General features: G+C 70.3%; 110 protein-coding genes and 3 tRNA genes (2 of these 113 only partly in view). 64 read left to right on the top strand and 49 right to left on the bottom strand.

The window, feature by feature from the left end; translation table 11 throughout:
• Both AB0C38_RS02270 and AB0C38_RS02265 read left to right on the top strand, forming a co-directional pair.
• Positions 1–2690, top strand: the 3' portion of a protein-coding gene (locus tag AB0C38_RS02270) for an ADP-ribosylglycohydrolase family protein (protein WP_360665155.1). It extends 163 nt beyond the left edge of the window; 2690 of the gene's 2853 nt are visible here — the last part of the coding sequence; the start codon falls outside the window, past its left edge; the stop codon is at positions 2688–2690.
• A 36-nt stretch (positions 2691–2726) separates the two neighbouring features.
• Complete coding sequence (locus AB0C38_RS02265) at positions 2727–4634, top strand: TNT domain-containing protein (protein ID WP_360665152.1); 1908 nt, start codon at positions 2727–2729, stop codon at positions 4632–4634.
• Here AB0C38_RS02265 and AB0C38_RS02260 read toward each other — a convergent pair whose 3' ends face one another.
• From AB0C38_RS02260 to AB0C38_RS02250, 3 genes are all read right to left on the bottom strand, one after another.
• Positions 4635–5486, bottom strand: a complete 852-nt coding sequence (locus AB0C38_RS02260; RefSeq protein ID WP_360665150.1) for a methyltransferase domain-containing protein — start codon at positions 5484–5486, stop codon at positions 4635–4637.
• Positions 5487–5498: 12 nt separating this feature from the next.
• Positions 5499–6836 carry an ATP-binding protein gene (locus AB0C38_RS02255; protein ID WP_360665147.1) on the bottom strand — a complete coding sequence of 446 codons (1338 nt, stop codon included), beginning with the start codon at positions 6834–6836 and terminating at the stop codon, positions 5499–5501.
• Between the two features lie 102 nt (positions 6837–6938).
• The gene (locus AB0C38_RS02250) at positions 6939–8381 is read right to left on the bottom strand and encodes a CCA tRNA nucleotidyltransferase (protein WP_360665144.1); all 1443 of its coding nucleotides are present in this window, start codon (positions 8379–8381) and stop codon (positions 6939–6941) included.
• 99 nt (positions 8382–8480) lie between these two features.
• Here AB0C38_RS02250 and AB0C38_RS02245 point away from each other — a divergent pair, with 99 nt between their 5' ends.
• The 10 genes from AB0C38_RS02245 (at position 8481) to AB0C38_RS02200 (ending at position 20039) form a co-directional block, all read left to right on the top strand.
• Positions 8481–9035 (top strand): NUDIX hydrolase, encoded by a 555-nt coding sequence (locus AB0C38_RS02245; protein WP_360665141.1) that lies wholly within the window; start codon positions 8481–8483, stop codon positions 9033–9035.
• Positions 9032–11188, top strand: a complete 2157-nt coding sequence (locus AB0C38_RS02240; protein ID WP_360665138.1) for a DUF6049 family protein — start codon at positions 9032–9034, stop codon at positions 11186–11188. Before AB0C38_RS02245 ends, AB0C38_RS02240 begins: the two co-directional genes overlap by 4 nt.
• Before the next feature lie 322 nt (positions 11189–11510).
• Complete coding sequence (locus tag AB0C38_RS02235; protein WP_360665135.1) at positions 11511–11762, top strand: hypothetical protein; 252 nt, start codon at positions 11511–11513, stop codon at positions 11760–11762.
• A gap of 410 nt (positions 11763–12172) precedes the next feature.
• Positions 12173–14077, top strand: coding sequence for a murein biosynthesis integral membrane protein MurJ (murJ, locus tag AB0C38_RS02230; RefSeq protein ID WP_360665132.1), 1905 nt, complete (start codon positions 12173–12175; stop codon positions 14075–14077).
• Positions 14078–14198: 121 nt separating this feature from the next.
• Positions 14199–15749 (top strand): protein kinase family protein, encoded by a 1551-nt coding sequence (locus AB0C38_RS02225; protein WP_360665129.1) that lies wholly within the window; start codon positions 14199–14201, stop codon positions 15747–15749.
• Between the two features lie 31 nt (positions 15750–15780).
• A complete protein-coding gene (gene sigM / locus AB0C38_RS02220) occupies positions 15781–16404 on the top strand; it encodes an RNA polymerase sigma factor SigM (RefSeq protein WP_360665126.1) in 624 nt (207 codons plus the stop codon).
• The gene (locus tag AB0C38_RS02215; protein ID WP_360665123.1) at positions 16401–17186 is read left to right on the top strand and encodes a hypothetical protein; all 786 of its coding nucleotides are present in this window, start codon (positions 16401–16403) and stop codon (positions 17184–17186) included. Before sigM ends, AB0C38_RS02215 begins: the two co-directional genes overlap by 4 nt.
• Positions 17187–17263: 77 nt before the next feature.
• Positions 17264–18256, top strand: a complete 993-nt coding sequence (gene trxB / locus AB0C38_RS02210; RefSeq protein ID WP_360665120.1) for a thioredoxin-disulfide reductase — start codon at positions 17264–17266, stop codon at positions 18254–18256.
• A gap of 34 nt (positions 18257–18290) precedes the next feature.
• Positions 18291–18614 carry a thioredoxin gene (gene trxA, locus AB0C38_RS02205; protein WP_020642536.1) on the top strand — a complete coding sequence of 108 codons (324 nt, stop codon included), beginning with the start codon at positions 18291–18293 and terminating at the stop codon, positions 18612–18614.
• 276 nt (positions 18615–18890) lie between these two features.
• Entirely contained in the window at positions 18891–20039 is a 1149-nt protein-coding gene (locus AB0C38_RS02200) for an N-acetylmuramoyl-L-alanine amidase (RefSeq protein WP_360665117.1), read from the top strand.
• A 220-nt stretch (positions 20040–20259) separates the two neighbouring features.
• Here AB0C38_RS02200 and AB0C38_RS02195 read toward each other — a convergent pair whose 3' ends face one another.
• Entirely contained in the window at positions 20260–20904 is a 645-nt protein-coding gene (locus tag AB0C38_RS02195) for a GNAT family N-acetyltransferase (RefSeq protein WP_360665114.1), read from the bottom strand.
• Positions 20905–21118: 214 nt separating this feature from the next.
• On the opposite strand from AB0C38_RS02195, the gene AB0C38_RS02190 reads away from it, so the two are divergent.
• Positions 21119–22438, top strand: coding sequence for a PLP-dependent aminotransferase family protein (locus tag AB0C38_RS02190; RefSeq protein WP_360665111.1), 1320 nt, complete (start codon positions 21119–21121; stop codon positions 22436–22438).
• Between the two features lie 28 nt (positions 22439–22466).
• Positions 22467–23411 (top strand): D-alanine--D-alanine ligase, encoded by a 945-nt coding sequence (locus AB0C38_RS02185; RefSeq protein ID WP_360665108.1) that lies wholly within the window; start codon positions 22467–22469, stop codon positions 23409–23411.
• A 134-nt stretch (positions 23412–23545) separates the two neighbouring features.
• On the opposite strand, the gene AB0C38_RS02180 is transcribed toward AB0C38_RS02185, so the two are convergent.
• From AB0C38_RS02180 to rpmH, 9 genes are all read right to left on the bottom strand, one after another.
• Positions 23546–24550 carry a ParB/RepB/Spo0J family partition protein gene (locus tag AB0C38_RS02180; RefSeq protein WP_360665105.1) on the bottom strand — a complete coding sequence of 335 codons (1005 nt, stop codon included), beginning with the start codon at positions 24548–24550 and terminating at the stop codon, positions 23546–23548.
• Positions 24547–25512 carry a ParA family protein gene (locus AB0C38_RS02175; RefSeq protein WP_360665102.1) on the bottom strand — a complete coding sequence of 322 codons (966 nt, stop codon included), beginning with the start codon at positions 25510–25512 and terminating at the stop codon, positions 24547–24549. Before AB0C38_RS02175 ends, AB0C38_RS02180 begins: the two co-directional genes overlap by 4 nt.
• A gap of 56 nt (positions 25513–25568) precedes the next feature.
• On the bottom strand, positions 25569–26252 hold the full coding sequence (rsmG, locus tag AB0C38_RS02170; RefSeq protein ID WP_360665099.1) for a 16S rRNA (guanine(527)-N(7))-methyltransferase RsmG: 684 nt from the start codon (positions 26250–26252) through the stop codon (positions 25569–25571).
• Positions 26253–26775: 523 nt separating this feature from the next.
• Positions 26776–27312, bottom strand: a complete 537-nt coding sequence (locus tag AB0C38_RS02165) for a DUF6886 family protein (RefSeq protein WP_360665096.1) — start codon at positions 27310–27312, stop codon at positions 26776–26778.
• A 67-nt stretch (positions 27313–27379) separates the two neighbouring features.
• Positions 27380–27943, bottom strand: coding sequence for a R3H domain-containing nucleic acid-binding protein (locus AB0C38_RS02160; RefSeq protein ID WP_360665093.1), 564 nt, complete (start codon positions 27941–27943; stop codon positions 27380–27382).
• Between the two features lie 30 nt (positions 27944–27973).
• A complete protein-coding gene (yidC, locus tag AB0C38_RS02155) occupies positions 27974–29113 on the bottom strand; it encodes a membrane protein insertase YidC (protein WP_360665091.1) in 1140 nt (379 codons plus the stop codon).
• Between the two features lie 5 nt (positions 29114–29118).
• Positions 29119–29442 (bottom strand): membrane protein insertion efficiency factor YidD, encoded by a 324-nt coding sequence (gene yidD, locus AB0C38_RS02150; RefSeq protein WP_360665088.1) that lies wholly within the window; start codon positions 29440–29442, stop codon positions 29119–29121.
• Between the two features lie 5 nt (positions 29443–29447).
• The gene (gene rnpA / locus AB0C38_RS02145; RefSeq protein ID WP_360665085.1) at positions 29448–29882 is read right to left on the bottom strand and encodes a ribonuclease P protein component; all 435 of its coding nucleotides are present in this window, start codon (positions 29880–29882) and stop codon (positions 29448–29450) included.
• A 21-nt stretch (positions 29883–29903) separates the two neighbouring features.
• On the bottom strand, positions 29904–30047 hold the full coding sequence (gene rpmH, locus AB0C38_RS02140; protein ID WP_360665082.1) for a 50S ribosomal protein L34: 144 nt from the start codon (positions 30045–30047) through the stop codon (positions 29904–29906).
• A 593-nt stretch (positions 30048–30640) separates the two neighbouring features.
• Between rpmH and dnaA the strand changes: the two genes are divergently transcribed.
• The 9 genes from dnaA to AB0C38_RS02095 all read left to right on the top strand — a co-directional run bounded on the left by dnaA (position 30641) and on the right by AB0C38_RS02095 (position 42699).
• Complete coding sequence (dnaA, locus tag AB0C38_RS02135; RefSeq protein ID WP_360665079.1) at positions 30641–32239, top strand: chromosomal replication initiator protein DnaA; 1599 nt, start codon at positions 30641–30643, stop codon at positions 32237–32239.
• Positions 32240–33094: 855 nt separating this feature from the next.
• Positions 33095–34228, top strand: coding sequence for a DNA polymerase III subunit beta (gene dnaN / locus AB0C38_RS02130; protein WP_360665076.1), 1134 nt, complete (start codon positions 33095–33097; stop codon positions 34226–34228).
• A gap of 33 nt (positions 34229–34261) precedes the next feature.
• Complete coding sequence (gene gnd / locus AB0C38_RS02125; RefSeq protein WP_360665073.1) at positions 34262–35152, top strand: phosphogluconate dehydrogenase (NAD(+)-dependent, decarboxylating); 891 nt, start codon at positions 34262–34264, stop codon at positions 35150–35152.
• A 10-nt stretch (positions 35153–35162) separates the two neighbouring features.
• On the top strand, positions 35163–36317 hold the full coding sequence (recF, locus tag AB0C38_RS02120; RefSeq protein WP_360665071.1) for a DNA replication/repair protein RecF: 1155 nt from the start codon (positions 35163–35165) through the stop codon (positions 36315–36317).
• A gap of 130 nt (positions 36318–36447) precedes the next feature.
• Positions 36448–37065, top strand: coding sequence for a DciA family protein (locus AB0C38_RS02115; protein ID WP_360665068.1), 618 nt, complete (start codon positions 36448–36450; stop codon positions 37063–37065).
• A 196-nt stretch (positions 37066–37261) separates the two neighbouring features.
• Positions 37262–39229: a DNA topoisomerase (ATP-hydrolyzing) subunit B gene (gene gyrB / locus AB0C38_RS02110; protein WP_360665065.1), complete on the top strand. Its 1968-nt coding sequence runs from the start codon at positions 37262–37264 to the stop codon at positions 39227–39229.
• A gap of 50 nt (positions 39230–39279) precedes the next feature.
• Positions 39280–41841: a DNA gyrase subunit A gene (gene gyrA / locus AB0C38_RS02105; protein WP_360665062.1), complete on the top strand. Its 2562-nt coding sequence runs from the start codon at positions 39280–39282 to the stop codon at positions 41839–41841.
• Between the two features lie 48 nt (positions 41842–41889).
• Complete coding sequence (locus tag AB0C38_RS02100; RefSeq protein WP_360665059.1) at positions 41890–42576, top strand: DUF3566 domain-containing protein; 687 nt, start codon at positions 41890–41892, stop codon at positions 42574–42576.
• Positions 42577–42625: 49 nt separating this feature from the next.
• Positions 42626–42699, top strand: a tRNA-Ile gene (locus tag AB0C38_RS02095).
• A 72-nt stretch (positions 42700–42771) separates the two neighbouring features.
• On the opposite strand, the gene AB0C38_RS02090 is transcribed toward AB0C38_RS02095, so the two are convergent.
• The 4 genes from AB0C38_RS02090 to AB0C38_RS02075 are packed head-to-tail and all read right to left on the bottom strand — an operon-like array spanning position 42772 to position 46508.
• Positions 42772–44286 (bottom strand): pentapeptide repeat-containing protein, encoded by a 1515-nt coding sequence (locus AB0C38_RS02090; protein WP_360665056.1) that lies wholly within the window; start codon positions 44284–44286, stop codon positions 42772–42774.
• Between the two features lie 51 nt (positions 44287–44337).
• Entirely contained in the window at positions 44338–45573 is a 1236-nt protein-coding gene (locus AB0C38_RS02085) for an epoxide hydrolase (RefSeq protein WP_360665053.1), read from the bottom strand.
• Between the two features lie 11 nt (positions 45574–45584).
• Positions 45585–46037, bottom strand: coding sequence for a nitroreductase family deazaflavin-dependent oxidoreductase (locus AB0C38_RS02080; protein WP_360665050.1), 453 nt, complete (start codon positions 46035–46037; stop codon positions 45585–45587).
• 30 nt (positions 46038–46067) lie between these two features.
• Positions 46068–46508: a VOC family protein gene (locus AB0C38_RS02075; RefSeq protein ID WP_360665047.1), complete on the bottom strand. Its 441-nt coding sequence runs from the start codon at positions 46506–46508 to the stop codon at positions 46068–46070.
• 170 nt (positions 46509–46678) lie between these two features.
• On the opposite strand from AB0C38_RS02075, the gene AB0C38_RS02070 reads away from it, so the two are divergent.
• From AB0C38_RS02070 to AB0C38_RS02050, 5 genes are all read left to right on the top strand, one after another.
• Complete coding sequence (locus tag AB0C38_RS02070) at positions 46679–47086, top strand: YciI family protein (RefSeq protein ID WP_360665044.1); 408 nt, start codon at positions 46679–46681, stop codon at positions 47084–47086.
• A gap of 80 nt (positions 47087–47166) precedes the next feature.
• On the top strand, positions 47167–47349 hold the full coding sequence (locus AB0C38_RS02065) for a hypothetical protein (protein ID WP_360665041.1): 183 nt from the start codon (positions 47167–47169) through the stop codon (positions 47347–47349).
• 337 nt (positions 47350–47686) lie between these two features.
• The gene (locus AB0C38_RS02060) at positions 47687–47854 is read left to right on the top strand and encodes a DLW-39 family protein (RefSeq protein WP_086679331.1); all 168 of its coding nucleotides are present in this window, start codon (positions 47687–47689) and stop codon (positions 47852–47854) included.
• A 27-nt stretch (positions 47855–47881) separates the two neighbouring features.
• Positions 47882–47954, top strand: a tRNA-Ala gene (locus AB0C38_RS02055).
• Positions 47955–48045: 91 nt separating this feature from the next.
• Positions 48046–48168, top strand: coding sequence for a hypothetical protein (locus AB0C38_RS02050; RefSeq protein ID WP_360665039.1), 123 nt, complete (start codon positions 48046–48048; stop codon positions 48166–48168).
• Here the strand turns inward: AB0C38_RS02050 and AB0C38_RS02045 are convergent.
• Genes AB0C38_RS02045 through AB0C38_RS02030 form a run of 4 tightly spaced genes read right to left on the bottom strand, consistent with a single transcriptional unit; the run spans position 48152 to position 52068 of the window.
• Entirely contained in the window at positions 48152–49537 is a 1386-nt protein-coding gene (locus AB0C38_RS02045) for an alpha/beta fold hydrolase (protein ID WP_360665037.1), read from the bottom strand. The genes AB0C38_RS02050 and AB0C38_RS02045 overlap by 17 nt on opposite strands.
• Before the next feature lie 34 nt (positions 49538–49571).
• On the bottom strand, positions 49572–50699 hold the full coding sequence (locus AB0C38_RS02040; RefSeq protein ID WP_360665035.1) for an SMP-30/gluconolactonase/LRE family protein: 1128 nt from the start codon (positions 50697–50699) through the stop codon (positions 49572–49574).
• A gap of 51 nt (positions 50700–50750) precedes the next feature.
• The gene (locus AB0C38_RS02035) at positions 50751–51389 is read right to left on the bottom strand and encodes a pyridoxal 5'-phosphate synthase (protein WP_360665032.1); all 639 of its coding nucleotides are present in this window, start codon (positions 51387–51389) and stop codon (positions 50751–50753) included.
• 1 nt (position 51390) lies between these two features.
• Complete coding sequence (locus AB0C38_RS02030) at positions 51391–52068, bottom strand: hypothetical protein (RefSeq protein WP_360665029.1); 678 nt, start codon at positions 52066–52068, stop codon at positions 51391–51393.
• A gap of 105 nt (positions 52069–52173) precedes the next feature.
• Between AB0C38_RS02030 and AB0C38_RS02025 the strand changes: the two genes are divergently transcribed.
• On the top strand, positions 52174–52707 hold the full coding sequence (locus tag AB0C38_RS02025) for a DUF2020 domain-containing protein (RefSeq protein ID WP_360665026.1): 534 nt from the start codon (positions 52174–52176) through the stop codon (positions 52705–52707).
• A gap of 148 nt (positions 52708–52855) precedes the next feature.
• Positions 52856–53308: a hypothetical protein gene (locus AB0C38_RS02020; protein ID WP_360665023.1), complete on the top strand. Its 453-nt coding sequence runs from the start codon at positions 52856–52858 to the stop codon at positions 53306–53308.
• Positions 53309–53370: 62 nt separating this feature from the next.
• On the opposite strand, the gene AB0C38_RS02015 is transcribed toward AB0C38_RS02020, so the two are convergent.
• Positions 53371–53907, bottom strand: coding sequence for a hypothetical protein (locus AB0C38_RS02015; protein ID WP_360665021.1), 537 nt, complete (start codon positions 53905–53907; stop codon positions 53371–53373).
• 89 nt (positions 53908–53996) lie between these two features.
• Between AB0C38_RS02015 and AB0C38_RS02010 the strand changes: the two genes are divergently transcribed.
• Together AB0C38_RS02010 and AB0C38_RS02005 are read left to right on the top strand one after the other, a co-directional pair.
• Positions 53997–54521: a peptidylprolyl isomerase gene (locus AB0C38_RS02010; RefSeq protein WP_360665018.1), complete on the top strand. Its 525-nt coding sequence runs from the start codon at positions 53997–53999 to the stop codon at positions 54519–54521.
• A 31-nt stretch (positions 54522–54552) separates the two neighbouring features.
• The gene (locus tag AB0C38_RS02005) at positions 54553–55515 is read left to right on the top strand and encodes a rhomboid family intramembrane serine protease (RefSeq protein ID WP_360665015.1); all 963 of its coding nucleotides are present in this window, start codon (positions 54553–54555) and stop codon (positions 55513–55515) included.
• On the opposite strand, the gene AB0C38_RS02000 is transcribed toward AB0C38_RS02005, so the two are convergent.
• Positions 55512–55889 carry a PH domain-containing protein gene (locus AB0C38_RS02000; RefSeq protein ID WP_360665012.1) on the bottom strand — a complete coding sequence of 126 codons (378 nt, stop codon included), beginning with the start codon at positions 55887–55889 and terminating at the stop codon, positions 55512–55514. The two genes, AB0C38_RS02005 and AB0C38_RS02000, sit on opposite strands and share 4 nt — an antisense overlap.
• A gap of 112 nt (positions 55890–56001) precedes the next feature.
• The gene (gene crgA / locus AB0C38_RS01995; RefSeq protein WP_348952508.1) at positions 56002–56268 is read right to left on the bottom strand and encodes a cell division protein CrgA; all 267 of its coding nucleotides are present in this window, start codon (positions 56266–56268) and stop codon (positions 56002–56004) included.
• A 240-nt stretch (positions 56269–56508) separates the two neighbouring features.
• Here crgA and AB0C38_RS01990 point away from each other — a divergent pair, with 240 nt between their 5' ends.
• Genes AB0C38_RS01990 through AB0C38_RS01980 form a run of 3 tightly spaced genes read left to right on the top strand, consistent with a single transcriptional unit; the run spans position 56509 to position 58657 of the window.
• Complete coding sequence (locus AB0C38_RS01990) at positions 56509–57516, top strand: class E sortase (RefSeq protein WP_360667433.1); 1008 nt, start codon at positions 56509–56511, stop codon at positions 57514–57516.
• On the top strand, positions 57516–57671 hold the full coding sequence (locus tag AB0C38_RS01985) for a hypothetical protein (RefSeq protein ID WP_360665008.1): 156 nt from the start codon (positions 57516–57518) through the stop codon (positions 57669–57671). Before AB0C38_RS01990 ends, AB0C38_RS01985 begins: the two co-directional genes overlap by 1 nt.
• A complete protein-coding gene (locus AB0C38_RS01980) occupies positions 57644–58657 on the top strand; it encodes an LLM class flavin-dependent oxidoreductase (RefSeq protein ID WP_360665005.1) in 1014 nt (337 codons plus the stop codon). The genes AB0C38_RS01985 and AB0C38_RS01980 overlap by 28 nt, the downstream gene beginning before the upstream one ends.
• On the opposite strand, the gene AB0C38_RS01975 is transcribed toward AB0C38_RS01980, so the two are convergent.
• The 3 genes from AB0C38_RS01975 to AB0C38_RS01965 form a co-directional block, all read right to left on the bottom strand.
• A complete protein-coding gene (locus AB0C38_RS01975; protein ID WP_360665001.1) occupies positions 58626–59018 on the bottom strand; it encodes an SCO5389 family protein in 393 nt (130 codons plus the stop codon). The genes AB0C38_RS01980 and AB0C38_RS01975 overlap by 32 nt on opposite strands.
• A 100-nt stretch (positions 59019–59118) precedes the next feature.
• Complete coding sequence (locus tag AB0C38_RS01970; protein WP_360664998.1) at positions 59119–59853, bottom strand: ABC transporter permease; 735 nt, start codon at positions 59851–59853, stop codon at positions 59119–59121.
• Positions 59850–60563, bottom strand: a complete 714-nt coding sequence (locus tag AB0C38_RS01965; RefSeq protein ID WP_360664995.1) for an ABC transporter ATP-binding protein — start codon at positions 60561–60563, stop codon at positions 59850–59852. Before AB0C38_RS01965 ends, AB0C38_RS01970 begins: the two co-directional genes overlap by 4 nt.
• 169 nt (positions 60564–60732) lie before the next feature.
• Between AB0C38_RS01965 and AB0C38_RS01960 the strand changes: the two genes are divergently transcribed.
• A complete protein-coding gene (locus AB0C38_RS01960) occupies positions 60733–62559 on the top strand; it encodes a histidine kinase (RefSeq protein WP_360664992.1) in 1827 nt (608 codons plus the stop codon).
• Positions 62499–63155, top strand: coding sequence for a response regulator transcription factor (locus AB0C38_RS01955; RefSeq protein ID WP_360664989.1), 657 nt, complete (start codon positions 62499–62501; stop codon positions 63153–63155). The genes AB0C38_RS01960 and AB0C38_RS01955 overlap by 61 nt, the downstream gene beginning before the upstream one ends.
• Here AB0C38_RS01955 and AB0C38_RS01950 read toward each other — a convergent pair.
• Complete coding sequence (locus tag AB0C38_RS01950) at positions 63152–64471, bottom strand: FAD-dependent oxidoreductase (RefSeq protein ID WP_360664986.1); 1320 nt, start codon at positions 64469–64471, stop codon at positions 63152–63154. The genes AB0C38_RS01955 and AB0C38_RS01950 overlap by 4 nt on opposite strands.
• A 112-nt stretch (positions 64472–64583) precedes the next feature.
• Here AB0C38_RS01950 and AB0C38_RS01945 point away from each other — a divergent pair, with 112 nt between their 5' ends.
• The 4 genes from AB0C38_RS01945 (at position 64584) to AB0C38_RS01930 (ending at position 67063) form a co-directional block, all read left to right on the top strand.
• Positions 64584–65228, top strand: coding sequence for an aminodeoxychorismate/anthranilate synthase component II (locus tag AB0C38_RS01945; RefSeq protein WP_360664983.1), 645 nt, complete (start codon positions 64584–64586; stop codon positions 65226–65228).
• Entirely contained in the window at positions 65225–66016 is a 792-nt protein-coding gene (locus AB0C38_RS01940; RefSeq protein WP_360664980.1) for an ATP-binding cassette domain-containing protein, read from the top strand. Before AB0C38_RS01945 ends, AB0C38_RS01940 begins: the two co-directional genes overlap by 4 nt.
• Positions 66004–66645, top strand: coding sequence for a hypothetical protein (locus AB0C38_RS01935; protein WP_360664977.1), 642 nt, complete (start codon positions 66004–66006; stop codon positions 66643–66645). Before AB0C38_RS01940 ends, AB0C38_RS01935 begins: the two co-directional genes overlap by 13 nt.
• Before the next feature lie 100 nt (positions 66646–66745).
• The gene (locus AB0C38_RS01930) at positions 66746–67063 is read left to right on the top strand and encodes a hypothetical protein (RefSeq protein ID WP_360664974.1); all 318 of its coding nucleotides are present in this window, start codon (positions 66746–66748) and stop codon (positions 67061–67063) included.
• Positions 67064–67119: 56 nt separating this feature from the next.
• Here AB0C38_RS01930 and pknB read toward each other — a convergent pair whose 3' ends face one another.
• The 7 genes from pknB to AB0C38_RS01895 form a co-directional block, all read right to left on the bottom strand.
• Positions 67120–69078 (bottom strand): Stk1 family PASTA domain-containing Ser/Thr kinase, encoded by a 1959-nt coding sequence (gene pknB / locus AB0C38_RS01925; protein ID WP_360664972.1) that lies wholly within the window; start codon positions 69076–69078, stop codon positions 67120–67122.
• Positions 69075–70424, bottom strand: coding sequence for a serine/threonine-protein kinase (locus AB0C38_RS01920; RefSeq protein WP_360664969.1), 1350 nt, complete (start codon positions 70422–70424; stop codon positions 69075–69077). The genes pknB and AB0C38_RS01920 overlap by 4 nt, the downstream gene beginning before the upstream one ends.
• A gap of 4 nt (positions 70425–70428) precedes the next feature.
• Positions 70429–71898 (bottom strand): penicillin-binding transpeptidase domain-containing protein, encoded by a 1470-nt coding sequence (locus AB0C38_RS01915; RefSeq protein ID WP_360664966.1) that lies wholly within the window; start codon positions 71896–71898, stop codon positions 70429–70431.
• Entirely contained in the window at positions 71895–73382 is a 1488-nt protein-coding gene (locus tag AB0C38_RS01910; protein ID WP_360664963.1) for an FtsW/RodA/SpoVE family cell cycle protein, read from the bottom strand. The genes AB0C38_RS01915 and AB0C38_RS01910 overlap by 4 nt, the downstream gene beginning before the upstream one ends.
• The gene (locus tag AB0C38_RS01905; RefSeq protein WP_360664960.1) at positions 73382–74776 is read right to left on the bottom strand and encodes a PP2C family serine/threonine-protein phosphatase; all 1395 of its coding nucleotides are present in this window, start codon (positions 74774–74776) and stop codon (positions 73382–73384) included. Before AB0C38_RS01905 ends, AB0C38_RS01910 begins: the two co-directional genes overlap by 1 nt.
• Positions 74773–75234: an FHA domain-containing protein gene (locus AB0C38_RS01900; protein ID WP_155548339.1), complete on the bottom strand. Its 462-nt coding sequence runs from the start codon at positions 75232–75234 to the stop codon at positions 74773–74775. The genes AB0C38_RS01905 and AB0C38_RS01900 overlap by 4 nt, the downstream gene beginning before the upstream one ends.
• A 100-nt stretch (positions 75235–75334) precedes the next feature.
• On the bottom strand, positions 75335–76579 hold the full coding sequence (locus AB0C38_RS01895; protein WP_360664957.1) for a DUF3662 and FHA domain-containing protein: 1245 nt from the start codon (positions 76577–76579) through the stop codon (positions 75335–75337).
• Positions 76580–76710: 131 nt separating this feature from the next.
• Here AB0C38_RS01895 and AB0C38_RS01890 point away from each other — a divergent pair.
• Positions 76711–76793: transfer RNA gene (locus AB0C38_RS01890), tRNA-Leu, on the top strand.
• Between the two features lie 124 nt (positions 76794–76917).
• On the opposite strand, the gene AB0C38_RS01885 is transcribed toward AB0C38_RS01890, so the two are convergent.
• The 3 genes from AB0C38_RS01885 to AB0C38_RS01875 form a co-directional block, all read right to left on the bottom strand.
• Positions 76918–77658: a trypsin-like serine protease gene (locus AB0C38_RS01885; protein WP_360664953.1), complete on the bottom strand. Its 741-nt coding sequence runs from the start codon at positions 77656–77658 to the stop codon at positions 76918–76920.
• A gap of 115 nt (positions 77659–77773) precedes the next feature.
• The gene (locus AB0C38_RS01880) at positions 77774–78529 is read right to left on the bottom strand and encodes a trypsin-like serine protease (protein ID WP_360664950.1); all 756 of its coding nucleotides are present in this window, start codon (positions 78527–78529) and stop codon (positions 77774–77776) included.
• A 98-nt stretch (positions 78530–78627) separates the two neighbouring features.
• The gene (locus AB0C38_RS01875) at positions 78628–79002 is read right to left on the bottom strand and encodes an FKBP-type peptidyl-prolyl cis-trans isomerase (protein ID WP_360664947.1); all 375 of its coding nucleotides are present in this window, start codon (positions 79000–79002) and stop codon (positions 78628–78630) included.
• A 138-nt stretch (positions 79003–79140) separates the two neighbouring features.
• Here AB0C38_RS01875 and AB0C38_RS01870 point away from each other — a divergent pair, with 138 nt between their 5' ends.
• The 4 genes from AB0C38_RS01870 to AB0C38_RS01855 all read left to right on the top strand — a co-directional run bounded on the left by AB0C38_RS01870 (position 79141) and on the right by AB0C38_RS01855 (position 84907).
• Positions 79141–82359 (top strand): penicillin acylase family protein, encoded by a 3219-nt coding sequence (locus AB0C38_RS01870; protein WP_360664944.1) that lies wholly within the window; start codon positions 79141–79143, stop codon positions 82357–82359.
• An 88-nt stretch (positions 82360–82447) separates the two neighbouring features.
• Positions 82448–83488 (top strand): PLP-dependent transferase, encoded by a 1041-nt coding sequence (locus AB0C38_RS01865; RefSeq protein WP_360664941.1) that lies wholly within the window; start codon positions 82448–82450, stop codon positions 83486–83488.
• A 61-nt stretch (positions 83489–83549) separates the two neighbouring features.
• A complete protein-coding gene (locus AB0C38_RS01860; protein WP_360664938.1) occupies positions 83550–84323 on the top strand; it encodes a hypothetical protein in 774 nt (257 codons plus the stop codon).
• Positions 84320–84907 (top strand): class F sortase, encoded by a 588-nt coding sequence (locus AB0C38_RS01855; RefSeq protein ID WP_360664935.1) that lies wholly within the window; start codon positions 84320–84322, stop codon positions 84905–84907. The genes AB0C38_RS01860 and AB0C38_RS01855 overlap by 4 nt, the downstream gene beginning before the upstream one ends.
• On the opposite strand, the gene AB0C38_RS01850 is transcribed toward AB0C38_RS01855, so the two are convergent.
• Both AB0C38_RS01850 and AB0C38_RS01845 read right to left on the bottom strand, forming a co-directional pair.
• Positions 84904–85938, bottom strand: coding sequence for a patatin-like phospholipase family protein (locus AB0C38_RS01850; RefSeq protein ID WP_360664932.1), 1035 nt, complete (start codon positions 85936–85938; stop codon positions 84904–84906). The genes AB0C38_RS01855 and AB0C38_RS01850 overlap by 4 nt on opposite strands.
• 10 nt (positions 85939–85948) lie before the next feature.
• The gene (locus AB0C38_RS01845; RefSeq protein WP_360664929.1) at positions 85949–86695 is read right to left on the bottom strand and encodes a FadR/GntR family transcriptional regulator; all 747 of its coding nucleotides are present in this window, start codon (positions 86693–86695) and stop codon (positions 85949–85951) included.
• Positions 86696–86761: 66 nt separating this feature from the next.
• Here AB0C38_RS01845 and AB0C38_RS01840 point away from each other — a divergent pair, with 66 nt between their 5' ends.
• The 10 genes from AB0C38_RS01840 (at position 86762) to AB0C38_RS01795 (ending at position 96528) form a co-directional block, all read left to right on the top strand.
• Positions 86762–88252 (top strand): ABC transporter substrate-binding protein, encoded by a 1491-nt coding sequence (locus tag AB0C38_RS01840; protein WP_360664926.1) that lies wholly within the window; start codon positions 86762–86764, stop codon positions 88250–88252.
• Complete coding sequence (locus AB0C38_RS01835; RefSeq protein ID WP_360664924.1) at positions 88249–89193, top strand: ABC transporter permease; 945 nt, start codon at positions 88249–88251, stop codon at positions 89191–89193. The genes AB0C38_RS01840 and AB0C38_RS01835 overlap by 4 nt, the downstream gene beginning before the upstream one ends.
• A complete protein-coding gene (locus tag AB0C38_RS01830) occupies positions 89193–89999 on the top strand; it encodes an ABC transporter permease (RefSeq protein WP_360664921.1) in 807 nt (268 codons plus the stop codon). The genes AB0C38_RS01835 and AB0C38_RS01830 overlap by 1 nt, the downstream gene beginning before the upstream one ends.
• The gene (locus tag AB0C38_RS01825; protein ID WP_360664918.1) at positions 89996–90727 is read left to right on the top strand and encodes an ABC transporter ATP-binding protein; all 732 of its coding nucleotides are present in this window, start codon (positions 89996–89998) and stop codon (positions 90725–90727) included. The genes AB0C38_RS01830 and AB0C38_RS01825 overlap by 4 nt, the downstream gene beginning before the upstream one ends.
• A complete protein-coding gene (locus tag AB0C38_RS01820; protein ID WP_360664915.1) occupies positions 90724–91494 on the top strand; it encodes an ATP-binding cassette domain-containing protein in 771 nt (256 codons plus the stop codon). Before AB0C38_RS01825 ends, AB0C38_RS01820 begins: the two co-directional genes overlap by 4 nt.
• Positions 91487–92899: an aldehyde dehydrogenase family protein gene (locus tag AB0C38_RS01815; protein ID WP_360664912.1), complete on the top strand. Its 1413-nt coding sequence runs from the start codon at positions 91487–91489 to the stop codon at positions 92897–92899. Before AB0C38_RS01820 ends, AB0C38_RS01815 begins: the two co-directional genes overlap by 8 nt.
• Positions 92896–93651 carry an SDR family oxidoreductase gene (locus tag AB0C38_RS01810; protein ID WP_360664909.1) on the top strand — a complete coding sequence of 252 codons (756 nt, stop codon included), beginning with the start codon at positions 92896–92898 and terminating at the stop codon, positions 93649–93651. Before AB0C38_RS01815 ends, AB0C38_RS01810 begins: the two co-directional genes overlap by 4 nt.
• Before the next feature lie 9 nt (positions 93652–93660).
• A complete protein-coding gene (locus tag AB0C38_RS01805; protein WP_360664906.1) occupies positions 93661–95046 on the top strand; it encodes an amidase in 1386 nt (461 codons plus the stop codon).
• A gap of 89 nt (positions 95047–95135) precedes the next feature.
• Positions 95136–95648, top strand: a complete 513-nt coding sequence (locus AB0C38_RS01800) for a sigma-70 family RNA polymerase sigma factor (protein ID WP_360664904.1) — start codon at positions 95136–95138, stop codon at positions 95646–95648.
• Positions 95641–96528 (top strand): CU044_5270 family protein, encoded by an 888-nt coding sequence (locus tag AB0C38_RS01795; RefSeq protein ID WP_360664901.1) that lies wholly within the window; start codon positions 95641–95643, stop codon positions 96526–96528. Before AB0C38_RS01800 ends, AB0C38_RS01795 begins: the two co-directional genes overlap by 8 nt.
• 39 nt (positions 96529–96567) lie before the next feature.
• On the opposite strand, the gene AB0C38_RS01790 is transcribed toward AB0C38_RS01795, so the two are convergent.
• Complete coding sequence (locus tag AB0C38_RS01790) at positions 96568–97416, bottom strand: CoA ester lyase (RefSeq protein ID WP_360664899.1); 849 nt, start codon at positions 97414–97416, stop codon at positions 96568–96570.
• A complete protein-coding gene (locus AB0C38_RS01785) occupies positions 97413–98483 on the bottom strand; it encodes a CoA ester lyase (RefSeq protein WP_360664896.1) in 1071 nt (356 codons plus the stop codon). Before AB0C38_RS01785 ends, AB0C38_RS01790 begins: the two co-directional genes overlap by 4 nt.
• A gap of 410 nt (positions 98484–98893) precedes the next feature.
• Between AB0C38_RS01785 and AB0C38_RS01780 the strand changes: the two genes are divergently transcribed.
• From AB0C38_RS01780 to AB0C38_RS01770, 3 genes are read left to right on the top strand one after another with little or no spacing between them, the layout of a single operon-like run.
• Positions 98894–99544 (top strand): hypothetical protein, encoded by a 651-nt coding sequence (locus AB0C38_RS01780; protein ID WP_360664893.1) that lies wholly within the window; start codon positions 98894–98896, stop codon positions 99542–99544.
• Positions 99545–99554: 10 nt separating this feature from the next.
• Entirely contained in the window at positions 99555–100205 is a 651-nt protein-coding gene (locus AB0C38_RS01775) for an SDR family oxidoreductase (RefSeq protein ID WP_360664890.1), read from the top strand.
• Positions 100202–101152 carry a ribose-phosphate pyrophosphokinase gene (locus tag AB0C38_RS01770; protein WP_360664887.1) on the top strand — a complete coding sequence of 317 codons (951 nt, stop codon included), beginning with the start codon at positions 100202–100204 and terminating at the stop codon, positions 101150–101152. Before AB0C38_RS01775 ends, AB0C38_RS01770 begins: the two co-directional genes overlap by 4 nt.
• Here AB0C38_RS01770 and AB0C38_RS01765 read toward each other — a convergent pair.
• Positions 101149–102444: a D-arabinono-1,4-lactone oxidase gene (locus AB0C38_RS01765; RefSeq protein WP_360664884.1), complete on the bottom strand. Its 1296-nt coding sequence runs from the start codon at positions 102442–102444 to the stop codon at positions 101149–101151. The two genes, AB0C38_RS01770 and AB0C38_RS01765, sit on opposite strands and share 4 nt — an antisense overlap.
• Positions 102445–102529: 85 nt before the next feature.
• Between AB0C38_RS01765 and AB0C38_RS01760 the strand changes: the two genes are divergently transcribed.
• A complete protein-coding gene (locus AB0C38_RS01760; protein WP_360664881.1) occupies positions 102530–103714 on the top strand; it encodes an amino acid deaminase/aldolase in 1185 nt (394 codons plus the stop codon).
• A gap of 263 nt (positions 103715–103977) precedes the next feature.
• Here AB0C38_RS01760 and AB0C38_RS01755 read toward each other — a convergent pair whose 3' ends face one another.
• A complete protein-coding gene (locus AB0C38_RS01755) occupies positions 103978–104625 on the bottom strand; it encodes a TetR family transcriptional regulator (RefSeq protein ID WP_360664878.1) in 648 nt (215 codons plus the stop codon).
• A 129-nt stretch (positions 104626–104754) separates the two neighbouring features.
• Here AB0C38_RS01755 and AB0C38_RS01750 point away from each other — a divergent pair, with 129 nt between their 5' ends.
• Together AB0C38_RS01750 and AB0C38_RS01745 are read left to right on the top strand one after the other, a co-directional pair.
• Positions 104755–106080, top strand: a complete 1326-nt coding sequence (locus AB0C38_RS01750) for a GH1 family beta-glucosidase (protein WP_360667430.1) — start codon at positions 104755–104757, stop codon at positions 106078–106080.
• Positions 106070–107338, top strand: a complete 1269-nt coding sequence (locus tag AB0C38_RS01745) for an MFS transporter (protein ID WP_360664875.1) — start codon at positions 106070–106072, stop codon at positions 107336–107338. Before AB0C38_RS01750 ends, AB0C38_RS01745 begins: the two co-directional genes overlap by 11 nt.
• Before the next feature lie 425 nt (positions 107339–107763).
• Here AB0C38_RS01745 and AB0C38_RS01740 read toward each other — a convergent pair whose 3' ends face one another.
• Complete coding sequence (locus AB0C38_RS01740) at positions 107764–108189, bottom strand: hypothetical protein (RefSeq protein WP_360664872.1); 426 nt, start codon at positions 108187–108189, stop codon at positions 107764–107766.
• Between the two features lie 13 nt (positions 108190–108202).
• A complete protein-coding gene (locus AB0C38_RS01735; RefSeq protein ID WP_286000676.1) occupies positions 108203–108538 on the bottom strand; it encodes a hypothetical protein in 336 nt (111 codons plus the stop codon).
• 336 nt (positions 108539–108874) lie between these two features.
• Here AB0C38_RS01735 and AB0C38_RS01730 point away from each other — a divergent pair, with 336 nt between their 5' ends.
• Positions 108875–110260 carry a helix-turn-helix transcriptional regulator gene (locus tag AB0C38_RS01730; RefSeq protein ID WP_360664869.1) on the top strand — a complete coding sequence of 462 codons (1386 nt, stop codon included), beginning with the start codon at positions 108875–108877 and terminating at the stop codon, positions 110258–110260.
• Positions 110261–110279: 19 nt separating this feature from the next.
• Positions 110280–111167 (top strand): aminoglycoside phosphotransferase family protein, encoded by an 888-nt coding sequence (locus AB0C38_RS01725; protein ID WP_360664866.1) that lies wholly within the window; start codon positions 110280–110282, stop codon positions 111165–111167.
• Between the two features lie 210 nt (positions 111168–111377).
• On the opposite strand, the gene AB0C38_RS01720 is transcribed toward AB0C38_RS01725, so the two are convergent.
• The 3 genes in view from AB0C38_RS01720 to AB0C38_RS01710 are tightly spaced (at most 16 nt apart) and all read right to left on the bottom strand, a layout consistent with a single transcriptional unit that may run on beyond the window.
• The gene (locus AB0C38_RS01720; protein WP_360664863.1) at positions 111378–112406 is read right to left on the bottom strand and encodes a CopD family protein; all 1029 of its coding nucleotides are present in this window, start codon (positions 112404–112406) and stop codon (positions 111378–111380) included.
• A gap of 16 nt (positions 112407–112422) precedes the next feature.
• Complete coding sequence (locus AB0C38_RS01715; protein WP_360664860.1) at positions 112423–112980, bottom strand: copper resistance CopC family protein; 558 nt, start codon at positions 112978–112980, stop codon at positions 112423–112425.
• A protein-coding gene (locus tag AB0C38_RS01710; protein WP_360664857.1) for a YcnI family protein crosses the window boundary here: on the bottom strand, positions 112981–113324 show its final stretch. Its footprint extends 421 nt past the window's final position; the window shows 344 of its 765 coding nt (coding positions 422–765); its start codon lies off the right edge, out of view — the gene reads right to left on this strand; it ends in the stop codon at positions 112981–112983. It abuts the gene before it with no gap.

The raw sequence follows: 113324 nt of genomic DNA, 5'->3' as shown, positions 1-113324 counted from the left end.
GCAACGAGCAGTACACCCCCGGCCCGGTCCGGCGCGGCTTCCCGGTGCCGGCGACCGACGTCGAAAAGCTCCTGAACTACCTGGGCGCGAACTGGATCAGCCGAGCCGAGTTCGCGCGAGCACTGCTCGACTGCGAAGTACTCGTGCCTACGCCCGACGGAGAACCGCTGGTGCGCCCGGTGCCGGGGGGCCACGAGGTCATCGCCTACAGCTCGTCGGCGAAGGTGCCCGGGCGGTACCCGCACCGGTGGCGCGTGGTCGTCCGCGACCTGCTGGCCGACCGGCCCGGGACGGGCTTGACGCTCGACCCCGGGACCGGGCTGGTCCGCAGCCTGACCGCCGCCGAACTCGGCGACGTCGGCCCCGGCGAGCGGCGGCCCAAGATCGACGAGCCCGCGCCGGAAGCCGGGCCGGAGGTCGCCGAAGCATTGCCCGCGTTGGTCGCGGAGTTCGGCGTCGAGCCGCCCGACCTGCTGGCACGGCACCTGCGGTACGCCGTCGACCACGCCCGCGACCACCACTTCGAGCTCTCGCCCGACGACTGCGTCCGGTACCTGCGCGGGTTCGCCTGGCAGCACCGCAACGGCGTCCGGCGGCGGGCGGGCCAGGACCCGCAGTGGCCCGCCGACCTGGGCGCGAACGGCCTGATCGCGCACGTCGATGAGGACGCGCGCCCGCGGCCCGTGCCGTGGACGTTCGGGAAGTTCTCCGCCTTCGGCACGCCGGCCGCGCGCTTCGCGTGGCACCGGATCGTCGGCGCGTACGTCGGCTTCGCGATCGGGGACGCGCTGGGCGGCGGCGCCACGGGCACCCTGCCGATGGGTGGGCTGACGCGCCACCTGCTGTTCCACACCGACATCGTGCTGCGCGGCCTGCCGCCGGTGCCGACCGGCGAGGTGCCGGCCACGCTGCCGGATCCGGACCCCGTCGGCTGGCTGGCGGTCGCGACGCGACGCGCGGGTCCCGCACCCGACGACCTCTCGACGTTGCTGGCCACGGCGCTGGCGGCGACGCCGGCGGGAGCGGTCGCCATCGAGGGCGTCGACGGCGAGCAGTACGCGAAGGACGTCGCCCGCGCGTTGACCGGTGACGCCGGGGCCGAGCTCACCGAGGGCGTCGACCTGCTGATCGCGCTCTTCCAGGCCTTGCTCACCCGCGACACGTTCGCCCTGCCGGTCCACCTGCGGCTGCGGGAGATCGGCGGCGACCTGGCGGCGTCGACGCTGGCGTTGCGCGAGGACCGCGACGCCGACGACGTCATGCGGCTGGAGAGCATCGGCGACGGCCGGAGCGTCCGGTCGGTGCTCGGCCGGGCGTTGTTCGCCGCGGCCGAGCGCGGCCACGCCCCGGAAGCGGCGATCACGCTCGCCGCGCGGTCCGGCCCGGTCGCCGGCGCGATCGCCGGCGCACTCGTCGGTGCCAGGCTGGGCGTGCCCGGCCTGCCCGCCGCCTGGGTGGCGGCGCTGCCCGACCTCGGCCTGCTCGACGACGTCGCCAGCGACGTCTTCTGGTACTTCAACCGCAACGGCCTCCAGACGGAGACCGCGGAACACCCGCGCTGGGAGCGCCGATATCCCAGTGGCCGCTTCACCCCGAAACCGAAGGGACCGGACTTGCGCTCACGACTGCGGGGGAGCCTGCTGGCCGGGGCGATCGGCGACGCGCTGGGCGCGAAGACCGAGTTCGACTCGATCGACCGGATCCGCGAGATCGCCGGCCCGGCCGGCATCACCGACTTCATCCCGGCGTACGGCGGCACCGGCCGGATCACCGACGACACGCAGATGACGCTCTTCACGCTCGAAGCGCTGATCCGGGCGCACGCCCAGCGGCGGCGGACGGGCTCCGCGGACGTCGTGCACTCGCTTCAGCTGGCCTACCAGCGCTGGCTGCACACGCAGGGCGTCCCGTGGGACCGGGCGCGCGGGCCGCGGTCGGACGCCGAATCGCCGGACGGCTGGCTGGTCACCCACCAGGAGCTGTTCAGCCGGCGCGCGCCGGGCCTGACCTGCTTCGGCGAGCTGGAGGCCTACGGCCGCTCGGGTGTCCGCGGCACCATCGAACGCCCGGTGAACAACTCGAAGGGCTGCGGCGGCGTGATGCGCGCGGCACCGGTGGCGCTGTGGTCGGACGACCTCGCCGAGGTGTTCCGGCTCGGCGCCGAAAGCGCGGCGCTGACCCACGGTCACCCGAGCGGGTATTTGTCCTCGGGTTGTTTCGCGGTGCTCGTCCACGGGCTGCTGCACGGGAAACCGCTGCTCGACGCCCTCGCGGCTGCGCGCGCCGAGCTGGTGAAACACCCGGGTCACGAAGAGCAGAGCGCGGCACTCGACGCGGCTCTGGCGCTGGCGGAGCAAGGGCCGCCGACGCCGGAGAAGCTGGAGTCGCTCGGGCAGGGCAACGTCGGCGAGACCGCGTTGTCGATGTCCGTGTACGTCGCGCTGACCACCGCCGACGCCGACACGGCGTTGCTCGCGGCGGTCAACCACAGCGGGGACAGCGACTCGACCGGCTCGGTCTGCGGCAATCTCGTCGGTGCGATGTACGGCGAGGAAGCCCTTCGGCAGAGCTGGCTGGAGCGGCTGGAGCTCCGCGATGTCATCGTCGGTCTGGTGGACGACGCGCTCACCGAGTTCGGCCCGGGTGCGCCGGGTGACGACCGGTGGTTCGCTCGGTACCCGGTCGACTAGGTTTCTGGGGTCACTGGGGTCAGGGGAGGACGAAACGTGCGTAACCGGGTAGAGGTGGCCGAACGCCCGGACGGCCTGTATGCGACGTGGGGCGAGGGGACGTTCCGCGCGCAGCGTTCGACGGCGGACGGCACCGTGCTGCTGTCCGTGCTGCCGGAGGAAGAGGCGCCGGAGGGCTTCGACAAGGAGTTCGAGGACCGGCCGGCGCGGGTGGTGCCGGCGAGCGAGGTGCCGGCGACGTTCACGCTGCGCACCTTCGGCGAGTACGACGGCGAAGTCTTCGAGGTCGCGCCGGGCGCGCGACCGGAGCTGACCCTGCGCTGGGTCCGTGACGACGCCGCTCGCGCGGCGCAGCTGGGCCTGACCGACTTCTCGGTCACGGTGCCGGCGAAGCAGGTCACGGCGCTGTGGCAGACGCGGCTGGACTTCACCGAGACTCCGGAGGCGCGGCCGCAGCCGGGCACCGGCGACCAGAACGCGCTGCTGCGCGCCATCGGCCGGACGCTGCTGCACACGGTGCCTGGCGGCTGGGCCCGCGTCGGCGCGCAGTTCCGGCAGGTCGGCGACTACTCCGAGATCGAGGTTCGCGCGGTCGGTGACGAGGACGGCCCGGTGTCGGTCTCGCTGCCGGCGGTGCCCCGGCTCGGCGGGCTCTTCGCGCGGCTGCGGGCCGCGATGTTCCAGCCCGAGGTGGGCACCTGGTTCCAGGGCACCTTCACCCTCGACGCGGAGTCGCAGTTCGACTTCGACTTCGACGCCGACCGCGAGCCGGACTGGCGGGTGCCGCCCAACGAGGGCGGCCGCCCGTCGACCGCGGCCTACGAGCTCGAGCTGGCGACCTTCCCGCGGTCGCCGAAGCACGTGCCGGTGTGGCTGACGGCGAAGGCCGGCCTGCCGCTGGACGTGACGTTCCGGCTCGCCCGGGCCGCCGACTCGCACGCCGAGGGCGAGCGTCCGGTGGTCAACCGGCCGCCGGTGCCGCCGGACCAGGTCCGCGGTGTGCTCGACTACCTGTTCCGGGCGCCGGTCGCGCTGCACCGGCCCGCGCCGCTGCCGGACATCTTCGGCGTGCCGGGCGCGAAGCCGGATGTGCCGAACGCGTTCCACACCGACGGCACCTGGATCTGGCCCGCCGCCGTGCCGCACTACCTGCGCAAGTACGGGGTGCCGCCGGAGCCGGAGCTGGTCGAGCACGCGCGCGCGGCGGGCTTCCGCCCGCCGTTCGTCGGCGACCTCGTCCGCGCGACGGCGGAGGCGGAGGTCCTCGGCCAGCCGCGGCCGCCGCAGACGATCGCCGACCTGCCGGACGAGCGCGCGCTCGTCCGGGTCGCGCGCGGTGAAGACGTGCGGGATCTGCGGGGTGCGGAGACGCTGGAGCTGCTCCAGCAGCGGCTCGCCGAGCACGGCGTGCCGGCCGCGGCCTACCGGATCGGCGCCAAGGAGATCCCGGCCGACGGCGTCTGGACGCTGCGGCGGGCCGAGAACGGCTGGGAGGTCTCGCGGCCACCGGCCGACGAGCCAGTGGCGTTCGGCTCGCTCGGCGACGCGGCCCGGTTCCTCCTCGGCGTGCTGCTGATGCTGCCGCCGCGGCCGGCGGAGGAGTCCGACCTGCCCGCCGACTGGCCGATCCTGCCGATGCGCGGCGAGCCGCCGTTGAACTTCTACCGCGGCAAGCGCCTGATCGTGCTCCCGCCGGGCACGACGATCGTCCGGTTCGGCCCCGAGACCGGCAACCTGGTGCACGCCGAGGGCACGCGGTTCGTCGAGACGTCGCTGGCGTTCGAACGCGAACGCGAGAAGCGGCTCTACCGGGTGCAGCGCGCGGTGCGGGTGCTGACCGGCGTGACGGCGCCGTGGAGCGGGATGCCGGGCGGCGCGGTCGCCTACCTGCTGCCGCGGCCGCTCGCCCAGCACCTCGAGGCGGGCTCGCTCAACCGGGTCTGATCAGGACGCGGTGATCAGGACGGCGGGCGACCACCAGTAGTCGGCGAGCGGTTCGACGCCGACGTCGGTGAAGCCCGCCGTCTCGAGCTGCTCGGCCCAGGTCGCGGCCGGGTGCTCCCAGTTCGTCCGCTCGTGCCCGGCGACCAGGCCGAGCAGCACCGGGAGCAGGAAGCCCTGCGCGACCAGTGAGGCGTCTTCGCCGTACTCGGCGACTCCACGCTCGTAGCGCGCGACGAGCGAGCGAAGGTGCTCCGGCGAGCCTTCGGTGAACTCGGGAACGTCGAACTCGGCGAGCACCAGCTTCCCGGCGCGCTGCTGAAGCGTGCGAAGCACCTCCGCGCGCTGCTCCGGCTCGATCGACTGCAGCGCGAACGTCGACTGGACGAAGTCCCAGCCGAGGTCGTCGCGGGCCAGGAACTCCTGGGCGGTGGCCTGCCAGCACTGGGCCGCGGGCACGCGCTCGTGGACTCCCTCGAGCAGCGCGGCCGACGGTTCGACGAGGTCGATCCGGGCGGGCACGTGCGTGGCCTGCTCGAGCGCGGGCACCACGGCCAGGCCGTCACCACAGCCCAGGTCCAGCAGCGATTCCGGCTTCGCGGCGTCGTAGCGGGCGGCGAGTTCGGTGCTCAGCGCCCGGTAGAGGCCCACGTTGCCGCCGCCGCGGATGAACGCCGTGAACGCGCTCGGCTGGTCGTACACCGGCGCCGAGCCGTCTCCGGCCAGGTAGGTCCGCAGCTCGTCGGCCAGCGACGAACCGTCGCGGCCGGCCTGGCCGGCGAGTTCGGTGGCCCGCTCGCGGTCACCGGCACGGTAGGCGGCGAGGGCGTCGGCGAGCAGCTCGATCGAGGTCATGCTCAGGAGATATCAGAACGGCACCCACAACGTCACCCGAGTGCCACCTCCGGCGAGTCCCGACTCGACCATCGACGTCCCGCCGACCTCGGCCAGCCGGGCGGTGATCGACTCGCTGATGCCGAACCCGGCCGGGTGGTCGGCCGCGCTGAAGCCGGTGCCGTGGTCGCGGGTGATGACGGCGATCCCGCCTTCGCGCTCCTCGACGCGCACCACGACCCGGTCGGTGCCGGAGTGCTTCATCGTGTTCCGCATGGCCTCGCGCACGGCGTCGCGGATGGCGATCTGCCGGACCTCCGACAGCGTGTCGTCGTCCAGCTCGGCCACCACGAGCTGGGCGCGCAGCCCGTCGCGCGCCATCTCGGCGGCGAGCGCGGCGAGCTTCTCGCCGAGCGGCCGCGCGCCGGCCTCGGCCTGCTCGGACGCCGCCGTCTCGATCGTGTGCCGGATCTGCATCGCCTGCGCCCGGGCGAGCCGCTGGATCTCGACCAGCCGTTCTTCGGCGTTCGACGCACCCGAAAGCGCCATCGCCTCGAGGGTCTGCAGCACGGTGTCGTGCAGCATCCGGTGCTGCTGGGCACGCTCGGCGAGCCGGCCGTTGCGGGTGCCGTACGCCAGGGCCAGCCGCGTGCCGAGCCCGGTCAGCACCAGCGCCGCGGCGGCCAGGAACAGCTCGGCCAGCAGCGCCGAGAAGGTGGAGAAAGCGGCGCCGACGTGGAACCGGCCGGTGTTGAGCCAGTTCGCGAGCATCCGCAGCGGGAAGCTCGCGAGGCCGAACACGAGCCCGCTGGGGACGCCGAGCGCGAGCGTCAGCAACCCGGCCTCGCCGAGGAGGTGGACGCTGCTCACCGCCAGCGCGTCGAAGTACACCTCGGTGGGGACGGTCAGGGCGAGGACCAGCGGCGAGAGCACCGTGAAGACCAGGTCGGCCGCCAGCAGCTTCCCCGCGTCCCGGCCGCGGAACGGCGCCGAGCGGAACATCCAGCGGAAGCCGACCAGGTTCACCACGACCGAGAGCAGGGTGAAGATCCCGACCGGCAGCAGCCCGGTCGAGCCGTGCTGGAAGGCGTAGACGCCGAACTGGCCGGGCACCGCGAGCAGCCGGAAGGCCAGCGGGATGAGCACGACGTACCGGGTCGCGCGCAGCAGCAGGCCGTCGCGCCGGCTCGGGTCGATCGACCCGGCCATCTTCGAGATCCGCTTCAGCGCGTGGATCGGGGTCGGGTCGCCGATCTCGTCCGAGAGCTCGCTGGTGGCCGTCGCGATCGCGGGCGCGCCTTGCCGCAGCAGTGCCACGAAGAAGCTGCCCCCGGTCGCCGGCTTCGGCGGATCGGGCGCTTCAGTGGACATCGCGCGGACAACCCCCTGGTCACGTCGGTGAACCGAGGTTAGGGAGTATCACCGATCCGTGGCGCCCAGGTCCAGGCTTCCACGGAATTCATCGCAAGTTGGTCAGAAATTCCCGATTTCCTGCTCGGCGGCCCACTTCTTCAGCTCGGCCACGGCGTCGTCGTGCTCCAGCGGACCGCGGTCCAGGCGCAGCTCCTTGAGGAACTTCCACGCCTTGCCGACGTCCGGTCCGGGCTGGATGCCGAGCAGTTCCATGATCTGCTCGCCGTTGAGGTCCGGCCGCACGCGGTCGAGGTCCTCCTTGGCCTTGAGCGCGGTGATGCGGGCCTCGAGGTCGTCGTAGGTCGCCTGCAGCGCGGCCGCCTTCTTGCGGTTGCGCGTGGTGCAGTCGGCGCGGACGAGCTTGTGCAGCCGGGTCAGCAGGGGACCGGCGTCGGTGACGTACCGGCGGACCGCCGAGTCCGTCCACTCGCCCTTCCCGTAGCCGTGGAACCGCAGGTGGAGGAACACGAGCTGGGAGACGTCGTCGATGATCTCCTTGGAGAACTTCAGCGCCCGCAAACGTTTGCGAGCCATCCGCGCCCCGACCACCTCGTGGTGGTGGAAGCTCACCCCGCCGCCGGGCTGGAACTCCCGCGTCGCCGGCTTGCCGACGTCGTGCAGCAGCGCCGCCAGCCGCAGGATCAGGTCCGGCTCGGACGTCGGCTCGTGCGACTTCTCCAGGTCGATCGCCTGGGCCAGCACGGTCAGCGAGTGCTGGTAGACGTCCTTGTGCTGGTGGTGCTCGTCGATCGCCAGCCGCATCCCGGGCACCTCGGGCAGCACGCGGTCACCGAGCCCGGTGTCCACGAGCAGCTCCAGCCCGGGCTGGGGGTCGTCCGCGAGCAGCAGCTTCGACAGTTCGGCCTGGACGCGCTCGGCGGTGATGCGGTCGATCTCGGTGGCCATCGACGTCATCGCGTCGACCACCCGCGGCGCGGCGGTGAAGCCGAGCTGCGCGGCGAACCGGGCGGCCCGCAGCATCCGTAGCGGGTCGTCGGCGAACGACTCCTGCGGCGTCGCCGGCGTGTCGAGGACCTTCTCCCGCAGCGCGCTCAAGCCGTCGTGCGGGTCGATGAACGTCTTGGACGCCAGCTCGACGGCCATCGCGTTGACCGTGAAGTCGCGCCGGAGCAGGTCGCCCTCGATGCTGTCCCCGAAGGTGACCTCGGGGTTGCGGCCGACGCGGTCGTAGCTGTCCGCGCGGAACGTCGTGATCTCGAGCTGCATGCCCTTCTTCGTCACGCCGACCGTGCCGAACGCGATGCCGACGTCCCAGACGGCGTCACCCCAGTCGCTGACGATCTTGAGCACCCGGTCCGGCCGGGCGTCGGTGGTGAAGTCGAGGTCGCCGGAGCGCCGGCCGAGCAGCGCGTCGCGCACACTCCCGCCGACGAGGTACAGGCGGTGCCCGGCCCGGGCGAACCTTTCGGCCAGCTCGTCCGCCAGGGGGGAGAGCCGCATCAGCTCGACCACCGCGTTCTCCTTGGCGACCACGTCGTTCACGAAATTCCCACTACTTTCGGGTGCGGTTACTACAGGCACCACCGGACAGGACACGGAGAGCCAGCCTACCGGGGCAACCGTTTGCTCTAGCATCGCAGCATGTCTGGATCAGCCGGCCGTCCCGGCGCCTCCAAGCCGCGGAGGCGGCGCAGGCGTCAGCGCGGCAGGCGCCTGACCACGGTCGACGAGACGTCGGCCGGTGGCCTCGTGGTGGACGCCGAGCGCGAACAGGCGGTGCTGATCGGCCGGCTCGACCGGCACGGCAGACTGCTCTGGTCGCTGCCCAAGGGCCACATCGAGGACGGTGAGACGGTGGAACAGACGGCCGTGCGCGAGGTCAAGGAGGAAACCGGCATCTCCGCGCGCGTGCTGCAGCCGCTGGGCACCATCGACTACTGGTTCGTGGCCGAGAAGCGGCGGATCCACAAGACCGTCCACCACTTCCTGCTCGAAGCGCTCGGCGGCGAGCTCTCCGACGAAGACGTCGAGGTCACCGAGGTGGCCTGGTGGCCGCTGGCCGAGCTGGAGACCAAACTCGCCTACTCCGACGAACGCAAGCTCGTGCGGAAGGCCAGTCAGATGCTCAAGGAACTTTTCGCGCGCCCGGACGTCCACGGACGAGACGAGCACGCCCCTGAGGGAGCCCCCGAGTGAAGCGGTTCGCCGCAGCCTTCCTTTCCGTCCTCTTCCTGGCCGTCCCCGCCCTCACCGGAGCCACGGTGGCCCAGGCGGAAGAGGGCGCGCGCCTGCGGGTCGACCTGACCCAGCTCACCCCGCGCGTGATCACGACCTCGACGACGACGCTGACCGTCGCCGGCACGGTGACCAACACCGGCGACCGGAAGGTCAACCGGCCGCAGGTGCGGCTGCAGGTCGGCGAGCGGCAGACGACGACCCGCGGGATCGGCGACGTGCTCTCGGGCGCCGTCATCAAGGACAGCCCGCTGACCGAGTTCACCTCGGTCGCGGACGCGCTGGAGCCCGGGCAGAGCGCGCCGCTGAACATCACGGTGAACCTGACCGGGACGAAGGCGGCGCAGTTCGGCCGCCCCGGCGTCTACCCGCTGCTGGTCAACGTCAACGGCACGCCGGAGTTCGGCGGAGCCGCGCGGCTGGGCGCGGTCAGCATGCTGATGCCGGTGCTCGCCGGGCCGGGCAAGTCGGCCGGGCACTCGTCGGCCGGCGCGCCGAGCATGACCCTGCTCTGGCCGCTGACCAGCGGCGTCCCGCCGGTCTACGCGGCGCCGTACGGCCAGCCGCTGGTGCTGCGCGACGACCGGCTGGCCGACGAGATCGGCCCCGACGGCCGGCTGAACGCGCTGGTCACCGCCGCGGCCACGGCCGTGCACGGTGACTCGGACCTCGCGAAGTCGATGTGTTTCGCGCTCGACCCGGACCTGCTGGCCACGGTCGACACGATGAGCCGCGGCTACCAGGTGCACACCGCGAGCGGGAACGTCGAAGGCAAGGGCGTCCAGACGGCGAAGACGTGGCTGTCGTCGCTGCGCGGCCTGCTGACCGGCCGGTGCGCGGTGGCGCTGCCCTACGCCGACGCCGACCTCAACACCGTCTCCCGGATCCGTCCCGGTGATCCCATCCTGGTCGCGCAGGCGGCCGCGGCGGCCGACACCATCCAGCAGCTGGCCGGCGTCACGCCGCAGACCGGCGTGCTCTGGCCGGACGGCACGCTCAACGAGGCCGTGCTCACCGCCCTGACCCAGGCCGGCGTCAAGACCGTCCTGACGGACGCGGCGAAGCTCGCCCCCGTCGGCGGGGGCGGCGGGGTCACCGTGCAGGGCAGCGCGGTCCGCGCCCAGCCGACCGACTCGCTGATCTCCGCGGCCATGACCGGCGTGCCGAGCGTGCCCGACTCGGTCACCGTGGCCGCGAACACCGAGCGGGCGATCTCCAGCCAGAACGGGCTCGGGGCGCTCGCCTTCCGGGCCGGTCTCGGCCTGCCCGCCGGGCAGGAGCGCCCGAACCACCTGCTCGTCGCCCCGCCTCGGCGGTGGGACGCCCCGGCCGCCGAGCTGACGGCGTACCTGCAGCAGGTCGGCGACTTCCTCAACGCCGGCGTCGTCACGGCGTCGTCGCTCCCTTCGCTGCTGGACGCCGACCCGGCGGGCTCCGGCGCGGTCGGCGACGGCGGCCAGGACCCCACCGCGGGCGTCGACCCCGCCCTCGTCTCGACGCTGTCGAGGCTCGACGACCAGGCCACCGGCATGGCGTCCGCGATGGAGCTGGACCCCACCAAGCGGGTGAAACCCGAGGACGTCGTCGCGCCGGTCCGGCTGGCCGAGCTGCGCGGCGCCTCCACCGGCTGGCGGGGCCTGCCCGCCGACGCGGCGACCGCGAACGCGCAAGCGGAGCTCGGGGCCATCGGCGACCGGGTGAGCGTCCAGCAGCCACGGCAGACGATCGCGCTGGCGTCGGGCAACTCGCCGCTGCCGGTGTACGTGGTGAACGACCTGCCGGTCGGGATCAACGCCCGGTTCACCCTGAACAACAACATCGGCCTGCGCGCGGACGACCGCAAGGAGGTGTCGTTCCCCGCGGGCGGCGGCCGGCAGTACTTCCTCCCGGTGGAGGCGCTGCGGGCCGGCCGGTTCAGCGTCGATGTGTCGTTGAGCACGCCCACCGGTACCCCGCTCGGGTCATCCGCGCGCTTCGAGCTGACGTCGACGGAGTACGGCGCGATCACCATCATCGCGACCGTCGCCGCAGGTGTGGCCCTACTTCTGCTGGCCTCCCGGCGCATCTACCGGCGGGTGAAGGACGCCCGTACGGGTCGCGACTTGGTGGACTGATCCCTCGGCCTTCGAGTGTTCCGGGCGGTTCCCGATTACTCTTGGTCCGCACGCACGCGGCACCGAGCCGCGGCGCCGGACCGAGCACCGAGGATTGGGCACGCGTTGGAGAGAGAGCCGGGCTTACCACCCGAGCGTGCGAGTCGTCCTCGGCGCGAAGGCGCTCCGCCCCCGCAACGGGGTGATGAGCCCCCGCGGGCGTCGCCGCCGGTCCGCCGCCAGCCGCCACCCCCGCAGCCGCCTCCCCCGGAGCGCGGCCGCCGCCAGCCGCCCCGCAACGGCCACACCCGCAAGATGCCGGCCCCCGACGACGCGACGGTCCGTGACCGGCGCCCGATGCGCGAAGACGGCCCGCCCCCTCGCCGGCCGGCCCGCGACGACGCACCCCGGCCCGCCCGGGACGACGCTCCGCCCCGGCGGCCCGCACGCGATGACGCTCCGCCGCAGCGACCGGCGCGCGAAGACGGCCCGCCTCGCCGAGCGCCCCGCGACGACGTACCTCCGCGTGACGGCCGGCCGGTCCGCGACGACGCACTCCCGCGCGACGGCCGGCCCGTCCGCGACGACGGCCTGATCCGCGAACCGCGGCCGGTGCGCGAGGACCTGCCCCCACGCGACGGGCGACCGGTCCGCGACGACGGCCCGGGGCGTCCCGTCCGCGACGACGGCCCGGGGCGTCCCGTCCGCGACGACGCACCCCCGCCCGACGCCTGGCCCGTCCACGACGAGGCCCCGCCCCGCGAACCGCGCCAGCCTCGGCGCGTCCCGCCCCCGCAGGCCCCGCCCCCGCCAGGACCACCGCCCCAGGCCCCGCCCCCGCGCGGCGGACAGCCGCCCCGCGCGGCCGGCGGTCCGGCGCCCACCCGCGTCCAGCCCGTGCCGCCGCCCCCGGGACCGCCGGTCCAGCCAGGTCCGCCAGGCCCGCAGGGTCAGCCGTCGCTCCAGGGGCGGCTGCCGCAGCCCGCCCCGCCGCTGCCGCCACCCGTGACCCCGCCGCCGGGCACTCCGGCCGCGGGCAACCCGGCCCCCGGGACACCGCCGCCCGGCATCCCGGTGCCCCCCCGCGGGCGCGGGTCACGGCGGCCCGCGCCGGTCCGGCCGTGGCAGGACGACGCCCAGCGCCCGCCCGACCCGGAGGCCACGCGGTTCATCCCGCGCACCCCCGGCGTCCCGATGAACTCGCGCTGGCCGGTCGCCGACCCGGACGTCATGCGCCCGTACGACGCGCTGGCCACCCAGGTCATGCCGGCGCTCAAGGGGCCGCTGGTCAAACCGAGGCCGGACGAAGAGGCCCCGGCCAAGGCACCGTCGCTGGCGAAGGCGTCCGGCCGGATGGCGATCGCGTCGCTGATCAGCCGGATCACCGGCTTCCTGTGGAAGCTGCTGCTGGTCGCCGCGATCGGCCAGGGCATCGCGAACGACTCGTTCAACGTCGCCAACACGATGCCGAACATCATCTTCGAGCTGCTGATGGGTGGCGTCCTCGCCAGCGTGGTGGTGCCGCTGCTGGTGCGCTCGCAGGACGAGCCCGACGGCGGCGCGGCCTACACCCAGCGGCTCATCACCGTGGCGTTCTCGCTGCTGCTGATCGGCACGGTGGTCGCGGTGCTCGCGGCACCGGCGTTCACCGGCCTCTACGTGGACGGCTCCGGCAAGGCCAGCTCGTCGCTGACCACAGCGTTCGCCTACCTGCTGCTGCCGGAGATCTTCTTCTACGGCGTCTTCGCACTGCTCTCGGCGGTGCTGAACGCCAAGCAGATCTTCGGCCCGACGGCGTGGGCGCCGGTGATCAACAACCTGGTGGTCATCTTCACGATCATGGTCGTCTGGGTCATGCCGGGGGACATCGACACCGTCAACCCGTCGATCACCGACCCGAAGGTGCTGACGCTCGGCATCGGCGTCACCGGCGGCATCATCGCCCAGGCCTTCCTGCTGGTGCCGCCGCTGCTGCGCTCGGGCTTCCGGTTCAAGTGGCGCTGGGGCATCGACAAGCAGATGAAGGAGTTCGGCGGCCTCGCGCTGTGGATCCTCGGCTACGTCGCGGTGAGCCAGGTCGGCTACACGATCAACACCCGCGTGCTGACCAGCGGTTCACCCGGTGGTGTGACGGCCTACAGCAACGCCTGGCTGCTCTTCCAGCTGCCGTACGGCGTCATCGGCGTCTCGCTGCTGACCGCGATCATGCCGCGGATGAGCCGCGCGGCCGCCGACGGCGACCACAAGAAGCTGATCGGCGACCTGTCGTACGCGTCGCGGATGTCGACGGTGCTGCTCGTCCCGATCTCCGCGGTGATGACGGTGGTCGGCGGCTCGATCGGCATCGCGCTGTTCACCTTCGGCAAGGGCACGGTCGAGACCGCCGAGCGGCTCGGCGACGCGCTCGCGATCTCGGCGTTCGCGCTGCTGCCGTACGCGCTGGTCATGCTCCAGATGCGCGTCTTCTACGCGATGAAGGACGCCCGCACGCCGACGCTGATCATGATCGTGATGACCCTGGTCAAGGTGCCGCTGCTGTACCTGTGCCCGGTGCTGCTGTCGCCGGACAACGTCGTGCTCGGCGTCATGATGGTCAACGCGCTGACGTTCGTCGTCGGCGCGATCCTCGGCCAGGTGTGGCTCTGGGTGACTTTGGGCAACCTGCGGAGCAAGCGGGTGATCGGCGTGATCCTCTTCACGGTGGTCGCCAGCGGTCTCGGCGTCGGCGCGGCCTGGGTCGCCGGCTCGATCGTGCCGGACTCGTTCGGGCCCACTTTGGGGGCCTGGGTGAAGCTCTTGCTGCAGGGCATCGTCGGGATCACGGTCTCGTTCGGCGTGCTCATGGCGCTGAAGGTGGAGGAGCTGAAACCGGCCACATCCAGGTTCACCCGGTTGATCAAGCGGGGGTAACGATTCCGGTACGGATGGCGACGACTCCCGCGTCGTATTCTGGGTAACCTTGGATCGGGGAGCTAACGGGAGAGTGCGGGTGGACACGAGGCGGAGCGAACAGGCGGGGGGTGCGAACCACGTGGGCAAGGCCCAGGTCGGATCGCTGGCCCCCGGGCGTGTGGTCGGCGACGGCCGCTACCGCCTCCTCGCGCAGTTCGGCGTGGACGAGCGGGGTGACGCGCACCTTTGGCGCGCCCGCGACGGCCAACTGAAGCGCGATGTCGCGTTGACCCTACTGGTCGGCGATCCGGCCGACCCGGAAGCCGCGCGGCTCGCGCGGCGGACTCTCGAACGCGCGACGCACGCGTCCAAGTTCGGCCACGGCGGCGTCGCCCGCGTGCTCGACGTGCTCGCGCTCGGCAGCGGGATCACCTCCAGCGAAGGTCTGCTCGGCGTCGTCGTCGCGGAGTGGACCAAGGGCAGCGACCTGGTCGACCTCGTCGCGCAGCGGCCGGTGGCGCCCGCCGCGGCCGCGCGGATGGTGCAGGCGCTGGCCGAAGCCGTCGAACAGGCCCACCAGAACGGGCTCGTCCTCGGGCTCGACCACCCGCAGCGGCTGCGGCTGACGCCGAGCGGTGCGCTGAAGCTCGCGTTCCCCGGCCCGCTGCCGGAGGCGACGCTGCGCGACGACGTCAAGGCGCTCGGCGCGGTCCTGTACCTGCTGCTGACCGGACGCTGGGCGCTGCCCGGCGGCCCGCCCGCGATCCAGCCGGCCCCGACGACGCCGCAGGGGCGGATCGTCCCGCCGCGGCAGCTCATCCCGACGGTGCCCGCCGATCTCTCGTCGCTGGCCGTGCGCACGATCGAGGACGGCGGCAACGGCGGCATCCGCACCAGCGCGGCCATCCTCCGGATGCTCGACCAGGTGGCCGAGGAAGAGGAACGCACCCAGCTGATCAAGGCCGTCGGCGGTGACGCCGCCGCCGAGGGCGAAGGCACGGTCTGGACGACGAAGAAGCCGGTCAAGGACGTCGCGCGGCGGCGCAAGCTCGCGCTCGGCGTCACCGTGCTGGTGGTCGCGACCGTCGTCATCCTCGCCTGGGGCGGGCTGATGCTGATCAACGTCTTCCAGGGCGACTCGAAGGCGAGCGGGCCGACGATCAACGTCGCCGCGCCGCCGGCGTCGAGCCAGCCGGCCGGGCAGCCGCCCGCGTCGAGCCAGCCGGCCCCGCCGCCGTCGCCGGCCGTGGGTGCCGCGGTGAAGCCGCAGGCCGTCGCGGTCTACAACCCCGAGGGCAAGGGCGACAACACGGCGCGGGCGAAGTTCGCGACCGACGGCAAGCCCGAGACGCAGTGGCGCACCGAGCAGTACAAGCAGCAGTTCCCCGTCATCAAGCCGGGCGTCGGGCTGGTCGTCACCTTCAAGGACCCGATCAACCTCAGCCAGGTGCAGATCGGCGGCGGCACGGCGGGCACGAAGGTCGAGATCCGCTCGGCCACCGAGAAGAACCCCGACCTGGCCGACACGAAGGTGGTCGGCAACGGCGACCTGAAGGACGGCGACACGACGATCCCGCTGGCCCAGCCGACGCAGGGTGAGTACTTCATCGTCTGGATCACCGCACTGGGTGGCGACGACGGGAAGTTCCAGACGGAAATCGCCGACCTGACCTTCCTGCCTGCGGGGTGACGCACCCGACAGGGTCAGTAGGCTCTTGCGGGTGACAGCTGCAGCTCCCACGGATGCGGATCTGATAGCGGCTCACGCCGCGGGGGACCCCCATGCGTTCAGCGAACTCGTCCAGCGACATCGCGACCGCATGTGGGCGGTCGCCCTGCGCACGGTCCGCGATCCGGAAGAAGCCGCCGACGCGTTGCAGGACGCGTTCATCTCGGCCTTCCGCGCGGCCGACAAGTTCCGCGCGGAGTCCCAGGTCACGACCTGGCTGCACCGGATCGTGGTGAACGCCTGCCTCGACCGGATCCGCCGCCGCCAGGCGCGCCCGACCGTGCCGTTGCCGGAAACCGGTTTCAACGAGCCGGCCACCCCGCGGGACTCGATGGCCGAGCGCGAGACCAGCCTGCTCGTCCGTGAGGCGCTGAACCAGCTGCCCGAAGACCAGCGGGCCCCGATCGTGCTCGTCGACGTCGAGGGCTACTCCGTCGCCGAGACGGCGAAGATGCTCGGCATCGCCGAAGGCACCGTGAAGAGCCGGTGTGCCCGGGGCCGCGGAAAACTCGCGAAGGTTCTCGGACACCTGCGGAACCCCGATGCGATTGCGAACGTCCCAACTCACGAAAGCAAACGGGCCGGGCGCCAGCCGGGTAGCGGGGAGGGACGATGACGGACGAAAGCCGGGGGATCGGGGGGACCGTCGGTCCGCCCTGGTCTGTCGACGTGCTCGCCGATCTCCACGCCGGCGTCCTGGACGACGGCCAGGCCGCCGAGCTGTGGCCGCTGGTCAACGCCGACCCGGAGGCTCGCGCGATCCTGGACGCCCTCGACGCGACGCGGTCCGACCTGGCCTCGCTCGCCGAGGCACCCGCCCCGCCGATGCCGGCGGAGTTCGCCGCGCGACTCGACGCGGCGCTCGCCGCCGAAGCAGCCGCCGCCTTTCCCAAGCCGCGCACGGCACCGGAGCAGGCCGGGAGCGGGGACGCCCAGGTGGTGGACCTCGCGGCGGCCCGGCGGCGCCGGAACAAGCGGCTCGGCTGGGCCGCCGGCGTCCTGACCGCGGCCGCGGCGGCGGTCGTCGCCGTGACGGTCGCGATCCCGGGCACTTCGCAGCAGACCGGCACCCCGAACGTCGCGGCTCCGGCACCCACCGGTCCGTCGGTCGGCAGTGACGGCAGCGGCGCCCAGGCCCTGGTCGGCAAGGCGGTCGGCGTCCGCGACTTCGGCCCGCTGCAGACCGAGGACAAGCTGGACGCGTGCATCGCGGCGGCCGGCCTCGACCCCAAGGTGCGCCCGGAGGGCATCCGCCCGGTGAACGTCGGCGGCAAGGCCGGCGTCATGATCATCCTGACCACCGGCAAGCTCGCCCAGTTCCGGCTCGTGGCCTTCGGCGCGGACTGTGGACCGGGTAATCCGGCCGTCCTGTTCGACAAGGTCGTCGGGGAGAAGTAGCGGCTGTCACCCCGGGAACATGGGCACCTACGATCGTGTTGAGCCTGGTACAGGGTCACTACGAGCGGAGGTCACGGGTGGCTGCCGAGGAAATCAGGAACCTGATCATCGTCGGGTCGGGTCCTGCCGGATACACCGCTGCCGTTTATGCGGCACGGGCCCAGCTGGAACCGCTGGTGTTCGAGGGCACGCAGTTCGGCGGCGCGCTGATGACGACGACCGAGGTCGAGAACTTCCCCGGGTTCCGCGACGGCATCATGGGTCCGGACCTGATGGAGGAAATGCGCAAGCAGGCCGAGCGCTTCGGCGCTGAGCTGCGCGCGGAGGACGTCGAGTCGCTGGAGCTGACCGGGGACGTGAAGTACGTCCACGCGAACGGCAAGCGCTACGCCGCCCGTGCGGTCGTCCTCGCCATGGGTGCCGCGGCGCGGTACCTGAACGTGCCGGGTGAGCAGGAGCTCCTCGGCCGCGGTGTGTCGGCCTGTGCGACCTGTGACGGCTTCTTCTTCCGCGACCACGACATCGTGGTCGCCGGCGGCGGCGACTCCGCGATGGAGGAGGCGACCTTCCTGACGAAGTTCGCGAAGTCCGTCACGGTCGTCCACCGGCGCGAAGAGTTCCGCGCGTCCAAGATCATGCTCGAGCGCGCCCGCGCGAACGAGAAGATCAAGTGGAAGCTGAACTCGCAGATCACCGGCGTGGTCGGCGACGGCAAGGTCGAAGGCCTGCAGCTGAAGGACACGAAGGACGGTTCGGAGTCGACGCTGGACGTGTCGGGCTTCTTCGTCGCGATCGGGCACGACCCCCGCAGCCAGCTGGTGCGCGGGCAGGTCGACCTGGACGAGGACGGCTACGTCGTCACCCAGGGCCGGACGTCGTTCACGAACCTCGACGGCGTCTTCGCGGCCGGCGACCTGGTGGACCGCACCTACCGGCAGGCGATCACCGCCGCGGGTTCCGGGTGCAGCGCCGCGATCGACGCGGAACGATGGCTCGCGGAGCACGGCGACTCGGACGCGCACGAGGCGGCCGAGCTGGTCGGCGGCGGCTACGGCGCGGGCACCAACTGACTTTCCGGCTTTCGACCAACCTGAAGGAGAAACCATGTCCAACACCGTGAAGGTGACCGACGCGACGTTCGTCGACGAGGTCCTGACCAGCGAGAAGCCCGTTCTGGTCGACTTCTGGGCCACCTGGTGCGGGCCGTGCAAGATGGTCGCCCCGGTGCTCGAGGAGATCGCGGCCGAGAACGGCGAGAAGCTGACCATCGCCAAGATCGACATCGACGAGAACCCGAACACGCCGCGTGACTACCAGGTGATGTCCATCCCGACCCTGATCCTGTTCCAGGGTGGCAAGCCGGTGAAGCAGATCGTGGGCGCGAAGCCGAAGGCCGCGCTGCTGTCGGATCTCGCCGACGTCCTCTGAATCGAAACACGCCTCACGGACCCGGGGCCTGCGAGAACCCTCTCGCGGGGCCCGGGTCCGTTGCCGTTCGGGGGAATGCCCCCCGTGTGGGTGAATCCAGCGTGACCGGGGCCACCGAGGGTGCGCCACGATCGGGCTCTTGACGCACCTACCGGGCCTGCGCTGTCACCGAGAGTTGGCAAGGCACAATAGAGGACCTGGGCCCGTCCCAGCCAAGGTTTTCTTGCCCCGCACCGAGCCCCCGAAGTCGGTGCCCCTAGGAAGAGCGAGGAGTGCATGCGGGTACTCCGCCGCGGTGACGCCGGTCCGGACGTCGCCGAGATCAGGTCCATCCTGGCCGGGATGGACCTGCTCCCGCCGGTCTCCGGTACCGACGCCTACGACACGTTCGACGTCGCCGTCGAGAACGCCGTCCGGGCCTTCCAGCAGAGCCGTGGGCTGATGACCGACGGCCTGGTGGGTCCGGCGACGTTCCAGGCGCTCAAGGGCGCCAGCTACCACCTGGGCAGCCGGCTGCTGTCCTACTCGATCGCCGCGCCGGTGCACGGCGACGACGTCTTCACGCTGCAGGAGCGCCTGACCGAGCTCGGCTTCGACGCCGGCCGCCCCGACGGCTACTTCGGCGCCTCGACCGAGCGCGCGCTCAAGACGTTCCAGCGCGACATGCGGCTCTCGCCGGACGGCATGTGCGGCCCCGCGACCATCCGTGAGCTGCACCGCCTGTCCTCGCCGCGGGCCCGGGGCGGGCGCCCCGTGTTCCTGCGCGAGCAGGAGCAGGTGCGCCAGGCCGGCCCCCGCCTGCGCGGCAAGCGCATCGTGATCGACCCGGGCCACGGCGGCGACGACCTCGGCGTGGTCGCCGGCGGTCTGCGCGAGGCCGACATCGCGTGGGACCTCGCCCGCCGCCTCGAAGGCCGGATGAAGGCCACGGGCATGGAGGCGCTGATCTCCCGCGGCCCGAACCACAGCCCGACGGAGCTGGAGCGCGCCAAGTTCGCCAACGACGCGGGCGCCGACCTGTTCCTCTCGCTGCACAGCGACAAGAACCCCTCGCCGCGCGCACAGGGTGTCGCGAGCTTCCACTTCGGCACCGGCAACGGCACGACGTCGACGGTGGGTGAGCTGCTGGCCGGCTTCATCCAGCGCGAGGTCGCGGCCCGTACGGGCCTGCAGGACAACCGCACGCACTACAAGTCGTGGGACATCTTCACCCGCACCCGCTGCCCGGCGGTCCGGGTCGAGATCGGCTACCTGACGAACCCCGACGACGCTCGCAAGCTGGGCGACCCGGCGTTCCGCGACATCGTCGCCGAGGGCATCCTGATCGCCGTCAAGCGCCTGTATCTGCTCGGCGAAGGCGACCAGCCGACGGGAACGTTCACGTTCGCCGACGTCCTGGCGCACGAGCTGGCCAAGGCCGAATAGGGCTGACCACAACCCCTAGCGGCTCACCTTCACCTGCCCCACCACCCCTGGGGACGCGCGTGCGTCGTCCCCAGGTTTTCGGGCAGTTCTCCACAGCTTGTCCACCGCGCCTATCAGCGCTCTGTGGATAACTAGGCAGTTCATCCACAGTTGCGCACACGCAGCGGATCCGGGTGTTTCGGACATGCCGAAACACCTGCGCAAACGTTTGCGGTTCGAGTCAGGCGCGGCCGAGGCTCGGCTCGGCCGTGGTGATCGTCACCTGGCCGAGCAGCTTCTCCAGCGCCGCCTCGACGTCTTCCTTCCAGGTGATCGCCGAGCGCAGTTCGAGGCGCAGGCGCGGCCACTTCTGGTGGGGGCGGACCGTCTTGAAGCCGACGCTCTGCAGGAAGGCCGCCGGCAGCACGCAGCTGTGGCCGCCGTCCGGATCCGACTCGTCGGGGCGAGCGTCACCGAACGCCTCGATGGCCCGGACGCCGCGCTTGGTGAGGTCCTTCGCGACCGCCTGGACGAGCATCCGGCCGAGGCCGCCACCGCGGAACTCGGGGAGGATCTGGAACGCCGTCAGCAACACCGCGTCCGCGCTCGGCGGGGACGTCGGGAAGGCCAGCGACCGCGGGACGGCGTTCGGCGGGGCGTACAGCACGAACCCGACCGGCAGCGTGTCGCTGTAGACGATGCGGCCGCAGGAACCCCACTCGAGCAGCACGCTCGAGACCCAGGCTTCCTTTTCGACCTCGGTGGCGCCGAACTCCTCGGCCTGGTTCTTGAGATGGGGGGCCAGCTCCCAGTAGACGCACCTGCGGCAGCTCTTCGGCAGGTGCTCCAGGTTGTCCAGTGTGACGCCCACGACGCGACGCGACACCTGCGACCTCCCTGACCTGCGCGCTCCCGACCGGCTGCCCGGTCGTCAAGCCGCGCGGTAGAACAGCACGATCACGGGAGCCATGAACGAGGATAGGCCGATGTGACAAGCACCGAAAGGCCAGGGGGTCCCGATGGGTGCCCGGTTACACTCGATGGGATCTACTGAGCCTTCTACAGGCAGCCTTGTCCATCGAGCCCCGGGTGAATCGTCGATGACCGAGAACCGCCCCAGCAAGCCGCACAGCGGCCGCCAGAACCTCGACCCGCACCTCGAGCGGTACGCCGCGCGCACCGCCGGGATGACCGCCTCCGAGATCCGGGCGCTGTTCGCGGTGGCCAGCCGGCCCGAGGTGGTCTCCCTGGCCGGCGGCATGCCGAACCTGGCCGCGCTCCCGCTCGACACGCTGTCGGCGCAGGTGGCGGAGATCATCGCCGAGGACGGCCTCGTAGCGCTGCAGTACGGCTCGGCGCACGGCGTCCCGGTGCTGCGCGAGCAGATCTGCGAAATCATGGCCCTCGAGGGTATCAAGGCGCACCCGGACGACGTCGTCGTGACCGTCGGCTCCCAGATGGGCCTGGACATGGTCACGCGGCTGTTCTGCGACCCGGGTGACGTCGTCATCGCCGAAGGCCCGTCGTACGTCGGCGCGCTGGGCTCGTTCGCCGCCTACCAGGCGCAGGTCGTGCACGTGGCGATGGACGAGCACGGCCTGGTGCCGGAGCTCCTGCGCGAGGCTCTCGCGCAGACGAAGAAGGCCGGCCGCCGCGTCAAGTTCCTGTACACGATCCCGAACTTCCACAACCCCGCCGGCGTCACGCTGGCCGTCGAGCGCCGCGAGGAGATCCTGGAGATCTGCCGCGCCCACGACGTCCTGGTCGTCGAAGACAACCCGTACGGGTTGCTCGGCTTCGACGGCCAGACCTACCCGGCGCTGCGCTCGACCGACCCCGACAACGTCGTGTACCTCGGCTCGTTCTCGAAGACGTTCGCCTCCGGCCTGCGCGTCGGCTGGGTGCTCGCGCCGCACGCCGTGCGCGAAAAGCTCGTCCTGGCCGCGGAGTCGGCGACGCTGTGCCCGCCGACGTTCAACCAGATGATCGTGTCGCGCTACCTGGCCACGCACGACTGGAAGGGCCAGATCAAGAAGTTCCGCGAGAACTACCGCGACCGGCGCGACGCGATGCTGGGCGCGCTCGAGCAGTACCTGCCCGCGGGGTGCTCCTGGACCAAGCCGGACGGCGGTTTCTACGTCTGGGTGACGGTGCCGGAAGGCGTCGACACGAAGGCGATGCTGCCGCGCGCGGTGACCGCGCGGGTGGCGTACGCGTCCGGAACCGGTTTCTACGCCGACGGTTTCGGCAGCCGCCAGATGCGGCTGTCCTACTGCTACCCGACGCCGGAGCGGATCCGCGAGGGCGTGCGGCGGCTGGCCGCCGTGCTGGAGTCCGAAATGGACCTCGCGCGCACCTTCGGTAACGTGGCCTCGCGCCAGATCCAAGGACCGCAGAACCCTTCTCCGGACACGGTCTGATTTTCCATCCAGCTAAGGAGTTTCCACGGTGGTCGACCGTACCGTTGCCGTGCTCGCCGGCGGGCTTTCGCACGAACGCGACGTCTCGCTGAGGTCCGGGCGACGGCTCTCCGCGGCGCTGAAGTCCGAGGGTCTCGGCATCGAGGAGTGGGACACCGACGCGGGCCTGCTGGAGCGCCTGCGCACCCAGCGGCCGGACGCGGTGGTCGTCGCCCTGCACGGTGGCGAGGGCGAGAACGGCTCGGTGCAGACGGTGCTGGAGATGCTGGAGGTGCCGTTCGTCGGCACCGGCTCCCAGGGCTGCCGCCGCGCGTGGGACAAGCCGACGGCCAAGGCGCTCATCGAGAACGCCGGGTTCGTGACGCCGGGCTGGGTGGTGCTGCCGCACAGCACGTTCCGCGAGCTCGGTGCCCAGGCGGTGCTCGACGCGATGGTCGAGCAGCTCGGCCTGCCGCTGATCCTCAAGCCCGACCAGGGCGGCTCGGCCCTCGGCACCCAGGTGGTCCGCGAGGCGGCGGAACTGCCGGCGGCGATGGTCGGCTGCTTCGCGTACGGCGACACGGTGCTCGCTGAGCGGCTCGTGGACGGCGTCGAGGTGGCCGTGACGGTCATCGAGGGGGCGGACGGCCCCGAGGCCCTCCCCGCGGTCGAGATCGTCCCGGAGAGCGGCGTGTACGACTACACGGCCCGCTACACCGCCGGCCTGACGGACTTCTTCACCCCGGCCCGGCTCGACGACGCCGCAGCCAAGGCTGCGGCCGAGCTCGCCGTCGCCGCCCACCGCGTCCTCGGGTTGCGGGACATCTCGCGGACCGACGCGATCGTCGCCGCGGACGGCACGGTGCACTTCCTCGAAGTCAACCCGTCGCCGGGCCTCACCGAGACGTCGACGGTGCCGATGGCGATCGAGGCGGCGGGCAAGTCGCTCGGCACGGTGTTCGCCGAACTGATCGGGCGCGCGATTTCTCGCTGACTCCGCGCACGCGAAAGGCCGCCTCGGAATTTTCCGTGGCGGCCTTTTTCGTGTCGCGACCGATGATCACTGGATGTGGCCGGCGCGACCGCATGGAGCAATCATCACCGTGACGAAACGCCCTGGGGTGATCCCTAATCGGTTTTCGGTGTCTGATTTGCCTCATTCGCGTCGATGATCGCGACGATGCGTTCGAGGTCGTCGACCGAGCCGAACTCGAGCGTGATCCGGCCCTTGCGGCGGCCGAGGTCGACCTTCACCCGGGTGTCGAACCGGTCCGAGAGGCGGTTCGCGAGCTCCTGCAACCCCGGCGCCTGGATCGGCTTGCGCGCCGCGGGCTTCGGCTTGGCCGGCTTCTCGCTCTTCTTGAGCGTGACGGCTTCCTCGGTCGCCCGGACCGACATGCCTTCCGCGATGATGCGGGCGGCGAGCTCCTCCTGGCTTTCCGCGTCCTCCAGCGACAGCAGCGCGCGGGCGTGACCGGCGGACAGGACGCCCGCGGCGACCCGGCGCTGCACCGGCAGGGGGAGCTTGAGGAGCCGGATCGTGTTGGTGATGACCGGCCGGCTGCGGCCGATCCGGCTCGCCAGCTCCTCGTGCGTGACGGCGAACTCGTCGAGCAGCTGCTGGTACGCGGCCGCCTCTTCGAGCGGGTTCAGCTGGACGCGGTGGATGTTCTCCAGGAGCGCGTCGCGCAGCATCGACTCGTCGGCGGTCTGCCGGACGATCGCCGGGATCGCTTCGAGCTCCGCCTGCTGCGACGCGCGCAGCCGCCGCTCGCCCATGACGAGCTCGTACTCGTCGTTCCCGAGCTCGCGGACCACGATGGGCTGCATGAGCCCGAACTCGCGGATCGAGTGCTCGAGCTCGGCGAGCGCCTCTTCGTCGAAGGCCAGGCGCGGCTGCTTCGGGTTCGGCTTGATCGAGCCGACCGGGATCTCGCGGTAGACCGCCCCGGCGACCTCGCCGCTGTGCTGCTTCGCCTGACCGTTCGCCGCGAACCAGCCCTTTTCCTCGGCCGCCTTCTGGTCCGCCGCAGCGCCGTCGGCGGGGGTCGGCAGGGGGCCGCCGCCCGTCGCCGGCCCCGTCGGGATGAGGGCGGCGAGGCCGCGCCCCAGCCCTCCTCTGCGTTCGGTCATGTGGAACTACCCTTCTCGATCTGGGCACCGTGCTCGTCCATCAGCGCACCGCGCTCGGCGATCTCCTTCGCCGCGTCGACGTAGCTCAACGCACCGCGCGAACCGGGATCGTAAGCGAGGACGGTCTGGCCGTATCCAGGCGCCTCGGAGACCTTCACGCTGCGGGGGATGACCGTCTTGAGGACCGTGTCGCCGAAGTGGTTCCGCACCTCGTTCGTCACCTGGTCGGCCAGCTTGGTCCGGCCGTCGTACATGGTGAGGAGGATCGTCGAGACGCGGAGCTCGCGGTTGAGGTGCTGCTGCACGAGCTCGATGTTGCTCAGCAGCTGCCCGAGCCCTTCGAGCGCGTAGTACTCGCACTGGATCGGGATGAGCACCTCCTGCGCGGCGACCATCGCGTTGACCGTCAGCAGCCCGAGCGAGGGCGGGCAGTCGATGAAGACGTAGTCGACGCCGATCTCGTTGAGGATCTCCGAGGAGATGGCCTCCTTGAGCCGTGACTCGCGCGACGCCATCGAGACGAGCTCGATCTCGGCGCCGGCGAGGTCGATCGTCGCAGGGACGCAGAAGAGGTTGGGGGACTGCTCGGTCGGCTGGGCCGCCTCCGCGAGCGTCACCTCGCCGATGAGCACCTCGTAGATGGAGGGCGTCCCGGACCGGTGGTCGACGTCGAGCGCGGTGCTCGCGTTGCCCTGGGGGTCGAGGTCGACGACGAGCGTCTTGAGCCCGTGGACGGCGAGCGCCGCGGCGAGGTTGACCGTGCTGGTGGTCTTGCCGACGCCGCCCTTCTGGTTGGCGACGGTCATCACGCGACGACGGCCAGGGCGGGGGAGCGTCCTCTCCGGGTGCAGCAGGCGCGCGGCGCGGGCGGCTTCTTCGGCGATCGGGGTCCAGCCCACGTCGGGGGTGGTCTCCGTGGAGTCGGACGGCGGGGGATTCACCGGTCTCGACACCTCCTCCATATAGACGTCTGGTCGGTGGTCGAGTCGCGTCGTTTCACGTGGAACACCGCGGCCCGTTAACGCTTCCTGCTCCGCGCCTTCGGCTTGGTTGCCGTCGGGAGGCGACGGATCTTCACGACCGTGCTGGGGACCTCTAGTACTGCGGCACCGCATTCGACAATCAGTGGGTCGGCCCCGCCGGCCTTGCGAATGGCGGCGCCGTCCCGTTCGATCTCCTCCGCCGCGCTGGCGCCCTTGAGGGCGACCAGGAAGCCGTCGGGACGGACGAGCGGCAGGCACCAGTCCGCGAGCCGGGCGAGCGGGGCGACCGCGCGAGCGGTGACGATGTCGGCGCCACCGAGCTGCTCACGCACAGGCCGCTCCTCCGCGCGTCCACGGACGATGGTGATCGGGAGTTCCAGCTTCTCGGCCACCTCGGCCAGCCAGTCCACCCGGCGGGCCATCGGTTCGAGCAAGACGATATCGAGGTCCGGCCGCGCGATCGCGAGCGGTACTCCCGGAAGCCCCGCCCCCGACCCGACATCGACGACGCGAGCCCCTTCGGGCATCTGCTCACCGATGACGGCCGAGTTGAGGACGTGCCGCTCCCACAGCCGCTCGACCTCCCGCGGCCCGATCAGCCCACGCTCGACACCGTGGCGCTCCAGGAGTTCGACGTACCCAGCGGCTTGGTCCACGCGCGCACCGAACACCCGCTCCGCCGCGGCCCGCACTGCCACCGCAGCCTGCTCCAAGCTCACTCCGTCTACTCCTCGTCCGCGGGTTTCACGTGAAACCGCACTCGTTCGATTGTCCCCGATGTCGGAGCGAAAACGAGCCGACAGACCGCAGATGTGGACAACTCCACTCGCCTAGACGCTCGCTGCGGGCAGTTCCACGTGAAACGACGAGCCTAGGTGCCACGGTGGGGGTGGTGGCAGTTCCACGTGAAACATCATGGATGTAATTCGCTCGACTGCGGACTGCCGGACGTACGCCGCCTCAGACGCCGGCCGATGCCGAGTCCTCCGCAGCCGAGGTTCGCGGAGCCGAGCGAGGTCGTCTCGCGCCGAGTCCGGACCGCGGGCGTCGGTCGCCCGAACGCCAGCCGCCCCGTCAACGAACCACTCACCCGACCGAGCGCGCACCGGCCGCCACCCTCGCCCACCGATAGAACCGACTTACCGAATAGACGAGTCATCCACCGGATGCCGACTTACCCATCCGCGCCTGGGAACGCCCACCCGACAGCGGCGCCCGCCGGCCCGCGTTCCACGTGAAACCTCACCGCTGTAATTCCCCAGCCCGCGGCCGTGCGTTCCGCAGCCGGATCCCGCTGAAGCCGAGCGAGCCACCCGACGCCGCGTCGACGAACCCCCACAGATTCGCCATCACCCTCAGCTCGATCCCCGCCTCCTCATGGAGCGCCAGCAGATCGCCAACCCGCTCCGGCGGCCCCAGCGGCGAGACCGGTTCGATCGCCACCATCGCGTGGGCATGCGCACCAAACGACCGGAACGACGAAGCAGCGAACCGGTACGCGTACAACCGCACCGACTGCACCGCCTCGAGCCAGCCGTACTCGATCGCGTGCACTCGATCAGCACCGAGCCACGCCCGGTCCGCCGCGGTCGTCGCCGGGGTGACCCAAGCCAGCGCGCGGGGACACTGGCGCGGGAACCAATAGTCCGGTGCCCGCGCCGCGTCGATTGCCCAGACGTACGCCTCCGGCTGCTGGGCTGTCGCGGCCACGCGCGGCTCGAAGCGGGTGATCGTCGGGTCCTCCGAGAAGTGCAGGACCTCTCCGGGTGCCGGTCGCATGAGCCCACACCTAGCACAAAAAGAAGCGGCCCCACCCGAAGGTGGGGCCGCTCCGCAAAACCAGAACTCAGGACTCCGGGAAGATCACCACACGGCGCTTCGGGTCCTCGCCCTCGCTCTCGCTCGTGACGCCGTCGACCGTCGCCACCGCGTCGTGGACGACCTTGCGTTCGAACGGGCTCATCGGCTGCAGCCGCACCCGCTCGCCGCTCTGCTTGACCGACTCCGCCGTCGAGCGGCCGAGCTCGCGCAGCTCCTCGCGGCGGTCCGCGCGCCAGCCCGCGATGTCCAGCATCAGCCGGCTGCGGGATCCGGTCTCCTGCTGGACCGCGAGGCGAGTCAGCTCCTGCAGCGCCTCGAGCACCGTGCCGCGGGGGCCGACGAGCTTCTCGAGGTCCTCGCCGCCGTCGATGCTCACGATCGCGCGGCCCGCTTCGACGTCCAAGTCGATGTCGCCGTCGTAGTCCAGCAAGTCGAGCAGCCGCTCGAGGTAGTCGCCGGCGATGTCGCCCTCCTGGACAAGGACGTCGTCACCACCCGCCTTCTGCTCGCCCACTGCGTCCGCGGAAGCGGCCGGCTCCGGGGTCACGTCTTCCTGATCGGCGTCGATCGTGTCGATCGTCTCCGACATCATTCGTCTCCTCTCCGAACCGGTCGCGCCTCAGCGGCGCTTCCGGCCCGACTTCCTGGTCGAGTCTTTGAGAAGGCCCGGCACCCCCGTGCCGTTGTCCTTCGAGCCGTTCTGGCCGTTCGCTTCAGCCGGGGCCGGGTCAGCCGCGTTCGCGGACTCGCTCGCCGAAGCGGCCGAAGCGGCCGCAGCGCCGGTGGTCTGGGCGAAGCCGTGGGCCGAGCCCGCCTTCGTGACCTTCTTCTGCGAGCCGCCCTGCGTGGACTGGTTCTTCTTCTGCTGGACCGGCTTCTGGCCGACCTTCGGCGCGGCCGGCTTCTGCCCCGGCTTCGGGCCGAGCGAGGCGCGCTTCTCCGCGGCCTCCGCCTTGCGAGCGGCCTCTTCCTTGTCGATCTTCGTGTAGACGAGGCGCTGCTGCATCAGGGTCCAGCCGTTGTTCGCCAGCCAGTAGAAGAGGAGGCCGAGCGGGAACAGCGCACCGAAGACGAGCACACCGAGCGGGAACACGTACATCGTCAGCTTGTTCATGATCGCGGTCTGCGGGGTGGCCGACGCGGCGTTCTGCCGGGCCACCGAGTGCCGCGCGGTGAGGTGCGTGGCGATGGACGCGACGATCATCAGCGGCAGCGCCACCGGGAGCACGTTCCAGTGCCAGCCGGACGCGCCCGAGCCACCGATCGCGGTGACGCCGTTGTGGATCGCCTCGCCGATGTTGACGCCGAACAGCTTCGCGTTGACGTACGACTCGACGTCGTGCTGGTTGAAGAAGTAGTTCTCGGTCTTGGGGCTGCCGTCCTTCGGCTGGATCGTGAACGCGCGCAGGACCCAGTTCAGACCGATGAAGACCGGGATCTGCAGCAGCATCGGCAGGCAGCTGCCGAGCGGGTTGACGCCGTGCTCGCGCTGGAGCTTCTGCATCTCCTGCGCTTGGCGCTGCTTGTCGTTCGCGTACTTCTTCTGGACCTTCTTCATCTCCGGCGCGAAGTCCTGCATCTTCTTCATCGACCGGACCTGGTTCACGAACGGCTTGAACATGATGCCGCGGACCGTGAACGTCAGGAAGATGATGCCGAGGATCCAGGAGATCGCCGTCGCTTCACCGAAGACGAACCCGAAGACCTTGTGCCAACACCAGAGGATGAAGGACACGGGGTAGTAGATGAAATCGAGCACTGCTGCTACTCCTCGATCGGTGTTTCAGGTCTGCGGTAGCGCCACGAGAACTTCTCGGGTACCGGGTCGCGGCCGGGTGGCGTCCAGGGGCCGCAGCGCAGCAGGCGGCGCAGCGCGAGGTAGGAGCCGCCGCCGGCGCCGTGCCGGGTCAGGGCTTCGACTGCGTACGCGCTGCAGCTCGGGTAGAACCGGCAAGCCGGCGGGAAGAAGGGCGAGATCGCCTTGCGGTAGAGCTTGATGGGGAGCAACAGGACCCAGGCGACGGGACCGGGCCGCGGGGGCGCGGGATCCACGTCGTTCTCGTGGTCGTGCTCGGGGGTGGCTCGCATGCCGGTCACACCGCTGATCCGTGGTCGGGGGCCGCGTCCGCGGGACGCGTCGGGCTCGGGGCATCCCCGGCCGGACGGCGCGACGGCGACAGTCCCAGCCGACGCAGTGCGGCGTCGAGATCGGCTCCGAGCTCAGCGCTGGACGCGCTCGCGGACGGCGGCAATGCCCGTACGACCAACGCACTGCCGGCGGGCAGGGTTCCGAGCCGGGCCGAAACGAGGTGACGCAACCGGCGGGTGACGCGGTGGCGGACCACCGAGTTCCCGACGGCCTTGCTCACCACAAAACCCGCCCGGGTCGCCGACGAGACGTCGGCGTCCCCGGACGGGTCCGTGGTCAGCGCGTGGACGACGAGGCGACGCCTGCCTGCCCTGGAGCCGCGACGGAGAACCACGCGGAAATCCTCACTCCGCCGCAGACGTGCGGCAGCCGGCAGCACGGCGCGCCCCGACGAGCCGGATCAGGCGGACAGCGCGGCGCGGCCCTTGCGACGGCGGCCCGCCAGGATGGACCGGCCGGCGCGGGTCCGCATGCGCAGGCGGAACCCGTGGGTCTTCGCGCGGCGGCGGTTGTTCGGCTGGAAGGTGCGCTTACCCTTGCTCACTGCTTCTCCTGTGTGTCGCTGTGTCGTCTGCCCCTAACCCGCCCTGAGGAGGAAAGGTCCCTCCGCCTGGCGTGTCGTGCGGGCGCACGGCAGTCTCTGGTGTCTCCTACCAACGTGTGGCCTCGTCACGACGAGCGACGACAACGTGGGCACGCGAATAGCACCCGTCGCATACGGGAGACCTTACGAGGGTACGCACCCCCGTCGGGCACCCGGTAAGCACCCCCTCCGCCACCGTCCGCGACCGGGCCGGGAAGCCGAGATCATCGACGCCGGGGCACCGAATGGCAACACGCCGTACACCGTGAAATGCTTGCGGCCCAGGATGCCTTGTGGCAGCGGGCGGGGCTTGTTAGCGTGCCTCTCTCGGGTCACCGGTCGAGGTGCACGAGTATCCGGGTGGTGGAGTGCCCACCGGCGTACGACGAGCCCGCAGGTGGCGTCGCCGCGGGTCGCCGTACATTAGTGCACAGCTGTGGACAACTATGTGGATATTCGCTGTGCCGATGCATACGCAGGTCCGCGCAGGGGCGCCGGGTGCGTGACCAGGGGCGTCGGCCGTCCACGCCGACGAGGGGAGGGGAGCCGGACCAGTGTCGGAGCACCAGCACAACTTGGGCGTCATCTGGGAGCAGGTGGTGCGCGAACTGTCTGACGGGACGTTGTCCCCTCAGCAGCGCGCGTGGATGCGCGTGACCCGCCCGATCGGCCTGCTCGACGGCACCGCGCTCCTGGCGGCCCCCAGCGACTTCGCGAAGGAAGCGATCGAACGCGGTCTCCGCGGCGCGATCACCGACGCGCTCTCCCGGCGGCTCGGCCGCGCCATCTCGCTCGCGGTGAAGGTCGACAGCACCGAAACCGTCGCCCCGGTCGCCGCCTACGTCCCGTCACCCGGCCGGGTGGAAAACGGTGCCGGCGCGGAGCCGGCGCCCGTACCGCGGCCCGGTCCGATGCTCCCGCCGTCGCGTCCCGAGCCCACGCCGCCGCTGTCCTCGCACCAGTCCATCGCGCCGAAGCTCGACGACGGTGACGACACGGACGAAGAGGTCGACGAAGAAGGCGAAGCGCTCGCCGCCGTCCACGAGATCTGGCCGACGTTCTCCGGCCAGCCGATCGCCGGCCAGCCCTACACCGCGCCGGCGCAGCCGCAGACGTCGAAGACGAAGCTGAACGAGAAGTACACCTTCGACACTTTCGTCATCGGTGCGTCCAACCGCTTCGCGCACGCGGCCGCGGTCGCCGTCGCCGAAGCACCGGCCCGCGCGTACAACCCGCTCTTCATCTGGGGTGAGTCCGGGCTCGGCAAGACGCACCTGCTGCACGCGGTCGGCCACTACGCGCAACGGCTCTTCCCGGGCATGCGCGTGCGGTACGTCTCGACCGAAGAGTTCACGAACGACTTCATCAACTCGCTGCGAGACGACCGCAAGGTCGCGTTCCAGCGGCGCTACCGCGACATAGACATCCTCCTCGTCGACGACATCCAGTTCCTGGAGGGCAAGGAAGGTACGCAGGAAGAGTTCTTCCACACCTTCAACACCCTCCACAACGCGAACAAGCAGATCGTCGTCAGCTCCGACCGCCCGCCCAAGCGCCTCGAGACGCTGGAGGACCGGCTGCGGACGCGGTTCGAGTGGGGCCTGATCACCGACATCCAGCCGCCCGAGCTCGAGACGCGCATCGCGATCCTCCGCAAGAAGGCGGCGCAGGACAGGCTGGCGGTGCCGGGTGACGTCCTGGAGTTCATCGCCTCGCGCGTCGAGGCGAACATCCGGGAGCTCGAAGGCGCGCTGATCCGGGTCACGGCGTTCGCGTCGCTGAACCAGCAGCCGGTCGACGCCGGGCTGGCGGAGATCGTGCTGCGCGACCTCATCCCCGACTCGCACGCCCCGGAGATCACCGCGCCCACCATCATGGGCGTCATCTCCGAGTTCTTCGACGTCTCGCTGGACGACCTGTGCGGCCCGGGCAAGACGAAGGCGCTCGCCACGTCCCGCCAGATCGCGATGTACCTCTGCCGCGAGCTCACCGACATGTCGCTCCCGAAGATCGGGCAGACGTTCGGCGGCCGCGACCACACGACGGTCATGCACGCGGACAAGAAGATCCGCAAGGAGATGGCCGAGCGCCGGCGGATCTACGACCAGGTGCAGGAGCTGACGTCGCGCATCAAGCAGCGCGCCCGCCAGTAGCACATCCCTTATCTCGCAACGGCTTCGGGGCGTCCACATCGGATGGACGCCCCGAAGCCGTTTTCGCGTGTCCATCTAAGACCGTGAAGCGCGCGTACGCCCGCGAAGCAGCGAAGCCGCGTACGTGCGCTTCGCAAAGTCGCGAAAATTGTTTGTACACAAGGAAGTTTCCCCATGGTGTGGGCAGTTTGCCCACAGTGCCAGCAGGTCTCCCATCAGCGACGACGCGGAATCCGTCCACATCCCGCCCACAGCTGATCCACAGTGAATCCACACCCTTGTCCACGCTGATTCCACAGGTTGCCCACATTGTGTGCACAGGACGGGCCGGTCACTCGGAAGAGGGGTTCGGACCCCTCCGCGCACCCCCAGACCCTGGGTACAGATCGCCCCACACCTGGGGACAACCGTGGGGACAACTGGGGCTCGCTGTGGACGAATCGGGGGTCGCCCGAAACCATCCACGGACGCCCCGAGTTGCCCACAGGACTGCCACCACTGTTCTCCACATGCCCGCGACCGCTCCCACCTGCGCGAACGAGCTCAATCCACACAATCCACAACGCTTACTACTGTTACTGCCTTTAAATCTCTTCTAAGAGAGAAAAAGATAAAAACAGGCGGAGAGCGAATCTGGGGACAGTCGCGAGAACGTGTCGTCATGTCGACAAACCGAAGGGCAGCCCGAGGTGACGCGGGGCGTCGCGACGGCCTAACGTGGATGCCTGCACCTGGTCCGTGCTCCGGCCGATCGAGCGGAGGGCGGACCGGCCGGACGGGGCAGCCGGTCACTGCCCTGCCAGAGCGAGGCCTGGCCCGAGCCGACAGGGGCTCGGTCGTCGAAAGGATGCGCGCATGAAGATCCGCGTCGAGCGTGACGGGCTCGCCGACGCCGTCGCGTGGGTGGCGAGAAGCCTCCCCTCCCGGCCTCCCGTGCCGGTCCTGGGCGGTGTGCTCCTCGACGCCGGTTCCGACGGCGACACCGACGCGCTGACCGTCTCGGGCTTCGACTACGAGGTCTCCGCCACGGTCGGCGTCCCGGCGACGATCGCGGACGGCGGCCGCTTGCTGGTCTCCGGGCGCCTGCTCGCCGACATCACCAAGGCGCTGCCCGCGCAGCCGGTCGAGATCTCCGTCGACGGCGCGCGCGCCACCATCACGTGCGGCAGCGCGCGGTTCTCCCTGCCGACCATGCCGGTCGAGGACTACCCGCAGCTGCCGTCCCAGCCCGCCTTCGCGGGCGAGCTCGCCGGCGACGCGTTCGGCCAGGCCGTCACCCAGGTCGTCGTCGCCGCGGGCAAGGACGACACGCTGCCGATGCTCACCGGCATGCGGCTCGAGATCTCCGGCAGCTCGCTGACCCTCGTCGCCACCGACCGGTTCCGGCTCGCCATGCGCGAGTTCACCTGGCAGCCGGCCGAGGGCCTGGCCGACGCCGCGGTGCTCGTCCCGGCGCGCACCCTCGCCGAGGCCGCCAAGACGCTCGGCGCGAGCGGCGCCACGATCCGCCTCGCGCTCGCCAGCGGCGAGGGCCTGCTCGGCCTGTCCGGTTCCGGGCGCTACACGACGACCCGCCTGCTCGACGCGGAGTTCCCGCCGTACCGCCAGCTGCTGCCCGCGACGCACACCTCACGCGCGGTCATCGAGGTGTCGGCTCTCACCGAGAGCATCAAGCGCGTTTCACTGGTGGCGGAGCGGGGGACTCAGGTACGACTGGAGTTCGGGGACAACACGCTGCGGTTGTCCGCCGGCGGCGATGACGAAGGAAGCGCCGAAGAAGAGCTCCAGGTCGAGTACGAAGGTGAGCCGGTGACGATCGCGTTCAACCCGGGTTACCTCGTCGACGGCCTCGGCGCGCTCCACAGCGACCGGGCGGAGCTGACGTTCACCACGCCGAACCGGCCCGCGCTGATCAAGCCCGCCGACCCCGAGGGCAACGTCGTCCCCGGCTACCTCTACCTCCTCATGCCGGTCCGCCTGCCGGGCTGACCCGCAATTCTTGTTAGCACGTAAGGGGATCTCATGGTTCAGCTCGGTCTGATCGGCCTGGGCAAGATGGGCTTCAACATGCGTGAGCGGCTGCGTGCGGCCGGTCACGAGGTGGTCGGCTACGACCGCAACCCGGACGTCACCGACGCGACGTCGCTCGAGGACCTGGTGTCCAAACTGGACGCCCCGCGGATCGTCTGGATCATGGTCCCGGCCGGCGAGCCGACCCGGCAGACCGTCACCGAGCTGGGCAACCTGCTCGCCGAGGGCGACATGGTCATCGACGGCGGCAACTCGAAGTACACCGACGACAAGCTGAACGCCGAGCTCCTCGCCGCGAAGAAGATCGGGTACGCCGACTGCGGCGTGTCCGGTGGCGTGTGGGGCAAGGACAACGGCTACGGCCTGATGGTCGGCGGCACGGCCGCCGACGTCGAGCGCGCGATGCCGATCTTCGACGCGTTGCGCCCGGAAGGCCCGCGCGAGGAAGGCTTCTCGCACGCGGGCAGCGTCGGTGCCGGGCACTACGCGAAGATGATCCACAACGGCATCGAGTACGGCATGATGCAGGCCTTCGCCGAGGGCTTCGAGCTGCTCGAGGCCGCGAAGGTCGTCGACGACGTGCCCGCGGTGATCAAGGGCTGGCAGCGCGGCACGGTCGTCCGGTCCTGGCTGCTGGACCTGCTCGTGCGCGCGCTCGACGAGGACCCGGAGCTGGACGACCTCGAGGGCTACGTCGAGGATTCGGGCGAAGGCCGCTGGACGCTGGAAGAGGCGATCAACAATGCGGTGCCGGCACCGGTCATCTCGGCCGCGCTCTTCGCGCGGTTCGCCTCGCGCCAGGAGCACTCGGCCGCGATGCGCGCGGTGGCCGCGCTGCGCAACCAGTTCGGCGGGCACGCGGTGAAGAAGGTCGGCGGATAGGGAGCCCCTGGTGTATCTGCGTCACCTGCAGGTCACCGACTTCCGCTCCTGGCCCCAGGCCGATCTCGCCCTCGAACCGGGGCCGACCGTGCTGGTCGGCCAGAACGGTCGCGGCAAGACCAACCTGCTCGAAGCGATCGGGTACGTCGCGACGCTGGGCTCGCACCGCGTCGCGACGGACGCGCCGCTGATCCGGCACGGCTGTGAGCGCGCGCTGGTGCGGGTCGCGGTGGTCAACGACGACCGCGAGCTGACCGTCGAGCTCGAGATCACCGCCGGCCGCGCGAACCGCGCCCGGGTCAACCGCGGCGCGGTCGGCCGGCCACGTGACGTGCTCGGGATCCTGCGCACGGTGCTGTTCTCCCCCGAGGACCTCGCGCTCGTCCGCGGAGACCCCGGCGAGCGACGCCGGTTCCTCGACGAGCTCCTGGTGCTGCGCGCGCCGCGGTACGCGGGGGTCCGGGCCGACTACGAGAAGGTGCTGAAGCAGCGCAACGCCCTTCTCAAGACGGCCGGGAAGCGGCGTACGGGACGCGAAGACCCGTACGCGCTGTCGACGTTGGAAGTCTGGGACGACCACCTCGCGGTGGCGGGCGCGGAGCTGCTGGCCGCGCGCCTGAACCTCGTCGCGGACCTCGGGCCGTACACGGCTTCGGCGTACATGGGGGTCGCGCCCGACTCCCGGCCGGCGAAGATCTCCTACCGGTCTTCGCTGGGTGAAGCCCTGCCGGAGACGTACGGCGTACCGGATGGCGAACGGGCGCAACCCGAGGTCCTCAAGGACGTCTTACTCAAGGCGCTCGGTGAGGCCCGCAAGGCCGAGCTCGAGCGTGGGATCAGCCTGGTCGGCCCGCACCGGGACGAGCTGGAGCTGATCCTGGGCGAGGCGCCGGCCAAGGGCTACGCGAGCCACGGCGAGTCGTGGTCGTTCGCGCTCGCCCTCCGGCTCGGCAGCTACGAGCTGCTGCGCGCGGAGGCGGGTGAGCCGGTGCTGCTGCTCGACGACGTGTTCGCCGAGCTGGACCGCAAGCGCCGGGCCCGGCTGGCCGAGGTGGCCGCGAGCGCCGAACAGGTGCTGGTGACCGCCGCGGTCGACGAAGACGTGCCCGGGGAGCTCGCCGGGTCCCGGTTCGTGGTGGCGGATGGTGAGATCACGCGTGGCTGAGCAGGGCGAACCGAGGTCGGCAAGATCGAATCGAGCACCGCGTGTGACCGCCGACACACCAGTTACCCACCGATCTGGGGACAAACCTGTGGACAGTGTGGATAAACCCGTGCCCGGGTTATCGCCGCGCGTGACCAAAACGCCGAAACGGCCGCTTGACACCCCCCGCGCGGGGGTTAACCCACCTGAGAAAGCCGCCTCCGGCACGCAGAGTGAAGACGGCACTGCTCCGAACGGGAGCACTGGCCGGGATCTCGCCCATGCCGCGCTCGAAGCGGCGAAGGCGAAGGCCAAGGAACGAGGCACCTCGCCCGGGTACCGCCGGCGCGCCGTCGGCGGCGGCGGGGGCCAGAACCCCCGGCGTCGCCGCTGGTCGGGGCCGGGTGCGGACCAGCGCGACCCGCAGCCGCTCGGCCGGCTCGTCTCGCGGCTGGTCAGCGACCGCGGCTGGAACGAGAGCGTCACGACGGCCCGCGTCTTCGCCCAGTGGGGCCGGCTGGTCGGCGAAGACGTCGCCGAACACGCCCAGCCGGTCGCGTTGAAGGACGGCGAGCTCACCGTCCGCGCCAGCTCCACGGCGTGGGCCACCCAGCTCCGGTTGCTGCAGGGAAAGCTGCTGGCCAAGATCGCGGCGGGGGTCGGGAACGGCGTGGTCAAGCGCATGCGGATCCAGGGTCCGATGGCCCCGAGCTGGCGGAAAGGGCCCCGGCACGTGCCGGGTCGCGGCCCGCGTGACACGTACGGCTGACCCGGGTTGCGCGATGCTCGGTTGAATGCCCGAGAACGCATCCAGACGCACTCAAATACGTCAAGACTCGGCTCGGATCGATTTCGTCCGTCTGTGACGCGCTCAGGGGTGTCCTTGCCGCATGCCAGCGGACGCGGCCAAGTACACTGAGGAGGAGCGAGCGTCCGCTCGGGCGAGACGAGGAGAATCAACGCCGGTGACCGAGAACAAGAGCGAGTACAACGCGTCGTCGATCACGGTGCTCGAAGGCCTCGAAGCGGTCCGCAAGCGACCCGGCATGTACATCGGTTCCACCGGTGAACGGGGCTTGCACCACCTCGTCCAGGAGGTCGTCGACAACTCCGTCGACGAAGCGATGGCCGGGCACGCCACCAAGGTCGAGGTTACCCTCCTCGCCGACGGCGGGGTGCGCGTCGTCGACGACGGCCGCGGCATCCCGGTCGACATGCACCCCAAGGAGAACAAGCCGACCATCGAGGTCGTGCTCACCCAGCTGCACGCGGGCGGCAAGTTCGACAGCGACTCCTACGCGGTGTCCGGCGGCCTGCACGGCGTCGGCATCTCCGTGGTGAACGCGCTCTCGACGAGGCTGCTGGCCGAGGTCAAGTACGGCGGCCGCAGCTGGCGCCAGCTGTACACCGACCAGCTGCCGGGCGAGCTCGAGGACCTCGGCCCGGCGACCGAGACCGGCACGACGATGACGTTCTGGGCCGACGACGGCATCTTCGAGACCACGACCTACAACTTCGAGACGATCTCGCGCCGCCTCCAGGAGATGGCGTTCCTCAACAAGGGACTGACGCTGTCCCTGCGCGACGAGCGCGTCGCCGACGAGGAGACCGAAGCCGACGCCGAGGGCAAGGTCGCCCGGGTCAAGGAGAAGGTCTACTGCTACCCGGGCGGGCTCGAGGACTTCGTCAAGCACATCAACGGCAGCAAGGACCCGATCCACGCCAGCGTGATCTCCTTCGACGCGAAGGGCACCGGCCTCGAGGTCGAGGTCGCGATGCAGTGGAACAACGGGTTCACGCCGTCGGTCTACACGTTCGCCAACACGATCAACACCCACGAGGGTGGCACCCACGAAGAGGGCTTCCGCGCCGCGCTGACCCGGGTGGTCAACACGTACGCGCGCGACAAGAAGCTGCTCAAGGAGAAGGACACCAACCTGACCGGTGACGACGTGCGCGAGGGTCTCGCCGCGATCGTCTCGATCAAACTGAGCGAGCCGCAGTTCGAGGGACAGACCAAGACCAAGCTGGGCAACAGCGAGGCCAAGACGTTCGTGCAGCAGCAGTCGAACGAGTGGCTGGCGGACTGGTTCGAGCGCAACCCCAACGAGGCAAAGACGATCATCAACAAGTCGATCTCTTCGGCCCAGGCGCGGATGGCCGCGCGCAAGGCGCGTGACCTCGTCCGCCGCAAGGGCGCGCTCGACATCGGCGGCCTGCCCGGCAAGCTCAAGGACTGCCGCTCCACCAAACCGGAGGAGTGCGAGCTCTACATCGTCGAGGGCGACTCGGCCGGCGGCTCGGCCAAGGAGGGCCGGGACTCGATGTACCAGGCGATCCTGCCGATCCGCGGCAAGATCATCAACGTCGAGAAGGCCCGCATCGACCGCGTCCTCAAGAACACCGAGGTCCAGTCGCTGATCACCGCGCTCGGCACCGGTATCCACGACGAGTTCGACCTGACGAAGCTGCGCTACCACAAGATCGTGCTGATGGCCGACGCCGACGTCGACGGCCAGCACATCACCACGCTGCTGCTCACCCTGCTGTTCCGCTTCATGACACCGCTGATCGAGCACGGCCACGTCTTCCTGTCGCGGCCGCCGCTGTACAAGATCAAGTGGCCGCGGACCGAGCCGGAGTACGCGTACTCCGACCGCGAGCGCGACGCCGTCATCCAGGCGGGCGTCGAGGCCGGCAAGCGGCTGCCGAAGGACGACGCGATCCAGCGCTACAAGGGTCTCGGCGAGATGAACGCCGAAGAGCTGTGGGAGACCACGATGGACCCGGCCAACCGGCTGCTGGGCCAGGTCACCCTCGACGACGCCGCGCAGGCCGACGAGCTGTTCTCGGTCCTGATGGGCGAGGACGTCGAGGCCCGCCGCTCGTTCATCACCCGCAACGCCAAGGACGTGCGCTTCCTGGACGTGTAGGCGTCCCCCTGTTCTCGTCCCGCTAGGACCCCGCACCCGAGAAGGACCTCATGACGGAAACTCTGCCGCCGGCTCCGGACCACGACCGGATCGAACCGGTCGACATCCAGCAGGAGATGCAGCGCTCCTACATCGACTACGCGATGAGCGTCATCGTGGCGCGCGCACTGCCGGACGTCCGGGACGGCCTCAAGCCGGTGCACCGGCGGGTGCTGTACTCGATGTTCGACTCCGGCTTCCGGCCGGACCGCGGGTACAACAAGTGCTCCCGCGTCGTCGGCGACGTCATGGGCAACTACCACCCGCACGGTGACTCGGCGATCTACGACGCGCTGGTCCGGCTCGCCCAGCCGTGGTCGATGCGGTACCCGCTGATCGACGGGCAGGGCAACTTCGGCTCGCCGGGCAACGACCCCGCGGCCGCCATGCGGTACACGGAGTCCCGGCTCGCGCCGCTGGCCATGCAGATGCTGGCCGACATCGAAGAAGACACCGTCGACTTCTCCGACAACTACGACGGCCGCACGCAAGAGCCCGACGTCCTGCCGGCGCGGTTCCCGAACCTGCTGGTCAACGGTGGTTCCGGGATCGCGGTCGGGATGGCGACGAACATCCCGCCGCACAACCTGCGCGAGGTCTCCGAAGGCGTCGTCTGGGCGCTGGAGAACCCCGAGGCGACCGACGACGAGCTGCTGGCCGCGCTGCTGGTGCGGATCAAGGGCCCGGACTTCCCGACCAAGGCGATGATCCTCGGCACGTCCGGCATCGAGGACGCGTACCGCACCGGCCGCGGCTCGGTCCGGATGCGCGCGGTCGTCGAGGTCGAAGAGGACGCGAAGGGCCGCACGATCCTGGTCGTGTCCGAGCTGCCGTACCAGGTCAACCCGGACAACCTGGTCGAGAACATCGCGAACCTGGTCCGCGACGGCAAGCTCACCGGCATCGCCGACATCGCCGACGAGTCCAACAGCCGTTCCGGCATGCGGATCGTCGTCACGATCAAGCGCGACGCGGTCGCGAAGGTCGTGCTGAACAACCTCTACAAGCACACGCAGCTGCAGCAGAACTTCGGCGTCAACATGCTGGCGCTGGTCGACGGCGTGCCGCGCACGCTGCGGCTCGACCAGATCATCCGGCACTACGTGAAGCACCAGGTCGAGGTCATCGTCCGGCGGACCAAGTTCCGGCTGCGCAAGGCCGAGGAACGGGCCCACATCCTGCGTGGTTACGTCAAGGCGCTCGACGCGCTCGACGAGGTCATCGCCCTCATCCGGCGGTCGCCGTCCGCGGACGAGGCCCGGCCGGCCCTGATGGAGCTGCTGGACGTCGACGAGATCCAGGCCACCGCGATCCTCGACATGCAGCTGCGGCGCCTGGCCGCCCTGGAGCGCCAGCGGATCATCGACCAGCTGGCCGAGATCGAGCTGGAGATCGCCGACCTCAAGGACATCCTCGAGAAGCCCGAGCGGCAGCGCGCGATCATCCGCGACGAGCTGATGGCGATCGTCGAGAAGTACGGCGACGACCGGCGCACGAAGATCATCGGCTTCAGCGGCGACGTCACCGACGAAGAGCTCATCGCGGTCGAGGACGTCGTCGTCACCATCACCCGCACGGGGTACGCGAAGCGCACGAAAACCGACCTGTACCGCTCGCAGAAGCGCGGCGGCAAGGGCGTGCAGGGCGCGACGCTGAAGCAGGACGACATCGTCCAGCACTTCTTCGTCTGCTCGACGCACGACTGGATGCTGTTCTTCACGAACAAGGGCCGCGTCTACCGGACCAAGGCGTACGACCTGCCCGAGGCCAACCGCAACGCGCGCGGCCAGCACGTGGCGAACCTCATGGCGTTCCAGCCGGACGAGCAGATCGCCCAGGTCATCCAGATCAAGAACTACGAGGTCGCGCCGTACCTGGTGCTCGCCACCCAGCGCGGCCTGGTGAAGAAGACGAAGCTCACCGACTTCGACTCGAACCGCTCCGGCGGCCTCATCGCCATCAACCTCCGCGAGGGTGACGAGCTGGTCGGCGCGGTGCTGGCGGCGGCCGAGGACGACCTGCTCCTGGTGTCGGCCGAAGGCCAGTCGATCCGCTTCCACGCGACCGACGAGGCACTGCGGCCGATGGGCCGCCCGACGTCCGGCGTGCTGGGCATGCGGTTCAACGACGGTGACGAACTGCTCGGCATCAGCGTGGTCAAGGAAGACAAGTTCCTGCTGGTCGCGACGGACGGCGGCTACTCCAAGCGCACGCCGATCGCGGACTACCCGGTCCAGGGTCGCGGTGGCAAGGGTGTGCTCACCATTCAGCACGACCGCAAACGTGGCAGGCTGGTGGGTGCGCTCATCGTCGACGCCGAGGACGAGCTCTACGCGATCACCTCGAGCGGCGGCGTGATCCGCACGCCGGCGGGCGACGTGCGCAAGGCAGGACGGCAGACGAAGGGGGTCCGGCTGATGAATCTCGGCGAAGGCACCACTCTTCTCGCCGTCGCACGCAACGCGGACGAGCCCTCGGACGTCGCCAATGGTGACGCGGTGGGCGACGCCAACGGTGACGCTCCCGAAGCACCTGAAACGGGTGAAGAAACGACGGCGCCCTCGGAGCAGTAAGTTTGCTCCGGACGGCGGCCCCACGGCACGGGTAAGGACTGACTCTTCGTGACACCATCCGAGAATCCCGAGGCAGCGGGTTCGAACGGGACTCCGGCTAGCCCGCCCTGGCAGCGGGTCGGCAAGGACGGCGACTCCGAAGCGACGGTCGGGATTGCCACGGACGAAGCGCTCTACAAGCCGGAACCGCCGGCCGGCGAGACACAACCCGTCTCCGCCGACCAGCGGCCGGTGGTGACGGGCAGCGCAGCCCCGAAGCTCTTCGGCGGCCCCGAAACCCCACCGAGCGGCGAGCCATCGGCGGCGGCCGTCCCCTCGGCGTCCAACCAGCGAGCCCGGCCCAGCGCCCTCCGGCGCCCGGGCCGGGGCCCGCGCCGGGCATCGCTGCAGGTGAAGCGGTTCGACCCGTGGTCGGTGCTGAAGCTGTCCCTGGTACTGGGCGTCGCGATGTTCTTCGTGTGGCTGGTAGCGGTCGGCGTCCTGTACACGGTGCTCGACGGCATGGGCGTCTGGGACAAGCTGAACGGAACGTACTCGTCCCTGGTGGGCGGCGAAGGCGCCAACGCGTCCTCGGAGCCGTTGATCAGCGCGGGCCGGGTGTTCGGCATCGCGGCGATCTTGGGAGCGATCAACATCGTCCTGGTCTCGGCCTTGGCAACGGTCAGCGCGTTCATCTACAACGTGTCAGCCGACCTCGCGGGCGGCCTCGAAGTCACGCTGTCGGAACGGGAGTAACCCGGTTGCGGGGCCCCCTCGGGGGTCCTGTAAAGTTCTCCTCGTTCAAGGGCCTATAGCTCAGGTGGTTAGAGCGCTTCGCTGATAACGAAGAGGTCCCAGGTTCAAGTCCTGGTAGGCCCACGCAGGTCAAAGCCCGGTTCGCGAGATGCGAGCCGGGCTTTTGCGTGACCTGGGTGACTAAGTGAGTGACTGTCACTCTGGGGAAGCCCCGGCCTCGTTGGCAGTTGCCTGTATCTCGTGCACGTCCACGACGATGCCCGCGACGATCGTACGGTCCGGCGAGTAGCTGGTGAGGATGACGTTGGCGAATTGAGCATTCTCGGCGAGTCGTCGATCAATCGTCGGGAGAGCACCGGTGAACGTTGCGCCGCGGAACCCGGCACCACCGGTAAACGTTGTGTCGCTGAACGAGGTTTCGTCGGTGAAGATCGCGTCCCTGAACCGGGCTTTGTCGGTGAAGATCGCGTCGCTGAACCAGGCGTCGCCGGTGAAGGTCGTGCCGCTGAACCAGGCTTCGCAGGTGAAGGCCGTTTCGAGGAACCAGGCTTTGTCGGCGAACAATGCGCCGCTGAACGAGGCGTTGTGGGTGAAGAATGCGCTGCTGAACCAGGCTTCGCCGGTGAACTTTGCACCGCCGAACTGGACGTTGCTGGCGAAGGTCGCCTTGTCGAACGAGGCTTTTCGGGTGAAGGTCGCGTCGCTGAAGAAGGCGTCGCCGGCGAAGGTCGCGCCCCAGAACAAGGCGTCGCCGGCGAAGGTCACGTCCCTGAACCAGGCGTCGTCGGTGAAGCTCGCGTCGCCGAACGAGGCGATACCGGCGAAGGTCGTGCCTTCGAACGAGGCGATACCGGAGAAGGTCACGCCGGCGAAGCGGCCGATCCGTGGTCGACAGCGCTGCAGGGTGAAGTCGATGAGGTGCGCGTTGGTGAGGTCCAGGTCGATGTTGTCCCAGAACTTGTGGTGGTCATGCGGAGCCAGGTGATCGGTGAGGATGCGCTGACCAGCAAGCCGGACCTCGCGTTCCTGGCTCCGCTCCTGATGTTCCACGCTGCCGGTCGCCGGTGCGGGGCCAGGCGGCGTGTAGGGCATGCGCAGGTAGGCGCAGATGACGTTGACGATGCTCTGTCGCTGCCCGGGATTGTTGTGCGCGAGCCGTTCGAGAGCGTAGAGACCGGCCAAGCGGACCGGGGCTTCAGTCGAGCCGAGCTGTTCGGCGGCTTTGGTGTACAGCTCGGTGACGTTCTTCTCGGTCGCGTCACTCTCGCTATGCCACTGCCGCCGCACCGCCAGCAGCAGCGCGAAGATCCCCGTGGTGCCGGCGCCGATGCCGAGCCCCGTCTTGATCGCGTCGACCCGCGCGGCGCCCGAATCCTTCGCCGTGGCGGCCTCACCGAGCAGCCAGTTGGTCGCGACCCAGGCCACGACGACCACCACGATCGCGGCCGCGGCGACGACCCACCAGCTCATTCCCGGGACCCGTGTCCGCGGCGCGTGCTGCCCACGCAGCCGCCAACCGGCGGCGCTCAGGCCTACCCCGGCAGCCGCGAACAGGGCCAGCGGCACCGCGTTCGGGCGCGCCCACCGGCCCAAAGCCGGCCAGTCGACCCACCCGAACAGCACCGTCATCCCGGCCAGCAGCGCGGCCCCGCTGAGCACCAGCGTTCCGCGCGCCGGCGCCCAGTCCAGCGTCGGCTTCCACTTCGTCACGCACGGTCAGTCGTCGCCGAGCGACCCGGTGCTACATCGGGGTCCGCCTGACTAGCTTCCCGGCCTGCGGTCGCGAAAGGTCCGTCGCAGGTCGCTCACCCAGGCATCGGGGTTCTCCCAGGGGATGAAGTGACCGCCGTGGTCATGAGCGGCGACATTGACGTGGTTGAACCACTCGGCCTGCGGGCCGTTCTTGAACGCCCGGACGCGGTCGTCGGCGGTGTGGATGCCCGGCGGGTTCTCGTACGTGACGAACGTGAGGCCGACCGGGGCCTCGACGACCGGGGTGCGGTCGTGCGCCGGGGCCCACGGGTAGCGGTTGGCGTTGGCGTAGTACCGCATCGACGTCGCGATGGAATTGTTCACCCAGTAGATCGTGGCGTGGGTGAGCAGGTCGTCCTTGGTGAAGACGGACTCGACGTCGCCGCCGTTGTCGCTCCACGCGTTCCAGCGCTCCAGCAGCCAGGCGAGGAGGCCGGCCGGTGAGTCGCTCAGCCCGTGGGCCAGGGTCGCGCCGTCGAGCATGTGCACGGTGAGGTGGGAGGCCGAGCGGTGATCCAGCTCGATGATGCGGGCGCGGACGTCCGCGGGCTGGTCGTCGGTGAGGGGCCGGTTCCGGGCAAAGTCCCACGCGCGGGGGCCGGTGAAGAAACTGAGCGGCAGCCCGGAGCCGATGTGGATGCCGTACAGCTCGTCGGCGTACTTGTGGCCGAGCTGGCTCGTTACGATCCCGCCGATGTCGCAGCCCCCGGCGGCGTACTTCTCGTATCCCAGGGTCTCGGTCATCAGGGTGTGCCAGAGGTCCGAGACCTTCCAGAAGTTGACGTCCGGAAAGCCGGTGAGCGGGCCCGGGAAACCGAACCCGGGCAGGGACGGCACGATGACGTCGAACGCGTCGGCGGGGTCACCGCCGGACGCGGCCGGGTCGGCGAGCGGGTCGATCACCTTCGACCAGTGCCAGAACGTCCACGGCCAGCCGTGAGTGAGGATCAGCGGGATCGGGCGGGGGCCGCGGCCGGGCTTGCGCATGAAGTGCACCGGGACGCCGGCGACGCTCACCTGGTAGTGCTCGTACGCGTTGATGGCGGCCTCGGCCTTGCGCCAGTCGTAGCCGTCCCGCCAGTAGGCGACCAGCTCGCCGGCATAACTTGCCGGGACGCCGTAGGACCAGTCCCCATTCCCCTCGTCCAGCGGCGGACGGGTCAGTGCGAGACGGGCGCGCAGGTCGTCGAGGACCTCGTCGGACACGTGGAGCGGAGTGGGCTCCAGGGGAAAGGAAGTGGGCATGACGTCGTTCCTTACTCGGCGTCCTGCGGGGTGAGCAGGACGATCGGGATTTCACGGTCGGTCTTCTGCGCGTACTCGTCGTATAGCGGGAAGATCTTCGCCATCCGGGCCCACAGCGTCGCGCGCTCGGCAGAGGTCGCGACGCGGGCGCGCGCGTTCAGCCGGCGGGTGCCGGCCTGGACCCCGACGCTCGGGTTCGCCTGGAGGTTCTTGAACCACGCCGGATCCTCGTCGGCGCCGGCCTTGGAGGCGACGACGACGAAGTCGTCACCCGAAGTGCCGTAGATCAGGCAGGTGCGGCGCGGCACGCCGGTCCTGCGCCCGGTCGTGGCGAGGATGAGCGTGTGGACGCCGTTCGATTCGTGTCCCTCGGTGCCGCCCGAGGCCAGATAAGTGCGGGTCTGCTCGGCGACCCAGTCCCACTGCGAGTCGGTGGCGCGGTCGAGGTCATCGGCGATGGCCATGGTGGCGGTCCTTTCCGGTGCGAGTGGGGTTCAGGCGACGTTCTCGGCCAGCGCGATGATGATGCCCTCCGGGCCGCGGACGTAGCAGAGCCGATGGCTGTCCCCGTACTTCACCAGGTCGCCCATGACCTCGGCGCCATGGGTGCGCAGCCGGGGCAGGACCTCGTCGATGGTGTCGACCGCGAACATGATGCGACGAAAACCGTGGGCGTTGACCGGTGCGTTCGGCTCGGCGGTGGTGGTGCCCGACGGCGAGTGGAACTTCATCAGCTCGAGCCGTCCGTGGCCGTCCGGGGTCCGCACCACGGCCAAGTCGCACCGGACGCCCTCGAGTGCGACGAGACGGTCCACGTCCGGCCCCTCGACCGTCGCCTTGCCCTCGAGCTCCAGGCCGAGCTCGAGGAAGAACGCGATGACCGCCGCCAGGTCGTCGACGACGAGCCCGATGTTGTCCAGCCGCTGGATCGCCATGGGTTTCCTCCCGTTTTCACACGGCCTCCGTGGCCGCTCGTGACCCGGGGACGGAGCCGGTGCCACGTTCTCGACACGTAACCACAAGAGTTCTGTCGAGAACTCGCGGCCGGTTCCGTCCCGGGGACATCAGCGACCACGAAGGCTGCTGACCGACGAAGGAGAACGCCATGAGGTACTTGTTGCTCAAGCACTACCGAGGTGGTCCGGCCCCCGCCGCCGACTTCCCGCCGATGGACCAGTGGACACCGGAAGAGGTCGACGCGCACCTGAGTTTCATGGGCGACTTCGGGGCCCGTCTGGAAGAGCGGGGCGAGTTCGTCGACATGCAGGCGTTGACGCCCGCGGGCGCGTTCGTCCGGGCCGGCGGCCAGGGACGCCCGCCGGTGACCGACGGTCCGTTCGCCGAGACCAAGGACCTCATCGCCGGCTGGTACATCATCGACGTGGAGTCCTGGGAACGCGCGGTCGAGCTGGCCGGGGAGCTGTCCGCCGCGCCCGGGCCCCGCGGCGAGCCGATCAACGAATGGCTCGAGGTCCGCCCGCTCTACAACGGGTCACCGACGGTCACCGAGTAGCCGGCGCCCTAAATCTCGGTCAAGAGTGCGGACCGTCCCGATCTCCCGGGCTTACCGTGGTGGTGACGAAGGGGGCCGACATGGGTTGGATCGTCTTGGGGATCGTGGTCGTGGCGCTGCTGGCGGTCGCCGTGCTGGTCGACCTGCGGGATCGCAAACGTGGCGGAAAGCGGATCGCCGGCGGGCTGGGCGACGCTCGCCGGACCGACGTCGCGCAGAACCCGCAGGTCGGGGACCAGGGCACGGGGATGTTCCTGCCCTGAGATGTCCCGGATACAGGTCAGCCCTGCCGGGAAGAGAAGGTACCGGCAGGGCTGAGCGGTCACGGTCGACGCGCACCACGGTCGCCTCTCGGCGAGTGGCTCGACGCGGCTCCAGCCGAACGGAACTCCGCGAAGGCGGTGGTTGAGGCCCGGGGGACACGGTGGGCACATCGACCACTGTGTACAACGGGGCACCCCGCCCCGGTATTTCCCGCCGGGTGTGACGTGCGTTACCTGCGCAATCATGGTTCCACGTGGAACCACCACCCCCGACGGCGCCCGGCGCCGGTGCAGTAACATCGCGGGGTAAGGGAAGCAAGCTGAGAAGGGGGCTTCGGTGAAGAAGCTGCTGGCACTCGCGGTCATCGCGGGCGGCGTCCTGTTCGTCGTGAAGCGCAACAAGGCGGCCAAGGCCGAAGCCGACCTGTGGCGTGAGGCGACCGCGCCGGTCCCCTCGAACAACGGCACCACTCCGGCCAAGCCGGCGGGTGCGTCCCACAACTGAGTTTTCCGCGGGCTCCGGCCCGCACCCGGGGCTGTAGCTCAATTGGTAGAGCACCGCCTTTGCAAGGCGGGGGTCAGGGGTTCGATTCCCCTCAGCTCCACAACGATTCCGTTGGCGTGCAAAGAAAATCTCGGCGTACGTTGGGTTCGTGGGATGGCCGATCAAGCGCGTCGAAGGTCGCCTCCATCGGGATGCGGATCCGCGGCGGCGTCACGAGCCACGGCTTCGCGCTCAACCTCGACCCGGACATGGCGGCCTTCCACCACTTCACGGTCTGCGGCCTCGTCGTCGAAAGCCTCACCGCAGGAAGCTGATCACCGCGTCCCGGCCCGCGTGGCCGCGCTCGCGGTTCTGGATCGAGTGGGACTCGCCCGGTACGACCACCAGCTTTCCTTGTGGCGCAAAGCCGGCCTCCTCCCGCGCCCACTCCAGCGGCGTCGACAGGTCGCGGTCGCCGTTCAGCAGCAACACCGGGACGTTCGGCAGCTTCGACGCCGGGTTCGAGCCGACGCGCTCCACCGGCCACGGCAGGCAGCCCTGGATGAAGCCCTGCTGCGTCGCCACTTCCGTTGTGTACGGCCAAGTCGCTGAAGCCGGCAGAGCGCGCGCGGTCAACGACAGCAACGGCTGCCGCAAGCCCACCGGCGTCGATGACGTGCCCCACGGGAAACGCTGGTCCGCGCACAGCGTCGCCGCGTGCAGGCCGGCGCTGAAGGACGCCGGGTCGACGTCCTCGGTCGTGTAGCCCATGACCAGCTGGTCAAGCCAGCCGGACGATCCGGTGCGCGCCGCGTGCAGGGCGCCGATGACGTCGCCCGCGTCCGGGGAGCGGTACGTCGGGTCCGAGAACTCGTAAGCGACGATCGCGTCGAAGATCTTCACGCCGTCGGCCGGGCTGCGGTGGCGCACCACCCACGCGAGGTCGTCCGCCGGGTCGAATCCGCAGACCGGGGCCACCGCACACGCCGCGCGCAGCACGCGGGCTTCGGCCGTCAGTCCGGTCAGGTAGAGGGATGCCGACGCGGAAGCGTGGTGCGGCAGCACGGAGTCGAGGACGACCTTGCTGACGTTGCCCGGGTGCGCGATCGCGTACCGCGCCGCCGTGAACGAGCCGTACGAGACGCCGTCGACCACCATCTTCGACACGCCCAGCGCCCGCCGGAGCTGGTCGAAGTCCGCGACGCTCTGGTCGGTCGAGTACAGCGGGGCCGTGTCGCCGAGGATGCGCGCGCACTCGGTGACCGCGTCGCGCGTCGGCGTCGCGATGTCCGAACTGCCCGTCTGCGCCTGCAGACCCGGGCAGTTCAGCGCGCCGGCGCCGGTGCCGCGCTGGTCGAGCATGACGATCCGGTAGTCCTTGGTCACCTCCGGCAGCCGCTGGGTGGCGATCCGCGTGATGGTGCCGACGCCGCCCTGCCCGGGCCCGCCGGTGAGGAACAGCAGCACGCCCTTCGGCGCGGTCACGTTGTCCGAAGCCGCGATCGGCAGGTCGAGCGTGCCCGGCCGGCGGCCGGTGTGGTCGAACGGCACGGTCAGGGTCGAGCAGGTGAAGCCCGGCTGTCCCGGGCACGGATGCGGGTCCGTCAGCGTCGGTCGTCCCCCAGGACGCGCGTCGGCCGCGGCCACACCCCCGAATGCGGTCAGCGCCAGGACCAGCCCGGCGGTCAGCATCTTCGAGCGCATGACTGCATCATGCGCACAGCCGCCGGTCCGCGGTCTACCCCCGGACGCAGGAGATCTTCCCCCGCACCGCTCCCGTCGGGTTCGCTTCGCCTGCCGTGTTCGGTGCGTTGTCGCGGCGGTTGCCGTCGGACTGCGTGACGCACAGGCGGCCGTCCGGGAGCAGCACCGGGCTCGTCGGGAACTCCAGCGGCCCGGCGTTGCGCAGCTTCGACGTCGCGTCGGCCGGGTTGCGGAAGTACTCGACGACGCGGCCGTCGCGGCGGGTCAGGATGATCGCGTTGCGCTCGTTCGCCGCCGTCCACACGTTGCCCGCGCGGTCGAGGACGATTCCGTCGGCGCCTTCGAGGTACGGGTGCTGGACCTCGATGTCGTCCAGGCACAGGGTGTTCGCCGGGAACGCCACATCGCAGCCGGTCGCCGCGCGCGGGCGGCCCGAACGGTCCATCGGCACGCGCCACAGCGCGCCCCGGGCCGTGTCCGCGACCAGCAGCGTGCCGTCCGCGGTGAACGCCAGGCCGTTCGCGACGATGTGCTGCGAGCCCGCGGTGTCCGCCGCGGTGCGGCCGTTCGGCGTGATCGTGACCGTGCCGGGCGGCAGGCCGCGCACGTCCCGGCCGATCCCGCCGGCGATGACGTCGCTGACCATCGGCTGCACGCGGAACTGCTCGAGAGCGACGCCGTCGGTGCCCGCCCGCCAGACCCGGCCCTGGCCGGTGCCACCGTCGGAGATCCAGAGCGCGCCCGACCGGTCGAACGCCAGGCCGTTCGCGCCCGGGACGCCGCTGGCGAACACCGTCGCGGCCGGTGGGTTCGCCGCGTCCGGCACGAACGACACCACGGTGTCGGCGTTCGCGACGTACAAGCGGCCACGGCGGTCGAACGTCAGGCCTGCGGGGCTGCAGGGCGCCGGGATCGTGCCGACGACCGCGGCCGGGCCGCCGGATGCGGCGACGCGGTAGACGGGACAGGGATCGGCGCCGCGCGCCGGGGCGTAGAGGTTGCCCCGGCCGTCGGTCGTCAGGCCTTCGATGCCGAGCGGGGACGCGAAAACCGTCTCGAACACGGCGGGGTGGTGCGACGCGGGCAGGTCACCGGCGGAGGCGCCGGACAACAGCCCGGCGGACAGCGCGATGGTGGCGGTGAGGACGACGGTTCGGCGCATGCGGGCCTCCGTTTTGTCGGATTTCCTGCCTACGCCGCCGCGTCCGGACCGTCAAGGCCAGAGGCGCTCGCGGACCCACCCGCCGCCGGTCTTCCGGTACCGCAGCCGCACGTGCTTGCGGTCGTGGCTCGCCTGCCAGAACTCGACTTCGTCCGGGTCGACGAGGTACCGCGTCCACGTCTCCGGCGCGGTGCCGGGGTTTTCCGAGACCCAGCGCTCCGCTTCCGCGGCCGCCGCGTCGAGGTCCGCCGGGTCGTGCAGCACCTGGGACTGGTGCCCGATGAACGCCTCGACGCGCGACGCGGGCGGCCGGGCCAGGAAATCCGCCGCGGACACCTCGGGTGCCGCGGGCGAGACCGGGCCGCGCAGCCGGACCTGGCGGCCGCGCCCGGGCCAGAAGAACGTCAGCGCGGCACGCGGATCCTTGCGCAGCTGCAGCCCCTTCGGGCTTTCCGAGCTGGTCGCGACCGCCCAGCCGGCCGGGCCGACGTCCTTGAGGATCACCACCCGCGCGTCCGGCGCCCCATCGGCGTCCACTGTGGACAGTGTGACGGCATGCGGCGCCAGTACGTGCTCACCGGCTTCGGTCAGCCACTCGACGAAGAGCGTCTGCGGGTCCTCGGCCGCCGTTTCCGGCGTGAACACGGGAAGTTCTTCGGGGAACGACGGCCAGCCACGCAACTCCACCATGTCAATAACCGTACGGCGGGTGCCCCGGCGGCGGGTAGACGGGCGGCTGCGGACCGGGCTGCCCGGCGTACGGCGGGGGCGGCACCGGCGGCGCGGCCATCGGTGGCTGCTGCTGCCACCCGGGCGGCGGCTGCTGGACCTGCTGCGGCGGGAGCTGCGGCTGCTGCGCCTGCTGCCACTGCACCTGCTGGTACACCTCGGCGGGCTGCGGGAAGCAGTACGTCAGCTTGGCCCGGATCGCGCCCTGCATCGCGGCGCCCCAGACCTTCCCGCCGGTGAACGCGTACATCTGCCCGGCCGTGAGGTCCACCGCCACCATCCGCGTCTCACCGCCGAACTGGTTGCTCGTCTTCGCCGACGCGGCCTGTGCGGCGTCCGGGTACACGCGCTGGCCGACGAGCCCCGCGATCACCACGGACCCCGCGGTCCAGCCCATGGTGCCGACCATGTTCGCGCGGGCGTGCTGGGTGGCGCGGCCGGTGAAGTCGTACAGCGCGGCGGCGCTGACCTCGGGCACGGCCCCGGCGACCACGCAGTAGTTCATCGTCGTCAGCATCACCGACTCGGTGAACAGCCCGACGGCGCAGACGGCGGGCCCGATCTGCACGGAGTTCAGCACGCCGCCGGAGCGCTGGATGCGCTCGGCCACCGCGCCGAGGTACTGCTCGGGGGTGAGCACGCCGGGACCTCCCTCACTGAGACAACGTCATCGTCGCACGTCCCATGGTCACGGCGAGTTCAGCCAGCGGTTTTCACACATGCTTCATGGTTGACTGTGCGCGCTATGCGACGACTCGTACTTCTCGCGCCCGCTGTGGTGCTGCTGGCCGGCTGCGGCCCCTCCATCGTGTCCGGTACCGCGACCCCCAGCCCGCCGTCGGTGTCCACCGGCGCGGCCGCGGGTTCGGAGCTGCCGCCGGATCCTCAGCCGGCTACGACGGGTGACTGCCCGTACCTAGGCAGCGAGTTCGTGGCCGACTCGAACGGCCAGCACGTGTCGAAGGTGCGCCTGTCGGCGGACAAGCCGCACCCGGCGTGCTTCTTCTACCGCCCGGACGGGAAGATCCAGCTCACCGTCCAGGTGTACGTAGGGGACGCGAAGACGGCGACCGCCCTGGTCAACAAGGTGGCGCCGGTCGAGTCGTCCAACCCGGCGAGCGACCCGGCCGGCTGGAAGGGCGGCTACGAGTCGAAAGACGACGGCGCCGTCTACGCGGTCGCGAAGGGGACCGCGGCGGTCATCGCGACCACTAACCAAAAGCAGAGCGTGAAGGCACGCACAGTGGTCAAGAAGGCTATCGCTGCCCTTAAGCTCTAGGTAGCGGGCTCCACACGGGTGAGTGATGTTGATCTTGTATTACCCTGTGCGTCACGCGCAGGCTTCGTGGACTCGCGCACCGCAGCCATCGGGGGATCCCCACCCCCGGGGGCCGGGCACAAAATCTGCAACGACAAAGGACTAGATCGTGGCTGACACCCTCAAGGAAATCCTGCTCGACTCCGGCCGTCGCCCGGCCGTCGTGACCGACTTCGAGACCCTCGTCGACGCCGAGGTCTCCGACAAGGGCGGCGTCTCGGGTGCCGTCGTGAAGACCGGCTTCGCCGCGGTCAAGAAGATCAAGCCGGGCATCATCCCCTCGGCCGTCGACACGCTGCTGCCCGACTTCGTGGTCGCGCTCGAGCCGTTCTACGTCGACTACCGCGCCAAGGGCGGCAACGACTTCGGTGCCTACCTGACCAGCCGCTCGGACGAGGCTTCCGACGCGCTGCTGAGCGTCACCGACTCGCGCGCGGAGCGCAGCAGCCGTGACAGCATCAAGAAGGTCTACGGCAAGCTGCGCCCGAACGGCAAGAAGAACGTCGAGGAGGCGCTGCCCCGCCTCGGCGCGCTGGTGGACAAGCACGCCTCCATCGCCTGATCGGACTCAAAGCACGACTGAAGAGGCCCCCGGTGCACGCCGGGGGCCTCTTCGCGTCGCGTTCAGTTCTTCTTCTCGGCGGGCGCCGGGGACGGCGCCTTGCCGTTCGCCTGCGGGCTCGGCTTCGCCGCTTCGGCGGGCTTCGGCGCAGGCGGGGTGGCCTTCGGCGGCGCGGGCGCGACCGGGGGCTCCTGCTTCGAGCGGAGGACGTAGGCGGCACCGGCGCCGACCACGGCCAGGCCGAGCAGCCACGGCCACTTGCGACGGCTGCGAGTGCCCTTCGCCGCGGCCTTCGCCTCGACGACAGCGGCGTAGAAGTCCTTCTTCGCCGACTTGAAGTCCTTCTTGCCGCGGCGCTTCGACTCGCCGGCCGCCTTCGCGGCCTTGATGGCGGCCTTCTTCGCCTTGCGACCCGGCTTGCGCAGCTCGGAGAGCCGGGAGAGGGCCTCCTGGCGGGCTGCCTTCGAGCTCTTCTTGAGCTCCTTGCGGGTGAGCTCGGTCTTCTTCGCGAGCTGCTTCTGCGCGCGCCGGCCGTGCTTGACGCCCTCGGAGACGAGTTTGTCGGCGGTCTCGGCGGCCTGGGCTGTCGCCCGGGACATGGACTTCACCTCATCATTCGTTTTGACACTGCTCTGTTACCCGTAACCTATCGTGCCCCTTTTCGCCGCCGCCCGCTGCTGATGGCACCATGAAGCCCGTGAAAGCGACGCTGCACACCAACCAGGGTGACATCAACCTGAACCTTCACCCCGACCACGCGCCGAAGACGGTCGCGAACTTCGTCGGGCTGGCGGAGGGCACCAAGGAGTACACCCAGCCGAACGCGGCGGGCACGAACTCCGGGCCCTTCTACGACGGTTCGATCTTCCACCGGGTCATCGACGGCTTCATGCTGCAGGGCGGCGACCCGACCGGCACCGGCCGCGGCGGCCCCGGCTACAAGTTCGGCGACGAGTTCCACCCGGAGCTGCAGTTCAGCAAGCCGTACCTGCTGGCCATGGCCAACGCCGGGCCCGGCACGAACGGCTCGCAGTTCTTCATCACCGTCGCGCCGACCACCCACCTCAACTTCAAGCACACGATCTTCGGTGAGGTGGCCGACCAGGAGTCGCGCAACGTCGTCGACGCGATCGGCCGTACGTCGACGGGGCCGGCGGACCGTCCGCTGACCGACGTCGTCATCGAGAAGGTCACGATCGACCACGAGGGCTGAGCCGGTCAGGTTTCGGTAGGTTGGTTCCATCGTGAACCAACCGCCGAACCCCGCCGCCGAACCGCAAGCCGCGCTCCCCGGGTGCTGGTGGCACCCGAACCGCCCGACCGGACTGAGCTGTTCCCGGTGCGGGCGTCCAGCGTGCCCGGACTGCCTCCGTGAAGCCCCGGTCGGCTTCCACTGCACCGACTGCGTGCACGGCGGCGCCCAGCAGCAACGCCGGCAGCACCGCGGCTACCAGGAGGCCGGGTTCGGCCAGCGCACCGTCTTCGGCGCGCGGCTGTCCCAGTCGGTGCTCGTCACCCAGGCCATCCTCGCGGTCAACGTCCTGGTCTTCCTGGTCACGGTCGTCCAGTCGGGCAGCCTGAACGACAACGAGCTGTCGTCGCTCTTCCAGCACGCCAGCCTCTACGGCGACGCGACCCTCGGCCACAGCGAGTGGTGGCGCGTCCTGACCAACGGGTTCCTGCACTACGGACCCATCCACATCGCGGTCAACATGTTCTCGCTGTGGATGATGGGCCGGTCGCTGGAGCAGGTCACCGGCCGCGGCCGGTACCTCGCGCTCTACTTCGTCTCCATGCTCGGCGCGTCGGCGGCCGTGCTGCTGTTCGGCAACCCCGGCGAGTTCCCGGGGACGGCCGGCGCGTCCGGTGCGCTGTTCGGCCTGATGGGCGCCTACGCGGTCACCGTGGTGAAGCTGCGCCTGAACCCGACCGGCCTGATCATCACGCTCGCGCTGAACGCGTTCATCACCTTCGGCATCCCGGGCATCTCGATCTACGGGCACCTCGGCGGCCTCGTGACCGGAGCCCTGCTCACCGTGGCGCTGCTCTACGCGCCGCAGGCCGACCAGGCGCGCTGGCAGGCCATCGGCATCGGGATCATCGCCGTCGCGATCATCGGCCTGATGATCTACAAGGGCTCGCAGTTCCCGCCGGAGACCTGCCAGTTCGTCCAGTACCGCCAGGGCCTGTACTACACCTGCGGCTAGCTGCGCGCCCGCAGCGTGCTGAGGACGTCCAGGACGTCGCGGGGGTCCTCGCCGAGGTCGAGCCACCCGAAGACGTACAGCTCGTCCTCGTGCTCGATCTCGAGCGTGACACCGTCGCGGCCCAGCCGGCGGGTGGTGCGCAGCCGCGTGCGGGTCTGCGCCCAGGGCAGCCGGTGCGTGCCGCCGAGCGTCCGGGCCACCAGGCCCTCGGTGTCGGCGGCCAGGCGGGGCCGGACGAGCGTCGAGTGGGCGGCGAACGCGCCGACGGCCAGCGTCGCCAGTGCGAACAGCACCAGGCCGCCGCGGTCGCCGGTCAGCGCGTCGGCCACCACACCGGCCAGCAGCAGCGCGGTGACCGCCCATGCCGATACCACAAGGGCCTGACGCGGCGCCCAAGAGGTGGGGTAGTTATCCACAGGGGTTATCCACACTGGGGATGAGTCACACCGGTGTAATTCGGCGTCAAGCCGCCATTCGGAGTAATAATCAGCGCCAGCGCATAGTCATCAGGAGACCCGCGATCATCAGCGCGAACCCGCCGGCGAAGTTCCAGTTCCCGAGGTCGGCCATCCATGAGATCTTGTCCCCGGCGATGTAGTTCACCAGCAGCCAGATCAGGCCCAGGAGCATCAACCCGAACATGGGGATCTTCCAGGCGAGACCGGTGGGACCGGCCGCCCGCACCTTCACCGGCGTGCGCCGGTCGGCAGGCGGGGTGTAAGCCGTCTTCTTGCGGACCTTGGACTTGGGCATCGTGTTCCTCGCGGTGCTGTTCGGGCTGGTCGGTGGCGATGACCCGCTCGGGGTGCGCAACCAGCGCCACGTGCACACGTTAACGTAAACGACCGCAGGAAAGCAGCGGCCGGGAGTGGTCGGATTTCCCGTACCGTGACGTCGGGGTCACCAAGTGTCGGACGCGGCTTGAGAGGAGCTTGCGTGACTACGCGCGAAGGACCGGATGACGACCGGCGCAGACACCCCGGGCAACGGCCCGTGCCCCAGCGCCGGAATCCCGCCACGCCCCCGCGCGGCCAGGTGCCGCCGCGGCCCCCGGGCCCGCCGCCCCGGCGTCCGCAGGGCGCGCCGCCGCGCCGCTACACCAGCCCCGCCCCGCCGCCGGGCGCGGCCGAGGAGACGGTCGTGTTCGCCCCGGTCGGCAAGGGGGGCACCGCGACCGCGGAGAAGCCGCCCACGCCGCTGGGCAAGGGCGGCGTCGCGATCCGGACCGCCGGCGAAGTCCTCATCACGCTGGGCCTGGTCGTGCTGCTGTTCATGGTCTACGAGCTGTACGTGACCGACCTGTTCTCAGCGGGCAAGCAGTCCGAGGCGAGTGACCAGCTCAACGGCGAGTGGGAGCACGACCGCACGCTGCACCCCGAGCTGATCGACGGCAAGGCGTTCGCGCGCATCCACATCCCGACGTTCGGCGTCGACTACAACTTCACGATCCAGGAGGGCACCGACGACGCCTCCCTGGAGGTCGGGCCCGGCCACTACAAGGGCACGTCGCTGCCCGGCGAGCCCGGCAACTTCGCCGTCGCCGGCCACCGCGTCGGCAAGGGTGCCCCGTTCAACGACCTGGACAACCTCTCCTCCTGTGACCAGATCGTGATCGAAACCTCGACCGACTTCTACATCTACAAGGTCCTCCCGTACGACGACGAGATCGAGAACTGGGCGGGCGGCAAGGGCGCCGAGCCCACGTGCAAGGGCGTCTCGACCCTGCGCGACCCGAACGCCGAGGACGGCGGCGCGTACGACGAGACCTTCGGCCGCAAGGTCGTGCTGCCCAGCGAGGGCACCGCGGTGAACCCGGTCCCGTACAAGGGCGCCGAGACCCTGCCGAAGGCCCAGCAGGCCGCGCTGCTCACGCTCACCACGTGCCACCCGCAGTTCTCCGCCCAGCAGCGGCTCATCATCACGTCGGTGCTGACCCAGCAGGTGCCGAAGAACCAGGTCAAGGACTACGGCGACCTGCTCTCGAAGATCGGGGAGGCCTGATGTACGGGTGGCTCTGGCGGAAGTTCCCGGGCCCGTTCGCGGTGAAGCTGACCATCTCCGTGGTCCTCGCCCTGGGCGTGGTCGCGCTGTTGATGTTCGTGGTGTTCCCGTGGCTGGAGCCGCGGCTGTGGTTCAACGAGGTCGCGGTCAACTGAGGTTCGGGGTCTTCCTGGTCAGCGGCCGCTTCCCGGGCCAACGCGACTCCGACGTCCTGCTCCGGTCGGTCCGCGCCGCCGAGCTGGCCGAAGACGCCGGCTTCGACGATGTCTGGTTCGCCGAACACCACTTCCTGCCCTACGGCGTGTGCCCGTCCGCCATCACGCTCGCCGGGTACGTGCTCGGGCGGACGTCGCGGATCGGGGTCGGTACCGCGGTCAGCGTCCTGTCGACGACGCACCCCGTGGCGCTGGCCGAACAGTGGGCGATGCTCGACGCCGTCTCCGGTGGGCGGCTGCGGCTCGGTGTCGGGCGCGGCGGGCCGTGGCAGGACCTCGAGGTGTTCGGCACCGGCCTGGACCGCTACGAGACCGGCTTCGAAGAAACCCTCGACGTCTTCCTAAAAGCCACCACCGGCCGGGTACACGCGCGGGGAAGACACTTCGCCTTCCGGGAGGTGCCCGTGGTACCGACCCCGGAACGGCGGCCAGACGTCGTCGTCGCGTGCGGTGGGCCGGCGTCGGATGCCGTGCGCCAAGCGGCGGCCAGGAGTCTTCCGCTGCTGCTCGGCCTGCACGCGGACGACGAGGAGAAAGCCGCCACCGTCGCGGCCTACGGGAAGCCCGCGGACCACGTCTCGACCGTGCTCTGCCAAGTGGGCGACGCCGATGTCGTCCGCAAGGCGCTGCCGGCGTGGCTGAAGGGCGGGCTCGGCGCGCACGTCACCGTGGACGGACGGCCCGGGCCCAGCAGAGATCCGGGGGATTACACCGAACGGCTCTGCCGGATCCACCCGGTCGGCGACGCCGGGCACTGCGTCCGGACCCTGGAAACGAGCCTCCGGCGCACCGGCGTCTCCCACGTGCTGATGCTCGTGGAGGCGTCGGGTACGCCGGAGGGGACTTACGCGAACATCGCGCGGATCGGCACCGAGGTGCTGCCCGCGCTGCGGGCTAGCAGTCCCGCAGCTCCGGGCTCTGGTTGAGCAGCTGCCCGCGCGGCGAGACGAACGCGCGGTAGCGATCGCCGTCGAGCTCGGAGCTCCTGAACACGGCGACCCGGTGGCAGTTCTGGAAGGCCAGCTTGACGCCGAAGTGGCGCTCGAGGCCGCCGCGGATCGCGTCCGAGGCCAGGGCCCGCAGCAGCTGCCCGCGGGCCGCCTCGCTCGGTGGCGGCGTCTCGTTGTCGGCGAAGCCGTCCGCGGCGCCCTCGGCGTCGGCGATGACGCCGGTGATGACTTCCCAGGCGTACGGCAGGGATTCCTTGACGCAGGTGACGAACTCGGCGTCGGTGACCTCCCCGCGCTCGGCCTTCTCCAGCAGCGCGGGTGACACGTCCAGGGACATCGAACCTCCAGTTTGAGCAGGGCCACCCTCCTGGCTACCGGCCGGGTGGTCCCGCCACAAGAGAAAACGATGATCATCACCAATATGGCGGAAGGCCCGGTCACTCCCAGCGGAAGAACCGCGCCGCCAACGCCGTTCCGATCACCGCGAAGCCGGCGAGCACGACCAGCTGCAGCGGCTGGACGCCGGTGCCGACCCAGGCGTCCTGCAGCGGCTGCGTGCCCGGCGGGATGTAGTCGCCGATCCGCTGGAGGACCTCCGGCAGCAACGCCCGTGGCAGGTAGACGCCGCCGAAGAACATCGTCGGCAGGAAGGCGATCAGCGCGAACCCGCCGGCGGCCTTGGCCGTCCGGGCGATCGCCGCCGCCAGCAAGCCGAACGCGAACATCGAGACCATGCCGAGCAGCAGCGTCAGCAGGAACAGCAGCGGGTGCTTCGGCATCGGGACGTCGTAGGCCACGTTGGCCACGCCCAGCGTCAGGCCGATGCCCGCCAGCGCGACGACGACGTGGATCAGCAGCTGCGCGCCCAGGAGGTTCACCGGGTGCACCGGGGTGGTGGCCAGCCGGCGCAGCACACCCTGCTCGCGGTAGGTCGCGACGGCGCCCGGGATCGACTGCAGCGCCAGCATCGCGAGGCTGATGACGATCACCGAGGGCACCCACGCGTCGATGAACCGGTACCCGCCAGCGGCCGGGCTGGGCTCCGTCATGCCCGGGATGGCGCCGACCGCCAGCAACACCGCGGCCGGCAGCAGGATGCCCGCGATGCCCATGAACGGCGTGCGGAGGAAGAGCTTCGTTTCGGTGGCGGTGATCTTGGCGAAGGTGTTCACAGGGCGCTCCTCGTGAGCGTGACGAACGCGTCGTCCAAAGTGGATTCTCCGGCCGTGGCGCGGAGCTCGGCGGGGGTGCCGGTGGCGACCACGCGACCGGCGTCGAAGATCGCGACACGGTCGCAGAGCCGCTCGGCCTCGTCCATGAAGTGGGTGACCAGCAGGACGGTGACGCCGGTGGCGCGCACGCCTTCGACCAGCCGCCACGTCTCGCGGCGGGCGTGCGGGTCGAGCCCGGTGGTCAGCTCGTCGAGGATGGCCAGCTCGGGGTTGCCCACCAGCGCCAGCGCGATGGACACGCGCTGCTTCTGGCCGCCGGAGAGCTTCCCGAAGTAGGCGCGGGAGTGGTCGCGGAGGTCGAGCCGGTCGAGCAGGACGTCGACGTCGGCCGGGTCCGGGTAGAAAGACGCGAACAGCTCCAGCGCCTCCCGCACCCGCAGCTTCGCGGGCAGTTGGCTCTCCTGCAGCTGGACGCCGACCCGGCGGGTCAGTGCGGTGCGGTCGGCCGCGGGGTCGAGGCCGAGCACGGAGATCTCGCCGCTGTCGGCCTGACGGAGGCCCTGCAGGCATTCGACCGTGGTGGTCTTCCCGGCGCCGTTCGTGCCGAGGATGCCGAAGATTTCGCCGCGCTCGACGGTGAAGGAAACGCCGTCGACCGCGACGCGGGAGCCGTAGCTCTTGCGGAGGTCGGTGACTTCGATGAGTGGCATGGGGACAACGCTACGAAGGTTCCGCCGCACGCAGAATGACGCTGAATCCCCAGCTCAAGTAGGGTTTTGATGACGCGGGGGTGGGGCTGGGCCCACCCCGGTCGTGGGGCTTCGGGCAGTGCGCGGGCTCGGGCGTTCCGGCGAAGATTCCGGGGGAAGGAGGTGCCGGATGACGTACCTGCGTGCCCTCGGGCGGGCGCCGGCGCTGGCCGCGTTCGCCTTGCTCAGCTGGTTCGACGTGCTGGTCGAGCTGATCGCGTTCGCGCTGCTGTGCCTCGGGCTGGTCTTCTTCCTCGGTCCCGCGGTCGAATGGACGCGTCGCCGCTCGACCGCGGCGCGGGCGCTCGCCGCGCGCTGGTGCGGCGTCGAGATCGCCTCGCCGTACCGGCCCGAGCCGCCGGAGCCGGTTCGGGAACGCGACGGCTGGTACCGCGACGGCAACCAGCTCTACAAACGGGCGTTCTGGGTCCGCTGGCAGCACCGGCTCACGTGGGCGCTGGAGGATCCGGCGGCGGGGCGAGAGTTCACCTGGCAGCTGCTGAACCCGCTCGTCACGCTGCTGCTGCCGGTGGCCGTGCTGCTCGGCGGTCCCGCGGTGCTGCGCGGCTACGGCCGGTGGACGCGCTGGTGGCTCGGTCCTCGCCCGGCCGTCGAGCACGCGCACAAGAACTGGCTGCACCGGCACCTCGAGTCGCTCGGCCACCAGTTCGGCATCCTCGCGCTCGCCTTGGTGCAGCTGATCTTCTCGGCGTTCCAGCTGGCTGTCTTCGTCGGCGCCATGCCGCTGGCCGCCCCGGTCGTGCTGTGGACCCGGTCGTCCGTCACGGACACGCTGCGCCGCGAGGCGAAGAACTGGACGGGCGTGCGGATCCCGCGCCCGTACCTGCCGCCGCCCGGGTTGCCGGTGCCCCGCGCCGATGGGCTCTACCAGGTCGGCAAGCAGCTGTACGAGGAGCCGTTCTGGCCGGTCCAGCACGCCCGCAGGCGGTGGATCCTGCGCGATCGCGCCACCTGGCGGGACATCGCGGGCGGCGGCCTGCTCTCCCTCGTGTCACTCGTGTGCTCGCTGCCGGCCCTCGCGTTGTTCGGCTGGGCCATGACGGGCCTCTCGGTGCTTTGGGTGTGGCGGCCGTTCGTGTCGTCGCGGGCCGAGTGGTACCCGCTGCCCGCGGTGTCGACGCACCTCGGTGCGCTCGCGCAGACTCCGTTGATCCTGCTGGCGTTCGTTGTCGCGCTCACTCCGGCGCCGTGGGTCGCGCGGCAGCTGGCCCGCTTCGCCCGCGTGTGGCTGGGGCCGACCGAGTCGTCGCGGCTCGCCCAGCGCGTCGAACGGCTGAAGCAGACCCGCACGGACGTCACAGTCACGCAGGCGGCGGAGCTGCGGCGGATCGAACGCGACCTGCACGACGGGATCCAGTCACGGCTGGTCGCGATGGGGATGAAGCTCGGCGCGGTCGAAGCGCTGGTGGACACCGACCCGGCGGCGGCGAAGCGGCTCGCGGCCGAGCTGCGCGCGGCGTCCTCGGAAGCACTTACCGAGCTGCGGGTGCTGATCCGCGGAATCCACCCGCCGGTGCTGTCCGAGCGCGGCCTGCTGGACGCGGTGCGTGCGATGGCGCTCGACAGCCCGTTGAAGGCGCAGGTCACCGGCTCGCTGCCGGGGCGCATCGAGGAGCCGGTGGAGGCGTGCACGTACTTCGCGGTGTCGGAGCTGCTGGGCAACGCGGCGAAGCACGGCGCGGGGCGGGTGTCGATCGACGTCGGGTTCGCCGACGACCAGCTGACGGTGGTGGTGACCGACGACGGCAAAGGCGGCGCGAACCCGGCGCTGGGCTCGGGACTGCGCGGAATCGAGCGCAGGCTGGGCGGCTTCGACGGTAGGTTGACCCTGACCAGCCCGATCGGCGGGCCGACGAGGGCGACCGTGGAGATCCCGTGCCAGATCGACCCAGAACCGTTGTCGCCGAAGACCAATATCTCCTCCGAGACGGCCTGACGCATCTTCTGGCAGCCCACGGCTTCGACGTCGTCGCGGCGGTCGGCAGCGGTCCCGAACTGGCGGCGGCCCTGCGTGAGCACCGCCCTGATGTGTCCGTTGTGGACGTTCGCATGCCCCCGACGAACACGGACGAAGGGCTGCAGGTGTCCCTGGCGGCCCGCCGGGAGATCCCGGGGCTGCCGATCTTGGTGCTGTCGCAGCACGTCGAGCAGTTGTACGCGCGCGAACTGCTGGCGGACGGCACCGGCGCGATCGGCTACCTGCTGAAGGACCGCGTCTTCAACGCGGACCAGTTCATCGACGCGGTCCGCCGCGTCGCCGGCGGTGGCACGGTGATGGACCCCGAGGTCATCGCGAAACTGGTGGCGGGCAACGCCTCCGACCCCTTGGCCGCGTTGACGCCCCGCGAGCGCGAGGTGCTGGGCCTGATGGCGGAAGGCTGTTCCAACGCGGCGATCGCCGGCCGGCTGCACTTCAGCGAAGGCGCGGTCGGCAAGCACACGGCGAACATCTTCCAGAAGCTCGCCATCTCGGCTTCGGACGATACGAACCGCCGCGTGCTGGCCGTCCTCGCTTACCTCGGCGCCGGTTAGCCGCGCGAAACCCGCGTCATCTCGGCGCGCTCCACGACCTTGATCCGCTCCCGGCCGGCCGCCAGCCCCAGCGACTTCTCGTGCGCGTCGAGCTTGCCCCAGCCTTCCCAGGTCGTGAAGGGGATTCCGCGCGCGGCCAGGAAGTCGAGGATCGCGTCCGGGGACGCGTACTTCGGGGTCGCGAGCGTGTCCGCGTCCGACAGCAGGCTCGCGATCGTCTCCGCCGCGTCGCCCTTCGTGTGGCCGATCAGGCCGACCGGTCCGCGCTTGATCCAGCCGGTCACGTACACGCCCGGGAGCTGGTTCTCGTCCAGGTCCAGCACGCGGCCTGCCTGGTTCGGCACCACGCCGGCCGCGTGGTCGAACGGCAGCTCCGGCAGGTGCGACGACAGGTAGCCCACCGCGCGGTAGACGGCCTGGACGTCCCAGTCGTGGAACTCGCCGGTTCCGCGCACGTTCCCGTCGCCGGTCAGCTCGGTGCGTTCGGTCCGCAGGCCCACGACCCGGCCGTCCTCGCCGACGATCTCCGTGGGGGAGTGGAAGAAGTGCAGGTGCAGCCGCCGCTGGCGGGTGCCGGGCTCGCGGATCGCCCACTCCTGCAGCGTTTTCACGACCATGTCGATCTGCTTCGACGCCCGCAGCGCCGCGATACTGCCGTCGTCGAACTCGATGTCCTCCGGGGCCACGATGACCTCGACGTTCGGCGAGTGGTCCAGCTCGCGCAGCTCCAGCGGCGTGAACTTCGCCTGCGCCGGACCGCGGCGGCCGAACACGTGCACGTCGGTGATCGGGCTGGCCTTCAGACCCTGGTGGACGTTGTCCGGGATGTCCGTGGTCAGCAGCTCGTCGGCCGTCTTCGCCAGGATGCGCGCGACGTCCAGCGCCACGTTGCCGACGCCCAGCACCGCGACCGAAGACGCGGTCAGCGGCCAGGTGCGCGGCACGTCCGGGTGGCCGTCGTACCAGGACACGAAGTCCGCGGCGCCGTGGCTGCCGTCCAGGTCGATGCCCGGGATGTCGAGCTCGCGGTCGGCGGACGCGCCGGTCGAGAAGATCACCGCGTCGTAGAACTCGCGCAGCTCGTCGAGCTTGATGTCGGTGCCGTAGTCGATGTTGCCCAGCAGGCGGATGTTCGGCTTGTCGAGCACCTTGTGCAGTGCCGTCACGATGCCCTTGATGCGCGGGTGGTCGGGTGCGACGCCGTAGCGGATCAACCCGAAAGGCGCGGGCATGCGTTCGAAAAGGTCGATCGTCACGTCGGCGTCGGACTTGTCCAGGATGTCGGCGGCGTAAATGCCGGCGGGACCAGCGCCCACGACGGCTACGCGAAGAGATCGGCTCACCCCTCCCACGGTAAGTTAGGTTGCCCTAACCTAAAATGTGATTTACGGTACGGTCCACTAGTTGGGAGCCGGTAAGCTCGCCGCCATGCGCGTTCTCGTCGTCGACAACTACGACAGCTTCGTCTACAACCTGGTCCAGTACCTGGCCCAGCTCGGCGCCGACTGCACGGTCTGGCGCAACGACGTCGTGGACCTCGACCGCGTGCCCGAGTTCGACGCCGTGCTCGTCTCGCCCGGCCCGGGAACCCCGGAACGCGCTGGTCAGAGCATGGACGTCGTCCGCAAATGCGCCGAGACCCGCACGCCGATGCTCGGGGTCTGCCTCGGCCACCAAGCGCTCGGCGTCGTCTACGGCGCGACCGTCGACCGCGCGCCCGAGCTGCTCCACGGCAAGACGAGCCAGGTCCGCCACACCGGCGTCGGCATCCTCAAGGACCTGCCGGCGGAGTTCACGGCGACCCGGTACCACTCCTTGACCGTGGTGCCCGACACCATCCCGGCCGACGTCTTCGAGGTCACCGGCCGCACGGAGTCCGGCATCGTGATGGGCATGCGCCACCGCGAGCTGCCGCTGGAAGGCGTCCAGTTCCACCCCGAGTCGGTGCTCACCGAGGGCGGCCACCGGATGCTGGCGAACTGGCTGGCCACGGCCGGTCACGCCGTCGACCCGGCCCGCGTGGACGAGCTCGAGCGGGCGACCAAGGCGCTCCAGAAGGCCGCTGTTGCGTGATCCGGCTCGCGGGGGTCGGCAAGCGGTACGGGCGCGGTGACTTCGTCCTCCACGACGTCGACCTGAGCGTCGAGCCCGGGCACGTCGTCGGCGTCCTCGGGAGCAACGGCTCCGGGAAGTCGACGCTGCTGCGGATCATGGCCGGCGTCTCGCACCCGAGCACCGGCACCCTCACCGGTACCCCGCGGATCGGCTACCTGCCGGACCGCTTCCCGGCCGGCCAGCGCATGGGCGCGCGGGCCTACCTGCGGCACATGGCGCGCATCCACGGGCTCGCCGACCTCTCGGTGATCGACCCGCTGCTCGAGCGGCTCGCGCTGGTCGGCGGTCCGGCGGCGCCGCTGCGCACGTTGTCGAAGGGCAACGCGCAGAAGGTCGGGCTCGCCCAGGCCGTCATGGTGCGGCCCGACCTGCTGATCCTCGACGAGCCGTGGTCCGGGCTCGACGTCGGGACGCACGCGATCCTCGGCGAGCTCGTCGCCGAGACGCGGGCGCGCGGCGCGAGCGTCGTGTTCACCGACCACCGGCCGCAGGTGGTGCACGACCACGCCGACGTCGTCCACCTCATGACCGACGGCCGGCTCACTGCGGAGCGCTCCGCACCGACGACACGGATCGTGCTGCGCGGCGACGGCACCGGCTGGGCGGACGAGCCCGGCGTGCACCACGCGGTAGTCGAAGGCGCCCAGCTCGTGCTCACGGTCGAAGTCGCTTCGGTGGACGCCGTGCTGTTGCGGGCGCTGAAGGACGGCTGGTCGGTGCGGGAGGTGGCGCCGTGCTCGCCCTGACCCGCTACTACCTGGCGCTGCTCGGCCATTCGCAGCGGTACCTGCCGGCGCTGCTGGCCTACCTCGCGTTGTGCGTGATCCTCTACGCCGACCCGAACTCGCCGCCGCTGCCGCTGTTCGGTGTGAGCGCCGGCGGGCTGCTCGTCGTTTCGTGCTGGCTGACGATCGCGCTGCTCGACATCGAGGACCCGGTGCAGCGGCTGGTCACCCTGAGCCACGCGCGGCAGTGGCGGCGGATGGTCACCGGGGCGATCTTCACCGTGCTGGCCTGCTCGCTGGTCCTCACCGTGATCACCGAGGTGTGGTCGGCGCTCAAGTCGTTCAAGTTCCAGCCGTCGGCGCTGGGCATCGGGCTGCTCGCGCACCTCGCGTGCGCGCTGCTGGGCGTCGCGATCGCGCTGCCGTGCTCACGGCTGCTCGTGCAGCGGATCGGCTGGACGGTGCTCGCCGCCGTGGTCACGCTGATCGTCGTGCTGCTGGCGAAGATCCCGCTGGTCCACCCGCTGCTGCACGCCCTGACCGACGGTGAGCCGGTCGGCGGCCCGCTCGCGCTGGCGGTCGTGACGTCGGCGGTGGTGCTGGCCGTCAGTTTCCTGGTCGTGTCCCGGCTGGTGCATCGTCGTTCCTGAGTGCAAGTTGCAATCTTCAATTCCCGACTCGGGGTTCCGGCGGGTGCGCGGAGCCGACTAAGGTTCGGGGCCTCTCCGGATCTGGGCGAAGGGAGAACGGGTGACGGCTGGGATCGTAGCGATCACCGGGCCGGACTCCGACGGCGAACTCCAGGACCTCGCCGCCTGGCTGCGCGGCGAGGACGAGCTCCGCGGCCGCGTCCAGCTGTTCGACGTCGTCGTGGTCGGCGTGACCAGCAACTCCGCCGGCGTCTTCTGCCGTTCGCTGTTCGCCTGGCTGCTGCGCGGGCGCGAAGCCCACGTTTCCCTGAAGGTCAAACGCTCGGGCGCGGCCGAGGAGCTGGAGCTCGACTGTGGCGCCGCGAGCGACGCCGAACAAGTTCTCGGTGCCGTCCAAGGATTTCTCGACAAAGCCTGAACGACGAAGAAGGCCCGCACGGCGAACCGTGCGGGCCTTCTTCGTGTGAATCAGGATCAGGGGCCGGAGGAAGTCGTCGGGAACAACGGGCCCTCAGAGACGAAGACCGTCACGCTGTCGTCCTTGTCGATCTGCGTGCCCGCCGAGACCGTCTGCCGGGTGATCTGGCCCTCGGGTTTGTTGCTGGTCCGGTCGGACTGCTGCTTCAGGGTGCCCTTCCAGCCCATGCTTTCCATCTTGTCCTGAGCCTCGTCGACCGTCATGCCGACCAGGGAGGGCATCTGGATCTTGCTGTCCTCCGGCGGGCCCGTGGAGACGGTCAAGGTGATCTGGCTGCCGACCGCCACCTGACCGCCGTTCGGGGTCTGCTGGATGACCTGTTCCTTCGGCTGGTCGGACTGCTGCTCGACCCGCTTCACGGTGAAGCCCAGGCCGGTGAGGGCGGAGTTGGCCTCGGCGAAGGTCTTGCCGATGTAGTTCGGCACCTGCTTCAGCTGCTTGCCCTTGCCGATGGTGATGGACACGCTCGTCCCCTGCGGGGCGTCGCTCCCGGCCTGGGGGGTCTGGTTGACGACCTTGCCGACGTCGTTCTGGTCGTCGACGTCGACTTCCTGCACGGTCTGGCTCAGGGTCAGCCCGACTTCCTTCAGCTTCGCTTCCGCTTCGTCGCGGGAGCTGCCCTTCAGTTCGGGCACCTTCGAGTTGCCCGGCTTCTGGCCGATCGTGAGCGTGATCTGCGCCGACGTGGCGACCGGCGTGCCCACGTCGGGGGTGACCGAGATGACCTGGTTGATCTGGTCGTTGGTGCACGGCGTGTTGCCGCTGCTGTCGGGCACTCCGCAGACCACTGCCTTGTTCGCGCCGAAGTTGTTGAAGCCCTTCTCGCGCAAGGTGTTCTTGGCCGCCAGCTCCGACTGACCCTTGACGTCGGGGATCGCCACGGTGGTCGCTTCGTCGTTGCTCTTGAAGGCGTTCGACAGCCACATGATCAGCAGCACCGCGCCCAGTACGAACACCGCGGCCAGTACCCCGAGGATCGTGCGGCGCCGGCGCTTGGCCTTCGGGTCCTCGTCGTCCGCGGCGTCGTACTCCTCGTAGCGCTGCGGCTGGCGCCGGTCGGTGTTCATCACCTGCGTGCGCTCGTCCTCGGACATCACCATCGGCGCCGCCGGGCGCTGGCCCGACAGGGTGCGCACCAGGTCCGAGCGCATCTCGGCGGCCGACTGGTAGCGGTTCGCCGGGCCCTTCGCCAGCGCCTTCAGCACCACGGCGTCGAGCTCGGGCGCGACCGCCGGGTTGACCGACGACGGAGGGTTCGGGTCCTCCCGGACGTGCTGGTAGGCGACCGCGACCGGGGAGTCCCCGGTGAACGGCGGCTCGCCGGTGATCAGTTCGTACAGCACGCAGCCGGCGGCGTAGACGTCGGAACGGGCGTCGACCGACTCACCGCGGGCCTGCTCCGGCGACAGGTACTGCGCCGTGCCGATCACCGCGGCGGTCTGGGTCATCGCGGACTGGCCGTCGTGCATCGCGCGCGCGATGCCGAAGTCCATCACCTTGACCGCGCCGTTCTTCGTGATCATCACGTTGGCCGGCTTGACGTCGCGGTGCACGATGCCGTGGCGGTGGGAGAAGTCCAGCGCCGCGCAGACGTCGGCCATGACCTCCATGGCGCGCTTCTGCGACATCGGACCCTCGGTCTTGACGATGTCGCGCAGCGTCCGGCCTTCGACGTACTCCATGACGATGTACGGCAGCGGGCCGAATTCGGCGTTCGCTTCACCCGTGTCGTAGACCGCGACGATCGCCGGGTGGTTCAGCGCGGCGGCGTTCTGCGCTTCACGGCGGAAGCGCTCCAGGAACTGCGGATCCCTGGCGAGATCGGCACGGAGGATCTTGATCGCGACTTCCCGGCCCAGTCGCACGTCGTGGCCGTGATGGACCTCGGACATGCCTCCGTAGCCGAGCGTCTCGCCCAGCTCGTACCGGTTGGAGAGCAGTCTGGGTGTGCTCATCTCTGGGTGCCGTTCCATTCCGTCCAAGGTGTGGTCATGATGCCTTGCTGGCCATCGTCGGTCGTGCCGGGAGTGTCCGCCGGGTAGGCGCTCGAAGCGGGCGGCTCCTCAGCGGGCGGCTGTCTGCCCGGGACCACCTGGCTCGTCGTCTGACCGGTGTGCGGTGGCGAGCCCGAGCTGCCGATCATCTTCGCCACCAGGACGATGCCCGCCACCAGGACAACGAGCAGGATGGCCGCGAGGAGCGCCCACCAGCCCCACTGGGACTTCTTCCGGGCCACCGGCACCATGGCCGGACGCATCATGGGCCGGGACGGCGGGCCGATGGCGACCATCGGGTTCATCGCCGGCGACGGCGGGCCGACCGGCATGTGCTGCTGCGGCGGCGGGACCTGCTGCTGTTGCGGCGGTGGCTGCTGCTGGACCGGGTGCTGGCCGGTCGAGGCCGGGGGCTGTGCGGGGTGCTGCCCGGTCGAGTAAACGGCGTTGACCAGCCCGGACGGCGTCGGCAGCGGCATCCCGGCGCGGACCGCGGCGACGGCGTTCGCGAACTCGCCGCCGTTGTTGTAGCGCTGCCGCGGGTCCTTCACCAGCGTCGCCTCGATCACCGCGCGCGCGGCGGGCGGGACGTCCGGCGGCAGCGGCGGCGCGATGTCGCGGATGTGCATCATCGCGACCGTCACGGCGTTTTCGGACAGGAACGGCCGGTGCCCGGCGAGGCATTCGTAGCCGCACACCGCCAGCGAGTAGACGTCGGACGCCGGCTCGGCCGGGTGCCCGAGCGCCTGCTCCGGCGCGATGTAGTGCGCGGTGCCCATGACCATGCCGGACCGGGTGACCGGCGCGGCGTCGGCCGCCTTCGCCACGCCGAAGTCGGTGATCTTCACCTGGCCCGCGGGCGTCACCAGGATGTTGCCCGGCTTGACGTCCCGGTGGACCAGGCCCTGTTCGTGCGCGGCCTGCAGCGCGTTGCCCGCCTGCTCCAGCATGTCGAGCGTGAACTCCGCCGACAGCCGGCCGTGCTTCGCCAGCAACCCGGCCAGCGGGTCACCGTCGACGAGCTCCATCACCAGGTACGCGATCGACAGGTCGCCGTCGAAGATGGTCTCGCCGTAGTCGTGCACCGCGGCGATGCCGGGGTGGTTCAGCGACGCCGTCATCCGCGCTTCGGTGCGGAAGCGGTGGAGGAACTCGGCGTCGCCGGAGAGCTCGGCCTTGAGGATCTTGACGGCCACGGTCCGGTCCAGCCGGGTGTCGCTGGCCTGCCAGACCTCGCCCATCCCGCCGACGGCGATCCGGCTCGTCAGCTTGTAGCGCTCGGCCAGTAGCTGACCGGAGGACAGCATGCGCTCATCCACCCCCGAGCTTGGCGTTGATCGCCGCGCGGCCGATCTCGGCGGCGACCGAGCCGCCGGTGGCCGCGAGCCCGCGGTTACCGCCGTCCTCGACGATGACGGCGACCGCGATCTGCGGGTCGTTCGCCGGGGCGAAGGCGGTGTACCAGGCGTGCGGTGCGGTGTTCTTGGAGTCCGTGCCGTGCTCGGCGGTGCCGGTCTTCGAGGCGATCTGGATGTCCGGGCGCTTGCCGCCGCCCTTGGTGAAGCCCTCGGAAGCGATCATCATGTCCTTGAGGATCGCGGCGTTCGACGACGAGAGTGCCGCCGTGCCGGTGAGCTCGGTGGGACTGTAGTCCTCGATGGTCGAGAGGTCCGGCGCCAGTACCGACTGCACCAGCTGTGGCTTCATCGCCATCCCGCCGTTGGCCACGGTGGCCGCGAGAAGACAGTCCTGCAGCGGGGTCAGCCGGACGTCGCGCTGGCCGATGCCGCTCTGGTAGAGCGCGCCCTGGGAGTCGAGCGGGCCGACCGTGGAGGGTGCCACCTTCATCGGCACGGTCAGGTCGGTCTGCCCGATGCCGAAGTTCGCGGCGGTCTTCTTCATCTTGTCCGCGCCGAGCTGGCCCGCGAACTCCGCGAACGGCACGTTGCAGGAGTGCGCGAGCGCGTCCTTGAACGTGGTGCCCGGGCAGGCCTCGCCGGCGTAGTTCTCCAACGTGACGCTCGTGCCGGGCAGCTTCGTGTTCGGCGCCGGGTTGACCGGGGTGTCCGGGCCCTTGCCGTCCTCGAGCACCGCCGATGCGGTGACCAGCTTGAACGTCGACCCCGGCGGGTAGGTCTCCGAGATCGCCCGGTTCAGCATCGGGTTCTTCGGGTCCTTGACGTAGGAGTTCCAGGCGTCGGTCTGTGCCTTCGACGTGTGCGACGCCAGCTTGTTCGGGTCGTACGACGGCGTCGACACCATCGCCAGGATCCGGCCGGTCTTGGGCTCCAGCGCCACGACGGCACCGGTGTAGTTCTTCTGTGTCATCAGGTCGTACGCGGCCTTCTGGACGGCCGGGTCGATGGTCAGCCGGACGTTGCCGCCACTGGGGTCGCGGCCGGTGACCATGTCCGACAGCCGGCGCACGAACAGCCGCGGGTCCGAGCCGTTGAGGACGTCGTCCTCGGAGCGCTCGAGCCCGCCGGAGCCGTAGTTGATCGAGTAGTAGCCGGTGACCGGGGCGTACATCGGGCCGTCGACGTAGGACCGGGTGTACTTGTACTTGTCGTTCGACGGGTCGACCTTCGCCAGCACTTCGCCGTTCGCCTGCGACACGATCTGGCCGCGGCGGCGGGCGAACTCGTCGTAGAGGACCCGCGCGTTGCGCGAGTCGGTGCGGTAGTCGTCGGCCTTCACCACCTGGATGTAGGTGGCGTTCGCCAGCAGCAGGACGACCATCACGAGCATCGCCATGCCGACCTTGCGCAGCGGGGTGTTCATGCCTGGGCGCCCCCGTCCGCCGGCGGGCGCTGCACGAGCACGGTGTGCGCCTCGGCGATCGGCGCCTGCGGCTGGGCCTGCGGCTTCGGCCGCGCCGCGGGCCGCCGGGCGGCGTCCGAGACGCGGAGCAGCAGCGCGACGAGGATGTAGTTCGCCAGCAGCGACGAACCACCCTTCGACAGGAAGGGAGCGGTGATACCGGTCTCCGGGATGAGTTTCGTGACCCCGCCGACGACGACGAAGATCTGCATGACCATGGTGAACGCCAGCCCGCCGCCGAGCAGCTTGCCGAACGTGTCCCGCACCGCGAGCGCGCTCCGCATGCCGCGCATCGCGACCAGCAAGTACAGCATCAGGACGGCGGCGAGACCGATGAAGCCGAGCTCTTCGCCGATCGCGGCGGTGATGAAGTCGGTGTTGGCCTCCGGGACCATGTCCGGGCGCCCGGCGCCGAGGCCGGTGCCCCCGATGCCGCCGGTGCCGAGCCCGAACAGGCCCTGCGCGATCTGGTAGCCGCCGCCGAGCTTGTCGTAGGTGGCCAGCGGGTCCAGCCAGTTGGCGACGCGCTGCTGGACGTGCGTGAAGAGGTTGTAGGCGATCAGGCAGCCGCCGACGAAGAAGCTCAAGCCCAGGACGACCCAGATGATCCGCTCGGTCGCCACGTACAGCATCATCAGGATGACGCTGAAGAACAGCAGTGACGTGCCGAGGTCTTTCTCGAACACCAGGATGCCGATGCAGGCGATCGCGGCGATGAGGATCGGGCCCAGGTCACGCGCGCGCGGCAGCTCGACGCCGAGGAACTTCTTGCCCGCCACCATGAACAAGTCGCGTTTCGACACCAGGAACGAAGCGAAGAAGATCATCAGCAGGATCTTCGCGAACTCGCCCGGCTGGATCGAGAACCCCGGCAGTTTCAGCCACACCTTCGCGCCGTTGACCTCGGACAGGCTCGACGGCAGCAGCGCCGGCAGGGCCAGCGCCACGATGCCGACCAGGCCCGCGGTGTAGCCGTAGCGGGTCAGCGTGCGGTGGTCGTTCACGAAGACCAGCACCGCGACGAAGAACGCCAGCGAGATGACCGTGAACAGCACCTGAGCGGTGACGGCGGGGGTGTAGTCCTTGCCGTTCTGGGTGGCCCGCTCCGCCAGCGCCAGGTCGATCCGGTGGATCATCACCAGGCCGATGCCGTTCAGCAGGGCGACGCAGGGGAGCAGCACGGGGTCCGCGTAAGGCGCCCACTTGCGCACCGCCAGGTGCGCCGCGGCGAAGATGGCGAGGTAGGCGAGGCCGAGCCAGACGATCGACCAGGTCAGCTGCTGCTCCTGGTTCGCCTCCACCAGCACCAGGGCGATGGTGACGATGAACGCGGCGAACCCCAGCAGCACCAGCTCGGTGTTGCGGCGGGTCGGGACGTCGCGCGGCGGGTTCGTCTGGAACTGCGCGGCGAGCGGCTCGGCGGTGCGCGCGGCGGGCTGGCTCATCAGTTACCGCCTCCCGTCGTCGGTGCCGTCGAACTCGGCGTCGAGCAGTCCCTCCCCGCTGGCTGGTTCGCCGACGACGGAGCAGTGGAGCCGGCCGGTGCCGACGGGGACGTCGGCGTGGCCGTGGGCGTCGGCGTCGGGGACGGCTGGCTGCCCGCCGGCGCGCAGTTGTTCAGGCGCTTGTGCAGCTGCAGGAAGTCGTCGATGTACTTCCGCGCGTCGTCCAGGCTGTCCTTCTTGACGCCGTTCTGCACCGCCAGCCGCGCGTCTTCCTGGAGCTGGTTGACGCGCAGCTTGTCCGTGCACACCTGGTTCGGCGGGCACGAGCCCTGCTCGTAGGTGTGCAGGTCGATGCCGAGGATGCTGCCGGGGACGCCGCGGTAGATCACGACCTCCTGGTCCGCACCTTCGCCGACATAGTACTGACTCAGGACGAAGTACCGGGTCGCGATGGCGGCCGCGGCGAGCACCACGAGCACCACCAGCGCACCGGCGAGCCAGCGGAACCGCTTCCGGCGCCGGGCCTTCGGATCCACGCTCGGCTGCGGCAGCTCCGGACGCGGCTGCTGCGGCGGCTGGGTCAGCGCCCTCGCCCGCGCCGCGGGGGAGTCGCCCTGGTGCAGCTCGTCGCTGCCGTCCCCGGCGGCGCCGCCCACGATGGGCGCGTCCTCGCCGAAGTCGACGTCGACGACGTCGGCGATGATCACCGTGACGTTGTCGGTACCGCCGCCCTTGAGCGCCAGCTCGATCATCCGGTCCGCGCACTGCTGCGGGTCCGGGATCTGCACGGCTTCGGTCAGCGTCTCGTCGCTGACCATGCCGGACAGGCCGTCCGAGCAGATCAGGTACCGGTCGCCGGAGCGGGCTTCGCGCACGGTCAGGCTCGGTTCGACCTCGTGGCCGGTGAGCGCCTTCAGCAGCAGCGACCGCTGCGGGTGCACCGCCGCCTCTTCGGGCGTGATCCGGCCCTGTTCCAGAAGTTCGTTGACGAAGCTGTCGTCACGCGTGATCTGCGCGAACTGGCCGCTTCGCAAGAGGTAGGCGCGTGAGTCGCCGACGTGCACCAGCCCCAGGCGGGTGCCGGCGAACAGCACAGCGGTCAACGTGGTGCCCATGCCGTCCAGGTCGGGGTCCTGCGAGACGAGCTCGGCGATCGCGGCGTTGCCGTTCGCCACCGCCTCTCGCAGCTGGGCGAGCAGGTCGTCACGCGGTTCGTCGTCGTCGAGGGGGGCGAGCGAGGCGATGACGACCTTGCTGGCCACCTCACCCGCCGCGTGGCCACCCATCCCGTCGGCGAGCGCGAGCAGGCGGGGGCCGGCGTACACGGAGTCCTGGTTGCTCGAACGCACCAGGCCCCGGTCGCTGCGGGCTGCGTAGCGGAGGACGAGAGTCATGGGCGAAGCTCGATCACCGTCTTGCCGATCCGGATGGGGACTCCGAGCGGGACCCGGAGGGGTGCAGTGACCTTAGCCCGGTCCAGATAAGTGCCGTTGGTCGAGCCCAGATCTTCCACGTACCAGTCCTCACCGCGCTGGGCGATCCGGGCGTGCCGGGTCGACGCGTAGTCGTCGTCGAGCACCAACGTGGAGTCGTCGGCCCGGCCGATCAGGATCGGCCGGCCGTCCAGCGCGATGCGCGTCCCCGCGAGCGCACCGTGGGTCACCAGGAGCTGCTGCGGCGACTTGCTGTTGCGCGGCTTCTTCTCCTTCTTGCGCCCGAAGGTCGGCACTTGGACCCGCATGCCGGAAGCCGCGTAGAGGTCCGAGCGCACCACTCTGAGCGCGGCGAGCACGAAGAGCCAGAGCAGCACGAGGAAGCCCACCCTGGTGAGTTGTACGACCAGCTCTGGCACTTGGTGTGTCCGCTCCCGACTCGTCCGTGCAGCCGCGGCGCGGGTACGCCGCGGTCCCCCCGCACGTCAATTCTGCGGGAACAGTATTCCGTGCCCCCAGTCAGCCCTGCGTACGGAACACGAGCGAGGAGTGCCCCACCCGGATGACGTCGCCGTCCGCGAGCTGCCAGGTCTGGACCGGAGTGCCGTTCACGGTCGTTCCGTTGGTCGAGCCGATGTCGGCGAGCGTCGCGCTCTGGCCGTCCCAGGTGATCTCCAGGTGCCGGCGCGAGACGCCGGTGTCCGGCAGGCGGAAGTCCGCGTCCTGGCCGCGGCCCACGACGTTCCCGCCCTGCTTCAGCGAGTACGTGCGGTTCGAGCCGTCGTCCAGCTGCAGGCTCGCCGCGAGCTGGCGGCCCGCCGCGGGCGGGGCGTAGCCACCCTGCTGCTGGGCGTACGGGTCGGCGGCCGGCTGGGCGTACGCCTGCTGCTGCCCGTACTGGTCGTAGCCGCCCTGCTGCTGGCCGCCGTACTGGTCGTACCCGGGCTGCTGCTGGCCGGCGTACTGGTCGTACCCACCCTGCTGGTAGCCGCCCTGCTCGTAGCCACCCTGCTGGGGCTGGGCGTAGCCGCCCTGGTCGTACCCGGGCTGCTGGGCCTGGCCGCCGTAACCCTGGTCGTAGCCGCCCTGCTGGGGCTGGCCGTAACCACCTTGGTCGTAGCCGCCCTGCTGGTAGCCGCCCTGTTCGTAACCACCGCCCTGGGGCTGCCCGTAGCCACCTTGGTCGTAGCCGCCCTGCTGCTGGCCGTAACCCTGGTCGTATCCGGGCTGCTGGCCACCCTGGCCACCCTGCTGTCCGTAGCCGTACTGGCCCTGCTGGCCGTACGGGTCACCCTGGTCGTATTGGCCGTAGCCGGGGGGCTGGCTCATTGCTGGGTCTCCTGCGTTGCTGGGTCGTGCCGGCCGCGATGAACCGGCGCCTGAGGGGCGGGCGTCGGGATCGACGGACGAACGGGTCTTGAACTGTCCAGTATGCAGCGCCTCGTTGCGCTCGAGTGATACGACGACGTCACCATAGGTGTCCAGGCCCTCGGCGGCGAGGTGTTCCGCCACCGCCTTGGCCAGCACCTGGGTGACCCGTTGCTCGTCACCGGCCATGCGCTCGTGGTCAGCTGCCCCCAGGGACACGATGTAGTGATTGGGGGCGAGCTGTCGACCGCCTGCCAGCTCACGAACGTTCTCCTCACTCTCCCGCTCCAGGGCGATCGCCACTTCCTGCGTGACGACGTTGCCACCGAACATGCGCGCGAAAGTGTTCCCCACCAGGTTCTCGAGGCGTCTGTCAAAACGCTCGACGCGGCTCACCGGGGAAAACCTCCTCACACGTGTGCTTCCGCTATCGATCCTATCCGGGTGAGCCCGCCTCGACACGGCCCCCGGTGAAACCGGTGAGAACCACCTGCTAGTCTTCTCCTCGCTGTCGTAGAGAAGCACTCGGGCGAGTGGCGGAATGGCAGACGCGCACGGTTCAGGTCCGTGTGTCCGAAAGGACGTGAGGGTTCAACTCCCTCCTCGCCCACAGCGAAAGGGCCCCGGCTGGTTGCCGGGGCCCTTTTTCGTGTCCGGGGGCCGTTTCGCTCAGGTGGGGAATATCACCCGTTTGGCTCTGCGTGGTGTTCGCTCACGGCGCACCTCGAGGTGTATCAAGCCGTCGTTTTGGTGATCCAGGCCGCCAGGACGTCGGCTCGGCTCGTCGTTTCGATGCCCGCGTGGGGGCAGCCCGGGCCCGTCGCCTCCAGGGCCACGAGTTCGGTCCCCGTGAAGTAGGGGGCTCCGGAGTCGTACGTGCACGCGCTCGTGGTGATCTCCGGGGCGGCCCCGCGGACACCCAGAGTGGCCGGCTCCACCTTCGCCACCGCCACCGTGCCCTGCTGCATGCGGGAGGCCGGCTTGGGGTCCGTGCCCGTCAGGCTGCCCCAGCCCGCCAGGGTCAGCTGCTGGCCGACCTTCGGCGCCGTGCGGTTCACCTTCAGGGGCTGGACCGTGGCCACCGGGGTGTCGAGCTTGATCAGGGCCACGTCGTTCTCCTTGGCCTGGACCACCTCGGTCACCTTGCGGGCCACGCCGGATTCGGTGGCTTCGTCGACCAGGCCCAGGGTCGCGGTGGTCGGGTAGGGGACCTTGCCCGAGACGCGGTTGCGGTTCGCGTCGTGGAAGCAGTGGCCCGTGGTCAGGACCCAGGCGGGGGCGATCAGGGTGCCGGTGCAGTAGCTGCTGTAGGTGGAGCCGTCCGGGCGCGGGATCTTCGTCATCGCTAGCTTCGCGACGAACCCGAACTGCCCGGCGGGCACGTCCGTGCCGTGGGCGACCCCCGGCGCGGCCCAGGCGGCGGGGGCGGTGGAGATGGTCAGGACAACAGCGGCGAGCAGAGCGCGCAGGCGCATTCTTCCCCTTCGTCGAGTCGGTGATCGACGTTCGACGTTAGGGCCGCCGCGGTCCCCGCGGAATTCCCTGGCCGGGCGTCACCCGGTGGACCATCGGGTGACGCCCGGACGGAGGTCAGCCGACGTGCGAAGCGATCCAGTCCGCGCCCACGTCGACGCGCGCGGTCGTCTCGGCCTGGTCGTGGGGGCAGTCCGGGCCGTCGCTCTCGATGGACACCAGGCGGCCGCCGCTCTTGCCCGACGGGACGAAGTACGGGGCGCCCGAGTCGTACGTGCACGCGCTCGTCGTGGACGTCGGGGCGAAGCCCTTCACGCCGACGTACTGCGGGTCGACCGTCGCGACCTTCATCTGGCCCTGCTGCAGCTTCGTGCCCGGGGCCGGGTCGACCGCGGTGAGGCTACCCCAGCCGGCGAGCGTGACCTGCTGGTCGATCGTCGGCGTCCGGTGGTTGATCGACAGCGGCTCGATGCCGAAGACCGGCTTGTCGAGCTCGGCGATCGCGATGTCGTTGCTCGGTGACTGGTACACCGTCACGACGTTGCGGGTGACGCCCGGCTTGTCCACTGTGGTCGTGCCCAGCAGGACCGACGTCGGGTACGGCACCGGGCCGGACACCGGGTTGCGGGCCGCGTCGTGGAAGCAGTGGCCGGCCGTGATGATCCACTTCTTGGCGATCAGCGAACCCGAGCACGCGCTGTTGTACTTCGTGCCGTCGGTGCGCGGGATGTCCGTCATGGTCAGCTTCGCGGCGAACTCGAACGTTCCCTGCGGGACGTCGGATCCGTTGGCCACGGCCGAAGCCGGTGCCGCGGTGACCACCGCCGCCGCGAGCGCGAAGAGCGTGGCGGAAAGCAGAGCGCGAGTGCGCATTCACAACCCCCTGGTTGGGCCGGCGGCCGGCCGGCGATGGGGGCGAGGGTAGCGAAAACGCAAAGGCGGTGGCGGGAATCCCCGCCACCGCCGGAAAGTCAGTTGACGCCGACCAGGTCGACGACGAAGACGAGGGTCTCGCCCGGCTTGATGACGCCGCCCGCGCCGCGGTCGCCGTAGCCCAGGTGCGGCGGGATGACGAGCTTGCGGCGGCCGCCGATCTTCATGCCCGCGACACCCTGGTCCCAGCCCGAGATGACCTGGCCGGCGCCGAGGCCGAAGCGCAGCGGCTCGCCGCGGTTCCAGGACGCGTCGAACTCCTCGCCGGTCGAGTGCGAGACGCCGACGTAGTGCACGGTGACGGCCTTGCCGGGCGTGGCCTCCGCGCCGTCACCGACCGTGATGTCGGTGATCTCGAGGTCGGCCGGAGGGTTGCCCTCGGGGCGGTCGATCTGGGGCTTTTCCAAGGTCATGGCACTCACCGTACCCACGCGCACGAGGCTGCGCCGAACGGACTACGTCCAAGGGCTGAAAAACGCGAAAAGTCTTCACACTTGTCCTACTGGTGGGTAGCGTGCGCTTCGTCACTCTCCTTGACCGAGGGAGCCTTGATGCGACGCGGCATCCGCACCTTGACCTTGACGGCTTTGGCGGGCTTGGTCGCCGGGCTCACCCAGGTCGCTGTCACCGCTCCGGCCGCCCAGGCGGCCGCGGCGCCCAACGACTACTGCGGCGGGCAGTGCAGCGACATCCTGCCGCCCGGCGAAAACGGCAGCGCCACCCTCGCGGACATCCTGGCGCACAAGGTGCTCGGCACCCGGCCGGCGCACGCGGCCGACCAGCTCGGCAAGTACTCCTCGCTGGCCGGCGGCTACCAGACGCTGACCACCGGGGCGATCAACCAGTACTTCAACGACTCGTCGTTCGGCGTCGCCGCCGACCAGGTCGCCAGCACGATCCAGCCGCGCTCCGACGTGACGATCGTGCGCGACAAGTCCCTCGGCGTCCCGCACATCACCGGCACCACGCGCGCCGGCACCGAGTTCGGCGCCGGGTACGCGGCCGGGCAGGACCGGCTGTGGCTGATGGACGTCCTGCGCCACGCCGCCCGCGGCCAGGTGACGTCGTTCGCCGGCGGCGCCGAGGCCAACCGGGAGCTGGAGCAGAGCTTCTTCGCGAACGCGCCCTACACCGAAGCCGAGCTGCAGAAGCAGATCGACAACGTCGCCGCGAGCGGCCCGCGCGGCGCGCAGGGTCTCGCCGACGCGCAGGCCTACGTCGACGGGATCAACAAGTACATCACCGACTCCCACAGCGGCCGCTACTTCCCGGGCGAGTACGTCCTCACCGGGCACGTCGACGCGATCACGAACGCCGGCACCATCGACCCGTTCAAGCTGACCGACCTGGTCGCGCTCGCCTCGCTGGTCGGCGCCGAGTTCGGCGCCGGCGGTGGTGGCGAAGTGCAGAACGCCGTCGCGAAGCTGGCGCTGCAGGAGCAGTACGGCGCCGTGCAGGGCGAGAAGGTGTGGCAGAGCCTGCGGTCCGAGGACGACCCCGAGGCCGTCAAGACGCTGCACGACGGGCAGACGTTCCCGTACGGCAAGACCCCGGCCAACCCCGCCGGGCAGGCCTTGCCGGACAAGGGTTCGGTGACCCCGCAGCAGCTGGTGTTCGACCAGACCGGCTCGGCGTCGACCGCGACGCCGTCCACTGTGGACGTCCCGGCCCCGGCCGCGCAGGAGCCGGCCCGCGGGATGTTCGACAACGGCGTGCTGCCGGGCGACATGCTGACCGACAAGCACGGCATGTCGAACGCGCTCGTCGTGTCCGGCTCGAAGACCGCCAGCGGCCACCCGATCGCCGTCTTCGGCCCGCAGACCGGGTACTTCGCGCCGCAGCTGCTTCTGCTGCAGGAGCTGCAGGGCCCGGGCATCAGCGCTCGCGGCGCGGCCTTCGCCGGGCTGAGCATGTACGTGCTGCTGGGCCGCGGCCAGGACTACTCGTGGAGCGCGACGACGTCGGCGCAGGACATCATCGACACCTACGCGCTGAACCTGTGCGACCCGAGCGGCAAGGCGCCGACGAAGGACTCGAACTACTACACCTACCAGGGCCAGTGCGTGCCGATGGAAACCGTGGAGGTCAAGAACTCCTGGAGCCCGACGGTCGCCGACGGCACCGCGGCCGGCTCGTACACCTTGCGCAGCTACCGCACGAAGTACGGCCCGGTGGCCAGCCGGGCGACGGTCGGCGGCAAACCCGTGGCGTACGCGCAGCTGCGGTCTTCGCTCTTCCACGAGGCCGACTCGCTGATCGGCTTCCAGGAGCTGAACGACCCGGGCTTCGTCAAGTCCGCGGCGGACTTCCAGAAGGCCGCTGCCGACATCAACTTCACGTTCAACTGGTTCTATGCCGACTCGAAGGACATCGCGTACTTCAACTCCGGCGCCAACCCCGCCCGGCAGTCCAATGTGGACCCGAACATGCCGGTGTGGGGTGACCAGGGGCACGACTGGACCGGCTGGAACCCGAACGGGAACGTCGCGAACTACACCCCGGCGTCGCAGCACCCGCAGTCGGTCAACCAGGACTACTACGTCAGCTGGAACAACGCGCAGGCCAACGGCTACGCGGCGGCCGGGGCCGACAAGTCCGCCGTGCACCGCGTCGACCTGCTCGACACGCGCGTCAAGACGATGATCCTCACCGGCACCAAGGTCACCCGGGTCAACCTGACCCAGGCGATGGAGGACGCCGCGCTGGCCGACCTGCGTGCCGAGCGTGTCCTGCCGCTGCTGCTGCAGGTGCTCGACAAGACGCCGACCACCGGTGCGGCCGCCGACGCCGAGGCGAAGCTGAAGGCGTGGATGGCCAACGGCCACAAGCGGACGGAAACCACAGCCGGCAGCAAGGCGTACGCCGATGCCGACGCGATCCGGATCTTCGACGCGTGGTGGCCGCTGCTGGTCCAGGCCGAGTTCAAGCCGGGCATGGGCGACAACGCCTACAACGCGATGACGGGCGTGCTGGGCATCAACGAAAGCCCGTCCGGTTTCCAGAACGGCAACGGCCAGCACACCGGCCAGCCGCACAAGGGCTCGTCGTTCCAGATGGGCTGGTGGGGTTACGTCAGCAAGGACATCCGGCAGGTGCTCGGCCAGCCGGTCGCGGGCCCGCTCGGGCAGACGTTCTGCGGCGGCGGGAACCTCACCACGTGCCGCCAGGCGCTCGTCGACTCGCTGACCACGGCCGCGGGCCAGCCCGCGAACACCGTCTACCCCGGTGACGCGAGCTGCTCCGCGGGTGACCAGTGGTGCGCCGACACCATCGTGCACAACGCGCTGGGCGGCATCACGCAGGACAAGATCAGCTGGCAGAACCGCCCGACGTTCCAGCAGGTCGTCGAGTACACCGCGCACCGCGGCGACAACATCGCGAACCTCGCGCCGGGGAGGACGGTCAGCGCCACCAGCGCCGAAACCGGCTTCTACCCGTCCCCGGCGTCGAACGCGATCGACGGGAACGCCTCGACCCGCTGGGCCAGCGACTGGAGCGACGACCAGGCGATCACCGTCGACCTCGGTTCGGTGCAGCCGGTCTCACGGGTGGCGTTGAGCTGGGAGTCCGCGTACGGCAAGGGTTACAAGATCCAGACTTCGCCGGATGCGGTGAACTGGACGGACGCGGCGGTGGTCACCGACGGGAACGGCGGGCAGGACAACGTGTCCTTCACACCGACGCAGGCCCGGTTCGTGAAGCTGCAGGGCGTCCAGCGCGGCACGAAGTACGGCTACTCGCTGTACGAGTTCGAGGTGTACGCGCACTGAAGCCAGGCCGGCCCGCCCCTGGACGCGGGGGCGGGCCGGCCGTCTTCGTCACAGTGACCGGCGCATGACCTGCGGTTACCGTGATCGCATGGACGACTGGACGCCCCGCACCAAGGCCATCGCCGCCGGCCGGCCGCACGGCCCCGGCGAGCCGCTGAACACTCCGCTCGTCGCCACCAGCACGTATCAAGCCGGTGGCGACTTCGTGTACGCGCGTGGCGACGGGACGCCGACCTGGCACGCGCTCGAGGAGACCATCGGGGCGCTCGAAGGCGGCCACGCGACGGCGTTCGCGTCCGGCGTCGCGACGCTGTCCGCGGTGCTGGACCTGCTGCCGGTCGGGTCGCGGGTCGTCGTGCCGACGTTCAGCTACGCCGTGACGCGCGGGGTGCTCGCCCACGCGCAGAAGCTCGGCAAGCTCGCCGTCACCGAGCTCGAGCCGACCGACACCGAGGCCTGGGTGGCCGAGGCCGCGACGGCCGACCTGGTCTGGCTCGAGTCGCCGACCAACCCGACCCTCGACGTGATGGACATCGAGACGATCGCCGCCGCCGCGCGCGGCCGGGTCGTCGTCGACAACACCTTCGCGACGCCGTTGCTCCAGCGGCCGCTGGAGCTCGGCGCCGACGTCGTCGTGCACAGCGCGACCAAGCTGATCGGCGGGCACAGCGACCTGCTGCTGGGCATCACGGTGGCCAAGGACCCGGCCGTCGCCGACGAGCTGCGCGGCGCGCGGACCCGCGTCGGCTCGACGCCGGGTGCGCTGGAGGCGTGGCTCGCGCTGCGGGGGCTGCGGACCATGCCGGTCCGGCTGGCCGAGCAGTCCCGCACTGCCGCGCTGCTGGCATCCCGCCTCGGCGAGCACCCCGCGGTGACGCGCGTGCGCTACCCCGGCTTCGGGATGATGGTCGCCTTCGAGCTGGCCGGCGCGGAGGCCGCCGACCGGTTCTGCGCGTCGACCCGGCTGATCGTCTCGGCGACGAGCCTCGGCGGCGTCGAAAGCCTGGTCGAACGGCGGGCGTGGCTCGCGGGCGAGGAGCGCGTGCCGCCGGGGTTGGTCCGGTTCAGCGTCGGTCTGGAAGACCCCGACGACCTGTGGCGGGACCTGAACAGCGCGTTAGCGGAGTAACGCGGCCGGGTGAATCGTCGATAGTCGCGGCATCGTAGGTCAACCGCCGTTGGGAGTCATCGTGGGTAGAACGCTGAACCGGGTCGCGGGTGTCGTTTCGGCGGCGGCGCTGGCCACCTTCGTCGCCGCGCCGGTCGCGCTGGCAGACGATGAGACCAGCACTTCACCCACGGAAACGACCACGTCCACCTCGGAGACTTCGACCTCGAGCAGCCCGTCGAGCACCACGGCGGCGGCCCCGACCACGGTGCCGTCGTCCACCTCGGGCATCGCGACTTCCGGCCCGAGCCGGTCCGAGGTCAAGACCACCGACAAGCGGATCGCGCCGAAGGCCGCGCCCGAGGTCAAGGGCGACACCCAGGAACCCCCGAAGGACGACGAGCCCCAGCAGGACAACGTCGGCCAAGGCTTCGTCGGCCTCGGCGGCGAAGGGGTCCTGGTCATCGCCTGCGCGGCCGGAGCGCCCGGCGGCTTGGCCGCCCAGTACCTCAGTGTCACCGGCGGCCCGGACCAGGACGGGGCGAACGGCCTGCTCTGGAACTACACGGTGCGCGTCACCGAACTGCCGGCGGGCACGACCACCGGCAAGTTCAGCTGGACCTGCGGGGGCGTCGAGGGCAACGGCATCGTTGAATTCCAGCAGGAGGAGCCGCCGACCTCGACGAGCACGAGCACGAGTGCCTCGCCGTCGAGCACCGCTCCGGTCACCACGGCGACCTCGGCCACGACCGCCACGACGACCACCACCGCTTCCGGCAACGCCGCACCGAAGGCCCAGGTCAAGGTCGCGCCCAAGGGCGGGGTCGAGACGGGCTTCGGCGGCACGGCCCGGTGACGGTCCGCTGGGCGGGCGCGGCCATTGCCGCGCTCGCCTTGGTCCTGGCCGGCTGCAGTGCCGCGGAGGCGCCGAAGCCCGCCGCGGCGGCCGCTCCCGTCACGTCGTCCATCCCGGTCACCAAGCCGTTCAAGGGACTCCAGCCGACATCGGTGAAGATTCCCAAGATCGGCGCGGAGTCCAGCCTTCTCGCCGTGGCGGTCAAGCTCGACGGCTCGATCTCCGTCCCCTCGGTGCACACGCCGATGCAGGCGGCTTGGTACAAGCTCTCGCCGGTCCCGGGCGACGTCGGCCCGGCGGTCGTGCTCGGGCACGTCGACGGCGACAAGAAGCCCGGCATCTTCTACAAGCTCAAGGATCTCGCGCCCGGCGACGAGGTCGACATCGACCGCAGCGACGGCAAGAAGCTGAAGTTCGTCGTCGACCGCGTCACGCAGGTCCCGAAGGACACGTTCCCGAAGGACGCCGTCTACGGCAACAGCGACAAGCCCGAGCTTCGCCTGATCACCTGCGGTGGCGCGTTCGACCACGCCGAGCACAGCTACCAGGACAACATCGTCGTCTACGCGAACCTCGCGGCTTAGACCCCGCCCGGGTACGGGAATTCCGCCGGTGCGACCGCGGCGGGATCGACCCACTTCCGCATGCCGGCGTCACAGACGGCATAGCCCCAGTTGATCAGCCGGTCCTGCACCGGCTCGGACGTCCTGGCCAGCCGCGTCTTCGTCTCGGCCAACTCGCGGGTCCGCTCGATCGGCGCGGGCAGTGCGTCCGGCAGCTCGAAGTGCGTGATGTCGCTGTAGGTCGCCCAGTACGTGCCGGCGAACTGCTTGTCCTGGTAGGACTTCAGCAGTGAGCCGGTGCGCAGCTCGCGGACCTGGTTGTCCATCACGGTCAGCACGCGGAACAGCTGCATCGGCCAGTTGTGCTTCGGCCGCTCCTCGTGCTTCATCTTCTTGCCGGCGTCGCTGACCAGGACGGTCGCGCGCTGGTTCTCGATCGGGTCGAGGCCGAGGTTGTCGTACACGCCGGCGTCGCTCAGCACGATCTTGCGGTCCGGCTGGTGCGGATCGGGGATCACGACCGGGGAAAGCAGCGGCGGGAAGGCCGAAGACGCGGCCACCGCCGTCGCCAGCGGCACCTGCCCGTGCGGGCCCGGTTGCCGGAAGAACCACCACAGCGAGCCGTCTTGCAGGCTGGTCGCGGTGAACACGAAGTTCGGCCCGGCCGGGTCGAGGTCCGCCAGGCGGCAATCGCCGAAGAGGTGTTTCGCGTAGCGGCGCGCCAGCTCCTCGCCGGCACTGCGCCACGGCATCACCATGGCCTTCAGCGTCACCGGGACGTCGAGGGTGGTGCGCGCGAGTTTCCGCAGCGGCTGCACGACTTCCTTGCCGAAGTTCTCCGCGACGCCGTCGTCGCCGAACCACAGCTTGTGCCACGCGTGCGCCAGGACGCCGGCGGCGATCGAACCGCCGGAGACGCTCGAGACGGTGGTCAGCTTCGGCAGCCAGCCGAGTTCGTTGAGCCGCCAGAGCGCGCCGGCGTGGAAGAGCATCGCGCGGTAGCCGCCCCCGGACAGCGCGAGCCCGACGCCGTCTCGTTTCGCCGTGTCCATCCCACGCAGTCTAGGACCGCAGCAACGGCATGAGCAGTGGCCGTTGCCCGGCGGGCACGTATTCGGCGTAGTTGTCGTACAACGCCTGTTTGGCCAGGTGGGCCGCGCCGGCGCCGTCGGCCGAGCGGATCGCGTCGAGCACCTCGGCGTGGTGGGAGAGCCACGCGCGCATCAGCGACGTCCGGTTGCTGGCGTGCTCCAGCTTGTCCTCGATCAGCTCCAGCACGACCCCGCGCACGACTTCTTCGCTGACCACCAGCAGGGGGTTTCGCGAGATGCGCGCGATGACTTCGTGGAAGGCGACGTCGGCGCGGCTGAACTCCGCGTAGCCGTGCGAGACGCCTTCGCGCATCGCCTCCAACGCCGTGTCGAGGCCGGTCAAGTCGTCGTCGGTGCGCAGTTCGGCGGCGAGCAGGTGGGCCGAGCCGTCGAGGATCATCCGGAACTGCAGCAGCTCGGCGAGCCCGACGTGGTCGGCGCGCGCGAGCCGGTGCATGGACCGGTGCAGCGCCACGGGAGAAGCGGCCAGCACCTCGGGTCCGCGCGGGTCGCCGGGGCGCGAACGAATCATTTCGGCCGCCTGCAACACCCGCAGGGCTTCCCGGATCGTCGAACGGCCGACGCCGAACTGCGTCATCAGCTCGCGCTCGCTCGGCAGCCGCTCGCCCGGCTTGAGCTCACCGCTGATCACGGCCTGCTCGATCTGCTCCACGACCCGCTCGTACGCGCGGACCGGAGCCACCGGTTCGAACCGCATCCCTTGACCTCGACGTCCGTCGCGTGCAGGCTACTGGTCAGACCAGTGTACCGACCTGGAGGCCAGATGAAAGCCCGGATTCCCCTGCTGGCAGCGGCGCTGCTGCTCGTGGTGTCCGGCTGCTCGGCCGGCTCGTCGGCCAGCGTTTCCGCTGGTCCGGACACGCTTTCCGTCGGGTTCACGGCGGAGCCGGCGAACTTCGACTTCACCAAGACCGACGGTGCCGCGATCCCGCAGGCGCTGCTCTACAACGTCTACGAAGGCCTGGTGAAGCTCGACTCGCAGGGCCGCGTCGTGCCGCTGCTCGCGAAGTCGTGGACGATCAGCCCGGACCGGAAGACGTACGACTTCCAGCTCCAGCCGGGCGTGAAGTTCAGCAACGGCGCGCCGTTCACCGCCGAGGACGTCAAGTTCTCGCTGCTGCGCGTGAAGACGGCCTGGACGATCTCGATCAAGTCCACGATGGACGTCGTCGACCACGTCGACGTCGTCGCGCCGGACCACGCGCGGGTCGTGCTGTCGAAGCCGTCGAACGGCTGGTTGTTCAGCCTGACCAGCCGGCTCGGCGCGATGTTCAGCCCGACCGGCGTCGCCGACCTGGCGAACAAGCCGATCGGCACCGGGCCGTACGTCGTGGCCGCCCGCAAGCGCGGCGACTCCGTGGTGCTGAAGGCGAATCCCGGGTACTGGGGCCGGGAGCCGGCGTACAAGACGGTGGTCCTCAAGTACATCAAGGACCCGACGGCGCTCAACAACGCGCTGTACAGCAACGGAATCGACGTCATCTCCGCGATCACTGCTCCCGACTCGATCCCGCAGTTCCAGGCCGACGACCGGTTCCAGGTCGTCCAGGGCACGTCGAACAGCGAGGTCACGCTCGCCATGAACAACGCGCGGGCGCCGCTGAACGACGTCCGGGTGCGTCAGGCGCTGACCTACGCGATCGACCGGAAGGCGTTGCTGGACACGGCGTGGGCGGGGCGCGGCACGTTGATCGGCAGCATGGTCCCGCCGACCGACCCCTGGTACGAGGACTTGGCGAACGTCTACCCGTTCGATCCCGCGAAGGCGAAGGCGTTGCTGACCGAGGCCGGGGCGACGAACCTGAACCTGCGGCTGCGGATCCCGAACCTGCCGTACGCGGTGTCGGCCGCGCAGGTCGTGCAGTCGCAGCTGGCCGACGTCGGCGTGCGGACGACGATCGAACCGCTCGACTTCCCGGCGGTGTGGTTGAAGCAGGTGTTCACCGACCGCGACTACGACCTGTCGATCATCCAGCACGTCGAGGCGCGCGACATCACGACGTTCGGGAAGCCGAAGTACTACTGGGGTTACGACAGCAAGCGTGTCCAGCAGCTGCTCGCCGAAGCCGACAGCGGGACGCCGGAGCAGCAGGTCGCGGACATGAAGCTGGTGGCGCGGCAGCTGAACACCGACGCGGCCGCGGACTGGCTGTTCCTGTTCCCCAACGTGATCGTGGCGAAGGCGAAGGTCGGCGGGTTCGTGCAGAATCAGGTCAGCGAGTCGTTCGACCTCACCGGATTGGCCCCGCGATGACGGCCAAGGTGCTGCGCCGGGTGGCGATCTTCGTGGCCAGCGTGCTGGTCGCGTCGATCGTGGTGTTCCTGTTCATGGCCGTACTGCCGGGCGATCCGGCGCAGGTCGCGCTCGGCGTCAACGCGACGCCGGAGCTGCTGGCCAAGACGCGCGCGGAGTTCGGCATCGACCGGCCGCTGGTGACGCAGTACTTCGACTGGATCGGCGGCGTGCTGCACGGCGACTTCGGCCGCTCGTACGTCACCCGCGACACGATCGGCCCGCAGCTGCTCGACCGGCTCGGCGTCACGCTCTGGCTGGTCGGCGCCGGAATGCTGGTGGCGCTGGTGATCGCGATCCCCGCGGGTACGTTCGCCGCGGTGAAGCACCGGAAGGCGTCCGGTGCGGGGGTTTCCGGGCTGTCGCAGATCGGCGTCGCGATCCCCGCGTTCCTGGCTGGGATCATCCTGGTGCAGATCTTCGCGGTGCAACTGCGCTGGCTTCCGTCGGGTGGCTGGACGCCGCCGGACCAGGACTTCGGTGAGTTCTTCCGCGGTCTGGTCCTCCCGGCGTTGTCGCTCGGCCTGGTGCAGGGCGCAGTGCTCACGCGCTATGTGCGCTCGGCCGTGCTGGACACGCTGGGCCAGGACTACCTGCGTACCGCGCGGTCTAAGGGGCTCCGGCCCGGCCAGGCGCTGGTGCGCCACGGCCTGCGCAACGCGTCGGTACCCGTGGTCACCGTGCTGGGGTTGCAGCTCGCGACGCTGCTGATCGGCGCGGTCGTCGTCGAGCGCGTGTTCGTGCTGCCGGGCCTGGGTTCGATGTTGCTGGACGCCGTCGCGTCCCGCGATCTGCTGACCGTCCAGGGAATCGTGCTTGTGCTGGTGGTCGGCGTGCTGCTGGTCAACTTCGTCGTCGATGTCCTCTACACCGTGCTCGACCCGCGATTGCGAGGTTCGTGATGCGCAATCTCGTCATCGGCGGGGTGCTCGTCGGCCTGGTCGTGCTGGCCGCGCTGCTGTCGTTCGTGTGGACGCCGTTCGACCCGGTGAAGGTCGACGCGGCGCACCGGCTCCTGGGCTTCGGGGGAGAGAACCTCTTCGGCACCGACAAGTTCGGGCGTGACCTGCTGAGCCAGCTCATGGTCGGCGCGCGGACCACGTTGTACGTCGGCGTGGTCGCCGTCGGCATCGCCGCGGTCATCGGCACACCGCTGGGGATCCTGGCCGGGATGTCACCGCGGTGGCTCGGCGAGTTCGTCATGCGCGTCAACGACGTCGTGCTCGCGTTCCCCGCGCTGCTGCTGGCGATCATGTTCGGCGCGGTGTTCGGGGCGGACACGCTGACCGCGATGGTCGCGATCGGCATCGCCACGATCCCGTCGTTCGCGCGGATCGCCCGGTCCGGGACGCTGCAGGTGATGAGCACCGAGTTCGTGCTCGCCGCGCGTGCCGGCGGCCGGTCGCGGCTGACCATCGCCGTGCGGCACGTGCTGCCGAACATCTCGGGACTGCTGATCGTGCAGGCGTCGGTGTCGTTCGCGATCGCCGTGCTGGCCGAAGCGGCGTTGTCGTTCCTCGGCTTCGGCACGCGGCCGCCGACCCCGTCGTGGGGCCGGATGCTGCAGGAGTCCCAGGAACTGCTCACCGTGCAGCCGCGGCTGGCGCTGGTGCCGGGCGTCGCGATCGCCATCGCCGTCCTCGGGTTCAACCTCCTCGGCGACGGCCTGCGCGACCGCCTGGATCCCCGATTGGCGGCGAAGGTATGACGCTCTCGGTCACGGGACTCACCGTCTCTTCGCTCGTCCGCGACGTCTCGTTCGAGATCGCCGCCGGCGAGCGCGTCGGGCTGATCGGGGAGTCCGGGTCCGGGAAGTCGCTGACGGCGTTGTCGATCATGGGCCTGCTGCCCGAGGAGCTGCGCGCGTCCGGTTCGGTTCGCCTGAACGGCCGTGAGCTGCTGGAAGCGTCCGAAAAGGACCTGTCCCGGTTGCGCGGCGACGAGCTGGCCATGGTGTTCCAGGAGCCGATGACGGCGTTGAACCCGGCCATGCGCGTTGGCCGCCAGGTCACCGAACCCGGGCGCATCCACGGTCGCCGTCAACCCGCTGAGGAACTCCTCGACGCGGTCGGGCTCCCGGGGACGGCGCGCGCGTACCCGCACCAGCTGTCCGGCGGGCAGCGGCAACGGGTGGTGCTCGCGATGGCGCTGGCCAACGAGCCGTCGCTGTTGATCTGCGACGAGCCGACGACCGCCCTCGATGTCACCGTGCAGGCCCAGATCCTCTCGCTGATCAAGACTTCGTTGCCGGCCGAGAGTGCGTTGCTGTTCATCACCCACGACCTCGCGGTGGTCGCGTCGGTGTGCGAGCGCGTGCTGGTCATGTTGGCCGGCGAGATCGTCGAAGCGGGCTCGACGCGCGAAGTGCTGACGCAGCCGAAGCACGAGTACACGCGCAAGCTCCTCGACGCTTCGGACTTGGAGACCCGGCGATGATCATCGAAGTCCGCGACCTCGAGCGCCGGTACGCCCGGCGGGACGTCCACGCCCTGCGCGGCGTCAGCTTCGACGTCGAAGCGGGACAGCGGTTCGGCATCGTCGGCGAATCCGGCTCGGGCAAGTCCACCCTGGTCCGGCTCCTGGCCGCACTCGACAAGCCCACTGCGGGCACGGTCTCGTTCCAAGGCCGGCGGATCGACGATCTCCCCGAGCGCAAACTCGGCTTCCTGCGGTCCGAGCTGCAGATCGTCTTCCAGGACCCGATGGGGTCGCTCGACCCGCGGATGCGCGTCGCCGACATCATCTCCGAACCGCTCGGCCGCCGGAACCCGAAACTCGTCGACGAGCTGCTGGCGGCGGTCGGGCTCCCCGCGGACGCGGCGGGGCGGTACCCGCACCAGTTCTCCGGCGGCCAGCGACAGCGCATCTCGATCGCCCGCGCGCTGGCGCCGAACCCGAGCGTGCTGATCGCCGACGAGCCGGTCAGCGCGCTCGACGTCTCCGTGCGCGGCCAGATCCTCGACCTGCTCGCGTCACTCGTGGAGCAGTTCGCGCTGACGCTGATCTTCGTGTCGCACGACCTCGGCGTCGTCCGGCACGTCTGCGACCGCGTCGCGGTGATGCGCGCCGGCGAGATCGTCGAGCTCGGCGACGTCGACCAGGTCTACGACGCGCCTGAGCACGAATACACCCGGGAACTCCTGGCCGCCGCGCCGAACCTGCGTGCGGAGCTGGCCCGGTTGAGCGGAGGTGAAGATGCCTGACTACCCGGACGGCCTGCCGGTCGGCGCGGACTGGGTGTCCACTGTGGACGCCGAAGAAATCGTTTTCCCGTACGACGGGAGTGTCGTCGGCACTGCGCCCCTCGGGACGCCGGAGCTGGCTCGTCGAGCTGTCGACGAGGCTGTCGCCGTCGCGCGCGAAGTCGCGGCGCTGCCTTCGCGGACCCGCCGCAAGCTGCTCAACGACGTCGCTGCTGCGCTTTCTGCGCGGCGAACCGAGTTCGAAGACCTGCTCGTCCTGGAGACCGGCAAGCCGCTGGTCGACTGTCGCGTCGAGGTCGCACGCACGATCGTCACGTGGGAAGCCGCCGCCGAAGAGGTGTCGCGGCTGCACGGCGAGACCGTGCCGCTGGACCTGCTGCCGTCGGGGGACGGGCTGGTCGGGTTCTGGAAGCGCAAGCCGATCGGCGTCGTCGTCGGCATCGCGGGCTTCAACTACCCGCTGCTGCTCGCTTCGCACAAGATCGCGCCCGCCATCGCCGCGGGCTGCCCGGTGATCATCAAGCCGGCGCCGCAGACACCCCTCGCGACGCTGTGGCTCGTCCACCTCGTGCGTTCGGTGGCGCCGCTCGCCGCCATGGTCCAGCTGGTCACCGGCGACGCGTCCGTGGGCGCGGCACTGACGACCGACCGCCGGATCGGCGCGGTCTCGTTCACCGGCTCGGCCGCGGTCGGGCACCGTATCGCGCGCGACGCGGCCCCGACGAAAACACTGCTGGAGCTGGGCTCGAACGCCGCCTTGGTCGTCGCTGACGACGCCGACCTCGAGGCTGCGGTGGACGCCGTGGTGCGCGGCGGCTTCTACGCGTCCGGCCAAGCGTGCATCTCGGTGCAGCGCGTGCTGGTCGTTTCGGCGGTCGCGGAAGAGTTCACCGAGCGGCTGCTGGCGCGGCTCGACGAGGTCGTCGTCGGTGATCCGCGAGACGAGAAGACGCGGGTGTCCGCGCTGATCGATCCCGCTTCCACCGACCGCGTCGCCGCGTGGATCGAAAAGTCCGGTGCCCGCCAGGTCGGCGGTGGTGTCGACGGCACGGTGCTGCGCCCGACGGTCCTCCTCGACGTCCCGGACGGCGTCGAGGCCTGGGACGAAGAGATCTTCGGCCCGGTCGTCTGCGTGCGGACGGTGTCCGATGTGGACGACGCGTTCGCCGCGGTGAACGCGTCCCGCTACGGCCTCCACGCCAGCGTCTACAGCAAGTCCCTGAACACGGCGTTCCGCGCGCTCGACGAGCTGGAGGTCGGCGGCGTCGTCGTCAACGAGGTGCCCGGGTTCCGCTCGGACACCATGCCGTACGGCGGGGTGAAGGACTCCGGCATCGGCCGCGAAGGGCCACGCTTCGCCGTCGAAGAGCTGACCGTGACGAGGATGGCGGTGATTCGCCCGTGAACTACGAGAACCTGTTCCGCCTGGACGGACGGCGGGCCGTCGTGCTGGGCGCGGGCGGGATCGGCCGCGAAGCCGCGCGAGCGCTGGCCGCCCACGGCGCTTCGGTGGTGTGCGCGGACCGCGACCTCGAAGCCGCGCGCGAGGCCGGCGTCGGCGAGGCGTACGAGATCGACCTCCTGGAACCGGGCGCCGTCGACCGCGCGGCGACGGACCTCGGCCCGCAGGACGTCGTCGTGCTGACGGCCGCGACCAACGTCCGCAAACGTTTGCTGGACTACACGCGGGAGGAGTTCGACCGCGTCCTCGCGCTGAACCTCGGCGTGACGTTCGAGGTCGTCCGCGCGTTCGGCGCCGACATGGTCGCGCGGGGGCGGGGGAGCATCATCGGCTTCTCGTCGATCCGCGGCACGACCGTCGAGCCCGGTCAGGGCCCGTACGCGGCGACGAAAGCGGGGCTCGTCCAGCTGTTCCGGACGGCCGCCGCGGAGTTCGGCCCGGCCGGGGTGCGGGTCAACGCGATCGCCCCCGGCGTCGTCGAGACCCCGCTGACCGCGCAGATCAAGGCGAACCCGGAGTGGTACGCCGCGTACGCGACGAAGAGCGCCTTGGGGCGCTGGGCGCGTCCGGACGAGCTCGCCGGCGCCGTTGTGTACCTCGCTTCGGACGCTTCGTCGTTCGTAACCGGCTCTGTGCTGGCGGTGGACGGCGGCTGGACCGCCGTCGACGGCCGCTTCGAACCGCCCGCCTCGTGAGGAGCGCTCATGCCTGAGTTGCTTGACCTGACCGCCGTCGAGCTCGTCGCGCAGTACCGCGCGAAGACGCTCTCGCCGGTCGAGGTGACCGAAGCCGTCCTCGCGCGCATCCAGGCGCGAGAGCCTGAGTTGCACGCGTTGTACGCGTACGACCCTTCAAGCGCGCGTGACGACGCGAAGGCTGCTGAAGCACGTTGGCACGCGGGCGAACCGCTGGGCCCGATCGACGGCGTCCCGCTGACGCTCAAGGAGAACATCGCCACCCGCGGCACTCCGGTTCCGCTGGGTACGGCGGCGACCGCTCTCGTCCCCGCGGCCGAAGACGCTCCGGCGGCCGCACGGATTCGCGAGTCCGGCGGCGTCCTGCTGGCCAAGACGACCATGCCGGACTACGGGATGCTGACGTCCGGCCTCTCGAGCTTCCACGAGACGGCGCGGAACCCGTGGGTGACGTCCGCGAGCCCGGGTGGGTCGAGCGCGGGTGCGGGTGCGGCGGCCGCGGCGGGCTACGGCCCGCTGCACGTCGGCACGGACATCGGCGGCTCGATCCGGCTGCCCGCGGGCTGGTGCGGCCTGGTCGGGCTGAAGCCGAGCTTCGGCCGCGTGCCGGTCGACCCGCCGTTCCTCGGGCGCGTCGCCGGCCCGATGACCCGCACGGTCGCCGACACGGCGTTGCTGATGAGCGTCCTGTCCACCCCCGACGCGCGCGACCACCTGAGCCTGCCGCCGGCCGACCTGCCCTGGTCGTCCCTCGACGGCTCCCTCGACGGGCTGCGCGTCGGCCTGCACCTCGACCCCGGCGTGGGTCTTCCGGTGGACCCGGCGACGCGGGACGCGGTCACGGCGGCGGCCCGGGCCTTCGAGGCCGCGGGCGCGATCGTCGAGCCGGTCGGGCCGTTCCTCACCCGCGGGATGCTCAGCGGCCTGGACGTGTTCTGGCGCACGCGCGCCTGGTCGGACATGGCGGCGCTGCCGCCCGGCCGCCGCGCCAAGGTGCTGCCGTACATCGCGGACTGGGCCGCGGGCGGCGCGGAAGTGTCCGGCGTGGACGTCTACCAGGGGTTCGCCCAGATCGACGTGATCAGCGTGGCGGCCCTGCGCGCGACTTCGGCGTTCGACGTCGTGCTGTCCCCGACGTGCCCAGTCGCGGCGCCGCCGGCGGAGTGGGCGTCCCCGACGAACGACCCGGCCCGCCCGTTCGAGCACATCGCGTTCACGGTGCCGTACAACATGTCGGGCCAGCCGTCGGTCTCCGTGAACTGCGGCTACACCGACGACGGCCGCCCGATCGGCCTCCAGCTCACGGGCCGCCGCTTCGACGACGTCGGCGTCCTGCGCGCGGCCGCGGCGTACGAGCGTGTTCGCCCGCCGCAGCGTCCCTGGCCGGTGGGCTAGGAGAAAGTGGGAAGGAGTTCCGGGCCCGCGGCGAAGTGGTGGTGAAGCTGTCGCCGACGGGAAAGGAACTCCATGACAGAGGCAGCCCCATGACGGCGGCCCCGGTGCTCGGCACCGAGCAGTTCACCGAGGTGCACGACCGGCACTTCGCGGCCCTCTACCGGTACGTCGCCGGGCGGCTCGGCGCGCAGGCCGCGGAGGACGTGGCCGCCGAGACGTTCCTGGTGGCCTTCGACCGCCGGAAGACGTTCGACCCCACGCGCGGCGACCTGCGGGCCTGGCTGTTCGGCATCGCGACGAACCTCGTGTCGAGGCACCGTCGCAAGGAAGCGCGGCACTACCGCGCGCTTTCACGCCTCGACGTGCCCGCGGCCGCCGAAGGGCACGAAAACCGCGTCGTCACGGCCGGGCAGCTGGGCAAAGCGTTGTCGCGGCTGACCGCCGGGGAACGCGACGTCCTGCTGCTGGTGGCCCTCGCCGACCTCGGCTACGCGGAGGTCGCCGAGGCGCTCGGCATCTCCCCGGGCACGGTCGGCTCCCGGCTCAGCCGCGCCCGCAAGAAGCTCACCCCCGTTCTCGCCCAGGAGGCTTTCGATGGATGACCTGCAGACGCTGCGGGCCGCACTGCGCACCGACGAACCCGCTCAGGACGTCGTCAACCGCAGCCGGCACCGGCTGCAGAACCACATGCTCACCGGCCGTCGCAAGCGCACCGGCCGCCTGGCGGTCGGGGCCGGCCTCGTCGCCGTCGCGGCCGCGGCCGCCGTCGTGGTGGCGACCCTGCCCGGCACGCCCGCCCCGGCCCCGCCGCCGGCCCCGCAGGCCGCGGCCCCCGTCGCCGTCACCGGCCAGGAGGTCCTGCTCGCCGCGGCGACGGTGGCCGCGCGGACACCGGCGAGCACCGGCACCTACTGGCACATCAAGATCGCCGAGTCGGAGACCTACGAGTACTGGACCAAGGCCGACGGACAGAAGTGGTTCCGTGGCGCGAAGACCGGTAACCGGGTCGTGTCGCTGATGTCGCCGACGCCCTTCAGGCTGGGTGGTGCCGAGGTGACCATGGACCAGATCCTGGCCCTCCCCGCCGAACCGGCGGCCCTGCGGGACTGGATCGCGGACGCCGTGGCGCACAGCGACATCCGGACGAGCGCGGGCCCGCTGACCGCCGACCAGCGGAAGCAGGCGGTGCTCGAAGGCCTGGTCTCGCTCGTGTCCACCCTGCCGGCGCCCCCGGCGGTCCGGGCGGCGTCGTTCCGGGCGATCGCCGCCTACCCGGGTGTGCGCGCGGTCGGCGCGGTACCGGGTGGGCAGGGCTTGCAGGTGCCGGGACCGGGAGGCAGTGCACTGCTCGTCGTCGACCCGGCGACCGGCCGCGTGAACCACACATCGATGTACGTGACCGCGGACGGTGCGGTGGCCCAGGCAGCCGAGGGCACCACCGTCGAGATCCATGCCGAGTGGACGGACAACCTGCCCGGGTGAAAGACCGGTGGCCGGGCCTGCGCGCCCGGCCACCGGGGCTCAGCTCTTGACCGCCTCGGCCAGCGCCAGCACCCGCCGCGCGTTGTCGACGTGCAGGTTTTCGATCATCCGGCCGTCCACAGTGACTACGCCGCTGCCGGCCTTCTCGAACGCCTCGATGATCCGCCGGGACCGATCGATCTCCTCCTCGGAAGGCGCGAAGACGCGGTTGCACGGCTCGACCTGGCCGGGGTGGATGAGCGTCTTGCCGTCGAAGCCGTACTGGCGGCCCTGGACGCATTCCGCTTCGAACCCGGAAAGGTCCTTCACGTCGTTGTAGACGCCGTCGAGGATCACCTTGCCGGTCGCGCGCGCGGCCAGCAGGCACAGTGACAGCCCGCCGAGCAGCGGGCCGCGGCCCGGGACGAACTCCGCGTGCAGCTCCTTGGCCAGGTCGTTCGTGCCCATCACCAGCACGGTCAGCCGCTCGGACGCCGCCGCGATCTCCTCCGCGTGCAGCATCGCGACCGGCGTCTCGACCATCGCCCAGATCTTCGTGTGCCCGGGCGCCCCGCCCAGCTCCAGCGCACGCTCGATGTTGTGCACCTCGGCCGCCGAGTTCACCTTCGGCACGACCACCGCGGCGGGCCCGGCGGACGCGGCCGCGCGCAGGTCGGCGTCGTGCCACTCGGTGTCGAGGCCGTTGACGCGGATCGTCACCTCACGGGAACCGTAGTTCCCGACCGCCGCGCAGACGCGTTCGCGCGCGGCTTCCTTCGCGTCCGGCGCGACGGCGTCCTCGAGGTCGAGGATCAGCGCGTCCGCCGGGATGGTCTTGGCCTTCTCCAGCGCGCGCTCGTTGGCGCCGGGCATGTAGAGAACGGAACGTCTCGGCTTCAGCTCGGTCATCCGAGGGCCTCCTTGGTGGCGGCGTCGTAGGCCGCCGCGAGCTCGGGGTCGTCCGCCGCGAGGGCGTCGGCCAGTTCGGCGACCACGCGGCACTGCTTCACCGACGCGTCGTCCTGCATCTTCCCGTCGATCATCACCGCGCCGGTGCCGTCGCCCATCTCGGCGATCACCTTGCGCGCCCAGGCCACATCGGACGGTGCCGGCGAGAACACCTTCTTCGCGATGTCGATCTGCACCGGGTGCAGGCTCCACGCGCCGACGCAGCCGAGCAGGAACGCGTTGCGGAACTGGTCCTCGCACGCGACGACGTCGCGGATGTCCCCGAAGGGCCCGTAGTACGGCAGGATCCCGTGCATCGCGCAGGCGTCGACCATCCGCGCCACCGTATAGTGCCAGAGGTCCTGCTGATAGGTCGTCCGGCCTTCGTTCAGGTCGTCGCCGGTCGGGTCGGTGCGCACCAGGTAGCCCGGGTGCCCGCCGCCGACGCGGGTCGTCTTCATGCGACGGCTGGCGGCCAGGTCGGCCGGGCCGAGCGAGATGCCCTGCATGCGCGGGCTCGCGCCGGCGATCTCCTCCACATTGGCCACGCCGCTCGCCGTCTCGAGGATCGCGTGCACCAGCAACGGCTTCGTCAGGCCGGCCCGCGCTTCGAGCTGGGCCAGCAGGCGGTCGACGTAGTGGATGTCCTGCGCGCCCTCGACCTTCGGCACCATGATCACGTCGAGCTTGTCGCCGATCTCGGTGACGAGCGTCACCAGGTCGTCGAGCACCCACGGCGAGTCCAGGCTGTTGACCCGGGTCCACAGCTGCGTCTTCCCGAAGTCGTTGGCCTTGGCGATGGCGACGAGCCCGGCCCGCGCGGCCTCCTTGCGGTCGGCCCGCACGGCGTCCTCGAGGTTGCCGAGCAGGACATCGACCTTCTTCGCGATGTCCGGCACCTTCGCCGCCATCTTCTCGTTGCCCGGATCGAAGAAGTGGATCATCCGGGACGGCGTCACCGGGATCTCCCGCACGGGGGCGGGCGCACCCAGGGCGAGCGGGGCGAAGAAGTCCTTCGGGGAGCGCATCGGTCCTCCACAACGACGACTAAGTAACTGGCGGGTAACTTTAGTCCGGCGCGCGCGAGACCGCTGCGGTGCAAGTCACCGCCGTGTGGGTGACGGCGGACAACCGCAGCTCAGCCGCCTGCGTCCACTGTGGATTTCCCCCGGTTGCGCCGAACGGCCTAATCGGACGAAGGTGCCTTCGGTAGTCGGTCGCGGGCGGACGGTAGTGCCACTCACCCCGCGATCACTCGGTTGGCCGCACCGTTCGACCGAAGTCCCATGACCGCCTACCGACCGGTCATCGACCGCTGGCCGCCGCCGATCGCAGCCACTCGCACTACCCGGCGACGCCGCGCCGCCGCGCTGTTAGACAGATTGAGTGCCGGTTTTCACCGGTCACGAAGCGGTGCAGGTTAGAAGGAGGCGGACTCGTGGCGGCTACACCTCAGAACACCGAGCGCTCGACGGTCGCCGGTGGCGCGAAGCGCAGCCGGTCGATGCCGAGCCGGGTGGTGCCGCCGATCGAGCTTCCCTCGAGCGTCGACGAACTCGCCCGCGCCGCCGCCGCCCAGCTGGGCTGGAACGGCGTCGTCCTCCCCGAGACCACGATCCTCGGCCGCAAGGTCTGCGTGGTCGCCAAGCTTCGCACCGACGTGCACGCCGAACGCATCGCGATGGGTGCCGGCCCGGTGGCCGACCGCGCCACCGTCGACACCTGGACCTGGCCGGAGCTGGCCGGAACCGCCCCCGCCCCGGCCGCCGAGATCGTCGGCGTCCTGGCCGTCGCGCGCCACTGGCGCACCGCGATGGCCTCCGCGGTTCCGTTCGCCCGCTACGGCGAGGCCGCGATGGTGCTGCCGTCGCCGGCGATCCTCACCGAGGACTACGTCGGCAACTGCCTGCCGCGTGCCCGCGCGTACGGCCTCGCCGTCGTGACGGCCGACCCGAACGCGATGATCGACCTCGACCTCGAAGGCCGCACCGAGCGCGTCGTCCTGGCCGAGGACCCGGTTTCCCGCCTGGTGAACGAGATCGTCTACGACCACCTGCTCCGCACCGCCGAGGCCCCCGCTTCGCACTAAGCTCCGCTTCATGCGAGTCGTCATTGCAGGTGGACACGGTCAGATCGCGCTGCGACTGGAGCGGCTGCTCGCCGCGCGCGGTGATGCGGCGGTCGGGATCGTCCGCAATCCCGCCCACGCGGCGGACCTCGAGGCGGCCGGTGCCGAAGCCGTCGTCCTCGATCTGGAGAACTCCGATGTGGACGCTGTCGCCGAGGTCCTGAAGGGTGCCGACGCCGCGATCTTCGCGGCCGGCGCGGGCCCGGGCAGCGGGACCGCCCGCAAGGACACTGTGGACCGCGGTGCCGCCGCGCTCTTCGCCGACGCGGCCGAGCAGGCCGGCGTCCGGCGGCACGTCCAGGTGGGCTCAATTGGTGCCGACAACCCGGAGAACCCCGAGGGCACCGAGGAATTCCGGCACTACCTGCGCGCCAAGCGCGCGGCGGAAGACGACCTCAAGGCCCGCGACCTCGACTGGACCATCCTTCGCCCGGGCGCGCTGACCGACGACGCAGGCACCGGCCTGGTGCTGCTCGCCGAGCGGACCGACCGCGGCCCGATCCCGCGTGACGACGTCGCCGCGGTGCTCGTCGGCTTGCTGGACGCGCCCGAAACAGCGCGTCGCACCCTGACGCTGATCTCCGGTGAGACCGCGATCGCCGAAGCGATCTCCGCGCTGTGATCAGCGAGGCCTCGAGAGAGATCGCCGTCTTCAGCGGGAGCGCGCACCCCGAGCTGGCCGAAGAGATCTGCGCCGAACTGGGCATCCCGTTGCAGCCGACGGAGATCCGGCGGTTCGCGAACGACTGCCTCGAGGTGCAGCTGCAGGCGAACTGCCGCGAGCGGGACGTCTTCATCATCCAGCCGCTGGTCAAGCCGGTGCAGGAACACCTCGTCGAGCTGCTGCTGATGCTCGACGCGGCGCGCGGCGCCTCGGCGTCCCGGATCACCGCCGTGATGCCGCACTACTCGTACGCGCGCTCGGACAAGAAGGACGCGCCGCGCATCTCGCTCGGCGGGCGCCTGGTCGCCGACCTGCTGACCACGGCCGGCGCGAACCGGGTGCTCGCGATGACCCTGCACTCGCCCCAGGTGCACGGCTTCTTCAGCGTCCCGGTCGACCACCTGCACGCACTGCAGGAGCTGGCCAGGCACTTCCGCCAGTACGACCTCTCGCGCACCACCGTCGTCTCGCCCGACCTGGGCAACGCGAAGGAGGCGTCGCACTTCGCGCGGCTCCTCGGCGTCCAGGTCGCCGCCGGCGCGAAGGAGCGCTTCCCCGACGACCGCGTCCAGATCAGCTCGGTGATCGGTGAGATCACCGGCCGCGACGTCATCGTGCTCGACGACGAGATCGCCAAGGGCAGCACGGTCATCGAGCTGCTCGACAAGCTCGCCGAGCTGGAGCCGCGCTCGATCCGCGTCGCCTGCACGCACGGGCTGTTCGCGGCGAAGGCCATCGAGCGGATCGGCAGCCGGGCGGAGGTGCTGGAGATCGTCTGCACCAACACGGTCCCGGTGCCCGAAGAGGAACGTGCCGAGAAGCTGAAGATCCTCTCGATCGCGCCGGCCATGGCCGAGGCGATCCGCCGGATCCACAACGGCGAATCGGTGTCGGCCCTGTTCTAGGCCGGACCGAGCACCCGGTCGAGGTAGGTGTTCGTGAAGACGCCGTTCGGGTCGGTTTCCTTGCGCACGCGCAGGAAGTCGTCGAAGTGCGGGTAGCGCGAGCGGAGCACGCCGGCGTCGAGGTCGTGCATCTTGCCCCAGTGCGGGCGACCGCCGACCGCGCCGGCGATCTTCTCGAACGCGCTGAAGTACTCGCGGTACGGCATGCCGGTGAACTGGTGGATGGCGATGTAGGCCGAGTCGCGGCCCTGCGCCGTCGAGAGCCAGATGTCGTCGGCCGCGGCGACGCGGACCTCGACCGGGAACATCACCGGGTCCTTCAGCTTCGGCACCAGGGCGCGCAGCTCGGCGAGCACGTCGAGCACTGATTCACGTGGAACCGCGTATTCCGTCTCGGTGAAGCGGACATTGCGCGCGGTGACGAAGACGCGGTGGGAGAGATCGCTGTACTCGCGCGCCGAGAGGACGTTCGAGGCGAAGCTGCCGAGCGACGGCACGAGCCGCGGCATCAACCGGCCCGTCCGGCAGAGGCCGCCGAACGCGACGTTTTCCATGATCTGGTAGTCGACGAACTCGCGGACCTTGCTCAGCGGTTCCGCCGTCTCGCACCGGTTGTTGCGCTTGACCAGGGCGTTCTTGCCGTAGGGGAACCAGTAGAACTCGAAGTGCTCGTTCTCGTCGGCGAAGTCGTGGAAGCCCTCGAGGACCTGCTCCAGCGGCTCCGGCCGTTCCTGCGCGCGCAGGACGAACGACGGCTCGCACTTCAGCGTCACCGTGGTGATCACGCCGAGCGCACCGAGGCCGACGCGGGCGGCGGCGAAGAGGTCGGGTTTTTCTTGGGCGGAGCAGGTGACGACCGTGCCGTCCGCGAGGACGAGCTCGAGCGCGGCGATCTGGGTGGCGATGCCGCCGAGCCGCGCGCCGGTGCCGTGAGTGCCGGTGGAAATCGCGCCGGCGATGGTCTGTGCGTCGATGTCGCCGAGGTTGGTCATGGCCAGCCCGAGCGCGTCGAGCTCGGCGTTGAGCTGCTTGATCGTGGTGCCCGAGCGGACGGTGACCTGCCCGGTTTCGAGGTCGACGCGCTCGATGCCGGTCCAGCCGCGCAGGTCGAGGGCATCGGAGTCGGCGACGGCGATCGCGGTGAAGGAGTGTCCGCTGCCCCAGGGGCGCACGGTCCGGCCGGCCGCGGCGATGCCTTCGACGGCCGCAGCGATCTCCGCCGCGCTGCGCGGCTGGTGAACGTGTTGCGGCGAGGCGGACGCCGTGCCCGCCCAGTTGGTCCACCGGGTCATGCGCGCCCCCTCCATCGATCGAATGTCCGAGACAGTAAGTGAATAGTATTCGCGTTTCAAGCTTTGTTGTCGTACTTTAGACCTCGTGACCAGTGCGACGGTGTACGACTTGGCGACCAAGGACCTCGATCCACCCTTGGCCGTGGTCGACTTGACGGCCTTCGACGCGAACGCCGGCGACCTCCACCGCCGCGCGGCGGGCAAGCCGATCCGCGTGGTCAGCAAGTCCGTCCGCTGCCGGGCGTTGCTGGAGCGCGTGCTCGCGATGCCGGGCTTCGAGGGCCTGATGTGCTACTCGCTGGCCGAAGCGATCTGGCACGTCGAGCAGGGCACGACCGATGACATCGTCGTCGCCTACCCGACGGCCGACCACGAAGCCCTCCGGCGCCTGGCCACGTCCGATCTCGCGCGCGCGGCCATCACGATCATGGTCGACTCGCCCGCGCACCTGGATCTGGTGGACGCCGCCCTCGGCCACGGCCACCCGGAGATCCGGGTGTGCCTGGAGCTGGACGCGTCGTGGCGCCCGCTGCCGGGAGTCCACGTCGGCACCCGGCGTTCCCCGATCTTCACGCCGAAGCAGGCATCGACGTTCGCCCAGCAGGTCGTGGACCGGCCGGGCTTCCGCCTGGTGGGCGTGATGGCGTACGAGGGCCAGATCGCCGGCCTCGGCGACGCGGCCGGCCGCAGGGTGAACCAGGCGGTGATCGGCTGGATGCAACGCCGTTCGGCGGCGGAGCTGAACCGCCGCCGCGGCGAAGCGGTCCGCGCGGTCCAGGCGGTGACCCCGCTGGAGTTCGTGAACGGCGGCGGCACGGGAAGCATCGAGTCGACGGGCGCGGACGCGGTGGTCACGGAGATCGCAGCGGGCTCAGGCCTGATCGGCCCAACACTCTTCGACGGCTACACGCGCTTCAAGCCCCGCCCGGCAGCGCTGTTCGCTTTACCGGTCGTCCGGCGCCCGACGCGCAAGATCGCGACGCTCTACTCCGGCGGCTACATCGCTTCGGGGCCCACAGGTCCTTCGCGCCAGCCGACGCCGTACCTCCCGACAGGCCTGAAGCTCTTGGGCTTCGAGGGAGCGGGCGAGGTCCAGACCCCGGTGACGGGCCGGGCCGCGCGATCACTGAACCTGGGCGACCGCGTCTGGTTGAGGCACGCCAAGGCAGGCGAGCTGGCAGAGCGCTTCACGCACTACCACCTGGTGCTGGGCGACCGGGTGGAGCGCACGGTCCCGACTTACCGAGGCGAGCACCAGAACTTCGGCTGAGTCATTCGGGACATCCGAGGTCCCGAATGAGTCATTCGCGGCCTACCCAAGCCGCGCACCCCGCCCGGACGGGTGCCTTCAGGCTTGCGATCGGGCACACGGCCGACACCGCTCAAGGAGCGCGCCGCCGCCGCCGAGACGAGGTGAAAGACTCGTTCACCTCGTCCGACGACATGAAAGAGTCTTTCAAGACGTTCAGGCGCTGCTTCGAACCACGTGGTTGTCCACAGCTGTGCATACCTGTGGACAACTTCTGTGGACAGCTAGGACTGCTCCCCGAACCGAGCCGCCAAATACCCCTTCACCACGTACTTCGCCTCGGCGACGATCTTCTCGTCCCCGCTGGGCTCCTTCCGGAACGCCAGCTTCAGCAGCGCGTCGGCGACCTCGTTGGCGATCGTGATCGCGAAGCGCAGGTCCTCCATCGGCCGGTCGACCTGGGCGGTCAGGATCTCCGTCAGCGAATCGACGATCACCGTGTTGTTGTCGCGCGTCTCGTCCAGCAGCTGGCGGTCGATGATGTCGCCGAAGTGGACCTTCGAGAAGCCCGGCACCGACCGGTGCATCTCCAGGTAGATGTCGAGGATCGAGTCGACGACGTCCCACCAGTGCTCCGGTCCGAGCTGCTTCAGGCGCTCGTTCACCGCGCCGACGAACCTCTCCAGGTTCCGGGCGGTAAGCGCTTGCACGACCGCTCGCTTGTCCGGGAAGAACTGGTACAGCGAACCGACCGCCACGCCCGCTCGTTTGGCGATCAAGGTCGTCGTGAGTGCGTCGTAACCGAGTTCGTCGATCAGCGCCGCGCTGGCGTCGAGCATCTGCTCGACTCGCTTCGCGCTTCGCTGCTGGACCGGCTGACGGCGCAAGGGGGTGGCTTCTGCCGGCACCTTCGCGGCCTGGATGTCGGACACGGCGCTCCTCCTCGTCTGATCTGGGACTTTATCGTGCCGACGGGCTTCCCCACGGACGAGTGAAGACCTAGTATATGAGAACTTTTCATGTTCACCCGTACGGGTGGCCTGACGAAGGGGTCAGCACCGGTGCAGAACCCGATCTTCCCGCCCGGCTTCCTCTGGGGTGTTTCGACTTCGGCGTTCCAGATCGAGGGCGCCACCAGCGAAGGTGGGCGCGGACCGTCCATCTGGGACACGTTCACCGCGACCGAGGGCAAGATCGCGCGCGATGAGACCGCAAACGTAGCCGCCGACCATTACCACCGCTACCCGGAAGACATCGCCTTGATGGCGGAGCTCGGTGTCGGCGCCTACCGGATGTCCATCGCGTGGCCCCGCATCCAGCCCGAGGGGAAGGGCGCGCCCAACGCCGAAGGCCTCGGCTTCTACGACAAGCTCATCGACGCCGTCTGCGAGGCCGGCATCGCCCCCGCGGTCACGCTTTACCACTGGGACACCCCGCAAGCGATCGAAGACGAGGGCGGCTGGCTCTCCCGCACGACCGCTGAGCGCTTCGCCGAATACGCTCACATCCTCGGTGAACGCTTCGCCGACCGGGTGAAGCTGTGGATTCCGCTCAACGAGCCCATGGTGATGTCCATCTTCGGCTACGCGATCGGCGAATACGCGCCCGGCCAGACGCTCCTGCTCGACGCCATCCCGACCGCGCACCACCAGAACCTCGCGCACGGTCTCGCCGTCCAGGCCATCCGGGCGGCCGGTGCGACGAACATCGGCACGGCCAACAACCACTCGCCGATCTGGCCGTCTGACGACTCTCCCGAAGACGAAGCAGCCGCCGAGTGGCTCGACGCGCTGCTCAACCGGCTCTACGCCGACCCCGTGCTGCTCGGCAGCTATCCCGAGCAGCTCCACGAGCACCTCCCCGCCGGGTTCGCCGACGACCTGCCGACCATCGCGCAGCCGCTCGACTTCTACGGCGTCAACTACTACGAGCCGCAGGGTGTCGCGAAGCCCAGCCCGGGCAACCCGCTGCCCTTCGACCTTCGCCCGGTCGAGGGCTACCCGATGACGACCAACGACTCGCCGATCGTCCCGCACGCCCTGCGTGAGCTGCTGCTCGACTTCCACCGGCGCTACCGCGACAAGCTGCCGCCCATCCAGATCACCGAAAACGGCTGCAGCTTCGCCGACGTCGTCGCCGAGGACGGTGGCGTGCACGACCCCGAGCGCATCGACTTCCTGCACAGTCACCTCGTCGCGCTGCGCGAGGCGATGGACGCCGGCGTCGACGTCCGGGGTTACTTCTGCTGGTCCCTGATGGACAATTTCGAGTGGTCCAAGGGCTACGCGCCGCGCTTCGGCCTGGTGCACGTCGACTACGAAACCTTGCGGCGCACGCCGAAGGACTCGTTCCACTGGTATCGGAAGCTGGTGCGGGATGAGCAGTGAAACGACCGAGGCGACCGGGCTGCCGGAAGCCCTCGCCGAACCCGTCGTGCGGGTGCGGCCCGGCTGGATGAGCCTGCTGTTCTTCGCGAACATCGCGCTCTGGCTGGGGATCTACGCGCCGATCCAGGTGTTGCTGCCGCAGCAGGCCGAGCTGCTCGACCAGGTGAACAAGGAGTTCGTGCTCGGCCTGGTGATGGGCGTCGGCGCGGTCGTGGCCCTGATCGTCAACCCGGCCGTCGGGCTGCTGTCCGACCGGACGTGCTCGCGCTTCGGCCGCCGCCACCCGTGGACGGTGATCGGCGCGGTCGTCGCGGCCGCCGGGCTGCTGGTCCTGGCGTTCGCGCCGGACGTCGCGCTCCTGATCGTCGGCTGGTGCCTCGTGCAGGCCGGGCTCAACGGCATGCTCGCCACGCTCATGTCCGCCATCGCCGACCGGGTCCCGGTCGGGCAGCGCGCGCAGGTCGGCGGGCTGGTCGGCATCGCCCAGATGCTCGGCACGGTGCTGGGCGCGGTCGTGGTCGTCGTGATGCTCGGGATCGCCGGGATTCCGCTGGCGTACGCGGTCTGCGCGGTGATCGTCGTCGTGGGCGCCGCGTTCTTCGTGCTGCGGACGCCCGACGCGCGCCTGCCGGTCGAACACCGGCCGTCGTCCCAGGCCGGCGAGGTCCTGCGCAACCTCTGGGTCTCGCCGCGGCGGCACCCGGACTTCGCGTGGGCGTGGTCGTGCCACTTCATGATCAACCTCGGCAATGCGTTCGGCACGCTCTACCTGTTGTTCTTCCTCAAGGACGCGGTGCACTACCCGGACCCGGACACCGGCCTGTTGATCATGATGGGGCTGTACGGCGTCGCGCTCGTGATCGGTGCCGTGCTCGCCGGGCACTTCTCGGACAAGTCCGGACGGCGTAAGCCGTACGTCCTTGCGGCGTCCGGTGTGATGGCGTTGGCCGCTTTGCTGCTGGTGATCTGGCAGAGCTGGACGGTCGCGCTCGTGGCGTCCCCGCTGCTGGGCGTCGGCTTCGGCGCGTACATGGCTGTCGCGCTGGCGATGCTGACGCAGGTGCTCCCGACGGCGCAGGACCGGGCGAAGGACCTGGGTGTCATCAACATCGCGAACTCGCTGCCGCAGGTGGTCGCCCCGCTGCTGACCCCGCTCGTGCTCGCCTACCTGGGCGGCTACTCGGGACTGTTCGCGGCTTCGGCCGTCGCGACCCTGCTGGCCGCGGTGCTGGTGCTCCGCGTGAAGGCAGTTCGCTGAAGAAAGTGGAACCGCGGGCCGGTGCCGGTCGGGGGAGGGGAGTGCAACGGCACCGGCCCGCGGAATTCAGGGGCCGCTCACAGGCGGGTCACGTCGAGGCGAACCAGTGGTCCAGGCCTCTTCGATGATCAATCTAGCGGGGGATTACCGCCTGGGCTAGGCCTAACGCGTAATTTTTTCGATTAATCGCGGTGGGGACCGGATTAGGGCGGCCGAGGACTGGTTCGCACTGCTCGGGGGTGCGGGCGAAACAGTCCCCGGCCGGGGCGAGAGCCGGCGCGGGTCCGATGGGGCGATCGGTCGGCCGCGCTCGCCGGATCAGGGGCGGGTCGGGTTGGGTCGGGTTGGCTTGTCGTGCGCGAACGCCGGCCACCTGATCAGGGGCGGGTCGTCACCGCGGGAGGTGGCGACGACCCGGAAGTCCGTCAGGCCGTGACCGCTCGGCGCGGGTTCACCAGCGCGTGGCGACCGGTGGTCTCGGCCGCGGTGGGCGCCGGAGCCGGCCGGCCCTGCGCCGGGACCGGGCTCTTGCGGCGTCCCTGCAGGCGGCTGTCCGCCGAGGACTGCTGCTGCGGGGCCAGACCGCCGGCCACCAGGTGTTCGTGGGCGACCTGCCAGACCGAGCACGGCGCCTTGCAGCGGTGCCACCGGGTCGAGCAGGTCGGGCAGTCACCGCGCTCGTCGGGCTCGTGCATCTTCAGCATCGCGCGCCAGGCCTCCGTCAAGCGGGGCAGTTCGGAGCGCGCGACCGAGACGAGCGACTGGGCGTCGGCGCGGGTCGCCAGGTCGGTCAGCATGTCGAGGCGCTCCCAGACCGCATTGCGGAGGACCTGCCCGAGTACCTGATCCATGATCAGCTCACCGTTACCTTTCCGCCATTTTGGCGGCTTCGTTGAGCGCGGCGCGCAGCTGTCCGAGCTGGCCGGACGTCAACCGCGCGGTCTCGCCGGGGGGCGAGACCAGTACCACCTGGTTGTCCTCGACGAACACCGTCACCGCGCGCTCGCGGCTGATGAGGTCGCCGCACTGCACACGCCACACCAGCTGACCGCCTTCGTAGTGCCGGACGCTCGCGGTGCGGGGGTCCACCGCGGCGGCGGGGGTGACCGGGCGGACGGCGGAGATGGGAGAGACCACCGGCCGCACGGCGCGGGTGGCCGTACCGGCATGTCCCCCTGCGAACGAGTCCACGAACTCCACGCCCTTCTCCGCTCTGTCGTGCCTTCTCCGAACCCCTCGGGCTCTGAAGATGCCTTCTGCAACATCGCCTTGTCATAAACGCTGCGGTTTTCGTAGCTCTCCGTGATCGCTGCCGGTGTCCGGGCGGTGACGGAGATCTGACAACTACAGTGAGGTGAAACCGGGTGCGATAGAAGGTCGAAATGGCGTCATAGCGGTGACCGGACCGGGTTCCACGGTAAGCGGTCAACGGACTTCGCCCGGACCGATCAGGGCGCCAGTTCGGCTGTTCACACAGTTCCGCAGGTTTGCCTACGCTGTTTCACAGACGCCCGACCGGACAGTGGAGGGGGCGCGATGGACGCCAGTAACGGTGGCAGTGCCGACGCCCGGCAGAGCCACGCAGTTCCCGCTGACGCGTGGGAGCAGCCGGAGATGAGAGCGGCTCTCGCGTCCCGCGAGATCAGCGCCGTCTACCGGCTCCTTCGCAAGCACGGTGTCTCGCAGCGCCAGATCGCCGCGATGACCGGCCAGTCCCAGTCCGAGGTGTCGGAGATCCTCAAGGGTCGCCAGGTCATGGCCTACGACGTCCTCACGCGGATCGCCGACGGCCTGGGTGTCCCCCGTGGATACATGGGCCTCGCCTACGACGAGGCCACGGCGATACGCGTCGTCGGCTCCGCCGACGGCCAGCAGGCTGAGGAGGACGAGTCCGTGAAGCGACGGAGGTTCCTCGCGCACGCCGCCCAGGTCACGATGGGTGCGGCGGTGTTCGGTCCGGAATCGGGCACGTGGTCGGCGGGACCGGCGCGGACGCCGGCGCCCGGGCGCATCGGCATGACCGACGTGCGCCAGGTGGAGGCCGCCACGCGCGCCCTCCGGGCCCTGGACTACCAGTACGGCGGCGGGTTCTGCCGCGACGCCGTCGTCGCGCAGCTGTCCTGGGGACAGCAGATGCTCGAGGCGCACGGCACCGACATCGTCAAGAACCGGCTGTACGTGGCCCTCGCGGACCTGCACTCGCTGGCCGGCTGGACGTCCTTCGACACCGGGCTGATGGACTCCGCCCGCGGCCACTTCGCGAACGCGCTGGACCTGGCCAAGCAGGGCGAGAACCACCCGCTGGTCGCCAACGTGCTCTACCGCATGGGCCGCGTCTACCTGCACCAGGACGCCCCGAACGACGCGCTGAAGCTGTTCCAGCTGGGCCAGATCGCCGCTCAGGAGTCCGGCTCCGAGCTGGCGGTCTCCGTGCTCTGCGCGAACGAGGCCTGGGCCTACGCGATGATGGGCAACGAGGAGCAGGCGGTGAAGCTGCTCGGCCGGAGCAAGGACGAGTTCGAGCGCGCCAACCTGGCCGAAGCCGAGTCGTGGGTGAAGTTCTTCACCGAGACCGACGTCTACGCCATGGTCGGCACCGTCCACACGGTCCTCGCGCAGAAGAACTCCGAGCACACGAAGTACGCGATCCCGGCGCTGACCAGGGCCGTCGAGTCCTACGACGACGAGATGGCCCGCTCCAAGACGTTCATGCTGAGCGCGCTGGCGACCAACCACCTGCTGGACGGCGACCTCGACCACGGCTCCAAGGTCGGCGGCAAGGCCATCGACTGCGCCGAGGGCATCAAGTCCGAGCGGGTCAAGGACCGCATGCGGCCCCTGCAGGACGAGGCCGAGCGTCGCCGCAACAACGCCGACGCCCGTGACCTCGCCGACCGCCTCAACGCTTTCTACGCCGCGTAACGTCGAAGGCGCCGGCGTCTTGGACGGCCGGTTCACCTCCGGCAAACTGCGTGAAGTGCTGGCCGAGACCTGCGCGCTGCTGGGTCTCGACCCGGCTGGCGCACGCCTGCTGCGGTTCACCAACAACGCGGTGTACGCGCTGGTCACCGCGCCTGTCGTGATCCGGATCGTCGGGTCCACCCGGCTCCGGCACCGCGTCGAGACCGTGGTCCGCGTGGCCCGGCACTTCGAGCGGCACGACGTCCCCGCGATCCGGCTGCTCGACACCGTCGAGCAGCCGCTGCCGGTCGGCGGGCACCTCGTGACCGTGTGGCACCAGGTGCCGAGCATCGGCCGCTCGGCGACGTCCACCGACCTGGCGCGGCTGCTGCGCCAGGTACACGCGCTGCCCGCGCCCGAAGGGCTCGCCGAGTGGGCGCCGTTCGCCGCGGTGCGGGCCCGGGTGTCCGACGCCGAAGAGCTCACGGCCGACGACCGCGCGTTCCTGCTCGACCGCTGCGCCGAGCTCGAGGGCGCGCTGGCCGGTCTGGATTTTCCGCTGCCCCGTGGCCTGGTCCACGGCGACGCGTACCCGGGCAACGTCATCCCCGGCCCGGACGGCCCGGTGCTCTGCGACTTCGACTCGTCGTGCGTCGGCCCGCCGGAGTGGGACCTGACGCCGCTGGCGGTCGGCCGTGAGCGGTTCGGCGACCCGGCGGTGCGCTACCGGACGTTCGCCGCGGCGTACGGCTTCGACGTCACGTCGTGGTCCGGGTTCGCGGTGCTCCGGGCCATCCGCGAGCTGAAACTGACGACGAGCGTGCTGCCGATCCTGCGCAGCCGGCCGCAGGTCCGGCCCGAGCTTTACCGCCGGCTGGACGATCTCCGCAATGCCAGGACGGACACCTTGTGGACGCGTTACCGTTGATCGTTATCTGTCACTTCGTGTGATCGGCGCCACAATCTGCACGTGCATTCGACGACGGCAAATGACCGTTCGTCGCTTCCGAAATGCGGTCAGCTCTGGGTAGAAAGTTCGGTCCGACGGGTCGCCCCCAATGGTCTACCCCTAATCCCAATGCGCAACTTGCAGCTACTCGCCGTGACCTCAACCGGGTCCTACCTGCGGGGAAGGGCTTCAGGACGCGACGACCGGCGCTCGCGTCAGCACGACGGCGAAGCCGAACGCCAATCCCATGACGGTCAGTTCGAGCGTCGCCCACGCGGCGAGGGCCGTCCGGTTGTGCCGGACGATCTGCGGCATCAGCCGCCAGCGGGTGTACGCGCCGAGCAGCGCGATGACGCCGGTGCACAGGAACTTCAGGACGAAGAGCTGCCCGTACGGCGTCGTGAAGATCGCCGCCCAGAACCCGATGGTCGGGTTGAGCGAGATCTCGACGAGGCCGTTGAACAGCCCGGTCGCCGCGGAGAGGACCAGGCAGAGCGTCGCGAGCTTCGAGAACCGGGGCATCGCGTGCGCGAGCAGCGTCCGGTTCGCGACGAGGAGCACGGTCATCGCGCCGAGGCCGCCGGTCCAGGCGACGGCGCTCATGACGTGCAGCTCCATCGAGATCATCGTGTAGTCGTGGTAGTTCCAGTTCGACGCGTGCCCGGTGACCGGCAGCGGCAGCAGCGCGAACAGGCCGAGCCCGACGCGGACCTCGGCGGGCACCTTCTCGCCGAAGCGCAGGGCCAGCGCGCCGATCCCGGCGTGGACGAGCGCGAGCGCGGCGACGATGACGAGCGCCTTGCCCGCGCCGACGTTGGCGATGTAGTCGCCGATGTCGCCCGGGGAGAGCGTCGACGAGCCGGGCTTGTACTCCGCGGTCTGCAGGATCAGCGCGACGACCGCGGTCGTGGCCCAGACGAGCGCGGCCGCGACCCCGGCCGGCCGGGCCAGCCGCATGATCGGCTCGGTCAGCTTCGGCCGGTCGTAGCCGACGAGCACCGACAGCAGGGCCAGGCCGATGGTCGTGACCGCGGCCAGGTCGAGCAGGACCCGCACGACCGGGATGCCGGCCGAGACCACCGCGCTCGGCTGCACCACGCCGGGGACCGGGGTGGTGGCCATCAGGGCGACGCCGATCAAGGCGCCGAGCAGGCCCGCCGTCACGACGCACAGCAGCGTCGAATAGCGGGGTTTCGCGGTGGTCTCGGCCTGGGTCATCTTCGCGGCTTCTTCTCTACTGGTTCTCTTGACCGGCCTTGGCGCCCGAACGCAGGGCCACGGTCAGCCCGATCGCCAGCAGCACGACCGCGCCGGCGATCCAGACCCAGATCGGCACCCCGGTGGACGACGACGCCGGGGACGTCGCCTGCGAGGAGCTGCCGCCCGGCGACTTCGCCGCGTCCACGGTCGCCGGCGTGCCGGTGCCCGCGGCGGTGAGGGTGAAGGTGAGCTCGCCGGTCACCGGGTGGCCGTCCGCGGACAGGACGCGGTAGCCGATCGTGTACTTCCCGGCCGGGCCGAGCGGCCGCAGGGGCGCGCTGATGACGTTGTTCACCACGCTGATCGGTCCCTCGGCCCACTGGCCGCCGCCGGGTCCGGTCACCGCGATCTGGTTGACGTCCGCGCCCTGCACGTACTGGTCGAACGTCAGGCTGACCTTCTGCGGGCCGGCGGCGACGGACGAGCCGTCCGCCGGGTCCGAGGAGATCAGCACGTTGTGCGCGAGCGCCGGGGTGGCCGTGCCGAGCACGGCCACCACCGTCAACGCCAGCGCGACGAGCGCTTTCCGCATTTAGCTGTTGCCTCCCGACTTGGCCGCGGCCTTGCGGGCCCGGATGGTCGCGCCGGCCCCGACGCCGAGGCCGACGGCGCCGACGAGCAGGCCGGCTCCGCCGAGCCAGCGGGCCGTGTTGTCCGACGTCGCCGCGGCCGCTTGGGTCTGCTCGCCGGTGGTCGCCGCCGTGTCCGCCGACATGTTGGCGTGCGCGTCACCTTCGGCGGCCTTCGCGGCCAGCTTGACGACCGGCGCCGGGTGCTCCGGCTCCTCGCCGCCCGCGGGGGTCGCCTGGGTCCAGTCGACGACCTTGCCGTCGCTGTAGCTCTGGTGGGCCGGGAACTCGACCTGGTCCACGTTGG

The organism is Amycolatopsis sp. NPDC048633, assembly GCF_040650695.1.
Classification (GTDB): domain Bacteria; phylum Actinomycetota; class Actinomycetes; order Mycobacteriales; family Pseudonocardiaceae; genus Amycolatopsis.
Note: the sequence above shows the minus strand (reverse complement) of the source record. Positions and strands in the feature narration are given on the sequence as shown.

Bases quoted from the DNA above. Each gene is read 5' to 3' on its own strand.
- AB0C38_RS02260 (WP_360665150.1), bottom strand. From the start codon at position 5,486: ATGACCTCGATCGAGCTGCTCGCCGACGCCCTCGCCGCCTACCGTGCC.
- AB0C38_RS02255 (WP_360665147.1), bottom strand. From the start codon at position 6,836: ATGTCCACTGAAGCGCCCGATCCGCCGAAGCCGGCGACCGGGGGCAGC.
- AB0C38_RS02245 (WP_360665141.1), top strand. From the start codon at position 8,481: ATGTCTGGATCAGCCGGCCGTCCCGGCGCCTCCAAGCCGCGGAGGCGG.
- AB0C38_RS02215 (WP_360665123.1), top strand. From the start codon at position 16,401: ATGACGGACGAAAGCCGGGGGATCGGGGGGACCGTCGGTCCGCCCTGG.
- trxA (WP_020642536.1), top strand. From the start codon at position 18,291: ATGTCCAACACCGTGAAGGTGACCGACGCGACGTTCGTCGACGAGGTC.
- AB0C38_RS02200 (WP_360665117.1), top strand. From the start codon at position 18,891: ATGCGGGTACTCCGCCGCGGTGACGCCGGTCCGGACGTCGCCGAGATC.
- AB0C38_RS02190 (WP_360665111.1), top strand. From the start codon at position 21,119: ATGACCGAGAACCGCCCCAGCAAGCCGCACAGCGGCCGCCAGAACCTC.
- AB0C38_RS02180 (WP_360665105.1), bottom strand. From the start codon at position 24,550: ATGACCGAACGCAGAGGAGGGCTGGGGCGCGGCCTCGCCGCCCTCATC.
- AB0C38_RS02175 (WP_360665102.1), bottom strand. From the start codon at position 25,512: ATGGAGGAGGTGTCGAGACCGGTGAATCCCCCGCCGTCCGACTCCACG.
- AB0C38_RS02165 (WP_360665096.1), bottom strand. From the start codon at position 27,312: ATGCGACCGGCACCCGGAGAGGTCCTGCACTTCTCGGAGGACCCGACG.
- AB0C38_RS02160 (WP_360665093.1), bottom strand. From the start codon at position 27,943: ATGTCGGAGACGATCGACACGATCGACGCCGATCAGGAAGACGTGACC.
- yidD (WP_360665088.1), bottom strand. From the start codon at position 29,442: ATGCGAGCCACCCCCGAGCACGACCACGAGAACGACGTGGATCCCGCG.
- dnaN (WP_360665076.1), top strand. From the start codon at position 33,095: ATGAAGATCCGCGTCGAGCGTGACGGGCTCGCCGACGCCGTCGCGTGG.
- gnd (WP_360665073.1), top strand. From the start codon at position 34,262: ATGGTTCAGCTCGGTCTGATCGGCCTGGGCAAGATGGGCTTCAACATG.
- gyrA (WP_360665062.1), top strand. From the start codon at position 39,280: ATGACGGAAACTCTGCCGCCGGCTCCGGACCACGACCGGATCGAACCG.
- AB0C38_RS02085 (WP_360665053.1), bottom strand. From the start codon at position 45,573: ATGCCCACTTCCTTTCCCCTGGAGCCCACTCCGCTCCACGTGTCCGAC.
- AB0C38_RS02080 (WP_360665050.1), bottom strand. From the start codon at position 46,037: ATGGCCATCGCCGATGACCTCGACCGCGCCACCGACTCGCAGTGGGAC.
- AB0C38_RS02075 (WP_360665047.1), bottom strand. From the start codon at position 46,508: ATGGCGATCCAGCGGCTGGACAACATCGGGCTCGTCGTCGACGACCTG.
- AB0C38_RS02070 (WP_360665044.1), top strand. From the start codon at position 46,679: ATGAGGTACTTGTTGCTCAAGCACTACCGAGGTGGTCCGGCCCCCGCC.
- AB0C38_RS02065 (WP_360665041.1), top strand. From the start codon at position 47,167: ATGGGTTGGATCGTCTTGGGGATCGTGGTCGTGGCGCTGCTGGCGGTC.
- AB0C38_RS02050 (WP_360665039.1), top strand. From the start codon at position 48,046: ATGCGGATCCGCGGCGGCGTCACGAGCCACGGCTTCGCGCTCAACCTC.
- AB0C38_RS02045 (WP_360665037.1), bottom strand. From the start codon at position 49,537: ATGCGCTCGAAGATGCTGACCGCCGGGCTGGTCCTGGCGCTGACCGCA.
- AB0C38_RS02040 (WP_360665035.1), bottom strand. From the start codon at position 50,699: ATGCGCCGAACCGTCGTCCTCACCGCCACCATCGCGCTGTCCGCCGGG.
- AB0C38_RS02035 (WP_360665032.1), bottom strand. From the start codon at position 51,389: ATGGTGGAGTTGCGTGGCTGGCCGTCGTTCCCCGAAGAACTTCCCGTG.
- AB0C38_RS02025 (WP_360665026.1), top strand. From the start codon at position 52,174: ATGCGACGACTCGTACTTCTCGCGCCCGCTGTGGTGCTGCTGGCCGGC.
- AB0C38_RS02015 (WP_360665021.1), bottom strand. From the start codon at position 53,907: ATGTCCCGGGCGACAGCCCAGGCCGCCGAGACCGCCGACAAACTCGTC.
- AB0C38_RS02010 (WP_360665018.1), top strand. From the start codon at position 53,997: ATGAAGCCCGTGAAAGCGACGCTGCACACCAACCAGGGTGACATCAAC.
- crgA (WP_348952508.1), bottom strand. From the start codon at position 56,268: ATGCCCAAGTCCAAGGTCCGCAAGAAGACGGCTTACACCCCGCCTGCC.
- AB0C38_RS01985 (WP_360665008.1), top strand. From the start codon at position 57,516: ATGTACGGGTGGCTCTGGCGGAAGTTCCCGGGCCCGTTCGCGGTGAAG.
- AB0C38_RS01975 (WP_360665001.1), bottom strand. From the start codon at position 59,018: ATGTCCCTGGACGTGTCACCCGCGCTGCTGGAGAAGGCCGAGCGCGGG.
- AB0C38_RS01965 (WP_360664995.1), bottom strand. From the start codon at position 60,563: ATGCCACTCATCGAAGTCACCGACCTCCGCAAGAGCTACGGCTCCCGC.
- AB0C38_RS01960 (WP_360664992.1), top strand. From the start codon at position 60,733: ATGACGTACCTGCGTGCCCTCGGGCGGGCGCCGGCGCTGGCCGCGTTC.
- AB0C38_RS01945 (WP_360664983.1), top strand. From the start codon at position 64,584: ATGCGCGTTCTCGTCGTCGACAACTACGACAGCTTCGTCTACAACCTG.
- pknB (WP_360664972.1), bottom strand. From the start codon at position 69,078: ATGAGCACACCCAGACTGCTCTCCAACCGGTACGAGCTGGGCGAGACG.
- AB0C38_RS01920 (WP_360664969.1), bottom strand. From the start codon at position 70,424: ATGCTGTCCTCCGGTCAGCTACTGGCCGAGCGCTACAAGCTGACGAGC.
- AB0C38_RS01915 (WP_360664966.1), bottom strand. From the start codon at position 71,898: ATGAACACCCCGCTGCGCAAGGTCGGCATGGCGATGCTCGTGATGGTC.
- AB0C38_RS01910 (WP_360664963.1), bottom strand. From the start codon at position 73,382: ATGAGCCAGCCCGCCGCGCGCACCGCCGAGCCGCTCGCCGCGCAGTTC.
- AB0C38_RS01905 (WP_360664960.1), bottom strand. From the start codon at position 74,776: ATGACTCTCGTCCTCCGCTACGCAGCCCGCAGCGACCGGGGCCTGGTG.
- AB0C38_RS01885 (WP_360664953.1), bottom strand. From the start codon at position 77,658: ATGCGCCTGCGCGCTCTGCTCGCCGCTGTTGTCCTGACCATCTCCACC.
- AB0C38_RS01880 (WP_360664950.1), bottom strand. From the start codon at position 78,529: ATGCGCACTCGCGCTCTGCTTTCCGCCACGCTCTTCGCGCTCGCGGCG.
- AB0C38_RS01875 (WP_360664947.1), bottom strand. From the start codon at position 79,002: ATGACCTTGGAAAAGCCCCAGATCGACCGCCCCGAGGGCAACCCTCCG.
- AB0C38_RS01870 (WP_360664944.1), top strand. From the start codon at position 79,141: ATGCGACGCGGCATCCGCACCTTGACCTTGACGGCTTTGGCGGGCTTG.
- AB0C38_RS01865 (WP_360664941.1), top strand. From the start codon at position 82,448: ATGGACGACTGGACGCCCCGCACCAAGGCCATCGCCGCCGGCCGGCCG.
- AB0C38_RS01850 (WP_360664932.1), bottom strand. From the start codon at position 85,938: ATGGACACGGCGAAACGAGACGGCGTCGGGCTCGCGCTGTCCGGGGGC.
- AB0C38_RS01845 (WP_360664929.1), bottom strand. From the start codon at position 86,695: ATGCGGTTCGAACCGGTGGCTCCGGTCCGCGCGTACGAGCGGGTCGTG.
- AB0C38_RS01840 (WP_360664926.1), top strand. From the start codon at position 86,762: ATGAAAGCCCGGATTCCCCTGCTGGCAGCGGCGCTGCTGCTCGTGGTG.
- AB0C38_RS01835 (WP_360664924.1), top strand. From the start codon at position 88,249: ATGACGGCCAAGGTGCTGCGCCGGGTGGCGATCTTCGTGGCCAGCGTG.
- AB0C38_RS01830 (WP_360664921.1), top strand. From the start codon at position 89,193: ATGCGCAATCTCGTCATCGGCGGGGTGCTCGTCGGCCTGGTCGTGCTG.
- AB0C38_RS01825 (WP_360664918.1), top strand. From the start codon at position 89,996: ATGACGCTCTCGGTCACGGGACTCACCGTCTCTTCGCTCGTCCGCGAC.
- AB0C38_RS01820 (WP_360664915.1), top strand. From the start codon at position 90,724: ATGATCATCGAAGTCCGCGACCTCGAGCGCCGGTACGCCCGGCGGGAC.
- AB0C38_RS01815 (WP_360664912.1), top strand. From the start codon at position 91,487: ATGCCTGACTACCCGGACGGCCTGCCGGTCGGCGCGGACTGGGTGTCC.
- AB0C38_RS01805 (WP_360664906.1), top strand. From the start codon at position 93,661: ATGCCTGAGTTGCTTGACCTGACCGCCGTCGAGCTCGTCGCGCAGTAC.
- AB0C38_RS01800 (WP_360664904.1), top strand. From the start codon at position 95,136: ATGACGGCGGCCCCGGTGCTCGGCACCGAGCAGTTCACCGAGGTGCAC.
- AB0C38_RS01795 (WP_360664901.1), top strand. From the start codon at position 95,641: ATGGATGACCTGCAGACGCTGCGGGCCGCACTGCGCACCGACGAACCC.
- AB0C38_RS01790 (WP_360664899.1), bottom strand. From the start codon at position 97,416: ATGACCGAGCTGAAGCCGAGACGTTCCGTTCTCTACATGCCCGGCGCC.
- AB0C38_RS01785 (WP_360664896.1), bottom strand. From the start codon at position 98,483: ATGCGCTCCCCGAAGGACTTCTTCGCCCCGCTCGCCCTGGGTGCGCCC.
- AB0C38_RS01775 (WP_360664890.1), top strand. From the start codon at position 99,555: ATGCGAGTCGTCATTGCAGGTGGACACGGTCAGATCGCGCTGCGACTG.
- AB0C38_RS01765 (WP_360664884.1), bottom strand. From the start codon at position 102,444: ATGACCCGGTGGACCAACTGGGCGGGCACGGCGTCCGCCTCGCCGCAA.
- AB0C38_RS01745 (WP_360664875.1), top strand. From the start codon at position 106,070: ATGAGCAGTGAAACGACCGAGGCGACCGGGCTGCCGGAAGCCCTCGCC.
- AB0C38_RS01740 (WP_360664872.1), bottom strand. From the start codon at position 108,189: ATGGATCAGGTACTCGGGCAGGTCCTCCGCAATGCGGTCTGGGAGCGC.
- AB0C38_RS01730 (WP_360664869.1), top strand. From the start codon at position 108,875: ATGGACGCCAGTAACGGTGGCAGTGCCGACGCCCGGCAGAGCCACGCA.
- AB0C38_RS01720 (WP_360664863.1), bottom strand. From the start codon at position 112,406: ATGACCCAGGCCGAGACCACCGCGAAACCCCGCTATTCGACGCTGCTG.
- AB0C38_RS01715 (WP_360664860.1), bottom strand. From the start codon at position 112,980: ATGCGGAAAGCGCTCGTCGCGCTGGCGTTGACGGTGGTGGCCGTGCTC.